The sequence below is a fragment of the Streptococcus sp. HMSC074F05 genome (assembly GCF_001808725.1).
In the GTDB taxonomy this organism is placed as follows: Bacteria; Bacillota; Bacilli; order Lactobacillales; family Streptococcaceae; genus Streptococcus; species Streptococcus parasanguinis_I.
Genome location: NZ_KV794403.1, coordinates 36,735 through 141,716, shown reverse-complemented (window position 1 = coordinate 141,716; position 104,982 = coordinate 36,735). Strand labels below are relative to the sequence as shown.

Annotated in this window: 97 protein-coding genes, 4 tRNA genes, 1 pseudogene and 1 riboswitch; of the genes and pseudogenes, 62 read left to right on the top strand and 40 right to left on the bottom strand. The window is 38.4% G+C overall.

Annotated elements, in window-relative coordinates:
* Positions 1–57: 57 nt before the first annotated feature.
* From HMPREF2685_RS01435 to ychF, 12 genes are all read right to left on the bottom strand, one after another.
* Positions 58–537: a sigma-70 family RNA polymerase sigma factor gene (locus HMPREF2685_RS01435; RefSeq protein ID WP_003009261.1), complete on the bottom strand. Its 480-nt coding sequence runs from the start codon at positions 535–537 to the stop codon at positions 58–60.
* Between the two features lie 154 nt (positions 538–691).
* Positions 692–763: transfer RNA gene (locus tag HMPREF2685_RS01430), tRNA-Glu, on the bottom strand.
* Between the two features lie 91 nt (positions 764–854).
* Positions 855–2,828, bottom strand: a complete 1,974-nt coding sequence (ftsH, locus tag HMPREF2685_RS01425) for an ATP-dependent zinc metalloprotease FtsH (protein ID WP_070464840.1) — start codon at positions 2,826–2,828, stop codon at positions 855–857.
* Between the two features lie 10 nt (positions 2,829–2,838).
* Positions 2,839–3,381: a hypoxanthine phosphoribosyltransferase gene (gene hpt, locus HMPREF2685_RS01420; RefSeq protein WP_070464835.1), complete on the bottom strand. Its 543-nt coding sequence runs from the start codon at positions 3,379–3,381 to the stop codon at positions 2,839–2,841.
* A 4-nt stretch (positions 3,382–3,385) separates the two neighbouring features.
* Positions 3,386–4,660 (bottom strand): tRNA lysidine(34) synthetase TilS, encoded by a 1,275-nt coding sequence (gene tilS, locus HMPREF2685_RS01415; RefSeq protein ID WP_070464832.1) that lies wholly within the window; start codon positions 4,658–4,660, stop codon positions 3,386–3,388.
* A complete protein-coding gene (locus tag HMPREF2685_RS01410; RefSeq protein WP_261710232.1) occupies positions 4,660–5,925 on the bottom strand; it encodes a serine hydrolase in 1,266 nt (421 codons plus the stop codon). The genes tilS and HMPREF2685_RS01410 overlap by 1 nt, the downstream gene beginning before the upstream one ends.
* Positions 5,918–6,046, bottom strand: a complete 129-nt coding sequence (locus HMPREF2685_RS10780) for an SP_0009 family protein (protein ID WP_003009253.1) — start codon at positions 6,044–6,046, stop codon at positions 5,918–5,920. Before HMPREF2685_RS10780 ends, HMPREF2685_RS01410 begins: the two co-directional genes overlap by 8 nt.
* 3 nt (positions 6,047–6,049) lie before the next feature.
* A complete protein-coding gene (locus HMPREF2685_RS01405) occupies positions 6,050–6,418 on the bottom strand; it encodes an FtsB family cell division protein (protein WP_003009251.1) in 369 nt (122 codons plus the stop codon).
* A complete protein-coding gene (locus HMPREF2685_RS01400; protein ID WP_003002258.1) occupies positions 6,411–6,677 on the bottom strand; it encodes an RNA-binding S4 domain-containing protein in 267 nt (88 codons plus the stop codon). The genes HMPREF2685_RS01405 and HMPREF2685_RS01400 overlap by 8 nt, the downstream gene beginning before the upstream one ends.
* A gap of 68 nt (positions 6,678–6,745) precedes the next feature.
* Entirely contained in the window at positions 6,746–10,240 is a 3,495-nt protein-coding gene (gene mfd / locus HMPREF2685_RS01395) for a transcription-repair coupling factor (RefSeq protein ID WP_070464826.1), read from the bottom strand.
* Between the two features lie 4 nt (positions 10,241–10,244).
* Entirely contained in the window at positions 10,245–10,814 is a 570-nt protein-coding gene (gene pth, locus HMPREF2685_RS01390; protein WP_003009246.1) for an aminoacyl-tRNA hydrolase, read from the bottom strand.
* A 68-nt stretch (positions 10,815–10,882) separates the two neighbouring features.
* The gene (gene ychF / locus HMPREF2685_RS01385; protein WP_070464823.1) at positions 10,883–11,998 is read right to left on the bottom strand and encodes a redox-regulated ATPase YchF; all 1,116 of its coding nucleotides are present in this window, start codon (positions 11,996–11,998) and stop codon (positions 10,883–10,885) included.
* Positions 11,999–12,175: 177 nt separating this feature from the next.
* Between ychF and HMPREF2685_RS01380 the strand changes: the two genes are divergently transcribed.
* Positions 12,176–12,673 carry a DUF1307 domain-containing protein gene (locus HMPREF2685_RS01380; protein WP_031574824.1) on the top strand — a complete coding sequence of 166 codons (498 nt, stop codon included), beginning with the start codon at positions 12,176–12,178 and terminating at the stop codon, positions 12,671–12,673.
* Between the two features lie 35 nt (positions 12,674–12,708).
* Here HMPREF2685_RS01380 and HMPREF2685_RS01375 read toward each other — a convergent pair whose 3' ends face one another.
* From HMPREF2685_RS01375 to HMPREF2685_RS01355, 5 genes are all read right to left on the bottom strand, one after another.
* A complete protein-coding gene (locus HMPREF2685_RS01375) occupies positions 12,709–12,900 on the bottom strand; it encodes a DUF951 domain-containing protein (RefSeq protein ID WP_070464822.1) in 192 nt (63 codons plus the stop codon).
* Between the two features lie 12 nt (positions 12,901–12,912).
* Positions 12,913–14,049, bottom strand: coding sequence for a DNA polymerase III subunit beta (gene dnaN, locus HMPREF2685_RS01370; protein WP_021154169.1), 1,137 nt, complete (start codon positions 14,047–14,049; stop codon positions 12,913–12,915).
* 159 nt (positions 14,050–14,208) lie between these two features.
* Positions 14,209–15,567, bottom strand: a complete 1,359-nt coding sequence (gene dnaA, locus HMPREF2685_RS01365) for a chromosomal replication initiator protein DnaA (RefSeq protein WP_031574821.1) — start codon at positions 15,565–15,567, stop codon at positions 14,209–14,211.
* 267 nt (positions 15,568–15,834) lie between these two features.
* A complete protein-coding gene (locus HMPREF2685_RS01360; protein WP_070464819.1) occupies positions 15,835–16,596 on the bottom strand; it encodes a ParB/RepB/Spo0J family partition protein in 762 nt (253 codons plus the stop codon).
* Positions 16,597–16,667: 71 nt separating this feature from the next.
* Positions 16,668–17,840, bottom strand: coding sequence for a serine protease HtrA (locus HMPREF2685_RS01355; RefSeq protein ID WP_070464814.1), 1,173 nt, complete (start codon positions 17,838–17,840; stop codon positions 16,668–16,670).
* 204 nt (positions 17,841–18,044) lie between these two features.
* Here HMPREF2685_RS01355 and rlmH point away from each other — a divergent pair, with 204 nt between their 5' ends.
* From rlmH to HMPREF2685_RS01325, 6 genes are all read left to right on the top strand, one after another.
* Complete coding sequence (rlmH, locus tag HMPREF2685_RS01350) at positions 18,045–18,524, top strand: 23S rRNA (pseudouridine(1915)-N(3))-methyltransferase RlmH (RefSeq protein ID WP_003009233.1); 480 nt, start codon at positions 18,045–18,047, stop codon at positions 18,522–18,524.
* Positions 18,525–18,566: 42 nt separating this feature from the next.
* Positions 18,567–18,640, top strand: a tRNA-Arg gene (locus HMPREF2685_RS01345).
* Positions 18,641–18,985: 345 nt separating this feature from the next.
* Complete coding sequence (locus HMPREF2685_RS01340; protein WP_049475057.1) at positions 18,986–20,326, top strand: sensor histidine kinase; 1,341 nt, start codon at positions 18,986–18,988, stop codon at positions 20,324–20,326.
* Positions 20,323–21,081, top strand: coding sequence for a response regulator transcription factor (locus HMPREF2685_RS01335; protein ID WP_003009229.1), 759 nt, complete (start codon positions 20,323–20,325; stop codon positions 21,079–21,081). The genes HMPREF2685_RS01340 and HMPREF2685_RS01335 overlap by 4 nt, the downstream gene beginning before the upstream one ends.
* 50 nt (positions 21,082–21,131) lie before the next feature.
* Positions 21,132–21,203: transfer RNA gene (locus tag HMPREF2685_RS01330), tRNA-Glu, on the top strand.
* 8 nt (positions 21,204–21,211) lie between these two features.
* A tRNA-Asn gene (locus HMPREF2685_RS01325) sits at positions 21,212–21,285 on the top strand.
* Between the two features lie 99 nt (positions 21,286–21,384).
* Here HMPREF2685_RS01325 and HMPREF2685_RS01320 read toward each other — a convergent pair.
* Together HMPREF2685_RS01320 and HMPREF2685_RS01315 are read right to left on the bottom strand one after the other, a co-directional pair.
* Positions 21,385–23,952 (bottom strand): YfhO family protein, encoded by a 2,568-nt coding sequence (locus HMPREF2685_RS01320; RefSeq protein WP_070464810.1) that lies wholly within the window; start codon positions 23,950–23,952, stop codon positions 21,385–21,387.
* 49 nt (positions 23,953–24,001) lie between these two features.
* On the bottom strand, positions 24,002–25,627 hold the full coding sequence (locus HMPREF2685_RS01315; RefSeq protein ID WP_049475060.1) for an ATP-binding cassette domain-containing protein: 1,626 nt from the start codon (positions 25,625–25,627) through the stop codon (positions 24,002–24,004).
* A 205-nt stretch (positions 25,628–25,832) separates the two neighbouring features.
* On the opposite strand from HMPREF2685_RS01315, the gene trpS reads away from it, so the two are divergent.
* Positions 25,833–26,861 carry a tryptophan--tRNA ligase gene (gene trpS / locus HMPREF2685_RS01310; RefSeq protein ID WP_021154159.1) on the top strand — a complete coding sequence of 343 codons (1,029 nt, stop codon included), beginning with the start codon at positions 25,833–25,835 and terminating at the stop codon, positions 26,859–26,861.
* Between the two features lie 142 nt (positions 26,862–27,003).
* Entirely contained in the window at positions 27,004–28,485 is a 1,482-nt protein-coding gene (gene guaB / locus HMPREF2685_RS01305; protein WP_003009220.1) for an IMP dehydrogenase, read from the top strand.
* 45 nt (positions 28,486–28,530) lie between these two features.
* Here the strand turns inward: guaB and recF are convergent, their stop codons facing one another.
* Together recF and yaaA are read right to left on the bottom strand one after the other, a co-directional pair.
* On the bottom strand, positions 28,531–29,625 hold the full coding sequence (gene recF, locus HMPREF2685_RS01300) for a DNA replication/repair protein RecF (protein WP_070464807.1): 1,095 nt from the start codon (positions 29,623–29,625) through the stop codon (positions 28,531–28,533).
* Positions 29,625–29,987 carry a S4 domain-containing protein YaaA gene (gene yaaA / locus HMPREF2685_RS01295; protein ID WP_024054765.1) on the bottom strand — a complete coding sequence of 121 codons (363 nt, stop codon included), beginning with the start codon at positions 29,985–29,987 and terminating at the stop codon, positions 29,625–29,627. Before yaaA ends, recF begins: the two co-directional genes overlap by 1 nt.
* 155 nt (positions 29,988–30,142) lie before the next feature.
* On the opposite strand from yaaA, the gene yfmF reads away from it, so the two are divergent.
* From yfmF to HMPREF2685_RS01255, 8 genes are all read left to right on the top strand, one after another.
* Entirely contained in the window at positions 30,143–31,390 is a 1,248-nt protein-coding gene (gene yfmF, locus HMPREF2685_RS01290) for an EF-P 5-aminopentanol modification-associated protein YfmF (protein WP_003002080.1), read from the top strand.
* An 8-nt stretch (positions 31,391–31,398) separates the two neighbouring features.
* Positions 31,399–32,673 (top strand): EF-P 5-aminopentanol modification-associated protein YfmH, encoded by a 1,275-nt coding sequence (yfmH, locus tag HMPREF2685_RS01285; protein WP_049486038.1) that lies wholly within the window; start codon positions 31,399–31,401, stop codon positions 32,671–32,673.
* A 26-nt stretch (positions 32,674–32,699) separates the two neighbouring features.
* Positions 32,700–33,107 (top strand): helix-turn-helix domain-containing protein, encoded by a 408-nt coding sequence (locus HMPREF2685_RS01280; protein ID WP_023919990.1) that lies wholly within the window; start codon positions 32,700–32,702, stop codon positions 33,105–33,107.
* A gap of 31 nt (positions 33,108–33,138) precedes the next feature.
* A complete protein-coding gene (gene pgsA / locus HMPREF2685_RS01275; RefSeq protein WP_003009208.1) occupies positions 33,139–33,678 on the top strand; it encodes a CDP-diacylglycerol--glycerol-3-phosphate 3-phosphatidyltransferase in 540 nt (179 codons plus the stop codon).
* Positions 33,679–34,503, top strand: coding sequence for an energy-coupling factor ABC transporter ATP-binding protein (locus tag HMPREF2685_RS01270; RefSeq protein WP_070464804.1), 825 nt, complete (start codon positions 33,679–33,681; stop codon positions 34,501–34,503).
* Entirely contained in the window at positions 34,488–35,330 is an 843-nt protein-coding gene (locus HMPREF2685_RS01265; protein ID WP_021154152.1) for an energy-coupling factor transporter ATPase, read from the top strand. The genes HMPREF2685_RS01270 and HMPREF2685_RS01265 overlap by 16 nt, the downstream gene beginning before the upstream one ends.
* Positions 35,323–36,120 carry an energy-coupling factor transporter transmembrane component T family protein gene (locus HMPREF2685_RS01260; RefSeq protein WP_024054768.1) on the top strand — a complete coding sequence of 266 codons (798 nt, stop codon included), beginning with the start codon at positions 35,323–35,325 and terminating at the stop codon, positions 36,118–36,120. Before HMPREF2685_RS01265 ends, HMPREF2685_RS01260 begins: the two co-directional genes overlap by 8 nt.
* Before the next feature lie 157 nt (positions 36,121–36,277).
* Positions 36,278–36,922: a LysM peptidoglycan-binding domain-containing protein gene (locus HMPREF2685_RS01255; RefSeq protein WP_021154150.1), complete on the top strand. Its 645-nt coding sequence runs from the start codon at positions 36,278–36,280 to the stop codon at positions 36,920–36,922.
* A 25-nt stretch (positions 36,923–36,947) separates the two neighbouring features.
* On the opposite strand, the gene HMPREF2685_RS01250 is transcribed toward HMPREF2685_RS01255, so the two are convergent.
* Genes HMPREF2685_RS01250 through sdaAB form a run of 3 tightly spaced genes read right to left on the bottom strand, consistent with a single transcriptional unit; the run spans position 36,948 to position 39,132 of the window.
* Positions 36,948–37,577, bottom strand: coding sequence for an HAD hydrolase-like protein (locus HMPREF2685_RS01250; protein ID WP_049522615.1), 630 nt, complete (start codon positions 37,575–37,577; stop codon positions 36,948–36,950).
* A 1-nt stretch (position 37,578) separates the two neighbouring features.
* Positions 37,579–38,451 carry an L-serine ammonia-lyase, iron-sulfur-dependent, subunit alpha gene (gene sdaAA / locus HMPREF2685_RS01245; RefSeq protein ID WP_003002222.1) on the bottom strand — a complete coding sequence of 291 codons (873 nt, stop codon included), beginning with the start codon at positions 38,449–38,451 and terminating at the stop codon, positions 37,579–37,581.
* Between the two features lie 9 nt (positions 38,452–38,460).
* A complete protein-coding gene (gene sdaAB, locus HMPREF2685_RS01240; protein ID WP_003002135.1) occupies positions 38,461–39,132 on the bottom strand; it encodes an L-serine ammonia-lyase, iron-sulfur-dependent subunit beta in 672 nt (223 codons plus the stop codon).
* A 228-nt stretch (positions 39,133–39,360) separates the two neighbouring features.
* On the opposite strand from sdaAB, the gene HMPREF2685_RS01235 reads away from it, so the two are divergent.
* From HMPREF2685_RS01235 to rpsD, 12 genes are all read left to right on the top strand, one after another.
* Positions 39,361–39,906 (top strand): aggregation-promoting factor, encoded by a 546-nt coding sequence (locus HMPREF2685_RS01235; RefSeq protein WP_070464800.1) that lies wholly within the window; start codon positions 39,361–39,363, stop codon positions 39,904–39,906.
* A 204-nt stretch (positions 39,907–40,110) separates the two neighbouring features.
* A complete protein-coding gene (gene mnmA / locus HMPREF2685_RS01230; RefSeq protein WP_070464797.1) occupies positions 40,111–41,232 on the top strand; it encodes a tRNA 2-thiouridine(34) synthase MnmA in 1,122 nt (373 codons plus the stop codon).
* 136 nt (positions 41,233–41,368) lie between these two features.
* Positions 41,369–41,824, top strand: coding sequence for an NUDIX hydrolase (locus HMPREF2685_RS01225; protein WP_070464794.1), 456 nt, complete (start codon positions 41,369–41,371; stop codon positions 41,822–41,824).
* Between the two features lie 10 nt (positions 41,825–41,834).
* Positions 41,835–43,745, top strand: coding sequence for a tRNA uridine-5-carboxymethylaminomethyl(34) synthesis enzyme MnmG (mnmG, locus tag HMPREF2685_RS01220; RefSeq protein WP_070464791.1), 1,911 nt, complete (start codon positions 41,835–41,837; stop codon positions 43,743–43,745).
* A 195-nt stretch (positions 43,746–43,940) separates the two neighbouring features.
* The gene (locus tag HMPREF2685_RS01215; RefSeq protein WP_042760252.1) at positions 43,941–45,920 is read left to right on the top strand and encodes a DHH family phosphoesterase; all 1,980 of its coding nucleotides are present in this window, start codon (positions 43,941–43,943) and stop codon (positions 45,918–45,920) included.
* Positions 45,917–46,369 (top strand): 50S ribosomal protein L9, encoded by a 453-nt coding sequence (gene rplI, locus HMPREF2685_RS01210; RefSeq protein WP_024056479.1) that lies wholly within the window; start codon positions 45,917–45,919, stop codon positions 46,367–46,369. Before HMPREF2685_RS01215 ends, rplI begins: the two co-directional genes overlap by 4 nt.
* Positions 46,370–46,394: 25 nt before the next feature.
* Positions 46,395–47,753 (top strand): replicative DNA helicase, encoded by a 1,359-nt coding sequence (gene dnaB, locus HMPREF2685_RS01205; RefSeq protein ID WP_014714093.1) that lies wholly within the window; start codon positions 46,395–46,397, stop codon positions 47,751–47,753.
* 1 nt (position 47,754) lies between these two features.
* Positions 47,755–48,027, top strand: a complete 273-nt coding sequence (locus HMPREF2685_RS01200; protein WP_003009183.1) for a Veg family protein — start codon at positions 47,755–47,757, stop codon at positions 48,025–48,027.
* A 34-nt stretch (positions 48,028–48,061) separates the two neighbouring features.
* Positions 48,062–48,163, top strand: a riboswitch (TPP riboswitch).
* 74 nt (positions 48,164–48,237) lie between these two features.
* The gene (locus HMPREF2685_RS01195) at positions 48,238–48,996 is read left to right on the top strand and encodes an ABC transporter permease (RefSeq protein WP_070464789.1); all 759 of its coding nucleotides are present in this window, start codon (positions 48,238–48,240) and stop codon (positions 48,994–48,996) included.
* Between the two features lie 57 nt (positions 48,997–49,053).
* On the top strand, positions 49,054–50,049 hold the full coding sequence (locus tag HMPREF2685_RS01190) for an ABC transporter substrate-binding protein (RefSeq protein ID WP_049482700.1): 996 nt from the start codon (positions 49,054–49,056) through the stop codon (positions 50,047–50,049).
* Positions 50,042–50,773, top strand: a complete 732-nt coding sequence (locus HMPREF2685_RS01185) for an ABC transporter ATP-binding protein (protein WP_049482698.1) — start codon at positions 50,042–50,044, stop codon at positions 50,771–50,773. The genes HMPREF2685_RS01190 and HMPREF2685_RS01185 overlap by 8 nt, the downstream gene beginning before the upstream one ends.
* Positions 50,774–50,978: 205 nt before the next feature.
* Positions 50,979–51,590 carry a 30S ribosomal protein S4 gene (rpsD, locus tag HMPREF2685_RS01180; RefSeq protein WP_003002210.1) on the top strand — a complete coding sequence of 204 codons (612 nt, stop codon included), beginning with the start codon at positions 50,979–50,981 and terminating at the stop codon, positions 51,588–51,590.
* Positions 51,591–51,752: 162 nt separating this feature from the next.
* On the opposite strand, the gene HMPREF2685_RS01175 is transcribed toward rpsD, so the two are convergent.
* From HMPREF2685_RS01175 to HMPREF2685_RS01165, 3 genes are all read right to left on the bottom strand, one after another.
* Positions 51,753–52,916 carry a tyrosine-type recombinase/integrase gene (locus HMPREF2685_RS01175; protein ID WP_070464786.1) on the bottom strand — a complete coding sequence of 388 codons (1,164 nt, stop codon included), beginning with the start codon at positions 52,914–52,916 and terminating at the stop codon, positions 51,753–51,755.
* Positions 52,917–53,267: 351 nt separating this feature from the next.
* Entirely contained in the window at positions 53,268–54,233 is a 966-nt protein-coding gene (locus tag HMPREF2685_RS01170) for an Abi family protein (protein ID WP_070464784.1), read from the bottom strand.
* 201 nt (positions 54,234–54,434) lie between these two features.
* The gene (locus HMPREF2685_RS01165; protein WP_070464781.1) at positions 54,435–54,947 is read right to left on the bottom strand and encodes a helix-turn-helix domain-containing protein; all 513 of its coding nucleotides are present in this window, start codon (positions 54,945–54,947) and stop codon (positions 54,435–54,437) included.
* 157 nt (positions 54,948–55,104) lie between these two features.
* On the opposite strand from HMPREF2685_RS01165, the gene HMPREF2685_RS01160 reads away from it, so the two are divergent.
* From HMPREF2685_RS01160 to HMPREF2685_RS01110, 12 genes are all read left to right on the top strand, one after another.
* Positions 55,105–55,290, top strand: coding sequence for a hypothetical protein (locus HMPREF2685_RS01160; protein WP_070464777.1), 186 nt, complete (start codon positions 55,105–55,107; stop codon positions 55,288–55,290).
* Positions 55,291–55,368: 78 nt separating this feature from the next.
* Positions 55,369–55,557, top strand: coding sequence for a hypothetical protein (locus HMPREF2685_RS01155; RefSeq protein WP_070464774.1), 189 nt, complete (start codon positions 55,369–55,371; stop codon positions 55,555–55,557).
* A gap of 144 nt (positions 55,558–55,701) precedes the next feature.
* Positions 55,702–56,118: a hypothetical protein gene (locus tag HMPREF2685_RS01150; protein ID WP_070464772.1), complete on the top strand. Its 417-nt coding sequence runs from the start codon at positions 55,702–55,704 to the stop codon at positions 56,116–56,118.
* Between the two features lie 354 nt (positions 56,119–56,472).
* Entirely contained in the window at positions 56,473–56,664 is a 192-nt protein-coding gene (locus HMPREF2685_RS01145; protein ID WP_070464769.1) for a hypothetical protein, read from the top strand.
* A gap of 13 nt (positions 56,665–56,677) precedes the next feature.
* Positions 56,678–56,944: a MerR family transcriptional regulator gene (locus tag HMPREF2685_RS01140; RefSeq protein ID WP_070464766.1), complete on the top strand. Its 267-nt coding sequence runs from the start codon at positions 56,678–56,680 to the stop codon at positions 56,942–56,944.
* A gap of 146 nt (positions 56,945–57,090) precedes the next feature.
* A complete protein-coding gene (locus HMPREF2685_RS01135; RefSeq protein WP_070464761.1) occupies positions 57,091–57,606 on the top strand; it encodes a hypothetical protein in 516 nt (171 codons plus the stop codon).
* Complete coding sequence (locus HMPREF2685_RS01130) at positions 57,603–59,195, top strand: DNA primase family protein (protein ID WP_070464758.1); 1,593 nt, start codon at positions 57,603–57,605, stop codon at positions 59,193–59,195. The genes HMPREF2685_RS01135 and HMPREF2685_RS01130 overlap by 4 nt, the downstream gene beginning before the upstream one ends.
* A gap of 288 nt (positions 59,196–59,483) precedes the next feature.
* Entirely contained in the window at positions 59,484–59,654 is a 171-nt protein-coding gene (locus HMPREF2685_RS10670) for a hypothetical protein (RefSeq protein WP_186821433.1), read from the top strand.
* A gap of 79 nt (positions 59,655–59,733) precedes the next feature.
* Positions 59,734–59,955, top strand: a complete 222-nt coding sequence (locus tag HMPREF2685_RS01125) for a hypothetical protein (RefSeq protein ID WP_070464755.1) — start codon at positions 59,734–59,736, stop codon at positions 59,953–59,955.
* Positions 59,956–60,017: 62 nt separating this feature from the next.
* Positions 60,018–60,878, top strand: a complete 861-nt coding sequence (locus tag HMPREF2685_RS01120) for a phage major capsid protein (RefSeq protein ID WP_070464752.1) — start codon at positions 60,018–60,020, stop codon at positions 60,876–60,878.
* Between the two features lie 11 nt (positions 60,879–60,889).
* Positions 60,890–61,459 (top strand): hypothetical protein, encoded by a 570-nt coding sequence (locus HMPREF2685_RS01115; RefSeq protein WP_070464750.1) that lies wholly within the window; start codon positions 60,890–60,892, stop codon positions 61,457–61,459.
* Positions 61,460–61,841: 382 nt separating this feature from the next.
* Positions 61,842–62,237 carry a sigma factor-like helix-turn-helix DNA-binding protein gene (locus tag HMPREF2685_RS01110; RefSeq protein ID WP_083279690.1) on the top strand — a complete coding sequence of 132 codons (396 nt, stop codon included), beginning with the start codon at positions 61,842–61,844 and terminating at the stop codon, positions 62,235–62,237.
* Positions 62,238–62,917: 680 nt separating this feature from the next.
* On the opposite strand, the gene HMPREF2685_RS01105 is transcribed toward HMPREF2685_RS01110, so the two are convergent.
* Positions 62,918–63,451 (bottom strand): TetR/AcrR family transcriptional regulator, encoded by a 534-nt coding sequence (locus HMPREF2685_RS01105; protein WP_003001962.1) that lies wholly within the window; start codon positions 63,449–63,451, stop codon positions 62,918–62,920.
* A gap of 134 nt (positions 63,452–63,585) precedes the next feature.
* Between HMPREF2685_RS01105 and HMPREF2685_RS01100 the strand changes: the two genes are divergently transcribed.
* Positions 63,586–66,381, top strand: a complete 2,796-nt coding sequence (locus HMPREF2685_RS01100; protein ID WP_049486028.1) for a YhgE/Pip domain-containing protein — start codon at positions 63,586–63,588, stop codon at positions 66,379–66,381.
* 233 nt (positions 66,382–66,614) lie between these two features.
* Here the strand turns inward: HMPREF2685_RS01100 and HMPREF2685_RS01095 are convergent, their stop codons facing one another.
* Positions 66,615–67,298 (bottom strand): DUF4947 domain-containing protein, encoded by a 684-nt coding sequence (locus HMPREF2685_RS01095; RefSeq protein ID WP_049486001.1) that lies wholly within the window; start codon positions 67,296–67,298, stop codon positions 66,615–66,617.
* Positions 67,299–67,387: 89 nt separating this feature from the next.
* The gene (locus HMPREF2685_RS01090; RefSeq protein WP_049486000.1) at positions 67,388–68,635 is read right to left on the bottom strand and encodes a carbohydrate-binding domain-containing protein; all 1,248 of its coding nucleotides are present in this window, start codon (positions 68,633–68,635) and stop codon (positions 67,388–67,390) included.
* A 214-nt stretch (positions 68,636–68,849) separates the two neighbouring features.
* Here HMPREF2685_RS01090 and HMPREF2685_RS01085 point away from each other — a divergent pair, with 214 nt between their 5' ends.
* The 10 genes from HMPREF2685_RS01085 to HMPREF2685_RS01040 all read left to right on the top strand — a co-directional run bounded on the left by HMPREF2685_RS01085 (position 68,850) and on the right by HMPREF2685_RS01040 (position 78,446).
* The gene (locus tag HMPREF2685_RS01085; RefSeq protein WP_070464745.1) at positions 68,850–69,629 is read left to right on the top strand and encodes a polyphosphate polymerase domain-containing protein; all 780 of its coding nucleotides are present in this window, start codon (positions 68,850–68,852) and stop codon (positions 69,627–69,629) included.
* The gene (locus HMPREF2685_RS01080; RefSeq protein ID WP_070464742.1) at positions 69,622–70,305 is read left to right on the top strand and encodes a DUF4956 domain-containing protein; all 684 of its coding nucleotides are present in this window, start codon (positions 69,622–69,624) and stop codon (positions 70,303–70,305) included. Before HMPREF2685_RS01085 ends, HMPREF2685_RS01080 begins: the two co-directional genes overlap by 8 nt.
* A 329-nt stretch (positions 70,306–70,634) precedes the next feature.
* Complete coding sequence (locus tag HMPREF2685_RS01075; RefSeq protein WP_006595368.1) at positions 70,635–70,763, top strand: teichoic acid D-Ala incorporation-associated protein DltX; 129 nt, start codon at positions 70,635–70,637, stop codon at positions 70,761–70,763.
* Positions 70,764–70,781: 18 nt separating this feature from the next.
* Positions 70,782–72,332, top strand: coding sequence for a D-alanine--poly(phosphoribitol) ligase subunit DltA (gene dltA / locus HMPREF2685_RS01070; RefSeq protein WP_070464739.1), 1,551 nt, complete (start codon positions 70,782–70,784; stop codon positions 72,330–72,332).
* Positions 72,329–73,582 (top strand): D-alanyl-lipoteichoic acid biosynthesis protein DltB, encoded by a 1,254-nt coding sequence (gene dltB / locus HMPREF2685_RS01065; RefSeq protein ID WP_070464736.1) that lies wholly within the window; start codon positions 72,329–72,331, stop codon positions 73,580–73,582. Before dltA ends, dltB begins: the two co-directional genes overlap by 4 nt.
* A gap of 15 nt (positions 73,583–73,597) precedes the next feature.
* Entirely contained in the window at positions 73,598–73,837 is a 240-nt protein-coding gene (gene dltC / locus HMPREF2685_RS01060) for a D-alanine--poly(phosphoribitol) ligase subunit DltC (RefSeq protein WP_003002265.1), read from the top strand.
* Positions 73,830–75,098, top strand: coding sequence for a D-alanyl-lipoteichoic acid biosynthesis protein DltD (dltD, locus tag HMPREF2685_RS01055; RefSeq protein ID WP_070464733.1), 1,269 nt, complete (start codon positions 73,830–73,832; stop codon positions 75,096–75,098). Before dltC ends, dltD begins: the two co-directional genes overlap by 8 nt.
* A gap of 251 nt (positions 75,099–75,349) precedes the next feature.
* On the top strand, positions 75,350–75,577 hold the full coding sequence (locus tag HMPREF2685_RS01050) for a hypothetical protein (protein ID WP_045760041.1): 228 nt from the start codon (positions 75,350–75,352) through the stop codon (positions 75,575–75,577).
* A gap of 97 nt (positions 75,578–75,674) precedes the next feature.
* On the top strand, positions 75,675–77,429 hold the full coding sequence (gene aspS / locus HMPREF2685_RS01045) for an aspartate--tRNA ligase (RefSeq protein WP_070464730.1): 1,755 nt from the start codon (positions 75,675–75,677) through the stop codon (positions 77,427–77,429).
* A 75-nt stretch (positions 77,430–77,504) separates the two neighbouring features.
* Positions 77,505–78,446, top strand: a complete 942-nt coding sequence (locus tag HMPREF2685_RS01040) for a YitT family protein (protein WP_003009152.1) — start codon at positions 77,505–77,507, stop codon at positions 78,444–78,446.
* A 35-nt stretch (positions 78,447–78,481) separates the two neighbouring features.
* On the opposite strand, the gene pulA is transcribed toward HMPREF2685_RS01040, so the two are convergent.
* The 6 genes and pseudogenes from pulA to HMPREF2685_RS01010 all read right to left on the bottom strand — a co-directional run bounded on the left by pulA (position 78,482) and on the right by HMPREF2685_RS01010 (position 86,033).
* Positions 78,482–80,548 carry a type I pullulanase gene (pulA, locus tag HMPREF2685_RS01035; RefSeq protein ID WP_070464727.1) on the bottom strand — a complete coding sequence of 689 codons (2,067 nt, stop codon included), beginning with the start codon at positions 80,546–80,548 and terminating at the stop codon, positions 78,482–78,484.
* 8 nt (positions 80,549–80,556) lie between these two features.
* Complete coding sequence (locus HMPREF2685_RS01030; protein WP_013904333.1) at positions 80,557–81,540, bottom strand: LacI family DNA-binding transcriptional regulator; 984 nt, start codon at positions 81,538–81,540, stop codon at positions 80,557–80,559.
* Positions 81,541–81,551: 11 nt separating this feature from the next.
* On the bottom strand, positions 81,552–82,364 hold the full coding sequence (locus tag HMPREF2685_RS01025; RefSeq protein WP_021154118.1) for a DUF1189 family protein: 813 nt from the start codon (positions 82,362–82,364) through the stop codon (positions 81,552–81,554).
* A gap of 144 nt (positions 82,365–82,508) precedes the next feature.
* Positions 82,509–83,351, bottom strand: coding sequence for a sugar ABC transporter permease (locus HMPREF2685_RS01020; protein ID WP_021154117.1), 843 nt, complete (start codon positions 83,349–83,351; stop codon positions 82,509–82,511).
* Between the two features lies 1 nt (position 83,352).
* A pseudogene (locus HMPREF2685_RS01015) lies at positions 83,353–84,649 on the bottom strand (ABC transporter permease subunit).
* Positions 84,650–84,776: 127 nt separating this feature from the next.
* The gene (locus HMPREF2685_RS01010) at positions 84,777–86,033 is read right to left on the bottom strand and encodes an extracellular solute-binding protein (RefSeq protein WP_070464725.1); all 1,257 of its coding nucleotides are present in this window, start codon (positions 86,031–86,033) and stop codon (positions 84,777–84,779) included.
* A 449-nt stretch (positions 86,034–86,482) separates the two neighbouring features.
* Here HMPREF2685_RS01010 and malQ point away from each other — a divergent pair, with 449 nt between their 5' ends.
* The 5 genes from malQ to nrdI all read left to right on the top strand — a co-directional run bounded on the left by malQ (position 86,483) and on the right by nrdI (position 95,073).
* Positions 86,483–88,012: a 4-alpha-glucanotransferase gene (malQ, locus tag HMPREF2685_RS01005; RefSeq protein ID WP_070464724.1), complete on the top strand. Its 1,530-nt coding sequence runs from the start codon at positions 86,483–86,485 to the stop codon at positions 88,010–88,012.
* A gap of 45 nt (positions 88,013–88,057) precedes the next feature.
* Positions 88,058–90,316, top strand: a complete 2,259-nt coding sequence (gene glgP / locus HMPREF2685_RS01000) for a glycogen/starch/alpha-glucan family phosphorylase (RefSeq protein WP_070464723.1) — start codon at positions 88,058–88,060, stop codon at positions 90,314–90,316.
* A 490-nt stretch (positions 90,317–90,806) separates the two neighbouring features.
* Positions 90,807–93,614 (top strand): GbpC/Spa domain-containing protein, encoded by a 2,808-nt coding sequence (locus tag HMPREF2685_RS00995; protein WP_024055260.1) that lies wholly within the window; start codon positions 90,807–90,809, stop codon positions 93,612–93,614.
* Positions 93,615–94,040: 426 nt separating this feature from the next.
* Positions 94,041–94,556: an ABC transporter permease gene (locus HMPREF2685_RS00990; RefSeq protein ID WP_049516112.1), complete on the top strand. Its 516-nt coding sequence runs from the start codon at positions 94,041–94,043 to the stop codon at positions 94,554–94,556.
* Positions 94,557–94,617: 61 nt separating this feature from the next.
* Positions 94,618–95,073, top strand: a complete 456-nt coding sequence (nrdI, locus tag HMPREF2685_RS00985; protein WP_070464722.1) for a class Ib ribonucleoside-diphosphate reductase assembly flavoprotein NrdI — start codon at positions 94,618–94,620, stop codon at positions 95,071–95,073.
* Between the two features lie 242 nt (positions 95,074–95,315).
* Here the strand turns inward: nrdI and HMPREF2685_RS00980 are convergent, their stop codons facing one another.
* Together HMPREF2685_RS00980 and argS are read right to left on the bottom strand one after the other, a co-directional pair.
* Positions 95,316–95,561, bottom strand: coding sequence for a hypothetical protein (locus HMPREF2685_RS00980; protein WP_023919916.1), 246 nt, complete (start codon positions 95,559–95,561; stop codon positions 95,316–95,318).
* Between the two features lie 153 nt (positions 95,562–95,714).
* Positions 95,715–97,403, bottom strand: a complete 1,689-nt coding sequence (gene argS / locus HMPREF2685_RS00975; RefSeq protein WP_070464719.1) for an arginine--tRNA ligase — start codon at positions 97,401–97,403, stop codon at positions 95,715–95,717.
* 104 nt (positions 97,404–97,507) lie between these two features.
* Here argS and argR point away from each other — a divergent pair, with 104 nt between their 5' ends.
* Together argR and mutS are read left to right on the top strand one after the other, a co-directional pair.
* Positions 97,508–97,948, top strand: coding sequence for an arginine repressor (argR, locus tag HMPREF2685_RS00970; RefSeq protein WP_023919910.1), 441 nt, complete (start codon positions 97,508–97,510; stop codon positions 97,946–97,948).
* A gap of 120 nt (positions 97,949–98,068) precedes the next feature.
* The gene (gene mutS / locus HMPREF2685_RS00965) at positions 98,069–100,618 is read left to right on the top strand and encodes a DNA mismatch repair protein MutS (protein WP_049523190.1); all 2,550 of its coding nucleotides are present in this window, start codon (positions 98,069–98,071) and stop codon (positions 100,616–100,618) included.
* Positions 100,619–100,651: 33 nt separating this feature from the next.
* On the opposite strand, the gene HMPREF2685_RS00960 is transcribed toward mutS, so the two are convergent.
* Together HMPREF2685_RS00960 and HMPREF2685_RS00955 are read right to left on the bottom strand one after the other, a co-directional pair.
* A complete protein-coding gene (locus tag HMPREF2685_RS00960; protein WP_049474159.1) occupies positions 100,652–101,107 on the bottom strand; it encodes a DUF3021 domain-containing protein in 456 nt (151 codons plus the stop codon).
* Positions 101,101–101,541 carry a LytTR family DNA-binding domain-containing protein gene (locus HMPREF2685_RS00955; RefSeq protein WP_049523189.1) on the bottom strand — a complete coding sequence of 147 codons (441 nt, stop codon included), beginning with the start codon at positions 101,539–101,541 and terminating at the stop codon, positions 101,101–101,103. Before HMPREF2685_RS00955 ends, HMPREF2685_RS00960 begins: the two co-directional genes overlap by 7 nt.
* Before the next feature lie 248 nt (positions 101,542–101,789).
* On the opposite strand from HMPREF2685_RS00955, the gene mutL reads away from it, so the two are divergent.
* From mutL to HMPREF2685_RS00940, 3 genes are read left to right on the top strand one after another with little or no spacing between them, the layout of a single operon-like run.
* Positions 101,790–103,733: a DNA mismatch repair endonuclease MutL gene (gene mutL, locus HMPREF2685_RS00950; protein ID WP_070464718.1), complete on the top strand. Its 1,944-nt coding sequence runs from the start codon at positions 101,790–101,792 to the stop codon at positions 103,731–103,733.
* A 20-nt stretch (positions 103,734–103,753) separates the two neighbouring features.
* Complete coding sequence (gene ruvA / locus HMPREF2685_RS00945) at positions 103,754–104,347, top strand: Holliday junction branch migration protein RuvA (protein ID WP_013904320.1); 594 nt, start codon at positions 103,754–103,756, stop codon at positions 104,345–104,347.
* A gap of 9 nt (positions 104,348–104,356) precedes the next feature.
* Positions 104,357–104,923 (top strand): DNA-3-methyladenine glycosylase I, encoded by a 567-nt coding sequence (locus tag HMPREF2685_RS00940; RefSeq protein WP_070464717.1) that lies wholly within the window; start codon positions 104,357–104,359, stop codon positions 104,921–104,923.
* Positions 104,924–104,982 lie beyond the last annotated feature (59 nt).

Sequence of the window (104,982 nt, the reverse complement as noted above, 5' to 3'; positions counted from 1 at the left end):
TTTCCAAAAAATTTTATTTTTTTGAAAGTTCATTTATTCACTGTCAACTTTCAGTTTTTAAATTGAATTTTTAAAGTCCTTTAAATAGTTCTCTAATTTCTTTTTCATTTTTGTTTTTCCTAGACATCTTCTGTTTGCTAGTAATGCTTCATATTGTTCTTTTTCTTTTACGGTTAATTTTTCTTTAAAACGTTTTAATGCATCTCTCAGAACAACCAGCTCATCCAAATATATTTTTCTTGATGAAATTCTGTGACTAATTTCTCCGATTTCAATATATGGAAGTCTATTAATTTTTCTCTTATCACTTTCCTGTTGTCTTATTTTATCTTTAATATGATTTCTAAATTTTGTTTTGAAATATGTATAAAGTAATTCTTCATTTGTTTCAATTTCAGGATTTTTTTGATAAAGTTCAAAGAGTGTTAGCTGTCCTTCTTGTTCCCAATCATCTTTTTCCCATAATTGAATATAATATTCTTTTTCACATTTTCTTACAATATATTTTACTTTTTGATACATTTTATTAAATTCCATAAGCTCTCCTTTATTTTTATCTGTATTTTATAAAAATAAAGAAGCCCATTGGACTTTTTTTCTATTCTGCACGTTTTTTTAACTATTTGGTTATTATTTTTAACTATTTTGTCCAAATACACAAAAAAACTGCCACTTGGTGACAGTTTATCGATAGTCCGTACGGGATTCGAACCCGTGTTACCGCCGTGAAAAGGCGGTGTCTTAACCCCTTGACCAACGGACCATTTTTACAACATATTCTATTATACAGAATATTTTTACTCTGTCAACACTTTTTTAATAAAAAAAGAAGGAAATATTTTCCTTCTTTTGAATTAGTTATTTTCTTCTAATTTTGACTTAATCTCATCATATGATAGAGGTTTTGCTTCTTCTTCTAATTCATGCTCTGAATTTTCAGGCATTTTTCCTGTTTCGTATAATGATTTAATTTGGACACTATCCAAGGTTTCATATTTTAATAGAGCTTCGGCAATCAGTTTATGCGTTTCTCTATTTCCTTGAATAATTTCCGCAGCTTTATTACGGGCTTCATTCAACAGACCACGAACTTCTTCATCGATTTCGTAAGCTGTTTGTTCTGAAATCATTTTTTGTGGGCTTTGAGCACCAAACATCGCATGATTTCCTTCATATTGGACCGGTCCAAGTTTTTCACTCATACCATATTCTGTCACCATTGCACGCGCCATTTGGGTAGCTTGTTCAAAGTCATTTGAAGCACCCGTTGTTTGCGAATTGAAAATAATTTCTTCGGCAACACGTCCTCCCATGAGCCCAGCTAATTGTTCTTTCATATCTTCTTTAGAAAGTAACATTTGATCTTCTTTAGGAAGGGCAATCATGTAACCGCCTGCACGACCACGTGGAACAATCGTAACTTTATGAACTACACGAGCATTTGATAAGACCAGACCAACGATTGTATGACCAGCTTCGTGATAAGCAACCATTTCACGTTCTTTTTGTGAAATCGTCCGATCTTTCTTAGATGGACCTGCAATAACACGATCTTCTGCTTCATCGATATCAGCAGCATCAATTACTTTTTTATTTCGACGAGCTGCAACCAAGGCTGCTTCGTTCAAAACATTTTCGAGATCAGCACCGACAAATCCCGGTGTTTGTTGAGCAACCAATTTCAAGTCCACATCTGGAGCGAGTGGTTTGTTCTTAGCATGAACACGAAGAATTGCCTCACGACCTTTCACATCTGGACGTCCAACTAATACTTTACGGTCAAAACGGCCAGGACGAAGAAGGGCAGGGTCAAGGACATCAGAACGGTTAGTTGCTGCGATAACAATGATTCCTTCGTTACCTTCAAAACCATCCATCTCAATCAAGAGCTGGTTGAGGGTTTGTTCACGTTCATCATTTCCACCACCAAGACCTACACCACGTTGGCGCCCAACAGCATCAATTTCATCGATAAAGATAATGGCTGGAGCTGCTTTTTTAGCATCTTCAAAAAGTGAACGAACCCGGCTAGCACCGACTCCGACAAACATTTCAACGAAGTCAGAACCAGAGATACTGAAGAATGGCACTCCAGCTTCACCAGCTACTGCTTTTGCTAAAAGGGTTTTACCAGTTCCGGGAGGGCCTTCAAGAAGCACACCTGCTGGGATTCTTGCACCCAATTTAGTAAAGCGTTTTGGATCTTTTAAAAATTCAACAACTTCAACAAGTTCTTGTTTTTCTTCTTCAGCTCCTGCTACATCTGAAAAACGAACTTTAATATCTTCTTTATTAGCAGCGCGGGCTTTATTACGACCAAAGTTCATTGCACCTCTGGCACCTCCGCCACCGCCTTGGTTCATCATTGAGAAGAAGAAGAACATGACGATAACAAATGGAACAATTGAAGTGAGAATTGTTATCCACATGCCACTTGAACTCTCACGCTTGATGGTGATTTCTGCTTTGTGGTCAGCTGCTAATTTTTGTAATTCATTGACGGTGATATCAGATGGAAGGATGACACTAGTAAAGCGAGATACTTTTTGAACACTTGGGGTAAAAAATTGAATTCCTGTATCATCTTTTGATTCTTTAGCTTTATTATAGGTCCCTGCAATTTCAATCACACTACCATTTGGTTGGTAACTGATCGTTTTTACATTGTCATTTTTAATTTCTTTGACCAATTCTGTGTAGTTGATTTGCTGACTTTGACCAACTCCATTACCCGCAAAAAAGTACTGGAATCCTGTCACAGCCGCTACAATAATCAACAAATACAGAAAAGGATTTCGAACAAAACCGTTATTTTTTCTGTTATTCATCTAGTCTCCTCTATTTTGAGTACACTTCCTCTTTTAATACACCAACATATGGTAGGTTACGATAATTTTCTTCATAGTCTAAACCATATCCGACAACAAACTCATTTGGAATCGTAAAGCAGGTGTAATCTGCTTCGATCTCAACCAAACGTCCTTCAGGTTTATCCAGTAAGGTAGCAATCTTCACAGATGCTGCATTTCGTTCTTCAAAGAGTTCTTTTAGACTCTTGAGGGTTTTACCTGTATCGATAATATCTTCTACAAATAAAATATCTCTACCAGTAATATCTTGGTCGATATCCTTGATAATATTAATAATACCTGAGCTTGCCGTACCACCATGATAACTTGAAACCAGCATAAAATCCAATTCAATATGTGTATCCACGTGGTTGATCAACTCTGCCATAAATGGAACAGAGCCTTTCAAAATTCCAACAAAAATTGGATTTTTCCCTTGGTACTCTTTTGTTATGGTTTCACCCAATTTCTTTGCTGCTTCTACAATTTCATCATGTGAAACCAATACTTTTTTTATATCTTTTTCTAACATGTTTTTACCTATCTATTTTTTGAATATAAAGACTATCTTTCATTATACCACTTTTTGAGAGCTTACTCAAATCACTCGTTACCAATCCCACTACAGAAAGAATATTATGATTCTGTTCTATAATGAGAGCTTTTTGTCGAAGCGAAATTGGAATTTTATGGTTGATAAACCACCGTCTTAATTTTTGATGGTGGCCATTAACAAGTAGCTGATCTCCTTCCTCTCGCCTTCTAATTAAGATGGGCGTTTCGCGTGAAACAGAAAGAATTTCCACATTTTTCCCTACTAATGGGTGGCCAAAAGATAATTTATAATTTGCAATCTCAAAGATATTCCCAAATTCTAACAAAAATGGGAGGACTTGGTCATCCGACTTTTGACTGATTTTTTGTATTTCAAAGAAATCATATTCTTGATGTAATTCATAATTCGACTTTAAATAATGAATGCAATTTCTTTTTTTTCGCAGTAAATCTAATAATTCTTGAAACTGGGCCCTACCAAGTTGCAAATCTGGAAATTGTGCCAAATACTCTTCTAATAAGAATGATTGTACAGAATGAGAATACGTTCTAAAAGAAGCTAAATCTTGAATGCTTAACTCGCTAGTCAATTCTTTCAGTGCTTGGTGCCAATGATTCACTTCCTCTGCTAAATAGCGAAGACTTGCTTGCATTTGGGGATTTTCTTTTTCAAATTCTGGAAGGTATTGATGGCGTACACGATTTCGAAAATAGTCCTGTGAGTCATTGCTACTGTCTTCAAAGTGAGGGATTTTCATCAACTCATCTTTGGTAAAAGTTAACAAAGGACGGATTAACTCACCCTTACCAAATGGTTGGCGTACAGGAATACCACTTAAATGGCGTAATTTTGTTCCTCGTATTAAGCGCATGAAAGTTGTTTCGGCTTGATCGTTTGCATGATGACCTGTTACTAAAGCGGTGCAATCCTCTTTCTCCATAATCTGTTTAAAAAAATCATAACGAAAGGTACGAGCTTTTGCTTCTGTAAAATCACCCGAATAGTGAGCCACATGGATACGTGTCTCTCGCCTATCAGCTAGCGTTCGAAGTTCACTTTCTTCTAAATCCGATTCTGGTCTTTGTCCATGATTGACATGAGCGAGTACCAGATGGATTTTCAATCGTTCTTTATTCTTATATAAAAGTTCATACAGATTCATTGAATCCAATCCACCAGATAAGGCAACTAAAACACGGCGATGGGGAGTAAATAGATCTTGTTTTTCACAAAACTCTAAAAATCGCTTTTCCATTATTTCAATACCTCATAGATATCTTTTGAAATATTGGAAATCGTATCATAATTCGAATGATCTGTAAAAATGGCTATTACATAGGGTGAATTTGTATATACAATTGCAACATCATGTCTAAAATCATAGGCATCTCCAATTTTATGAGCAACTTTTACTGGAAGGTCACGCGCAATCCGTTGATCATCATATTTTGTAGAGGAGAGTGCATCAATAATAGGGCCATTTTGTTGATAGACAGCCTCCATGACATTGCCAGCCATTTCAGCGGATGCTTCTCTTTTTTCAACATCCCAATGTTTCTTTGCAATTTTATCCAAAGTTTTTTGGAAGTCTTGATCTGATTGATGAGTGACATAATAATTCAAGATATTATGTCCAACATTATCTGATTCTTTTGCAATTTTATCTACCAACTCTTGAACACTATATTCTTTTCCATCTGGTGTTTTTGAAAGGCTACCACTTCCTTCTGGTTCATAGCTACCTTTGAAATCATTGACTTCTGGAATATATTTGTAGGTTGTAGTTGGAGAAATGGCTTTTTTATTGAGCTGTTCTTGGACGTAGTACAAGTATGGTAATTTCGTTACACTGGCAGAATACATTTCTTTTTGCGGATTGATTCCAGCAGTATTTCCAGTCTCTAATTGTTTTACATAGATTCCATACGAAGGAGAATTGTATTTACTATTTAACAAGTCCTGGACTTTTTCCATTCGATTATCTTTTTCAGTAACGAATGCTTTGTTCACCCAGCCCTGACCTTCAATCTCCACAAACTCATCTCGTAAAGTCTTAGCTGTACGTAAGACTGTCACTTTTGTATAAGGAGAAAGAGGTGTATTTTTTTCTTTTGCACCATTTATTAAGGGTCGGTCATACATTTTAAAACCAGGTTTTAGCCACATGTCTTGTTTTTTTTCTTGTGTTTCTTGTACAACATCAGAAAAAATGACAGAAGAATCTGCTAATACATATCCCTTATCTGCTATTTTAAATACAGCTTTCCCTTCATCATTTACAAAGAGTTGTTCGATTGTAAACGGTGTGTTGGGAAGAATTTCTCCTTTTGCTTTTTTCAACTGAGGATCAGAAAAAACAGAAATTTTGCGATAGACATTCGGGTTCGCTGGAATTGAAGAAAAATAAAGTTCTGATGGATGAGCCATTGTCTGAGAAAACTCAGACTGCTCGATACTCGCTGCTTGAGACCCAATAAATAAAATTGGAACTAACAATAGGAGCAGAAATCGTTTAGACACCTGTATTCCTTTCCTTTTCATCCTTTTGAAGTTTGATCATTTGGTTTTTCTTTTTTAATTCCTCTAATTTTTCATCTGAAAATTCAAGAAATTGTTTAACTGTTTGTAAGATATTTTCCATCGGTTATTGGGGGAGTAAATCTGGGATGGTATAAACATATTCACCATCTTTTGAAAAAGAATACTTTGCGCGTGCATATTTTGTTGCATAATCATCGTCTTTTAATTTTTTAGCGATGTCTTGTTGGTATTCTTTTTGTTCACTTGTTTCTTTATACTCTTTTTCCAACTGTTTGTATTGTTCTTTCTTATCTTGTAGCGATTGATAGCTCTGGGCTAAATTATAAGTTGGAAGAATAAACAGTAACATGACCAATATCAAAACGAGCCCTAGAAAACGATTGCGTTTTTTTCTTTCTTCTTCTAAAAAACGTTTTCGCTGACTTTCGTCTTTGATATATTTATTGTTCATTTGAACGATATTTTTAGGCATCTTCTTCTATCCTTGTTTCACTAATTATTTCGTACATTTTGGATGCATCTTCTTTTTTTGTACTATCCAACATTTCCAAGACTTTAACCGTCAATACTTTATTTCCAAAACGAACTTCAATTTGATCATTCACTTTCAAATCCGTTGAACTTTTGGCTAATACTCCATTGACTTTGATCCGCCCTTTATCTGCAACTTCCTTTGCAACAGGACGACGCTTAATAATGCGAGAAACTTTTAAATATTTATCTAATCTCATACTGTCACCTCTAACATAGTATTGTATCATTTTTTATACATAAAATGCGAAAAATGAGCTAAGAACTTCTAGTCCTCTTCTTTTTCCTGTTTAATTTCCAATAAGGTTTGACCAAATTGCTTCAGAGCTTCTAAAATTTCAAAATCTTTCTTATTTCGAATATCGAAGATCACTTCAATCAATCCTTTTTCCTCTGCAATCTGTGCCTTTAACTGTGTCATTGACAGAGCTTTGAAATAATCCTGTGTTAAAAACAGTTGTTTGGCAATAGGTTCAAATTTCACTGTCACTTTTTGTTGTTTTCTCTCAACAAGACGGACAAAGACTTGATCCAAGTAAGCTTTCACTAAACCAATTTCAAGTAGGTAGGCCACAACATCTGGGTATTCTCCAAAACGATCGATCAATTCATCTTGCAAATATTCATAGTCCGTCGCAGAATTCATTTCACGAATTTGTTTGTAAATTTCAATTTTTTGACGTTGATCTGAAATATATTCATTAGGTAAATATGCATCTATTTGAAGGTTCAACTCTGCATTGCTCTTTTGCCTACGATGCTCTTGGCCTTGTTTCTTAGCAATAGCTTCTTCTAACAATTGAGAATACATTTCAAAACCAACTGAATCGATGAAACCAGATTGAGAAGCTCCAAGGATATTCCCTGCTCCACGGATCGATAAATCTCGCATAGCAATTTTAAATCCAGACCCCAACTCAGTAAAACCTTTAATAGCTTCTAAGCGTTTTTCAGACACTTCTGTAAGAGATTTGTCTGGACGATACATCAAATAGGCATAAGCAATTCGATTGCTTCGTCCCACACGACCTCTTAATTGATAAAGCGTTGAAAGTCCCATATGATCCGCATTTTCAATAAAGAGTGTATTAGCATTTGGAATATCCACACCTGTCTCAATAATGGTTGTCGTCACTAAGACATCGTATTCGCCATTAATGAAATCCAACAGGGTATTTTCCAGGCGAACTTCACTCATCTGGCCATGAACAAAGCCAATCGAAGCCTCTGGAATCAACTCTTTTAATTCAGACACCTTTTGTTCAATTGTATCTACCTTATTGTAAAGATAATAGGCCTGTCCTCCACGATCCATCTCCCGCAACACAGCATCTCGAATAATAGTTGGATTGGTCTCTAGTACAAAAGTTTGCACAGGATATCGATTGGTAGGAGGTGTTTCAATGACAGACAAATCTCTAATTCCTAGCATAGACATATGAAGAGTTCGAGGTATAGGGGTAGCTGTCAAGGTAAGCACATCCACCTTTTTTTTCAATTCTTTCAAGGTTTCTTTGTGCTTCACTCCAAAACGTTGTTCTTCATCTATCACGATTAAGCCTAAGTCTGAAAAAACAACATCTTTGGACAAGAGCCGGTGAGTTCCAATAATAATATCCACTCGTCCTTTTTTCAACTTTTCAAGCGTTTCTTTCTGCTCTGCCTTACTCTGGAAACGACTTAAAACAGCAACTTCTACTGCAAAAGATTCAAAACGCTCCTTAAAATTGGCATAATGTTGTTGGGCAAGAACAGTGGTAGGAACCAGCACTGCTACTTGTTTATGATCATTTACTGCCTTAAAAGCTGCTCGCATAGCGACCTCTGTTTTCCCAAAACCGACGTCTCCAACCAGCAATCGGTCCATCGGACGATTCGATTCCATATCTTTTTTAATTTCTTCAATGGAACGTAATTGGTCATCTGTTTCAATATATGGAAAATCTTGTTCAAAAGCCTCTTGGTTTTCATCATCTTGGGAATAGGCAAAGCCTTCTAATTGACTACGCTCCGCATAAAGTTTTATCAAATCATCCGCAATGTCCTCCACCTGGGTCTGAATCTTTTGCTTCGTTCTTTGGAAACGCCCATCATTTAACTTGTTAATTTTTGGCGTTTTTCCATCACTTGCAACGTATTTGGACAACATCTGAATCTGATCGACAGGAATCGAGATGCGATCTCCATTTTGATATTGAATTGAAACATAATCACGATGGACACCCGAAATTTCAATCGTTTCAATTCCCAAATATTGACCAATACCATGAACTTGGTGAACAACATAGTCCCCTTTTTCCAGTTCATTATAATTTTTTAGGCGTTCTGCATTGGAAATATTTTGCCTGCGAATCTTTCGTTTGATCTTTTTCTGATAAATCTCTGATTCTGTAATGTAGACAATTTTTTCATCAACAAATTGAAAACCGTGAGCTAGTCCTCCAACAACTAATTGACTAGCTTGAGGAATGATCGTATCCCCATCAATATAATCTAATCGAATCCCATACTCTTCTAAATTTTTATGGAGCTGTTGAAGATTGTGATGAGAAGTTGCTTGGATAATAACTGTATAGTTTGATTTTCGATACCGTTCAATTTCCTCTTTTAGTAAATCAAATTGTCCAAAAAACTCCTGCATGGGATATTGATTGAATTGATACAAATGATCAAACTTCAGATTTCCTAATCCTTTTTGAAAGTTTGAAAAATAAGTTGCAGGCGTATATTTTCGTAATGTTGTACTGGTGTCTGCAAAATACACTTGGCGAGAAGAAGCTCTATTTTTATGTAAATCTTCCGTCAAGAGATTAGCTGTATCTAGTTCAAATCTCGCTATTTGATCTGCTATTTTTTGATAATCATCCAGAAAAACAGGAGTGTGTTTAGGGAGATAATCGAATAGGGTATATTGCTTCTCGTAAAAGAAACTAATAAATTTTCTAAGATCCGGATGAAGTTTCCTTTGAGAAATATCTCCTAAAATTTCTGCTAGATAAGATTTAAATTCTTCATTCGCGCTCTGTTCTTGCAATTGTTCGATTTGCTGCTGACCACGGATGAAATCTTCCTCTTGCAACAATAGATCACTCACTGCCTTCAGTTGAACTTCTTCAACATTTTCAACAGAACGCTGACTTTCTGGGTCAAAGATTCGGATTCCATCAATCTCATCTCCGAAAAATTCAATCCGATAGGGTTGGAGTTGGTCGATCTCAAAGATATCTAAAATATCTCCTCGTAGACTAAACTCTCCCTGTTGCAAAACTTGGCTCACCTTTTGGTAGCCAATCTTCTGTAATGTTTCACTCAGAGTAGTTAAGTCTATTTCTTGACCAACCTTCAATTGAAAAATGCTAGATACAAAAACTTTAGGAGAAGGTAATAGTAGTTTGATACCACTCACATTGGTCACAAGGATACCTTGACGATCCTCTTGACATAAAAAGTTCAAAGCCTCTAATCGTGCAAATTTCCTTTCTTGTGAAGCAAAAACAAATTCTGCTAAAGGGTTATCATCTCCCAAAAATGTATGGACTTTCTCTTCTCCAAGTAAAGCAATAAAATCACTGGCCAATCGTTCTGCTTCGTTATAACTGGAAGTAATGAGGACTGCTTTTTCAATAGAATCAAAGGCTGAAGCCATTACAATAGCCTTTGTAGTCGCAGACAATCCTAAGATCAATTCCCTATTATTTTTTTGCAAACCTTGTTGCCAGGATAGAAGGTTGGAGTTTTGACTCACTAAATCAATTACATTCATCTACTTACCCGTTGTATTTCTGCATGCTTCTTTCAAAATTTTCTTCTACCAAGTAATCGTTAACCGCTTCTTCTACTCGATCAATTGTTTGTAGAATAGTGATGTAATCGTCTTTATCAAATTTCCCTAAAACATGATGAACAACTGACATGCCCTGCTTAGGTCTTCCAATTCCAATCTTAATTCGATAAAAAGTCTGAGTTCCAATATGATTGATAATCGATTTGATTCCGTTATGACCTCCAGCTGATCCTTTCGCTCGAAGACGAATCTTACCAACTTCCATATCTAAATCATCGTAAATAACCAAAAGATCTTCAATATCCAGACCATAATAAGTCAGAAGGGCATGGACCGCTTTTCCACTCTCATTCATGAAAGTGGTTGGCTTTACAAAATAGACCTTTTCGCCATTCAAAAATGTTGAGGCAATATCAGCTTGAAAAATTTTATCATGGGAGAAAGTAAGATTTAAAGACTTTGCCATTTGATCAACTAACATAAAGCCTACATTGTGTTTCGTTTCAAAATACTTATCACCTGGATTTCCCAATCCAACAATTAATTTCGTCATCTCTTTCCTTTCAAAACACTAAAAGGGTTGGAAATATTTTTTCCAACCTTTACATTTTTTTAACTCTCTTATACATTAAAACGGAATTCCATGATGTCCCCGTCTTGGACAACATATTCTTTTCCTTCTTCGCGCAAGCGTCCTGCTTCTTTTACAGCCTTTTCAGAACCGTATTTAACCAAATCATCATAGGACATGGTCACGGCACGAATAAATCCTTTTTCAAAATCAGAGTGGATGATTCCAGCAGCTTGAGGAGCTTTCATGCCACGTTTGAAGGTCCAAGCACGCACTTCTTTTTCACCAGCTGTGAAATAAGTGCCAAGTCCCAACAAGTGATAAGCTGCACGCGTGAGTTTATCAACTCCAGACTCTGTTAGGCCAATCGCCTCTAAAAATTCTTGTTTATCTGCATCATCTAGCTCAGAAATTTCTTCCTCAGCACGCGCAGAAATCACCACGACTTCCGCATTCTCTGTTGCCGCAAAGTCACGAATTTGCTTCACATAGTCAATAGAATCTGGATCTGCAACAACATCTTCATCCACATTGGCTACATAAAGAACTGGTTTGGTAGTCAAAAGGAAAAGTCCTTTCACCACTTTTTGTTCTTCCTCAGTGAATTCAATGGTCCGAGCTGATTTACCATCTTCAAGAACTGGTTTGATTTTTTGTAGAACATTAAATTCCGCAACAGAATCCTTATCTTTTTGTGTACGAGCGATTTTTTCTACACGCGCATTTCGTTTATTGACAGACTCTAAGTCAGCTAAAATTAATTCTAAATTGATGGTATCAATATCTGCTAGTGGATCAACAAAGGCATCTTCACGACCTTGCTCCCGCATGACATTTTCATCATCAAAAGCACGCACTACATGGACAATGGCATCTACTTCACGGATGTTGGCCAAGAATTTATTACCAAGTCCTTCCCCTTTAGAAGCTCCTTTCACAATCCCAGCAATATCTGTAAATTCAAAAGTAGTCGGAACTGTCTTCTTAGGAGTAATCATTTCCGTCAATTTTTGGAGGCGTTCATCTGGAACTTCTACCATCCCGACGTTTGGATCAATGGTCGCAAAGGGATAGTTTGCGGCCTCTGCTCCTGCTTTTGTAATTGCGTTAAATAGGGTTGATTTACCAACGTTTGGTAAGCCAACGATACCTGCTGTTAATGCCATTTTTCTTTTTCTCCGTTCAAATTTCAATCTCTTTTATTATAACATAATTCAAAAGACAAGTGATGAAAAATGAAATATTTCATCACCTTTGAAACTAGATTTTTTCATCAAACTGTAACGTTCTAAAAAGATAAAAATGGTATACTATATTTAACAATGAACAAAGGAGTTTTTCAGATGAAAAAACAAACATGGAAATCTATTTTTCTTTCTTTAATCGCTATCTTTACTCTCTTTCTTCTTGGAGCTTGTGGACAACAATCTGTTCAAAAATCCTATCTTCAGGCAATCAACCAAGAAAAGAAAACAGATGTTCGTATTACACTAGAACATAAAGGTGATAAAGCGATCAGTAACCAAACCACCACTACTATTTATTACAAAGAGGCGGGAGTTACGAAAGATCAATTAAAGGAAATGATCGATAAATATGATGAAGAATACAAAGATGTCAAAGGATTCACACATTCTGCTGAATATAAAGATGATTATATGGTTGAAAAAACAACACTAAATTATGAAAAGGCAGACTTAGATCAGCTAATTGAAAAGAAATTAGTAACGACACAAAAAGATAAAAAAGTCGACTATATCAGCTTCAAATCAACTTTTGATATGATGAAACAGGGTGGTTTCAAAGAAGTTAAAAATGGAAAATTTGAAGAATTAAAATAATCGAAAAGGTTCGGTCACATAAGTGACTGAACCTTTTATAGTACTTTCTTCATTTTCTGTTCAAAATCATGGCGACTCATCATGACCACATGATCACAATTGCTACACTTGATTTTTATGTCTGCACCAAGTCGCGTAATTTCCCAACAATTTGCCTTCTTGCCTGTTTCTTTAATCACACAAGCGTGAGGCTTTTTCATTTCTACAAAATCACCTAACGTATACATGATTCACCTTTGTTAATTTGTGCGAACTGGCGTAATCAATTGAATGAACCCTTGTTCATTTCCTTCTGGAACCAATGTAAACGGTCTAACAGAAGAAATAAAACGAATAACAACTTGTTCACTGTCAATAGCTTTGAGCGCTTCAATCAAATAAGTTGGATTAAAGCTAATAGACAAATCCTCTCCTGAAACGGCGCTCGTATCGATCTCTTCATTTACTCGCCCAACTTCTGGTGAATGAACGTGAGAAGAAACCACTCCATTTTTGAACTCTAATTTAACCGTTCCGTTTTGAGTCGCATTTGAAAGAAGACGAGCACGCTCCATTGCAAATCGAAGGTTGGCCACATTGAAGGTTGCCTCTGTATTGAATTCTGTTGGAATGAGACGGTCTGTATCAGGATAATTTCCTTCTAGCAAACGGGTATAAAAACTAATGTGTTCACTTCTAAATAGGATTTGATTGTTAGCAAAGAAAACTTCAACTGTTTCAATATCATCAGAAAAGACAGAGGTGAATTCACGAAGAGAGCGACTTGGGATGACAACATCAAAGTTGTCTCCATTTTTCTCCAGTGTAATCACTTTTTGACTCATACGGTGAGAGTCTGTTGCTACTGTTTTTAGCTCTTTATTATCCGATAGAACAAAGTGAACACCTGTCAAAATTGGCCGACTTTCTTGTACACTTGCTGCAAATGCTGTTTCATTAATTAATTGTTTTAATAATTTTGTTTCCAAAACTAATGGATTACTTGCAGCAATTTCTTGAATACGTGGATATTGATCTGCATCTTTTCCTTTAAGTGTAATTTCTGATTTTCCACTTGTTAAAAGAACCTGTTTTTGTTCAATCTCTTTAAAATCTAAAGTAACATCTGGTAAACTTGAAACCACATTAATAAAGAAAGTTGCTTCCAATAAAATAGAACCTGGGGAGGTCACTAGTAAACCAGCATTTTCGTCTTTGATAGAAATAAAGTTTTCGATTGAAATTTGGCCATTCGATCCTGATAAGGCAACTCCTTCTGGAGTGACATCAATTTTAATCGTGGAAAGGATTGGAATAGCATTTTTTGAACTGATCGCTCTTTTGGTAGTATTTAGTGCTTGTAAAAATAAAGTTTTGTTAATAGAAAAATTTATCATGGTCATTCCTTTTATTTATTTTATGATTAGTAAGTTAATAGTAATAGTAGGTTGTGTGGAAGTTGTGGAAAAGTCTCAGAATCCTATCTATGACTTAAAAAGTTACTTGTTTAAAAATTGTGCATAACCCTTAGAAGTTGATAGAAAGTTATCCACAGATTAATTTAACTTTTTCTTGATACTTTGAATTTCGAGTCGTAGGTTATCATCTGTGTCGACCATACTTTTAATTTTTTCATAAGCATGAATGACAGTCGTGTGGTCTTTTCCACCGAATTCTTTTCCGATTCGAGGAAGTGAGTTGTCCGTCATCTCTCTTGAAAGATACATGGCCACTTGTCGTGCTAGGACAATATTCTGAACTCTTCGAGAACCTTTGATTTCTTTTACACTGACTCCATAAAAGGCTCCAACTGCTTCCTGAATTTTTTCAATGGGGATGACAAGCGTCTTGCTATTATCGTTTTTACGAGCTCGAATAGCTTCAGCTGCAACATCGATCGTAATTTCTTTTAGTTTTTTCACCTTCGCCATTAAAGAAATATCATTTAAGGCACCTTCTAAGTCTCGGACATTTGAATCAAACTGACCTGCTAGATATTCCAGTGTGTCATTAGGAAAAATATAGTCTAGATCTTCAATTTTATTCCGTAAGATGGCAATCCGAGTTTCAAAATCAGGTGGTGTTATATTTTGCGTTAGTCCCCATTTGAAACGAGTAACCAGCCGCTCTTCAAGACTATCTAAATGATCCGGACTTCGATCGCTTGTTAGAACAATCTGTTTGTTGTCGCTATGGAGGGCATTAAAGGTATTAAAGAATTCCTCTTGAGTCGTGACTTTTTTCCCGCCGAGTGACTGGATATCATCGATCAGTAAGAGATCAAGACTTCGATAGGTATTCTTGAACGTCTTCATTTCTCCTAATCGAAGGTGTTCTAAAAATTCATTAATAAAGGTTTCTGCTGGAACATACTTAACCCGTGCATTTGGAATATTTTCTAGGATTTGATTTCCAATTGCGTTCAATAGGTGAGTCTTTCCAAGCCCTGGTCCACCATAGATAAAGAGAGGGTTGTAAGTTGTTGCAAGATTTTCAGAAACTGCAAGCGCTGCTGCTTTCGCCCAAATATTTCCATCCCCTTGCACAAAATTATCAAATGTGTACTTTGATTTCAGACCTGTATCAATTTTAGGCAACGGTTCGGTTGTTAAGCTACCTGAAGATAATCTCCTATTCTCACCGCTATGACTACTAGGAATTTCTTCGGTATCTTCAAAAACGAAATGAAACTTCAAATCTGTATTGTAGACTTCAAAGCTGGCTGTGATCAAAGCATTTTTTAGATTTGTTTCCCAAAATAATTCTTTATAATTTCCATCAAGATAAATGGTTGCCGTCTCTCCATCGATTTTGACTAATTTTGAATCGGCGACAAAAAAATCATAGGCACTATCTTTTAGTTGTAATTGGGCTAATTCTAAAAAACGAGACCAAAATTGCTCTTCTTGTGACACTATCAGACTTCCCTCCTTTTCTTGAATTGTATCAAATCATACGTACTCCTATTCTACCACAAACAAAAATAGTTTTCCACAGGCTAAATTTCATGAAATTAAATTATAGTTTTAAACTTTTCCACAAGTTGTGGATTTAAATTCACATTGTTTTTAAAAGTTATCCACAAAGTGGGGATAACTAGAGAATATCCTTATTTTTCTGCTATTTACAAAAGATTTTTATGGTGGAAAAGCTTGTCAATACAAAAAATAAAAATAACAGCCTTATTTAAGGCTGTTGATAATTCGTTGGTATTCATCAAGACTGGAAAAAGAAATTTGGATAGTTCCTTTATTTTGAGAAGAGGAGTGTATCGTCACATCTGTTCCTAATATTTTTTTCAATCGTTGTTCCTCTTCTAGTAGGAAGCTCTCTTTTGCTTTTTGTTTTTTCTGTTTTCTTTTTGAACTAATCTTGTTTTCTAATGTTCGAACATTTAAATGATCCTGTTTGATTCGCTCCAACCAAAAGCGCTGCTCTTCTTCATCAAGAGGAACAAGAACACGCGCGTGAGCCGAAGAAATATCATTTTGAATGACTGCTTCTTGAACAGAGGGGGCTAGATGTAACAAGCGAAGCATATTGCTGATATAGGGTCTAGATTTCCCCATAAATTGAGCGATTTGGTCGTGCTTATAGCCATGATCAACGAGCTTCTGGTAGGAGATAGCTTCTTCAATTGGATTGAGATCTTCTCGTTGAAGATTTTCAATAATGGCTTGTCGCATCATTTCTTGATCCGTTAACTCTTTAATAATCGCAGGAACAAGCTCTAATCCAGCAATTTTTGAAGCTCTAAAACGTCTTTCACCTGCAAGCAATTCAAAACCAATTATTGGAGATTTTCTGACAATAATGGGTTGAATTAAGCCATTTTCTTTGATTGACTGAGCCAGTTCTTCTAATTTTTCTTGATCAAATACTTTTCTTGGTTGGAAAGGATTGGTTCGAATGTCCTTTACCGCTATTTTTTCTAATTTTTCCATCTTATGAATAGAATAACACACCTTTACAAATTCGTAAAGGTGTGTTTACAAGTATGTCAAGAAAGTGAAAGTTAATCGCTCAGATCCTCAGTTGATTTTGTCAACTTGATAGAAGTTGTTTGTTGTTTTCCATCACGATAGAATGTGACCTTGATCGTATCATTGATTTGGTGAGAATAGAGGGCGGATTGTAAATCTGCTGTTGACTCGATATCTGTATCATCGATCTTTGTGATGACATCATAACGTTGCAATTTATCTGAAGCAGGCATATTTTCAAGTGTTGAACGAACCAGTACTCCTCCAGAGATTTTTTCAGGAAGTTTTAATTGGCTTAAATCAGAAGTTGAAAGGTTGGATAAATCCATCATTTGGATTCCAAGAGCTGGTCGAACTACTTTTCCTTTTTCTTCTAGTTGCTTGATAATATTGACAACATCATTTGCAGGAATTGCAAATCCCATTCCTTCTACTGAAGTTTGTCCGTTATTTGAAATTTTACTTGAGGTAATCCCAATGACTTGTCCTTGAATATTGATTAATGGACCTCCAGAGTTTCCTGGGTTGATGGCTGCGTCTGTTTGTAGAGCGCGTGTAGAGATATTTTGTCCATTATCAGCTTTCAAATTCACATTGCGACCTTGGCTAGAAATGATCCCTTGAGTAACAGAATTAGCATAATCTGTTCCAAGAGGGCTACCAATTGCAATTGCAGTCTCACCGACTGTTAATTGGTTTGAATCTCCGAATTCAGCTACTGCCTTTGCTTTATCCGCACTAATGCGAACGACTGCAATATCAGAATAGACATCTGATCCAACTACTTCTCCAGGTACTTTATTCCCATCTGCTAAAAGAATGTCTACTTTTTTAGCACCATTGATTACATGGGTGTTGGTAACAAGGTAGGCATATTTTCCTTCTTTTTTATAAATGACCCCAGAACCTTCACTAGAAATTTGTGAGTCAGAGTTTTCTTCTTTTTCAAATAACCCTTGATTCGAAGAATCAGAATAAGTAATCACAGAAACCACAGCATTTTTCACCTTGTCTACGGCCTCACTAGTTGAGGTTGTATTTTTATAAGCTGTTTTAACAGTGGTTGAGTGTACTTGCTTACTTTCAGTATTTGAAGTAGAAGAATGAGAGGTTAAAAAGGTTCCAAGAATCCCACCTAGAAAACCTACAACGAAAATGAGGGTTATATTTCCAAGTTTTTTCAGTAAATTAGATGAAGATTTCATATTTTCCTCCTAAGGATATCAAATTGTCTAAAGTATAGAAAAACTTTCTTAATTATATCTTAAATAACTAAAGTTATCCACAAATTGTGGATAAGTTGTAGAATTTAGTTGAGAAATGGCTTTAAAAAGGACTTTATAGAATAGATTTCCTTTCTATAGCTGTGGATTATTTGTGGAATTGAAGAATTATGCTACAATAGGGGAATGAAAATTAAATTGATAACCGTTGGAAAATTAAAAGAAAAATACTTAAAAGATGGGATCGCGGAGTATATTAAAAGGCTTGGTCGATTTGCAAAAGTAGAACAGGTTGAGTTAGTTGATGAAAAAACTCCAGATCGTGCCAGTCAACTCGAAAATCAACAAATCCTTGAAAAAGAGGGGGAACGAATTCTCTCTAAGATTTCAGATAAGGAATATGTGATTGTATTAGCCATCGAAGGAAAACAATTTCCTTCAGAGAAATTTAGTCAAACGATTGACCAGATTATGACATCTGGTTACTCAAACCTTACTTTTGTTATTGGAGGCAGTCTTGGTCTGTCTCCTGAAGTGAAAAAAAGAGGAAATCTATTAATGAGCTTTGGTCAATTAACTCTTCCTCATCAGTTGATGAAATTAGTGTTGGTGGAACAAATCTATCGTGCTTTCATGATTCAACAGGGGAGTCCTTACCATAAATAACCTTGACGCTCCTTCCTTTTTCTGCTAAAATGAAGTAAGTTCGGTCTCATAGCTCAGCTGGATAGAGCATTCGCCTTCTAAGCGAACGGTCGCAGGTTCGAATCCTGCTGGGATCAAATGAAAGATGCAGCTTTTGCTGCATTTTTTTATGTAAAAATGTATAAATTTTCATTATCTATTAATTTTTGTATACTTCACTATAGACAAATAGTAATGAAATGATTTATTAGGAATATTTTAAAAAAGGACTAATAATCCCTATATAGTGCAAAGTGTAGATTATATAAATTGTGTAAAATAGTTTTCATTCATGTAACAAAAACATTAAAAAAATTACAATTTTACCTATTCCCTTTAATTTTAGGCTATTTTATATTATAATTTTTTGTATATAAAATTTTATTTTTTTATAATAATACTAGAGTATAATAAAATAGAAAAAACAAAGTGGGAGAGTTTGTGTGATTCAGTCATTAATCTTGTCTTTTCTCTTGGGAGGGATCATTGTTCTGACGTTTGCATTAGTGGACGAAAAAATCTATCAGGAACATCAATTTGCATTTATCTTTCTTCTGAGCACCTTTGTTCTTCTTTTTGAAAGTCTCTTAGTATTTTTAGATGTGACTTTATTTTCAAATATTCGACTCTCTGATTTAAATATGCTCTTATGGCCGGTTTATTTATATCCTTATTATCATTATGCCAATCGGACGAATCGCTTGTGCGCCATTTTTTATTCTTTTTTTACTTATTTAGCGGTTGAAGGAACAGCAACTTTTCTGACGATAATTGTCTCTTCAGTGTTGGGAGATGCTGTTGTAGCAGCTTACTCGATTGTCTACAATATGTGTATTCGTTTGCTTTCTTTAGGAATCATTTTGAAGTTAATTGACTTATTTGAATTTGATTTCACTCCTTTTTATGAGCAAGAATTTGAAAAATATTTAAAGAAACTCATCTGTGTCTATTTTGCTATATTTGTAGTGATTAATTTTGCTTTATGGATTAGTGAACAAGCGCAATTTAAAAATTTTGGGAGTATGTTGGCAACGATTTGTTTTTTCTCTTTTGTAGTCAGCTTATTCCATATGAAAATCGAGCGAGATCAGTATCGTAAAAATTTAGAACTGGAGTATAAAGAATTTTCTGAGCAACAAATGAGTCGGTATATGGCTGAAATTCAAAGTCTCTATTCTATTGTTAGGGGATTTCGTCATGATTTGGGAAATTTAGTTATTTCTATGTCATTAGCTATTGAGGAAGAAAATATTCCAGAAATACAGAGAATCCATAGAGAAGTATTGGAAAAAGGTTATAAAGAGATCAATACAGAAGCATTATCAGGATTCAACTTGGTCAATATCAAAGATTCTGCTTTACGAAGTATTTTGATTCGAGGTTGGTTGGATGCAAGAGATGCTGGGGTAGAAATGACCTTTGAAACGAGTGAACCAATCGAGCAACTACCAGTTGATTTATTAGATATCGTGAGAATCGTTGGGATTCTAGTGACAAACGCTTTGGAAGCTTCAAAAGAAGCAGAAGAAAAGAAAGTTCATATTGCTATTTTCTCTATTTCAAAAATTGTTTACTTAGTGATTCATAATACAACAAATGAAATCACTTTTGATATTAGAAAAATATATGAAGAAGGCTATTCGACAAAAGGAGAAAATAGAGGACTAGGATTAAATAATGTGAGAAAAATCTTAGCAAATTATGGAACGATGTTTTTAGAAACGGAATTGCAAGGAAATCGTTTTTTACAAGTTTTGAAGATTGGAGGATACGAACAAGAATGAAGATTTTTTTATTAGAAGATGAGCTCTCTCAACAGATACGGGTAGAAAAACATATTGCAGAAATTGCTAAGGAATTAGAAATTAAACTTGAAGTGATTTCTACCGGTAAAATTTCGGAATTTGAAAATTATATCCAACATTCGGATATCCACCAATTATATTTTCTAGATATTCATATCCAAGACAATGAGTATTGTGGGCTGGAAATTGCTCAAAAAATACGAGAAGCAAATCCTTATGCCATTATTGTTTTTATTACTACAAAATCAGAATTCGCTTCGATTACCTATCGTTATAAAGTATCTGCCTTAGATTTTATTGATAAAAATTTGAATGAAGATTTATTTAGATTAAAAATCAAGGAGTGTATTGAGTACCTAACAACTATTCAAATTGGAAATGATGATTTGACAGATTATTTTGAGTATGACTTTAAGGATAAAAAGATAAAAATTCCATTTAAGGATATTCTTTATATTGAAACTGTTGGTTCGGCTTATAAATTAAACTTAGTTGGGAAAAATTTTCAAAAAGAAATTGCGGGAAGTTTATCAGATGTCTTGGAGAAAGATGTGGAGGAGAGATATTTCAGTCCCCATCAATCTTTTATCGTGAATAGAAGTATGATCATTGGAATGGATAAGAAAAAGAAACAGCTGCTGTTGAAAGAAGGGTATTCTTGTCCAATCTCAAGAAGCAATATCAAACGTGCCAAAAAATTAATTGAAGAGCAAAATTTAGAATTTAGTGCTTGACAATTAGTTAAATTTTGATATAATGGGATATGTTCTGTTAATGAATATATGGTCCGTTGGTCAAGGGGTTAAGACACCGCCTTTTCACGGCGGTAACACGGGTTCGAATCCCGTACGGACTATATCTCATTCCGCCATAGCTCAGTTGGTAGTAGCGCATGACTGTTAATCATGATGTCGTAGGTTCGAGTCCTACTGGCGGAGCTAGTATAGCACCCATTTGGGTGTTTTTTTTGTTTTGAAAAAGGCTAGGATAATGACTATCCTAGCCTTTTATTTATAAGTGAACGATGGTTAGATTCCTTAACTTTTTCGTCTTTTTATTTGTCTCCATTCGTAGAGGAAGAAGAGAATGATTCCAACGAAAAAGGCAATGAATCCTTCAATGAAGCCTTGGGGAACAAATGTTAAGGTGACTGTTCCGGATCCTTTTGAAACACGAACTCCCATCAATCCTTTCTGGATGCGATGAATTTGGATAGGCTTTCCATTTTGTTTAGCTGACCAGCCTTTATCATAAGGGAGTGTAAAAATAAGGGTAGTGTCTCTATTTGCGTTATAGGCTGCTACCAATTTGTTTTTCTTTTTGTGAATAGCAACTTCTTGCTGACGAATACTAGCGATAGCTTGTGTGTATTGGTTAAGATCCAGAGCAAAAAATTCTGGTGTATCAAAGGAGACTGTCGAATTTTCTGGAAAACTCATACGAATAGTAACTGTTTCTTCTGTGTCAAAATGGCCAATTGAAAAGAATGGAAAGGCATTATCAATGGTATAGCGTTGGGTCTGTCCATTGTAGCTGATTTCAATATCTTTCCGATCATCGTTTGAAAATTGTAAATTTGGAACATTGACATATAGTTGGCTATGGGCAGGAACCGTTACTTCATATTGAATACTTGCGTAGGATAGATGACTATCTTCTTCAATTTTTGCAGTTTGCAACGAAGATGTAGTATTTTGTGAAGTAGGCGAGAGAATATTTAATTTCTTATAAAATTTATATTTTTCATCCGTGATTTGATGGATGAATCGTGTCTGATTATCCAGTGTCAAATTCGTAAAGAAAGTATTTTTATAAGGTTTTGCTGACAGAAAGGCGATTGGTAAGGCATATTCGTTTTCTGAAAGTGAGACTCCATTTTTGGTTGCAATCTCTTTAAATCCAAATTTTTGAACAGGTTGTTGGCTTAAATTATAGCGAACACCAAATAGACTATCCATTAAAATAGAATTGTTTTGGTATCGAAGATTGAGGTTAGTTCCTTCAGATTTAAATCCTAGTTTGTCCAATGTCGAGCTAGCATCCGTATTTCGTACAGATGAAAATTGAGAAATTCCATTATAACCATACTTCATGCTATCATTGCCTGTTTGTGGCTGTAGAATCTCAGTCCGATAATTTGAGTCTGTCTTCTCTCTTACTAAGGATTGGATGGCTTTTAAGTCGCGTTCGTAGGATGAGCGAGAAGCAAAGACCCATTCATTCGCAATTCCTTCCATTTGATAATAACTATTTACCGATAATTCAAAAATGGAGAAAAAAAGGATCGAAAGATAGAAAAGTCTAGGCGGTATCTTTTTTAGGATAAATCCTAAACAGACCAAATAGAAAGCAATTAAAAATTCAAAAGTAACAATAAAATTGACAGCATCTAAAAATTTATAGTGACTGCTGTAAAGGACAGTTGCTCCAAATCCTAGAATAAGGAGGAAATTAGCAAGACTAAAACGAATCCAAGTAATCTCCTCTATTCGATTTAGTACTTCTCCTGCCATCAGAATAATCGTCAAAGAAAAGATCCAAGAGTATCGATGAAGAAACATATTTGGCGCGTGCATACCTTGCCAAAGGAGATCTAATAATTGAAAACGAAAACTCAAAATAAGAATGGTCAAGAGTATAAAGTAAGAAAGTTTCACGTGAAACTTGATCGACTTTACAAAGAAAAAGGTGATCGCTAATAGAAGTGGAAATAATCCCACGTAGATCATTGGAATTGATCCATATTTAGTAGTGTCAAAACTTCCAATGAAATTTTTTGCAAATACGTCAAGATACCAACTTTTTTCTGTAAAGATACTGTCAACCTTTGAAAAACTTTCTCCATGAGTGCGTAAATCTAAGAAGGTTGGATATAACATCACAAGGCTTGATATAACTGATAAAAGAGATACAATTACAAAATGAAAGAAGCGTTTTCCAATTCCTTTGATGTCCCATGACAGTTGTGTCAAGTACCATAAAATAAGAAAAATAGACATCATAAACCCAAAATAATAATTTTGGATAAACAAGCTGGTTAAGCTGATAAAGTAGAGAATCTCTCCCTCATTGTAAATGAGTTTTTTGAATCCATAAAGAATTAATGGTGCTAGGATAAAAACATCTAGCCAAGTTTTGATTTCAATTTGGCTGATAGCAAAGCTCATAAGAGCAAATGATGTTGAAAGGGTAAGAACCAGGGATCTAGGAATTTTAGAAAACATTCCATGTAAACTAATATAAGTGCTTAAGCCAATAGCTCCAAATTTAAGAAGAGTGATGAGGTAAACAGCATCCGGCATGGATTGTGCATTAAAGAAGTAGACAAGAGGAGAAAAGAAACTTCCTAGATAATAGCTACTGAGTGCATAGAAATTAATACCTAATCCACTTTGAAAACTGTAAAATAGGCTATCTGTCCCATGTAAAATATTTCGAAGTGTGGTATCAAAAATGACATACTGATGATAACCATCTCCTAATAAGGGGGATGTATCACTGTTCCAGTAGATTCCTTGTGAGAGGTAAATAAAGAACATCATGATAGCTGGAATCAGGAAAGAAGATACTATAAAAAGGGATGTTTTTAGCTTTGTTTTATTCATATATTTCTACTGAAAGAGCCTGAAATAATGATTTCAGGGCTCTTTATTTTTATGATTGGCTCCAAAGTTCTTTCACTTTTGCTTGAACTTCTTCATTTTCAAGAAACTCATCATAGGTTTCATCAATACGATCGATTACGCCGTTTTTTGAAAGAACGATAATATGGTTGGCGAGTGTTTGAATGAATTCGTGGTCATGGCTGGCAAAGATAATCGATTCTTTAAAATTCTTCAATCCATCATTCAAACTTGAGATAGACTCCAAATCCAAGTGATTGGTTGGATCATCCAGTACAAGAACATTTGACTTGAGGAGCATCAATTTAGACAACATGACACGAACTTTTTCTCCCCCTGACAAGACGTTGACAGACTTGTTAACTTCGTCACCCGAAAAGAGCATACGTCCTAAGAAACCACGAAGGAAAGTATTGTCATCTTCTTCTTTACTTGCAAATTGACGAAGCCAATCAAGAATACTTTCACCACCTGCAAAATCACGACTGTTGTCTTTTGGTAGATATGATCGACTAGTTGTAACTCCCCACTTGACAGTTCCTTCATATTCAATATCATCCATCAATGCACGGATCAAAGCAGTTGTTTGAATATCGTTCTGTCCGATAAGGGCAGTTTTGTCACCAGGACGTAAGATAAAGCTGATATTGTCAAGGATGGTTTCTCCATCAATCTTGACAGAAAGATTTTCAACTGTCAAGAGATCGTTACCAATTTCTCGTTCTGCCTTAAAGTTGATAAATGGGTACTTCCGACTAGATGGAACAATTTCTTCAAGTTCAATCTTGTCAAGCATTTTTTTACGCGAAGTTGCTTGTTTTGATTTTGAAGCGTTGGCTGAGAAACGTGCGACAAACTCTTGTAATTGTTTAATTTTTTCTTCAGCTTTTGCGTTTCTATCTGCTTGTAATTTTGCTGCAAGTTCAGAAGATTCTTTCCAGAAATCATAGTTTCCGACGTAAAGTTTAATTTTTCCAAAGTCGAGATCCGCCATATGGGTGCAGACTTTGTTCAAAAAGTGGCGGTCGTGGGATACAACAATAACCGTATTTTCAAAATCAATTAGAAAATCTTCTAACCAGGTAATGGATTGAATATCGAGACCGTTGGTTGGTTCGTCCAAAAGAAGGACATCTGGTTTACCAAAAAGGGCTTTAGCTAGGAGAACTTTCACTTTATCTCCGTTAGCTAACTCGCTCATCGTTTGATAATGGAGGTCTTCTGAAATATTTAGATGTTGAAGCAATTGAGATGCTTCGCTTTCTGCTTCCCATCCACCGAGTTCGGCAAATTCACCTTCAAGTTCAGCTGCACGGACGCCATCTTCATCAGAGAAATCTTCTTTCATGTAGATAGCATCTTTCTCTTTCATAATGTTGTAGAGCTTTTCATTTCCCATAATGACAACATCGATGACTCGCTCGTCTTCATAGTCAAAGTGATTTTGACGCAAAACGGATAAACGTTCATCAGGGCCAAGAGAAATATGACCAGTTGTTGGTTCAATATCTCCAGCTAAAATTTTTAAAAAGGTTGACTTTCCAGCACCGTTGGCACCGATGAGACCGTATGTATTTCCCTCTGTAAAGTTGATATTGACATCGTCAAACAATTTTCGATCACTAAAACGTAGTGAGACGTCTGATACTGTAAGCAATGATTTTCTCCTCTTTCTATAATGTCTTCATTTTACTAGAAAATAGGGGAAAATTCAACTTTTTTACTGTCAATTTGTTTTTACAATGATGTAAACGAAATTGACAGTTTAGTAAAGTGTTAATTCCTTACAAACATAGAGGATAGACTAACATTTTCAACTAGAAAGTGCTATAATGATAGGGATAACGATTAAGGAGAAGAGTATGACAAAACCCATCATTCTGACAGGAGATAGACCGACAGGAAAACTCCATATTGGCCACTATGTTGGTTCTTTAAAAAATCGCGTCTTGTTGCAAAATAAAGATGAGTATAATATGTTTGTTTTCCTAGCAGACCAGCAAGCTTTGACAGACCATGCAAAAGATCCAAAAACGATTGTAGAATCTATTGGTAATGTTGCTTTGGATTATCTGGCAGCTGGACTAGATCCTGAAAAAGTTACGATTTTCATTCAAAGTCAGATTCCTGAATTAGCGGAATTGACCATGTATTACATGAATCTAGTATCTTTGGCGCGACTTGAAAGGAATCCAACTGTAAAAACCGAGATTTCTCAAAAAGGTTTTGGTGAGAGTATTCCAACAGGATTTTTGGTATACCCTATTTCACAAGCAGCCGATATCACAGCATTTAAAGCGAATTTTGTTCCAGTAGGAAATGATCAAAAGCCTATGATTGAGCAAACTCGTGAGATTGTTCGTTCCTTTAATCATGCATACAACACAGATACTTTGGTGGAACCGGAAGGAATTTATCCTGAAAATGAAGCAGCGGGGCGCTTACCTGGTTTAGATGGAAATGCTAAAATGTCTAAATCATTGAATAATGGAATTTACTTAGCTGATGATGCGGATACTTTAAAGAAAAAAGTGATGAGTATGTATACCGATCCGGATCATATTAAAGTAGAGGATCCAGGAAAAATCGAAGGCAATATGGTGTTTCATTACCTGGATGTATTTGGCCGTCCAGAAGATTCAGCTGAAATTGCAGAAATGAAAGAACATTATCAACGTGGTGGACTTGGTGATGTAAAGACCAAACGATATCTTTTAGAAATTTTAGATCGTGAATTAAGACCAATTCGTGAAAGACGACTTGAGTTTGCAAAGGATATGGGTGAGGTCTACTCTATTCTTGAAAAAGGAAGTGAGCGCGCTCGAAATGTAGCAGCTCAAACACTGGATGAAGTAAAATCTGCGATGGGAATTACCTATTTTAAAAAATAAAACGACTTCATTAAAAGCGAACATTTCTTACTGTTCATTGATAATTTACCAATAAATGATTGACAAATTGCCATAGAATGGTATGATATTAACAATAAAAATTCGAGCCTTGCTCAAATAAAAAGAAAAGAGGATCCAGCTAATGTCTAATTGGGACACAAAGTTTTTAAAAAAAGGGTTTACATTCGATGACGTGCTTTTGATTCCAGCAGAAAGTCACGTATTGCCTAATGATGCAGATTTAAGTACACAATTAGCAAGTAATTTACGCTTGAATATCCCAATCATTACTGCTGCCATGGACACAGTGACTGAAAGTCAAATGGCAATTGCTATGGCACGTGCTGGTGGACTTGGTGTTATCCATAAAAACATGTCAATTGAGCAACAGGCAGATGAAGTACGCAAAGTAAAACGTTCTGAAAATGGGGTTATTATTGATCCGTTCTATTTGACTCCGTCTCATACAATTGCAGAAGCAGATGAGTTGATGGGACGATACCGAATCAGTGGTGTTCCTGTTGTTGAAACACTTGAAAATCGTAAATTAGTTGGTATCCTTACAAACCGGGATTTGCGTTTTATTTCTGATTACAATCAACCCATTTCAAATCATATGACAAGTGAAAACTTGGTAACTGCACCGGTTGGAACCGATTTGGAAACAGCTGAACGCATTCTACAAGAGCACCGTATTGAAAAATTACCATTGGTAGATGAAAATGGTCGTCTTTCTGGCTTGATTACAATCAAAGATATTGAAAAAGTTATTGAGTTTCCAAATGCGGCTAAGGATGAATTTGGTCGTTTGCTTGTGGCTGGTGCCGTAGGGGTTACTTCAGATACTTTTGAACGTGCAGAAGCTCTTTTTGAAGCTGGTGCAGATGCTATTGTCATCGATACTGCTCATGGACATTCTGCGGGTGTTCTTCGTAAGATTGCAGAAATTCGTGCTCACTTCCCAGATCGTACCTTGATTGCAGGAAATATTGCAACCGCTGAAGGTGCTCGTGCATTATTTGATGCAGGGGTAGACGTAGTTAAGGTCGGAATTGGTCCAGGATCAATCTGTACAACTCGTGTTGTTGCAGGGGTTGGTGTTCCTCAAGTGACTGCCATTTATGATGCAGCCGCTGTAGCTCGTGAATATGGAAAAACGATCATTGCTGATGGTGGTATCAAGTATTCAGGAGATATTGTCAAAGCACTAGCAGCTGGTGGAAACGCGGTTATGCTTGGCTCAATGCTTGCAGGTACAGATGAAGCACCAGGTGAAACAGAAATCTTCCAAGGTCGTAAATTTAAAACATACCGTGGTATGGGATCTATTGCAGCAATGAAGAAAGGTTCTAGCGACCGTTACTTCCAAGGATCTGTCAATGAAGCCAATAAATTGGTTCCTGAAGGAATTGAGGGACGTGTTGCTTATAAAGGTTCTGTAGCAGATATGGTATTCCAAATGATCGGTGGTATTCGTTCAGGTATGGGTTATGTTGGTGCAGCAACCATTCAAGATTTACATGATCATGCACAATTTGTTGAAATGAGTGGTGCAGGATTGAAAGAAAGCCATCCTCATGATGTGCAAATCACAAACGAGGCTCCTAACTACTCAGCACAATAAATTTACACATTTGTAAACAAAAATAACAGCATCTTGACAATTCTGTCAAGATGCTGTTTTGATATGACCGGCTTGAACAGTGAAAATTTTCAACTCTTCAGGCAGGTCTTTTAAATGATCGAGAGTGGTCGTTGTAATAAATGTTTGAATATTATTAGAGATGGTTTCAAGTAGTTGAAGTTGACGATAATTGTCAAGTTCGCTCATGACATCGTCAAGTAATAAAATAGGCTTTTCTCTTGTGATTTCTTCCATCAATTCAATTTCTGCTAATTTTAGAGAGAGAACAACACTTCGATGCTGGCCTTGACTACCAAAGGTAGCATTCATATTATTGATGAAAAATGCCAAATCATCCCTGTGAGGCCCAATACTTGTTGTTTTCCTAAAAATATCCTTCTGACGGTTTTTTTCCAACATAGAGAGAAACTGCTCTTCTATATCATTTCCTTCTTCAGAAAAAACAGTTGACTGATATTGAATTGATAGGTTTTCTTTGTTGTCAGAAAGTCGAGTATGTTTTTCTTTTGCTTTAGCTTCTAATTTTTTAATAAACTCAAGCCGATGATGGATGACGCGACTTCCAAAACTAGCTAGTTGTGAATCTAAGACCTCCAAAAATGTAGCATCAATTTTTTCCGAATTTTTTAGATAACTATTTCTTTGTTTCAGTACATGGTTGTATTGAGATAAGTCAGATAAGTAGAGAGGTTTCATCTGACCTAATTCAATGTCAATAAACTTTCGACGCCCTGCAGGTGATCCTTTGATCAGTTGCAAATCTTCGGGTGCGAAAAGGACAACATTCATATGGCCAATATAGTTCGATAATTTGGCTTGTTTCAAATGATTTACCTTAGTTATCCGACCTTTTGGTGTCAAGGAAATTTCTAATGGAAGGGGACCAGTTTCTCTTTGTAACTGACCAGACACTTTAAAATCGGTGGATTCAAAATAGATGAGATCTCTATCATTTCGTGTTCGATGACTTCTGGTTAAAGCTAGAAAATAAATTGATTCGAGAATATTGGTCTTTCCTTGAGCATTTTGACCTAGGAAAATATTTAATCCAGGATGAAACTCGACTTCTAGTTCTTGATAATTACGAAAATTTTGAATGGATAACTGTTTTAACCACATTACGAGATACCAGGAAAGCGAATTGCTTTTTCTTTTTTGTTAGTCTTTGTCGGTTGTTTCTTTTGTTGTTGATTGAGTTGCTTGACAAGTTTAGCAACACGTTCCTTTTCTTCCTTCTCTTTAAGATGTTCTTCTATTTCTTCTTGAGAAGGTTCAAGAATGGTGATAGTCATGCTCAGTTCAGGAATGTCAATTTGATCATTGACACGAAGTTTACGGCCTCTCCGTTGTTCTAATTCACCATTAACAAAGACTTCTTTTTCTTGAAGAAAAGCTTTGATTGCACCACCACTCTGTATAATACCGAGTTCTTTTAAGATTGCTTGTAATGTAATAAAGTCATCAAATAATTTGTAATTCATAGTTCACCTCTTTGCGTGTTATTATACCATATTTTTAGTTTTTCTAGGGTAGAGAATGTTGAGTGATTTGAGGAGCTTTTTCACAGTTTGAATTAGGATTTTAGTGTGATTTCGTGTTATAATGAAAGTTACTATTGAGTAGAACGAGGATGAAAATGGAATTAGTAAAGGGCGTGAATCTTCACTTTCTTCAATCAAAAAAATTTAAAACCAATAAAATTAAGGTCCGTTTTTCATCGCCATTAGATGAAAATACCGTGGCTGCGCGTGTTTTAGTAGCCTGTATGATGGAAACTGCAAATCAAAAATATCCAACTTCACAATTATTCCGTGAAAAATTAGCGAGTCTATACGGGGTAGAATTGTCAACCTCAGTCTCTAAGAGGGGGCGTGTTCATTATGTTGATTTGAATATTTCCTTTGTGCGCGATGACTTTTTGAGCAAGAAAAATGTTCTTACTGATGAAGTTTTGGACATTATAGAAACTATCTTCTTTTCACCTTTGGTAGTAGAAGATCACTTTGACAGTGATACATTTGACGTTGAAAAGAAAAATACAATTTCCGATTTGGAGTCAGAAATTGAAGAGCCTTATTATTATGCACATGGGCAATTGAATCAACTATTTTTTGAAGACGAAACAATCGGGATGTCAAGATTGGGGAAAGTTGATTTAGTGAGACAAGAGACAGCTCAAAGTTCTCTTTCACAGTTTCACCAGATGCTCCAATTAGATAATATTGACTTCTTTTTCATAGGCGATTTTAATGAGGTCGCTATTGTGGATCGAGTGAACCAGTTTGAATTCAAGCCACGTGATAACAATTTGTCTGTCACCTATCAACAACCTTTTACAAATGTTGTTAGAGAAAAGTTAGAGCAAAAACAAAACCAACAATCTATTCTAGAATTAGGTTACCATTTTTCTACCCAGTATGGAGAATCTCTCCATATCCCACTAGTTGTATTAAATGGGATGCTGGGAGCTTTCTCGCATTCGAGACTTTTTCAAATAATTCGTGAGAAAGAAGGACTTGCTTATACCATCTCTAGCCATTTTGATATTTTTACAGGCTTTATGAGAGTTTTTGCAGGCATTGATAAGGAATCTCGTACGAAAGTAATGACCTTGATTATGAGACAGTTGAATGATTTAAAACGAGGCAAGTTTACAGAGTCAGAGCTTCAATTGACAAAAGAAATGTTGGTGAATACGACCTTATTAGCACAGGATCGGCAAAATACCTTGATTGAAAGGGAATATTTGAAAACGATCCTAGGAAAGAAAGTCCTTTCTTTAGAAGAGTGGTTAGAGTCCATCGATAAGGTTAGTAGAGAAGAAATTATTGAAGTGGCAAAAACAATTAATTTACAGTCTGTTTATTTTATGGAAGGAAAGTAGTGTAAAGATTGAAAATTAAAGAAAAATATTATGAATCAGTTGGTGAGCAAGTTTACTTTACACGCTTGTCAAATGGGTTGACTATTCATTTAATTCCAAAAGAAGATTATTATGAAACCTATGGAATAATCACAACTAAGTTTGGCTCAGTGGATACACGAATTCTAGTGAATGGTAATGAAAGGCAATATCCTGCAGGAATTGCTCATTTCCTAGAACACAAAGTATTTGAAGATGAAAATGGTCAAGATTATTTAAAAAAATTCGTTCATTTAGGATCGGAAAGTAATGCCTTTACAAGCTTTACAAAGACAAGTTATCTTTTCTCAACAACTTCAAAGGTCCCTGAAAATATTCAATTGTTATTGGAGATGGTTTCAAAGGTTTCCTTTACAGAAAAATCTGTATCTAAGGAAAGAAAAATCATTCAACAAGAAATTGGAATGTACCAAGATAGTCCAGACTATCGATTATTTTTTGGTGCTTTAGAAAATTTATATCCTGGAACACCGTTAGCAGATGATATTGCTGGAACTAGGGAGTCTATTTCTGACATTACAATAGATAATCTCCGTGAAAACTTTGATCTATTCTATCATCCCTCTCAAATGCACTTATTAGTGATCGGAAACTTTGATGTTGATGAAGTATTGCAAGTAGTAAAGGAATATGATCTAGTTCCTCCTCATCCATCTGTGGAGTTAGAACGTTTTCCTGTAGAAAAAAATGAAGTAAGATTGAATCAATCTTGTAGAATGGAAGTTGCTACTCCTAGGTTGGCAATTGGAATTCGAGGAAATGATATCATTAAGGAAGAGGAAAAATTTCGTTATAAATTGATGTTGAAATTACTGTTTTCGATGATGTTTGGTTGGACTTCGCAACGGTTTCAAAGTTTATATGAAGCTGGGAAGATTGACAACTCATTGACACTTGAAGTCGAGGTTGAGGAATTATTTCATTTCGTTATTTTGACAATGGATACTCAAGAACCGGTGTCCTTATCTCATCAATTTAGGTCAGCAATCAAACAATTTGAGAAGGATCCAGATGTCAATCAGGAACATTTGGATACGATTAAAAGCGAAATGTTTGGTGATTTCTTACAAGGTTTAAATTCGCTTGAGTATAGTGCCACTCAGTTTGAATATTTTTCAGACGGTAGCACTTCTTATGATCTTCCAAAGATTTTACAAGGTATTAGTTTACAAGATATCATCAAATTAGGGCGTCAGTTCATCGACCAGGCTGAGATGGTTGACTATATGATTTTTCAAAAGTAGTAAACAATGTATCAAGAAGGGAAAACATGAAGAAGAGAACGATTGGTCAAGTGTTAAGACTGTCAAGAGTAAATTTACACTTAAGTTTACAGGATGTGTCAAATAAGACAGCCATTGAAATTCCTTATATAGAAGCGTTGGAAAACGATGAGTTTGATCTATTACCGAGTCCCTTTTACGCTCAGATCTATCTTAAAAAGTTAGCATGGGCTTTGGGATTAGATGAGTCCATCCTATTGACAGCTTTTCGTGAAGGAAAAGAATTGTTATTTGATGAAGAAATACTTGTAGATGACGAAGAGCTTCATTCAAGAAAATTAAGACAGAAAGCGAGCTGGTTACCAATCCTGTATTATCTACTAGTTAGTTTTGTCATCCTTGGCTTTGTGATTTATATCGTATATTTTTATGAGTTTACAGCATCTGTAAAATAGATGTAAAGATAGTTTATTTTTTGGAGGAAGTATGAAAAAAGAAAATATTCCTAATGCATTGACATTAATTCGGGTTGTGATGATTCCTATTTTTATTGCTATTTTAAGTTTAAGTCATTCTTACTTAGGACATATTGTAGCGGCAGTTATTTTTGCAATTGCTAGTATTACAGATTATTTAGATGGCTTTCTTGCACGAAAATGGAATGTAGTTAGTAATTTTGGTAAATTTGCCGATCCGATGGCAGATAAATTATTGGTCATGTCAGCTTTTATCATGATGATTGAATTAAAAATGGTTCCTGCTTGGATTGCGGCCGTTATCATTTGTCGTGAGTTAGCTGTTACTGGTTTGCGTCTTCTACTTGTTGAGACAGGTGGTACAGTTCTTGCTGCAGCCATGCCTGGAAAAATTAAAACCTTTAGCCAAATGTTTGCCATTATCTTTTTGCTTTGCCATTGGACTCTTCCAGGGCAAGTGTTGCTTTATATTGCATTGATTTTCACAATTTATTCTGGTTACGACTACTTTAAGGGAAGTAGCTATCTCTTTAAAGACACATTTAAATAAATGAAACAGATGATTGAGCTAAAAAATGTATCCTTTCGATACGATAAAACAGTAGAAGAGTATCAAATTGACACGGTTTCGTTTCACGTGAAACAAGGAGAGTGGCTTTCGATTGTTGGACACAATGGTAGTGGGAAATCTACAGTTGTACGCCTGATTGATGGTCTTTTGGAAGCTGAGTCTGGTGAGATTTACATTGATGGAAAAAAACTGACTCGTGAAACTATATGGGAAATCCGTAGTAAAATTGGGATTGTATTTCAGAATCCTGATAACCAATTTGTTGGTGCGACAGTAGAAGATGATGTTGCCTTTGGTTTAGAAAATCAAGGAATTCCACGGGAAGAAATGCTTCAACGAGTGGAGAAGGCTATTGAGCAAGTTGGTATGTTGGAGTTTAAAGATCGCGAACCATCTCGTTTGTCAGGTGGTCAAAAGCAACGGGTGGCCATAGCAGGTATTATCGCCTTGAGACCAACGATTATTATCCTTGATGAAGCAACTAGTATGTTAGATCCAGAAGGCAGAGAGGATCTAATGGCGGTAATGAGAGAACTTCAGAAAAAATTTCAATTAACAATTATCTCCATTACCCATGATTTAACCGAAATTGCCTTAAGTGATCGAACACTGGTGTTTCAAAAAGGAAAACTAGAGTCTTCTATGACGCCGCGGGAATTGTTTTCAAGAAATGACCTTAATGAGATTGGACTAGATAAGCCTTTTAGTAAGCAGGTTCAAGAATCTCTCAGCTCGCATTTTCCGCTAAAACAGGATTATCTAACAGAAAGTGAGTTATTAGACCAACTATGGGAATATCTTTAAAGAATGTCTATTATACTTATCAAGAGGGAAGTCCTTTTGAAGGGCAGGCGCTTTCTGATATTAGTTTGGAAATAAAAGATGGATCTTATACAGCCATTATCGGGCATACTGGTAGTGGCAAGTCTACTTTGTTGCAATTACTAAATGGTTTACTGCGTCCGACTAAAGGAACGATTCAATTTGAAGATTTTGTTTTAGATAATCATTCTGAGCCAAAAGAAATGAAGTACCTGAGAAAAAAGGTTGGTTTGGTTTTTCAATTTCCAGAAAGTCAGCTGTTTGCAGAAACCGTTCTAGCTGATGTAGCCTTTGGACCACAGAATTTTGGGGTACCTAAGGACAAAGCGGAGGAAATAGCCAAAGAAAAATTAGCGATCGTTGGTTTAGAAGAGTCTATCTATGATAAAAGTCCATTTGAACTATCTGGTGGACAGATGAGACGGGTTGCGATCGCAGGTATTTTAGCTATCGAACCAGAGATTTTAGTATTGGACGAGCCAACAGCAGGTCTAGATCCTGCTGGAAGAAAGGAATTGATGGCGCTGTTTGAGACATTACATAAAAATGGGATGACCCTAGTTCTGGTAACTCATACGATGGATGATGTAGCAAATTTTGCTGATACTGTATTTGCTTTAGAAGCGGGAAAACTTGTCCTAAACGGATCCCCAAGGGAAGTGTTTCAACAGGTTGAGTATTTACAAAAACTTCAATTAGGAGTCCCACAAATTACGAATTTTGCTCTTCAATTGAAACGAAGAGGACTTCCTCTGGACAGACTACCAATCAAAATTGAGGAACTAAAGGAGCTGTTACTTCATGAATAATATGATTTTGGGAAGGTATATTCCTGGAAACTCCATTATCCACCAACTAGATCCTCGTGGGAAGTTGCTCTCAATGTTTTTATTCATATTTCTTCTGTTTTGGGCAAATAATATCCAGACAAATGTTCTTCTCTTTGGTTTTATTTTTGTTTTAATGTATCTAACGAGGATTTCGGTTAGTTTTTATATTAAAGGTTTAAAATCAATGATTTTTATCATTGCTTTTACAACCATTTTTCAATTATTTGCGACCTCTCAAGGAACTATTTTGTATCAATGGTGGTTTTTTAAATTAACCGACCAAGGATTGATGCAAGCCGCCATCATATTTTGTAGATTTATTTTAATCATTTTTTATTCGACGATTTTAACCGTGACGACGACACCATTGAGTTTAGCAGATGCTGTTGAAAAGATCCTCACACCACTAAAAATTATTAAAGTTCCAGCACATGAGATTGGGTTAATGCTATCTATGAGTTTGCGCTTTGTTCCAACTTTAGTGGATGATACGAATCGAATCATGAATGCGCAAAGGGCGCGTGGTGTTGATTTTGGTGAAGGAAATCTATTAAAAAGGATCCGTTCCTTCATTCCGATTCTCATTCCTTTGTTTGCCTCAAGTTTTAAACGCGCAGATGCATTAGCAATTGCGATGGAAGCGAGAGGGTACAAAGGCGGTGAAGGACGAACACGCTATCGGACTCTGCAGTGGGGAGTAAAAGATACCCTGGCATTGCTCGTTATTCTGTGCCTCATGTTGATAGTTTTTTATCTAAAAAATGGATAGAGCTAGTTGTATTGGTTCAAAAATAAGGAAAAAGCGCTATACAAAGCGCTTTTTACATTAAATTCACATATTCTTGTAACATTTGTAATATATTCTACAATAAACTGTAACATTTTGTGTGTATGATAGAATTATGTTCGAAAGGAGAATAGAATTCATGAACAGTAAAAAGTTCCAATGGACAGTCACTTCCCTACTTTCAGCAGCATCACTTTTCATTTCTGGTATTGCTACAGTGAATGCTGAAACTTACGAAGTGAAGTCTGGAGATACTCTATCAAAAATTGCACTAGAAAATAACACTTCAGTAGAAAATATTATTGCATCTAACAATCTGACCAATGAAGATTTGATCTATGCAGGACAAATTATTGAGTTAGGTGAGCGTTCAAAATCTATGATTGATAAAGTTGCTCCACAAGAGCAAGCAAAACCTGCTGAAAGTGCAACTACAGCAACTGCACAAACTGCTCAAAAACAAACAACTTATGCAGCAAATGCTGCAGTGACTTCTGCACAATCAACAAATGGTGGAATTGTTCTATCAAATGGGAATACTGCTGGAGAACAAGGATCTTATGCAGCTGCTCGTATGGCTGAAATGACTGGTGTACCTGCTTCTACTTGGGAAGCAATTATTGCCCGTGAATCAAATGGTCAAGTAAATGCAGCAAATGCTTCTGGTGCCAGTGGTTTGTTCCAAACAATGCCAGGTTGGGGTTCAACTGCAACAGTTGATGATCAAATCCAGGCTGCATACAATGCATATAGCTCACAAGGTTTATCAGCTTGGGGTTATTAAAAAAATAGGTTTACAACTTGTAAACCTATTTTTTTAATGTCTCAAGAATGTCAAGTGGAGAGTGACAAATAAAATCTGGTGAGTAAAGAAGTAGCTCTTCAAGATCTCCAAATCCCCAAGTGACGGCCATGGTTTTTATGCCAACTGTTTGACCTCCAATGAGGTCAAATTTTGTGTCTCCAATAATCACTGTCTCCTCTTTTGGAAGGTCATTGCTTGACAAGGCGTATCGAATGACATCGGCTTTGTGGATACGATCTGAATTTGATCCATAAATTCCTTTAAAGTATTTATCGATACCTAAATCTTGACACATCTGTAAAGCAACTGGTTCATGTTTTGAAGTAGTTACATAAAGAGGAATGTTTTCGTCTTGTAATGCTTTCAAAGCTTCTACTATCTGAGGAAACAGAGTTGATTTGTATTGACCTTTTTCATGATAATACTGGCGATAGATCATCACTGCTTGATCTACCAAAGTTTCAGGAAGGGTAGCTTCAAAACTAGAAATCAAAGGTGGTCCCATAAAACTACGGATAGTTTTGAGATCGGGTTGAGGAACCTTCAAAGTATCGAATGTATGTTGAAAGCTCTCTGTAATTCCCTTGGAACTGTCAACTAATGTTCCATCTAAATCAAAAAATAAGGCTTGCATGTTATTCTCCAAATATCTCTTTTTGTAATCTACGTCCGGTTGGTGTTGCTGCCAATCCTCCTTCAGCTGTTTCTCTAAAGGCAGTCGGAAGACTAGATCCAACTTGGTACATGGCGTCAATCACTTCATCAACAGGTATTTTTGATTCAATACCTGCTAAGGCCATATCAGCAGCAATGAAGGCATAGCTAGCTCCCATTGCGTTCCGTTTAACACATGGAACTTCCACGAGTCCTGCTACTGGATCACAAATGAGCCCAAGCATGTTTTTGATGACAAAACAGACTGCTTGACTCGCTTGATAAGGAGTTCCCCCAGCAGCTAGTGTCAATGCTGCTGCACTCATAGCTGAAGCAGAACCAACTTCTGCTTGACAACCACCTTCTGCACCTGAAATAGAAGCATTATTTGCGATCACTAAACCAAAAGCTCCAGCTGTCAGTAGAAAATCTAATTGTTGCTGACGGTTTAACCCTAATTTTTGAGTTGCTGCAGTGAGAACTGCGGGGAGGCAGCCAGCAGATCCTGCAGTGGGTGTTGCGCAGACCAGTCCCATCTTAGCATTGTGTTCGTTGACAGCAATAGCATTCTTCGCTGCGGTTAGGACGGTCAAGTCAGATAACGTTTTTCCTGATTTGATATAGCGATCTAATTTTGCGGCATCCCCACCGGTTAACCCACTACGAGAGTGGTTTTCATTTAACCCTAACTTTACAGAATCAATCATCACTTCTAAATTACGGGTCATTAATCGTAGGACTTCTTCTCGTTCACGACCGGTTAGTTCAAATTCAGTTGCAATCATTAACTCTGCGACGTTTCCTTCGTATTGTGTGCTTGCTTGTTCTACGAGGTCTACAATTGAATAAAACATATGAACTCCTTATTTGAAAAAGTTGACATTATGAAGATGAGGAATTTTACGGATATCTTCGATCGCTGCTTCACAACTTCTTGAGTCAACTTCTATAATCATAATCGCTTTTTCTCCAGCTTTTTCCCGTGTTACATTCATTTGTGCAATATTAATATCATAGCGAGAAAGAGCTTCTGTCACATGGGCGATCATTCCAGGGACGTCCTGGTGAACAATGATAATGGTTGGAGTATTCATATTTAGTGAGATAGCAAAGCCATTTAACTCAGTAACCTGTATGTTCCCACCACCAATTGAGATTCCAGTGACAGAAATCGTTTTATGATCATTTTTAACAGTAATAGTCGTTGTGTTTGGGTGAGGAGCATTGCTTTCTTTTTGAATAGACCAAACAATCCGAATGCCTCGTTCATGTGCAATTTTTAGACTATCTGGGATTCTAGGATCATCTGTGTCCATTCCTAAGATGCCCGCTACTAAGGCTAAATCTGTTCCATGACCACGATAGGTTTTGGCGAAGGAATTAAATAATTGGAACTCAACTTCTTTTGGTTCCTCTCCAAAGATAGAAGAAACAATTTTACCAATTCGAACAGCACCTGCAGTGTGACTACTGGATGGGCCGATCATCACAGGTCCAATAATATCAAAAACTGATTGGAATTTTAAAGAGTTCATGCTCTGCTCCTTTGTGATCACTTTACTTCATTATATCAGATATGGCTGATGATTTCTTCTATTTTTCCCGAAATATCTGAGAAATCTTAAAGGGGGCTTAAAGCATTTATATTATCCTGGATTTTTAGTATTTCTAACATCTGACTGAAATATTTGACACATTATTTCAATAAATATGAAATATTTCTTGTGTAGTATAGAGGTATACCAATAAAGGAGTATATAATAATGAATAAAAAACAAATGATGAAACGAATTATTGGACTTAGTTTACTTGCAGGACTTTTCCTTCCAATTGTAGCGAATGCAGATTCTTATACTGTAAAATCAGGTGATACTTTATCAGCTATTGCTAAAGAGAAGAACACAACGGTTGATGCGATTGCTAAGAAAAATAAGATTAGTAACGTGAACCTTATCTCAGTTGGTCAAGTTCTTGAGATTGAAGGTACAAATACAACGCAGAAAACTACGGAGCAAGCTACTACTACTAGTAAAACTGATACTACACAAGCAACAACGACTGTCTCTGCTTCAGATGGCTTGAGTGCGGAAGATGCGGCTGCTAAGGAATGGATTGCCCAAAAAGAATCAAGTGGCAGTTATACAGCACAAAATGGCCAATATTATGGTCGTTACCAATTGACTATCACTTATTTGAATGGTGATTTATCACCTGCAAACCAAGAAAAAGTGGCCAATCAATATGTTGTCAACCGTTATGGATCATGGTCAGCAGCTAAAAATTTCTGGTTGGCAAATGGCTGGTATTAAATTCGTTTAAAAAGAGTTCTTGAATAGGACTCTTTTTATATTTACAGACTTGTAAACCCATCGATCCTGATCAACAAAAAGAATAGTAAGATGCTTGTTTTCTAATATAAAGCGTGTTAAAATGGTAACTGCTCAAAACGACCTTCAATCGTTGAAGCAAACCACGACCTTCAATCGTGAGAAACGAAAAGATGGGAGAAATCTATGAGTGATAACTCGAAAACACGTGTTGTTGTTGGTATGAGTGGTGGTGTGGATTCATCTGTAACAGCTTTATTATTAAAGCAACAGGGTTACGATGTCATCGGCATCTTCATGAAAAACTGGGACGACACAGACGAAAATGGCGTCTGTACAGCTACAGAAGATTACAAAGATGTAGCAGCGGTCGCAGACCAAATTGGCATTCCTTACTATTCTGTCAACTTTGAGAAAGAATACTGGGATCGTGTCTTTGAATATTTCCTTGCTGAATACCGAGCTGGTCGAACACCAAATCCGGATGTCATGTGTAATAAGGAAATCAAATTTAAGGCCTTTTTAGATTATGCTATGACACTCGGTGCAGATTATGTGGCCACAGGGCACTATGCGCGCGTGTCGCATGATGAGGATGGTATTGTCCATATGTTACGTGGCGTTGACAACGGGAAGGATCAAACTTATTTCTTAAGCCAACTGTCACAAGAACAACTTCAAAAAACCATGTTCCCATTGGGACATTTGGAAAAGCCTGAGGTTCGCCGTCTAGCTGAAGAAGCTGGATTAGCGACAGCTAAAAAGAAAGACTCAACTGGAATTTGCTTTATCGGAGAAAAGAATTTCAAAGAATTTCTAGGGAACTACCTTCCTGCCCAACCAGGTCGAATGATGACCATCGATGGACGAGATATGGGTGAACATGCTGGTTTGATGTATTACACAATCGGTCAACGGGGTGGACTTGGAATTGGTGGCCAACAAGGTGGAGATAATGCTCCTTGGTTTGTAGTTGGTAAAGACCTCAGTCAAAATATTCTTTATGTCGGTCAAGGGTTCTACCATGAAGCATTGATGTCAACAAGTTTACAGGCTAGTCAAGTTCACTTTACACGAGATATGCCAGAAGAGTTTACATTAGAGTGTACAGCTAAGTTCCGCTATCGTCAGCCTGACTCAAAGGTGACTGTACACGTTAAAGGTGACAAGGCAGAAGTGATTTTCGCAGAACCTCAACGAGCCATTACACCAGGACAAGCTGTTGTCTTTTACGACGGTGAAGAGTGTCTAGGCGGTGGCTTGATTGACAATGCTTATCGGGATGGAAAAGTTTGTCAGTATATTTAATTGACAAAATTTCTCAATTTGCTACAATAATAAAAGCAATAGAAATGATGGTCAAAGCTCATGGATGTTGCAGGCTTTTTTGTCCTGCACTTCTCAGAGTTTTGACTATTTTTGTGTGATTTCGAAAGGAAGTAAAATGAGGCAACAGGATTTTCGGACGAAAATAGGTTCTACTGTTTTTGGTGTGAGAGCGACTGCTTTGATTGTAAAAGATAATCGCTTGTTCGTCATAGAAGATGAGGACGGCTGTTATACAATCGGAGGTGCTATTCAAGTCAATGAAACTACAGAAGATGCTGTAGTTCGGGAAGTCAAAGAGGAACTTGGTGTTACATCTAAAGCAGGTCCACTAGCTTTCGTGGTTGAAAATCACTTTGAACAAGCTAGAATCCACTACCATAACATTGAATTTCATTATTTTGTGGACTTGCTGGAAGATGCACCTTTGGTCATGCAGGAAGATACAAAGCAATTACCTTGTCGTTGGATTGCTTTAGATGATTTACATACTGTTGACCTGAAACCGGCTTTTTTAAAATCAGCCCTACCAGACTGGGACGGAAAATTACGACACATCCATCTTGAGAAATAGGAGAAATAGAATGAATTATAACTTTATAGAAGAATACGATATCATTGTAATCGGTGCGGGGCATGCGGGAGTAGAAGCCTCCCTAGCTGCTAGCCGTATGGGTTGTAAGGTCTTACTTGCGACTATTAACATTGAAATGCTGGCTTTTATGCCTTGTAATCCCTCTATTGGTGGTTCTGCTAAGGGGATTGTCGTGCGTGAAGTCGATGCCCTCGGTGGAGAAATGGCCAAGAACATCGACAAGACCTACATCCAAATGAAAATGCTTAATACTGGTAAAGGTCCTGCGGTTCGTGCACTTCGGGCTCAAGCAGACAAAGAACTTTACTCAAAAGAAATGCGGAAAACGGTTGAAAACCAAGAAAATTTAACTCTTCGCCAAACCATGATTGATGAGATTTTGGTGGAGAATGGTAAGGTTGTTGGTGTAAGGACTGCGACTCACCAAGAGTATGGGGCAAAGGCTGTTATTGTCACTACTGGGACAGCTTTACGCGGAGAAATTATCATTGGAGATCTCAAGTATTCGTCAGGGCCTAATCATAGTCTAGCTTCTATCAATTTAGCCGATAATCTCAAACAACTAGGATTAGAAATTGGACGTTTCAAAACAGGGACCCCACCTCGTGTAAAGGCATCGTCAATTAATTATGACGAAACGGAAATTCAACCTGGAGATGAAGCTCCAAATCATTTTTCTTATACATCGCGTGATGAAGATTATGTAAAGGATCAGGTTCCTTGTTGGTTGACTTATACGAATGGGCATAGCCATGAAATTATCCAGAATAATTTACACCGGGCTCCTATGTTTACAGGGGTTGTAAAGGGAGTAGGTCCTCGCTATTGTCCATCCATTGAGGATAAAATTGTCCGTTTTGCTGACAAAGAGCGTCATCAACTATTTTTAGAACCTGAGGGACGAAATACAGAAGAAGTCTATGTTCAAGGGCTGTCAACGAGTTTACCAGAGGATGTTCAACGGGATCTCGTCCATTCTATTAAGGGACTTGAGAAGGCAGAAATGATGCGAACGGGTTATGCAATTGAGTATGATATGGTGTTGCCTCATCAATTGCGAGCAACTTTGGAAACCAAGAAAATTTCAGGTCTCTTTACAGCTGGCCAAACCAATGGAACGTCTGGCTATGAGGAGGCCGCTGGTCAAGGGATTATTGCAGGGATCAATGCGGCTCTAAAAACCCAAGGAAAACCAGAACTCATTTTGAAACGAAGTGATGGTTATATTGGGGTCATGATCGATGATTTGGTAACAAAGGGAACGATCGAACCGTACCGTTTGTTAACAAGCCGTGCAGAATACCGTCTGATTTTGCGTCATGACAATGCCGATATGCGCTTGACAGAAATGGGACGAGCAATTGGATTGGTAGATGATGAACGTTGGCAACGTTTCGAAACCAAGAAGTATCAGTTTGAAAACGAGATGAAGCGTTTGGATAGCATTAAGTTAAAGCCTGTAAAGGAAACCAATGAGAAGGTTGCTGCAATGGGCTTTAAACCATTGACAGATGCTGTCACTGCTAAAGAATTCTTGCGAAGACCAGAAGTCTCTTACCAAGATGTGGTAGAATTTATCGGTCCTGCAGCTGAAGAACTGGATGATAAAATCATTGAATTGATTGAAACTGAAATTAAATACGAAGGTTATATTTCAAAAGCAATGGACCAAGTTGAAAAAATGAAGCGTATGGAAGAAAAACGAATCCCTGCGAATATTGACTGGGATGATATTGACTCTATTGCAACCGAAGCGCGTCAAAAATTTAAATTAATTAATCCAGAAACGATTGGTCAAGCAAGTCGTATCTCAGGTGTCAATCCAGCGGATATCTCTATTTTAATGGTTTACTTGGAAGGTAAATCTCGGAGTATCTCCAAAAACAAAGCAAACCACTAATAAAATGGGGCTGAGATGATGTTTCAGCCTCAATTTTATGGATTGAAATTTGTTGTTACTGTTTACATAGTTGTAAACCTTGTTTACAAAGTAGTGAAGCGGAGGAAGAGCTTTTTACTGGTCGATCTTCTCTGTAATATAGAGAGAAACCTCGCTTTTTACCTCTATTTATGGTATAATTCCGAGAAGAGGTTTATGATGAAAAAATTTCGTTTATCGTTCATCCATTATGTGTTAATTGGTTTTATTTCATTTGCAATTTTAGCAATTTTTTTAAGAATCTTTGGCAAAGGCTATGTAACTCTCATTGCAATTTTTTTAGTCTTAGCTGGATTGATTGCTTTATTTGAATACCAGTTACAAATTTCAGAGTTAGATGAATTAGAACAAATACAATATGTTAACCATCAGGCAGAAAGCGGATTAGCATCCCTCCTTGATAAAATGCCTGTTGGAGTTATCAAGATTAATGAAGAATCAAATGAAGTAGAGTGGTTCAACCCTTATGCTGAATTGATTTTTTCAACAGATGATGGAGACTTTGATGTTGAATCCTTGAAAAAGTTACTCAATACTCTGTTTGAGGATAAAGGTCATTATGTCACTGTAGCCGATAAGAAATATTCTGTTTACTTTGATCAGACGTCTAGTGTTGTTTACTTTTTTGATGTTTCAAGTGAGTATGAAGCAACTGTGGGATTGGTGACAACTCGTCCCGTTATCGGTATTATTTCTGTTGATAACTATGATGATCTAGAAGATGTCATTTCAGACTCTGATATTAGCAATATCAATAGTTTTATTGCCAACTTTGTAGAAGAGTTTACAGCTCATTACCATATGTTTTACAGACGTGTGGGGATGGATCGTTTCTATTTGTTTACAGACTACACGGTCTTAGAACAGTTGATGGAATCAAAATTTTCTGTCATCGATCAATTCCGTGAAGAAGCTAAAAATCGTGAGCTACCTATTACCTTAAGTATGGGATTCTCGTATGGTGACGGGGAGCATGATGAGATTGGTAAAGTGGCTCTCTTGAACCTAAACCTTGCGGAAGTTCGTGGTGGGGATCAAGCAGTAGTCAAAGAAAACGATGAACAGAAAAACCCTATTTTCTTTGGTGGTGGAACAGCTTCTGCTGTGAAGCGGACGCGGACTCGCACACGCGCTATGATGACAGCTATTTCGGATAAGATTAAATCCGTTGATCAAGTTTTCATTGTTGGGCATAGAAACTTGGATATGGACGCTTTAGGAGCGTCTGTGGGAATGCAGTTTTTCTCTAGCAATATTTTGGCTTCCTCTTATGTGGTCTATGACCCGCATGCAATGGCTAGTGATATTTCAAGAGCAATTGCGAAACTAGAAGAAGAGCAGGTAACGAAAATCCTTCCCCTAGAGGAAGCCATGCAAATGGTGACGGATCGCTCTTTGTTAATTATGGTTGACCATTCTAAGACAGCCTTGACCCTTTCTAAAGAATTTTATCAGGAATTCCAACAGATTATTGTCATTGACCATCATCGTCGGGATGATGATTTCCCTGAAAATGTTCTGATCACCTATATTGAAAGTGGAGCAAGTAGTGCGAGCGAATTGGTTAGTGAACTTATTCAGTTCCAGAAGTCGAAGAAAAATCGGTTAACGAAGATTCAAGCTAGTGTCTTGATGGCTGGAATTATGCTGGATACTAAGAACTTCTCCGCACGTGTTACGAGTCGGACCTTTGATGTGGCGAGTTACCTTCGTTCAAGAGGTAGTGATAGTGTAACCATCCAGGAGATCTCTGCGATTCAGTTTGATGAGTACCGCGAAGTGAACGAACTGATCTTGACTGGTGAAAAGATTTTGCCGCATATCATCGTAGCTTGTGCCAATACGACTAAAGCCTATGATTCAGTAACTATTAGTAAAGCAGCTGATAGTATGCTAGCCATGTCTGAGGTGGAAGCAACCTTTGTCATTGCTTGTAATCAAAGTGGAACTGTCTCGATTTCTGCACGAAGTCGAAGCAAAGTCAATGTACAGCGTATCATGGAACAGCTTGGCGGAGGAGGTCATTTCAACTCGGCGGCTTCTCAAATTGAGGGTCAAGATTTAATGAGTATTCGTCAACAACTGATTGAGACTATTGAAAACGAAGTAACTATTGAAAAGGAGAATGTAGAATGAAAGTTATTTTCTTAGCGGATGTAAAAGGTAAAGGTAAAAAGGGCGAAATTAAAGAAGTGCCTACTGGTTATGCACAAAACTTTTTGATCAAAAAAAATCTTGCGAAAGAAGCCAATGCCCAAGCAATCGGTGAGCTTCGTGGAAAACAAAAGTCAGAAGAAAAAGCGCATGCTGAATTGTTAGCGGAAGCGCAAAAGATTAAAGCAAAATTAGAAGAAGAAGCAACTGTTGTTCAATTCACTGAAAAAATTGGGCCAGATGGCCGTACTTTCGGCTCTATTACTAATAAAAAGATTGCAGAAGAGCTTGAGAAACAATTTGGCATTAAAATTGATAAACGTCATATCCAAGTTTCCTCTCCAATTCGTTCAACAGGTTTGATTGACATCCCTGTAAAAATTTATCAAGATGTTACAGGTGTGATTAATATTCGTGTAAATGAAGGGTAAACACGATCGATAGAAAGGTTTTTTTATGGCTGAGATAGAGGAATTACGAACACAACCTCAGGATATCCAAGCGGAGCAATCAGTGTTGGGAGCCATCTTTATTGATGAGGGGAAATTGGTCTTTGTTCGTGAATATATCGAGCCTGGCGATTTCTTTAAGTACTCGCACCGTTTGATTTTTAAAGCCATGATCGATCTAGCTGACCGCGGGGATGCGATTGATGCGACGACTGTTCGAAATATTTTAGATAGTCAGGGGGATCTCCAAAATATTGGCGGTCTCTCCTATTTGGTAGAAGTCATTAATTCGGTACCAACTTCAGCTAACGCGGAGTATTACGCGAAGATTGTTGCCGAAAAAGCTGTCTTACGTCGATTGATCTCTCGATTAACGGAAAGTATTAATCAAGCTTATGATGGTGCAAGTCCTTCAGATGAAATCATTGCGGGTGCTGAAAAAGCTCTGATTGATGTTAGTGAAAACGCAAATCGTAGTGGATTTAAAAATATTCGAGACATCTTGAATATAAATTTTGGTAGCTTAGAAGCCCGTTCGCTTCAAACCTCTGATATCACGGGTATTGCGACAGGCTATCGCGATTTGGACCATATGACGACGGGGCTACATGAGGAAGAATTGATTATTTTAGCGGCTCGTCCTGCGGTAGGGAAAACAGCCTTTGCTCTAAATATTGCTCAAAATATCGGGACAAAGTTGGATAAGACAGTGGCTATTTTCTCATTAGAAATGGGTGCTGAAAGTTTGGTAGACCGGATGCTAGCTGCTGAAGGCTTGATTGAATCCCATTCGATTCGTACAGGTCAATTGACGGATGAAGAGTGGCGGAAATATGCCATTGCTCAAGGAAATTTGGCCAATGCGAGTATTTACATCGATGATACCCCAGGAATTCGGATCACTGAGATTCGTTCGAGAGCAAGAAAATTGGCGCAGGAAACAGGGAATCTCGGTCTTATCCTGATTGACTATCTGCAACTGATTACAGGGACTGGAAGAGAAAACCGTCAACAGGAAGTTTCAGAAATTTCTCGTCAGTTAAAAATTTTGGCGAAGGAACTAAAAGTTCCCGTCATTGCTTTGAGTCAGCTATCACGTGGTGTGGAACAGCGCCAAGACAAACGTCCTGTTCTTTCTGATATTCGTGAATCTGGATCGATTGAGCAGGATGCGGATATTGTTGCTTTCTTGTACCGTGATGATTATTATGATCGAGCTGGTGAAGAGGAAGAAGATGGAATGCCCAATAATACGGTTGAAGTGATTATCGAGAAAAACCGTTCAGGTGCGCGTGGGACAGTCGAATTAATATTCCAAAAGGAATACAATAAATTCTCAAGTATTTCAAAGAGAGAGGATCAATAAGATGAGTGATGCATTTACAGATGTTGCAAAAATGAAAAAAATTAAAGAAGAGATCAAGGCCCATGAAGGACAAGTGGTTGAAATGACGCTTGAAAATGGACGGAAACGTCAAAAAAATAAATTTGGACGCTTGATTGAGGTCTATCCTTCTTTATTTATTATCGAGTATACGAACGACAATAGCTTACCAGGTGAACCAGCTAATACATACGTGGAGTCTTACACCTATTCAGATATTTTAACAGAGAAGAATTTAATTCGTTATTTGGATTAATTTCTTGCTTTTATCGTCTAAATCAGTTATTATAATAAATACATATGGGAGTCTGTGTACAGTCTGAGAGGAAGTGTAAGCTTCGACCGCACCTGATCTGGGTAATGCCAGCGTAGGAAACAAATGAAATGTATTTTTCGTTATGAGTGACCTTGTGCAATCCGTCTCCTATTTTGGAGGCGTTTTTTATTTGTGAGAAAGGGGGTTACGATGTCTCTTGTAAAAAGATATTCAAAACAGTTGATAGGATTTGCAGGTTTTAGCAGCCTTCTTGTCTTATGGCAGTTAGCAGGTTTTTTAAATATTCTCCCCAAATTTGTATTACCAACGCCACTTGAAATTGGAAATGCCTTTGTACGAGATCGAGCTCTCCTGATTCATCACAGTTTGTCTACCCTTCAAGTGGCCTTGATCGGACTTGTTATAGGGGTTCTTCTTGCTGCCGGCTTTGCGATTCTCATGGATAGTTTTCAATGGGTGAATGATCTGGTCTATCCTTTTATGGTTGTTATTCAAACCATTCCGACGATTGCCTTGGCCCCTATCCTGGTTCTTTGGTTTGGTTATGGTATGCTTCCAAAACTGGTTTTGATCATTATTACGGTGGTATTTCCCATCGTAGTCAGTCTGTTAGATGGTTTTCGGCATTGCGATCAAGATATTCTGAGATTGTTTCAGATTATGCAAGCCAATCGCTTTCAGACCTTAGCTCATTATAAAATTCCTGCAGCGCTTCCTTATTTTTTTGCAGGTTTACGTGTGAGCGTTTCCTATGCTTTTATCAGTACGGTAGTTTCAGAATGGTTAGGAGGTTTTGATGGATTGGGGGTCTATATGATCCAATCGAAGAAGTTATTTCAGTATGATACGATGTTTGCGATCATTGTATTGATTTCTGCTATTAGTTTACTCGGTATGTTTCTCGTTGACCAATTAGAAAAAAACATTCTAAAATGGAAAAAGGATTGACAAACTTGTAAATGGTGTAAAAATTAAATTGACAAAAATGTAAAAGAGGTATAGCTAATGAAAAAGTCAATAGGTTTATTTTTCTCAATAATATTGGGATTTGTTTTCTTGAGTGCTTGTCAAAATTCTGTCAAGCAATCGTCAAGCGATTTGAAAAAGATTGATTTTATTCTAGATTGGACCCCGAATACCAATCATACGGGTCTCTATGTAGCTAAGGAAAAAGGGTACTTTAAAGATGCAGGACTGGATGTAGATATAAAACTTCCTCCGGAAGACAGTAGTTCTGATTTGATTATCAATGGGAAAGCTCCATTTGGTATTTATTTCCAAGATTCTATGGCCAAGAAATTGGATAAAGGTGCGGGTATTACCGCTGTTGCAGCTATCGTCGAACACAATACGTCAGGGATTATTTCAAGAAAAGATACAGCGATCACAAGTCCAAAAGATTTGGTTGGTAAGAAGTATGGTACCTGGAATGATCCAATTGAGTTGGAAATGATCAAATCGATGATGAAAAAAGAAGAGGCTGATTTTAATCAAGTAAAATTGGTTCCAAATAGTGATTCAAATTCCATTACTCCGATTGAAAATAAGGTCTTTGATGCTGCTTGGATTTATCACGGTTGGGATGGAATTTTGGCTGAGCAAAAGGGAATGAAGACCAATTTCTTCTATATGAAAGATTTTGTTCCTGCATTTGACTACTATTCGCCTGTTATTATTGCTAACAATGACTATTTGAAGTCTCATAAAGAGGAAGCAAAAAAATTCATTCAAGCGGTGAAAAAAGGCTACCAATATGCTATAGAGCATCCAGAAGAAGCAGCGGATATCTTGATCAAACAGGCCCCTGCCTTAGCTAACCAGCGTGATTTTGTACTCGCTTCCCAAAAATATCTTTCCAGTCAATATGCTTCAGACAAGGACAAGTGGGGGCAGTTTGACTCCAAGCGTTGGAATGCTTTTTATGCTTGGGCAAAAGAGCAAGGATTGGTTTCAAATGACTTAGAAGACAAAGGTTTTACAAATGAATTGGTAGGTGACTGATATTTTAACCGTAAAAGATGTAAGTTTCTCTTTTGGAGATAAAGCAGTTTTAAACAATGTATCACTAGAAGTGCAAAAAGGAGAAATTGTCTCTATTTTGGGTCCGAGTGGGGTAGGGAAATCAACCTTGTTTAATTTAATTGCTGGGATCCTTCCCTTACAAAAGGGTACCATAGAAGTAGATAATACTCCGATCTCCTTTGGGAAAGTCAGCTATATGCTACAAAAGGATCTTTTGTTGGAACATAAGACAGTATTGGGAAATATTATTCTTCCCCTTCAATTAAAAAAGATTCCTAAGGAAGAGGCGGCATCTACAGCTCTAAAATTGTTAGATGAATTTAAATTGGGAAGTATCGCCAACCTTTATCCCAATGCGCTGAGTGGGGGAATGCGGCAACGGGTGGCGCTATTGAGAACCTATCTTCTGGGTCATTCTGTCTTCCTATTAGATGAAGCTTTTAGTGCCTTAGATGAATTGACAAGGAAGGATCTTTATCACTGGTATCTAGACAGTAAGGAACGTCTTGGTCTCACCACTCTAGTGATCACTCATAGTATCGAAGAAGCTTTGACATTGAGTGACCGGATCTATATCTTAAATCATAATCCCGGTGAAATTATTGCAGATCTTCCTTTAAAATGGGATCCAGCAACGGATAGGGACTGGCAACAATTGCAATATAAAAAACGAATCATAGAATTATTAGCTGAATTTCATTGAAATTGTTTTGAAGGACTTTACAAAGTTTCTATTCTGTGATAAAATAGAGTTTGTGCGAAATGACAGCAGGACAAAATGAAGCTCGTCAACAGGAAGTCAGCTAGAAAAGTAACCTTTGCTGTTTGGGCGAAGGCTTTCTGAACGAATCAGGTTTGTTTAAAACGTTATTTCCTACAAAAATTATTTTTATAGGAGGACATTTCAAATGTCACGTTATACAGGACCATCTTGGAAACAATCTCGCCGTCTTGGCTTGTCACTTACAGGTACAGGTAAAGAATTGGCACGTCGTAACTACGTACCAGGTCAACACGGACCAAACAACCGTTCAAAATTGTCAGAATACGGTTTGCAATTAGCTGAAAAACAAAAACTTCGTTTCTCTTATGGACTTGGTGAAAAACAATTCCGTAACTTGTTCGTACAAGCTACTAAAGTTAAAGAAGGAACTGTCGGTTTCAACTTCATGCTTCTTTTGGAACGTCGTTTGGATAACGTTGTTTACCGTCTTGGACTTGCGACTACTCGTCGTCAAGCTCGTCAATTCGTTAACCACGGTCACATCCTTGTTGACGGAAAACGCGTTGATATCCCTTCATACCGCGTAACTCCAGGTCAAGTGATCTCAGTTCGCGAAAAATCAGCTAAGGTTCCAGCTATCCTTGAAGCTGTTGAAGCTACAGTTGGACGTCCAGCATTCGTATCATTCGATGCTGACAAACTTGAAGGTTCATTGACTCGCCTTCCAGAACGCGATGAAATCAACCCAGAAATCAACGAAGCACTTGTCGTTGAATTCTACAACAAAATGTTGTAATATCTTTTTAACTATGATAGGCTGGAAAGCCTTTAAACAAAGCACTTTAGGTATTTTTCCTAGAGTGCTTTCTTCTTTTTACTACCCTTTTAGTTACCTATGACTAATTTTTGTATAGTAAGAGGGTGTACCTTTTCAGGTTCACCCTGTATTTTACTGTATTTATAAATTGCTGATTGCCGTTTCAAATATTGAGACGGCTTTTTTTGCGCCTTCTTTTGTAGCGTGGACGTATGTATTTAATGTCATTGTTATATTAGAGTGGCCTAGTCTATATTGCAGATCTTTAGCCTCTATTCCAGCGTAAAGCATAATAGTAGCATGGGTATGACGAAAACCATGAAAACTTATATCGGGTACCCCAGCACTCTTAAAATGCCCCTGTAGTCTTTTTCTCAATAAGCAAGCGTAAGCGTATTTAGTAGTAAAAGGTGTGAACACAATATTTTCAGACCTTCCCAGCTTCCAACATTCTACTTGTTGGCGCTTTTTATACTGTTTTAAAAGTGAGATAGTCGCTGGATCTATTTCAATATCTCTTAGGCCTGCTTTTGATTTAGGGGTATTTGTTTCTTGATATCTGTTTAAAGTCTTAGATATACTGATAGTACCTGTTTTGAGGTTTATATCAGACCATTCAAGGGCTAGAACTTCTCCAATACGGCAACCACTGGCCAGCAAAGTTTTATAAAGAACGTAATCAAAAAGATTTTCATATAAATTTAGATCCATACTATCAAGATAGGCTAGAAATTTCTTTAATTCTTGATTGCTAAAAAATCTAATCTTTTGTTCTTTTGCTTGTTGCTTACGTGGAATAATAACATCACGGGCTGGATTGTGCTGGATCACTTGCATAGTAACCCCATATTGAAGTATACGGCGGTTAATATTGTTTAGAAAACTATAATTTGCGTATGCTCCCTTCTCCCCTCTATTCGCTCTATCTGCCCATTTATTTACTTGTTGTTGAATAATAGGGGTGGTTAGGCTATTTAGTTTATAATCGCCAAAAACGGGCAAAATATGAAGCCTTACAATACCCTCCATAGATTGTTGGGAGTTTGGTTTGATTGTATTTTTATAACTCTCCCACCATAGAGCAACTAACTCTCTATAAGTAGTGATCGTTGGTTTATTTTTAGCACAATATCCATTGTTGGCAAAGGTATTAATAGCTTCCCTAGCCTTGATTTTAACTGCCGTTTTAGTATTAGCCGTTACAGTGGTACGGGCCTTTTTCCCCGTCATCTGATCTACACCTAAATAAACACTAGCACGGTAAACAGTTTGGCCATTCTTTTTTACTACGGTTTTGATATTCATTTTTCTTTCCTTTCCATCAACAGGCAAGCGGATAGGTGAGAAAAGAAAATAATCTATTTTAAAATCGTGTTTTTAAGCCCTAGATAGCCTATAAATCAATTTTGATAACAGTATAAGGGGTGTTTACCCCCTGCACATTAGAAGGCGTTAAATAGGGGGGATTGGCTTTATACTGCAAAGATTAAAATAAGTATTGCTAGAAAAACAAATCAATGATATACTACAGGTGTGTTGGTGTATATCTATAATTTGCGTTTTGGTACATTAACACTGTTCATAGAGTTGAATATTTAACTCCATAAATTGCACCGTATTTTTACGGTGTTTTTTTATTTAATAGATCTAGCTTAATTATTGAGGTAATCTAGCAGTTGTTTTATGCCAGTTTGTAGGAAATCCTAACTCAGATAAAAACAAATCAACAGGAACAGTATGAAGATGTTTTTCAAAGGTTTTAAATCTTGATAATAATGTATTGTGTAATTTAGCGTATTCAATGGAGCTTAAGAAGCACTGTAGAACTATAAAAACATGATAAGGGCTACTTTTAGCACATGAATTACTGATACCGTAGTTAGAATGTAAATCTGGATAGTATTTCACACTGTTCCTACACTTGAAACTAAATAGTCTATTGTCATGGGCGCATACATTTCTAATTTCTCCAATATTCTCAACAAAAGTAATAAGCATAGCACGAGTAAAATGTTTATTAATTTTAATATGTTCACAAATAAAACTATAAAGCATTTTAGAAATCTTATCTTGTAAAGAATTCGGGAGGACTTTTAAGAGAGCTAGCATATCCCCAAATGTCAGGTAATCAATTATTACCCAAAAGGGTATTTCAAGATGTTTACTAAAGTAATGTTGAATACGATTAGTTGTTCTGCTTGATTTATGTTTATCAATTATTTTAACCATTTGTCGGATTACAAATTTAATTGTTGAAATATTATCTTTCTTCAAATGGTTATAGTTTTTTAAATCTAAGTAAAAATAAGGAGTAGAGGCGAAGCTTTCAGAAAATACGTAAGCCATTATTGATTTTATATGTTTTTCTGCTTCTAAAATAGCTTTTAAAAAAGAATACTTAATTTCTTTGTCATAGAAATAACTGTAAGTGATTTCTGAAAAGTTCGTACCTGGAATATACTTATTTGGAGATTGTTCAAAATACTTACTATATCCATTGATAATACTATAATAATTGTTGGTCAGTAGATATTTTTTAGCTCTTTTATAATCTGTAATTATAAGGCCTCGTTTATGAAGTAGTTCGATCTGTCCAGCAATAGTTTTAAAAGGTTTTGGCAAAAAAAAGCACCTCCGTAAAAGAAGGTGCTATTTTCGCGTTCCCGTTTCACTGAGAATTATCGGGCGCTAATTCCTTAAGTACCTTCATTGTAAGATAATTTTTGATGTTAGTCAACAAGAATGTTCAAAATAATTGAATTTTTCTTTAATTTATTATAGTTAAAATTAAAAATTCTAATAAAAGCTGATGGGTTTAGGGGATTATTTCTTAAATCTCTTACTTAATGTATCTCGATATTCTTCTAGTTTTTTATTTTCCTCTATAGAGTACTGACTAAAGTATAATCTTTCAATTATTCCAGCAACTGTTAAAACATCATCTAAATCTAGCCCTTTTAATAAATTATAACTATCTTTGATAATGGTTTTTCTATAGTCTTCTACTCTATCTGATTGTTCCTCAGTTATAAGATTTTTTACTAAGTTAATTTTATTTTTGAGATCGGAGTTTAAATTGCTAGTGTTATCATCTGGATCCAATAAATCTAGTTCATTTACAACACTTGATACAAAGGAATTATTATCTTCATAACCAAGCAAGTAGCCCACACTTACATTAAAATAATCGGATAACTTATTTATGTATTCATGCTTGATTGAGAGTTCTGTTTCCTTCTCCCAGCGGGAAATAGTCATTTCTGAAACTCCTAAAAGATTTGCTATTTCTTTTTGAGTAGTTTTGCTCTTTTTTCTTAGTTCTTTTAATCTATTCATCTTATTACCTCAGTAGAATTATATCACAAAAAATAAAAAAATATATAAAAAATAACATTTTTGTTAAAAAATAGTTGACAACTAACATTTTATTTAGTAAACTACAGTTAAGCTAACAAAAATGTTAGAAAATAAAAGTGAAAGGAGGGTGAAAATATTGCTTATTACCTCAATACAAGCGAAAGCAATCAGACGAAAGCAAGCAGATAAGAAATTGACTGCAAAGCAAGCTGGTGAAGAAATAGGAGTCACACAAGTAACTTACCGAAAAATAAGAGATGGAGGAGAAGTTAAACCATTTATTTATCAAAAAGCTATGGAATGGCTTGCTAAAGACTATTAGACAAAAATAATAATTTATAAATGTTATTTTATATTACCGTTTAAATTGTAAATAGAAAGTACAAAGAAAGGATACAAAATGGATACAAAAATTTCATTTACAGACTTTAAAGAGTTTATTGACACTACCACATTTGAGGCAGAAAACATTATTTTACCACCAGAAAATGGAATGTTAGTTAAATGGGCAGATGATAATGCCCAAGCGTGGAAAATGATCCAAGAAATGCTAGAAAATGGAGAATTAAAGTATACTCCCCAAAAATGATAAAAAAGGACAACAAAAAAAGTCACTTACTCAAAATTTGGCGATGGCGAGTAAGCAACTAATATCAGATATAGGTACGTAGAAAGAGAGACTTTCTAAATACTTTTTATGTACCTAGTATAACAGAAAATAGCGAGGTACACAATGAGTAAAAGAAAGATTTCCCCTTTTACGCAAGAGATTTTACAAGAAATCTATGAAGATAATGGGATTATCACTATTGATTTAATAGCAGATAAATTAAATGGCTGGTCTTTTGATGAAATAAAGAACCGTTTAAACCAATGGCGATACCGTGGTGTAATTTCTTATGTAATTGTTGACGGTGAAATTCAAGATTTCAAGTTTTTAAGAGATAAAAAAGCTGAAAAACAGGAAATGAATGAAGGAAAGCGCCTTAAGATTGATATTTATTTCAGGCAAGTACAGTCAACTCTTGAAATTATGGAAAAATCAACCGCAAGCGATACAAATCGCCTAAAAGCTATCCAGTTACAACAACAAGCATTGAATGAAATTCCAGATGATCTTTATAAGGAGCTAACAGAGGTATATAGTTAATGAATGTTGTTAACTATTATCCAAGGTTATTAAATAGAGCAGTGAATTTAGTTTCACAATTATATAATGGTGAGATTAAACGAAATGATTTTGATAATGCTTGGAAACGTATAGGAAATCAAATTGAACATGAGAAAAAACTAAAAAATTAAACACTTATCAAGAACAGGCAAGCGGATAGGTGAGAAAAGAAAATTGTAGTAAAGAAAGCGTGCTGACAGGGCAATTCTAAGGCTTTGTTTAGTAAATTAATGGATATCTATCCATGAAAAATCGCTATAAACCGCCTATAAATCAGGAGAAATAGCTGATTTATAGGAGGTTAGAAGTTAAAAAGAGAATGAGGGAAATAAAATGAATGAATGGAATTTACCAACTGACAAAACCATTATTTTACTTGTAATTCTATTTAAAATTGTATGGAAAATATGGAATAGACCAAGTCCAATCAAACTAGTTGAAGAAAAAGAAAAGGTAGAAAGTTCAAAAGGATTAAATCCAGATTATGGGGCTTATGTTTGGTTAGCTGGCAAGCGTTTTAATTGAAAGGGGTAAGGATATGGAAATACTTTCAAAGGAAATTCAATTGGAATGGCTTCAAACTCAAAAAGAGACTTTAGAAACCCTTGTGAATTTAGAAATGGAACGAAAAGGGAAACTAGATCTTATTACTAGAGAAGAATTAAAAGAGGCTCTAGGAGTTTCAGGAGAAACACTAAGAAATTGGGAATTGATGGGCTTACAACGTTTTCAAACTCCTATGGAGAGAGCTAGAAAAGTTTATTACCGCCCAAGTGATATTTATTTGTTCTTATCAGTGAGGTAAAGAGAAATGGAAGTAAGATATTACGAACCGTCTAAAGATTTTAACAAAGCAGTATATAACGCTCCCTTTAATCTTCTATTACTACCATTAGGTACAGATGAAGAAACTGAAAAGAAGATCATAGAACATTTTGAGGAGGTGAAAAGATGTATAGACAAGTGATTTTATTTCTACAAGAACAAAAAATACAAGATTTTGACTTTTTGAAGGATAGCCCTACTAGGGTTTATAAAAAGAATGAGTGGTACGCTTTTATTTACTATGAACCAATGGGGGAAAATCTGACAGAACAAGTAAGTCCTAAAATGCTTATCCAAGTAGTAACCAACTCTAAAGAGCTGGAAAGTAGAGGCTGGAAGTTAGTACGTAATTTACCTATTAGTAAATTACAAGGGGATTTACTAGAGTTTTTACAATTATATGAAGTCTATAAATTTAGAAGTGATAAAAATGGCTATGGTTTAGAATTTAATGGGCCATTACTGGAATTTGTTGCGTATGGCCTAAATGATAGAACAGAAGTATCCACCTTTTTAAAAATGATGGTTGGAGCTGGATATGATTTAGAAATAATCATACAGATCTTCTCAAATATCGTTAGAAAGAAATCTCTTGCCCGTGATTTTGTTGAATTGATAAACCGTTATGAGGTGTCAGTATGAATGTAAAAGGAGCGTTAGAAATCATTAAGCAAGAAGAACAAAGCAATATTATCCCCTTTCAAAAACCACCAGAAGAAGTAAGAAAACTAACTACTTTTGTGAATTGGGAAAAGACTGTAAGAGAGTATTTAGATAAATTTAATAATGATCGTCTGAAAAGCTTGATAGAAAAGGGTGCAACAGAAGAGGGAGCAAAAAAAGAAATAGATAAGCCATTAAGCCATACAATGGTAGCAAGTATAATGTTAGATCTGTTTAATTTTTGCCGTATTGATAGCGAGGAAGGGGTAAGCCCTGTATATATCTATGATCCAGATAAAGGTATTTATATAAATGATCTGGAGTTTTTAAAGGACATTATTAACGTGATTGAGTACCGCCATAATGAACGTAGAGCAAACGACTGTATATATTCATTGAGACGACAGACACCACGAAAACAATTAGAAGATAACCTAAATTACATCATTGTAGGCAATGGTATTTACAATCGAACAACTAAACAGTTAGAGCCTTTTACTCCGTCTAAAATATACACTAGTAAAATTAAAACCAATTATAATCCAAACGCTCAGAGGGTGAACATAAAGGGTTGGGATTTTGAGAGCTGGCTTCTAGATCTCTTTTCAGGAGATAAAAGTCTTTATCAACTAGCATTACAACTATTACACGCCTGTATCAGAGGGGAGAGTTTAGGGAAAATGTTTTGGTTTATTGGAGAAGGTGGAACAGGGAAAGGGACACTCCAAGAGCTTTTTATAAATCTTGTTGGGCGTGAAAACATAGCTAGTATAAAGATTACGGATTTAGATGTAAACAATCGCTTCACACTGGCCCAAGCGTTAGGAAAGAGGGCGGTTATTGGGGACGATATTCAACAAAAGGCACTCATTAAAGATACCTCTAAACTATTTTCTCTAGTAGGTGGGGATACTGTTTCAGTTGAAAAGAAGGGGAAAGATGCCTATAGTGCTTATATAAAGACTGTTGTTATTCAATCAACAAATGAAATGCCAAGGCTAGACGGTGATAAAAACGCTATAATGAGAAGAATGGTAATCCTTCCGTTTCAAAGAGTTTTTTCAGATGGGATAAAAAAACCTAATAGAGCTATTAAGTATGATTATATCAAGAGGAAAGAAGTGTTAGAGTATGTTTTGAAGTTGGTAATAGATTTAGAATTTGACGAATTTATCCAGCCAAAAATTTCAAGAAAATACTTACTAGACTATCAACAATCTTTAGACACAATCCAGCAATTTGCTGATGAATTATTTCAAGATATTCAATCAACATTTTTGCCCAATGATTTTGTCTGGTGGCGATTTACTGGCTTTGTAGAGTTTCATAATCACCAAAGTAGTTATACTAGCCAAGGACTAAATAAGAAATTTGAGAAGTACTTACCCAGCGAGTGGAGAAAAACAAAGTATCCTATCACTATTCCAAAAGGTCAAGAATTGCCCAAAGGGTTTAGGCCGAAAGAAGACACTCCGAATTATCAAAATAAAACATATCGTTTTACACCCTCTAAAACTGTGAGGGGTTACGAAAAAAACACTACAGAACATACACATGAAATACACTAAATTATATAAGTGTAGTAGTTGTTAAGTATTGATACAATTGAGTTTTATTATATATTACTACACTACTACACTTAAATAATATAAATAATAATAAAAGAGTGTTGTTATATCTGTATATATACTCTTATAAGAAATTCCGAGTTAGAAAAATAAGTGTAGTAGTGTAGTAGAAACGTGAAAACCCTTGTGGGACAAGGGATTTAAGGAACGGGTGAGTTTTCCCAAGTGTAGGAGCAATTACTAAGTGTAGGAAAAAGCATAAATTTTAAAGAAATAGAGGTATCAAAAATGGAAGAAAATAAATTGAAAAGATATTTAGAAGAAGGCTATATTTTATTTTATAAAAATGGTACAATAGAAGTAGAGAAAGCGCCCATGTTTGGCGAAATTAATTTGAGCTATTCAGATGGTAAGCTTAATCTATTAACAAAAAGAGAAACAAAAAAATATGTCTATTGAGAACAACTCAGGGGCGTACCGTAAGCGATAATGCTAATGGTATGTCCCTTTTTGTATATCAAGAAAGGAGGTGTGGGCTATGGAAAGAAATGTTTTCCCTGATTATGTTGTAGGTGCTAAATTTTCAATGGATCCAGAAAAAAGGAAGAAAATCTTTTCAAACTGTAAAAAGAGTGACAAGAACTTAAATAAAAGGAAACGTGAGATTTTAGAAAAATATGTCAAACATCAACAACAATCAGAAACTAGAGCAGATGATCTTGAAAGTTCGGAGAGTTCTAAAGGACAAGATAACCGCTAGGAACTTTAGGAAGAACTACAAGCAAAGAGCAGATATAAAAAGATAAGAGGAGAAAGACAAAAATGAAAATTGACTTAAAAAACAAAAAAGAAAAATTAGAAAATTATATTCGTAGTATTGGTTATGAAACAACTGGCCTTGAATTGAAAAGTGATCAAGCCATTATTGATCAAGCTGTTATTGATAGTTACAAACAAGATGAAAAGAAAGATTTAGTTTCTCTAATTGATATTATTGAAGTAACTAGCAAAGATGGAAAGTATGAAGAAATTGACTTAGACAAGGTAGGAATGATTGAGATTAGTGATACTCTTGGTGGCAATAGAGATGAAGAAGCTAAGACAGATTTTCTAGAAGTTGATTATAAGATGAAGACATTTGCGGGTTTTCTTAACCTATCAAAAGAACAAATTGATGACGGTATGTATAATCTAGATTCATTCCTAGGAAATAGTATTGCTAAACTTGAGCGTAAAACCATGAACAAAGGAATTGGGAAAGTTCTATCACTTGCGACTGCAAAAAGTATTGCCTCTATCAATGACATTAAAGATCTAGTAGCTCTGGTGAACCCAGAGCGAGAAGTTTCAATTGTAGTTACTAATTCTTTATTTAACCACCTAGAAAAGATGGTAGATAGTTCAGGCTTACCAATTCTTAAAGTAAACAAGGTAGATGGAACTAGTGAAACATTCTATACTGATCATTTTGTAGTAGTAGATGATACTACATTAGGAAATGCTGGAGACAAGCTTGCGTTTGTTGGAGATTTGAAGAACTATGCTAAACTGTTCAAGTACAATCAGACATCTGTAAAATGGGTTACAGACTTAAAAACATATTCTGAACGCCTTGCACTATATACACGTTTTGACGTTAAGAAGGTTCAACCTACATTAGGTTATTTTGCAACTTGGAATTAAGAGGTAGTTAAATGGAGTTAGATTTATCAAAGTACCCTCTACAAGAACTTTATAAAAGATTTGAAGAGGTGGAACAGAAAGAGGCTAATGTTTCAAAGTTTGAAAAAACTGTTTTAGATGAAAAAGTAAAATTACAAAATTTTGAAGGATTTAGCCTAGACGATCTGGAAAGTTTAATAGATGGCAATGAAGTTATTTCACATGATCAATTGAACTTATTAACAAAAAAATTAGAAAGTGTATCAAGAGAGCTTAAAGATATTAAAACAATTTTTCATAGTGAAGTTCCTGTTTATATCCATTTTGAAACACGGAGACGGTTTAGAAAAAGTGGTTTAGAAGCTTCTTACAAAAAAGCTATTAAACATATCATAAAGGAGTTTGAAAAACTTCGATCAATTGAAAAAGAAGTGCAAGAGATCAATGACAAGATAGTAAAAGAAATTTCTAATAAACATAGTCTTTCAGGGTGTAGAACAGAGTTAGAACTAAACGCTATTACACCTCTATTTAAACCAGAGGTAAGCGGTGAAATCTATCTAAATTCAGAAATTAAGAAAGCTAAGGAATTTTTAAAGTAATTCATTTTATATATAGCGGTACTCAACAAGTATCGCTATTACTTTGATTTTTATAGACTTTAACACAATGAGGCAAGCATAAACTGAAAAAATGAAATGCTTAAGATCCTTTTAATAGCAAGGAAAGAGGGAAGATGGTGAGTTTCACAGAATGTAAGATATGTTAAACTGGAGGGAAAAACAAGGTGACAATGACAGAAAAAACACTGGTAAGTAGGTGTTGCAATGCAACAACAGGCAGATACTATGCAACACCTTCTTAAGTTGAAGGGATAGGCTTAAATGAGATAAGGATAGTATAAATACATAGAATAAAGGCTCTAATAACTGAAATATAGGCCATTTAACAGGGCTGGTAGTATATGTATAGGGAGGGGTAATATTGCTTACTAAGGGACAATTAGACAGGCTAGATGAAGAGCTAGACCGTTACAAGAACATAGAGAATAAAATATTTTTGAGAAGACAAGAAATAATTTATAATAAAAAGTTTACTGAACATTCGAGTGGTTCAAATAAAATCAGTAATCCAACTGAAAATACCATTATAAGGCTAGAAAGTGATATAGTATTACGAAATTTAGAGCTTTTTAAGGAAATAGTAGAGCTATTACTAGAAAAATTAACTCCAGAACAGAAAATTTTATTTAAAATGCACTGGCTGGGTGAACAATTAACATGGGAGGAAATATCAGAACGACTTGACAGACCAGTGAGAAGAATTAAAAAGCAAAGAAGAGCTATAATAGAGGCTTATGCTAATATGATCAACCTATAAGAGATTAAATAGATAATTAAATAAGAAAAAATTAAAAGAAAATATAAAATAAGTTACTTGAATAATCATTTATTTGTTATTTTCCAAAAATCCAAAATTTGATTTTCTGTAAAATTTGATTTTATCAATTCTTGAATTTTTCAAGATCCCCCCCTCTTTAAAAAATTTTTTTAGGTCAATCGGGAACCGGTGAAGGGAACTTTTTCCAAGTCGGAGGCTTCCAGATAAAAAGGGGTTGAAAACTAGCTTAAAATGGCCCAGAGTGGCTACTTTTGGAATTTAGAAATATATTGAGAGATAATAGCTATACATTTGTTTTGTATGGCTATTTTTATAGTAAAAAAGCCCCAAAATTTTGGAGCTTAATTCTTGCCTGTTGAACTCATTAGATTTAGTTCCCTTTTTACTACCCTTTAAGTTACCCCAGCATGTCTCACTTTGTTAGTGATTGTTAAAATACAATGTTTTTGGTGGTTAGGTTGCCTTATCATTACTATACATGTTTGAGTGCTGATAACAAAATGCTTTAATTTTAAGATATACTTTGCAGAAAGCCTACTACAGTGGGCTTTTTGTTTTGTCTTAAAGGGTTGATTTCTGGGTTTGCTCTCCTTTTTGTTTTCTTAAAACCTAAACCTGCTAATAAAAAAATCCTGATCTAGATCGATCAGGAGAGACTGTTACCGTAACATTTTCATTAAAAATTCAGCCATTTGTTGAGGGCTTTCTTTTTTTCCGCGAGAAACCCACATTTGACAGACTCCGAAGAAGGCATTGGTCAGATAGACAGAACTGTAGACTCTTTCAATATCTGTTAATGATTTATGACTATAGCGCTCTTGCAAACTATCAACCAGAAGAATCTGTAATTTATGTCGTAAGAAGGTTTGGATCTCCTTGGTTCCATTCTCTGTCAGAAGAACCGCAAAGAGTGGCTCCTTGGTTAGGAATTCGAACACTTCTGTAATCGCTTGGCGCTTGTCGTCTTGGTGTTTGTCAAAGATATATTCAAGCTTGTGAAAGAGTGCTTGTTGGTAGCGCTCGATCATGTCATACTTGTCTCGATAGTGGGTATAAAAGCTAGAGCGACTAATGCCGGATTCTTGTGCTAGCTCAACCGTTGTGATTTGGTCGAATGATTCCTTTTCGAGTAGTCGAACCATCGCCTCCTCAATATTTCGTTTTGTTTTTAATCGTTTATTGCTCTCAGTCATCTGTTAATCCTTTTTGCACAAAATTATACACAGTGTCTAAAAACAAAGATTTCCTACTTGTGAAAATTTCTAGAAACTGTATAATCTATTATATCAGAAATTTAGACAATGTGTATAAAAAGGAGACAAAAAATATGATGAAAGAATGGAAGGCTATTCTTAAAAAGCCAACATTTATCATTGTCATGATTGGAGTTGCTTTGATTCCAGCTCTTTATAATATTATTTTTCTATCTTCCATGTGGGATCCATATGGCCAAGTTTCGGATCTTCCTGTAGCGGTTGTCAATAAGGATCAATCTGCTACATATAATGGACAAAAGATGGAAATCGGAAAAGACATGGTGTCCAATTTGAAGGACAATGACTCACTTGATTTTCATTTTGTAGATGAGAAAGCTGCGAAAGATGGTCTTAAAAATGGCGATTATTATATGATTGTAACCCTGCCTGAGGATCTTTCAAAGAAAGCTAGCTCCATCTTAACCAATCATCCGGAACAGATGACCATTGATTACCAAACATCCAGTGGTCATAGTTTTATCGCAGGGAAAATGAGCGACACTGCGATGACAAAGATGAAGCAGTCAGTGGCTGAAAAAGTGACCAATACTTATACAACAGCTTTATTTTCTAAAATGGGATCGCTTAAAACTGGTATGGGGACAGCGGCAGATGGAAGTGCTAAATTAGCAGATGGTGCAAGTAAATTGGAAGATGGTGGTCAAACACTATCTACTAATTTGAATACATTGGCTCGTTCAAGCTTAGCATTTTCAGATGGTGCGACTACTCTTCGTACGGGTCTAGCAGCCTATACAGATGGTGTTGGTCAATTAGGAAATGGTCTCAATCAAATGGCTGGTCAACTTCCAAACTTGGTATCTGGCGTCAATCAATTAAATAATGGGTTTGGTACTTTTAATACAGGCTTGATGGCTTACGCTACCGGAGTGGATCGATTAGGAAATGGTCTCAATCAAATGGCGAGTCAAACCCCTCAGTTAGCTTCAGGAGTTGGTCAATTAACCAGTGGTATGGGGACACTCAATGATGGTCTTGGGAATTATACCAATGGCGTACGTCAATTGAATTCAGGCCTATCTAACTTTTCAAATGGTTTAGCAACCTATACAAATGGAGTCGCTACTTTATCAGAAGGAGCGGGTCAATTAAGTAGTCAATCTGCTACCCTTCGAAATGGGGTTTCACAATTAGAATCAGGTATTCAAACATTATCAAGCCAGCTACAAGCTTCTACAAGTCAATCTGCTCAGATTGATCAATTGGCAGCTGGTTTAAACCAATTAAATGCGGCGATTCAAAATGCTTCAGTAGATACCAGCCAACTGTCGTCTGGATTGACGAGTATTGCGAATTCAGCTCAATCAATCCTTGCTTCAGCCCAAGCGGATCGTGCAAATGCCCTTGCAAGTGTGCAAGGGACAGCAGCCTATCAAGCAATGACAGCTGACCAACAAGCGGAAATCAATGCGGCAATCTCATCGAGCCCAAGCTCGAGTGAAACGGCGGCTCAAGGAATCTTGACTACGATTCAAACGATCCAAGGTAGTTTGAATACAGGGAATAGCTTGACACAACTGCAAACGGCAGCCAATCAAGTTTTACCGACAGCTTCTTCTACCTTGACAGACTTGTCAAGTGGCTTGTCTAAGATCCAATCCGCAGTTAGTGGACAATTGTTGCCAGCTAGTCAAACCATCAGTCAAGGGATCGGCGCTTATACAGCTGGTGTCGATAAAATCGCTAATGGAGCAACCCAACTTCAGACGAATAGCAGTACTTTAACAAATGGGGCTAGTCAGTTAGCAGCAGGTGTTGGCCAACTAGATAGTAAATCATCAGAATTACTTGCAGGAAGCAATCAATTAGCTTCTGGTCTAGGTGAGTTAAATGGAAAGATGCCTGCCTTGACATCAGGCATGAATCAACTGGCTTCAGGAGCGACCCAATTAACAGGTAAGTCGGGTGAATTGGTTGCTGGTGCTGGAAAATTAGCTGACGGTGTAGGACAATTGAACAGCAAGACTCCAGAGTTGGCAGGTGGTGTCAATAAACTTGTCACCGGGGTCAATCAGTTGACAGAAAAATCAGGTCAACTGGTGACCGGAGCTGATAAACTAGCCGACGGTGCAAATCAAATCTCAGATGGGTCCAGCAAATTAGCAGCAGGTGGCCAAACATTGACAAATGGTTTAGGTGAATTAGCAACAGGAAGCCAAACCTTGAGTCAAGGATTAAACGATGCTAAGGGACAATTGAATGTGGCTACAACTGAAAAAGAAAACGCTAAAACCTTAGCAGATCCTGTCACTTTGTCTAAAACAGACCATGACAATACCCCTGTGAATGGTGTCGGAATGGCTCCTTATATGATCTCGGTAGCTCTCTTTGTTTGTGCCTTGTCAACCAACATGATCTTTGCAAAATTACCATCCGGTCGTCATCCTGAAAGTCGCTGGGCATGGTTTAAATCTCGCTTTGAGGTCAACGGAACGATTGCGGTGATTGCAGGAGTCTTGGTCTATGGTGCCGTTCACTTGATTGGTTTATCAGCTAATCATGAGATGGCTACTCTCTTCCTTTGTGTGATTGGTAGTGTATCTTTCATGTCTATCGTAACAGCTTTAACGACATGGCAAAGAAAAGTCGGTGCTTTCCTTTCCTTGATCCTCTTGCTCTTGCAATTGGCTTCTAGTGCAGGAACTTATCCTCTTGCTTTGACAAATGGATTTTTCCAAGCTATTCATCCATTCTTGCCAATGAGTTATACCGTTTCTGGTCTTCGTCAAACGATTTCGATGACAGGAGAAATTGGAAATCAAGTGGCCTTCCTTCTGATGACTATTGTTCTTTTTGCAGGCCTCGGAATGTGGTTCTATAATCCAAAAAAATATGAAGAGGACTAATCTTCGGGAACTCCCAACAGAATGTGTTGGGAGTTTTTTGTTTCATGTGAAACAAAAGGCTGGGACAAAAGTCCTAGCCTCTCAATTATTTTTGGATTGTCGAGCAAGACGCAGTGGTTGAGTGGGCTCTACTACGCTGATTTCATCAGCTTTTACAGCCCTACTCAACTGTGCGGAGGTGGGACGACGAAATCGAATTCTAACGAATTACCGATTTCTGTCCCACTCTCTTATTATTTAAAGAAGACAACATCAGGATTTGGTGTAATATAGAGAAGTTGGTCGTTTTCAAAGACCAGTTGGATAGTGTTGTTTTTATAGGTGTAAATGGTGTAGTTTACTCCGAATTTAGAAGCTTGTTTGAGATCAACAGCTCCCATCAAAAAGGCGTGAGCTTGTTCCCCTGTGATTTTTCCCTCGTGGTAGAGCCCTTTAATATTTTCTAATTCGGTATTTTCAAAAGATTCGGCAATATAAGCAGGGTCTGTTATTTGTTTCTCTGGATTTCCAAGAATTGTTTGGACAAGAGCGGTGGTATATCCTTCATAATCCGGCGTCTGTGCAAAAATTTTATCGTCATTTCTAGAGTAGGCTACTTTTAAGTTCCCTGTCGCATAAATTTTATCTTTGGGTGCTTCTTGAGCATTTCTAGGGAGTCCTTCGGTTGTGACGATGTCCGAAGAGGGCTGTGTAGTGGTTGAAGGAGAGCTAGAGGAGTTGCTTGAGCTATTTGAACTAGTTGAACGAATCGGGTGGCTAGAACGACTCGAGCTACTTTTTTTAAAGGTTTTCTTTTTTGAGCTGGTAGCAGTGGGTACTTTTTTAAAGTTGATCTTAAGGTCCGGCACACAGGCTGATAGAAAAAGAAGAGACAGCAAGAGTGTGAACAAAAGAGGTAGTGTCTGTTTTTTCATCATGTTCCTTTCGATAAGCTGATTGAATTTCTATTCTATCATAAAAAAGGCAACAAAAAAAGGTCAGGAAGAAATCCTGCCTTTGTTTGTTATTATTGATGCCCGCCTCCAGGTCCACCGCCTTGAGGTCCGCCACCTCCGGGAGCACCACCGCCTCCAGGCATGGAGTTGACAATTTCCGTTTGTTTTTCACCGTTGATATAGATGTCTCCACCAGTGTAGGTAGCAGTACCATCAAAGTCGAATCCAGATTGACCCGTTAATTTAATGGTTCCTCCGGTAACAGTGATATTTCCATTCGAATCAATTGGATCGGTATCGCCTTGGCCAACTTCAACGTTGAGGGTTCCACCATTCATAGTGAAGAAAATTTCATCTTGGTTGGCATTAGCATTGGCTGCATTGACACCATCATCGGTTGCATAGATGGTTATATCACCACCGTTGATGGTGATCGATTTTCCTTCGAGACCTTCGACAGACTCTGTTACCTCATAGGTTCCGCTATCGATGATCAGATCACCAGAAGCATGGATTCCATCGTCCCCAGCTGAAATGGTCATGGTATTGTCAGACAGATACATGGTTCCAACAGAAGTATCTTCATCATTATCCACCTTAACGGCATCTTCATCTGCGTCAATGGTCATGGTCGTGCCAGTGATATTGAGTTCGTCATTGACATTGAAGGCATCTCCTACAGCCTTGATTTTATAGGTTCCACCCGTGATGTGGAGGGTATCATTAGCCTTGATCCCATTGTTCTTCTTGGCATCAATGTTGAGCGTACCTGAACCATTGATGGTGAGGTCGCCTTTAGAGAAGATGACCGCATCGGCATCTTCATCACTGTTTGAACTTGAATCAGACAAGGTATTAGTCGTGCCATTTGCTAGAGTCAGGTAGACATGCCCTGCTTTCGTAGCAGAAATTGGTGCGTTGGTGTTGGTCATGGTAACGCCTTTCAAGACGATGTGAACATCATCTGAGTCACCTGCTTCGACTTTGATTTGAACCCTATCGGATTCACCAGAGATGACATAAGTTCCGGCCTTCGAGATGGTCACAGTTGATCCAGAAACGGCTACGCCATCCCCTGAAACAGTTGCAGACGAACCAGATAGTTTGACAGTAGATGCTTTACTTTCATCATATGAGGTATCTGAATCTTTTTCGGTAAAATAGTCAGATTGCTTGGTTTCAGTCGTTTTCTTTGAGACACTAGAAGCAGTTGTTGTTGCGCTTGTTGTAGCTGATTGAGATGATGCTTGGCTACACGCTGTTAGTAGGGTGAGGGTTGCGGCCCCCGTTAATAAAAATTTCCATTTGTTTGATTTCATGAGCTTTTCCTCTCGTTCAATTGATATGCTCCTAGTCTAAAGTTGCTAGCTGAAAGTTTCCTAAAGTTTTTCTGAAAGGAACCTTAACTTTAGTTTTCTTTAAGTTTGGCTTAATGACCAGTTAAGAAAGTCCCATTAAACTAGAAAGCACGTAAGTCGTATTCATACTTACCGAAGGTTAGAAACAATAGATCCCCCTTAAAGGAGAAGAAACATGAAAAAAACAATTGAGACAAGTTTCAAACGAATCGAAACAAAATATATCGTCGCAAAAGATGACGTGAAGGACTTGATCAAAGACTTAAAAGAATACGTCGTAGAAGATAATTACCCAACCTCAACCATTTCAAAAATTTATTTTGATACGGAAAATTTTGATGTCATTCAAGATGCTCTTGCCAAACAACACCGCCGTGAAAAAATTCGGATGCGGACTTATATAGAAAAACCTCAAGCAGACAGTCCAGTATTTCTAGAGGTGAAGTCAAAAGATGAAGAAGGAATTGGCCATAAATTCCGTCTAGTCGCCACTTCGCAAGCCATTATCAACTTGATGACAGATGGGAAAGTAGATCATCAGATACAAGATCCAGACTTAGTGCAAGAGATTCAGAGATTGCGCAAACGTTATGGTCATCGATTGGAACCACGGATGTTCATTTATTATGATCGTTTGTCTCTCAAAGAAAAGAAATCCATTCAGGGTTATCCTTATCAGAAGATTCGCGTGACAATCGATCAAAACTTAGTCTTTCGAGACCAGGCTGTTAGCCTTTTTGATGGGAAGAAAGGAGAACCTCTACTAGAGGATGACTTCGTGATCATGGAAATTAAGGCTCCTGGCCAAGAACCTAAATGGCTAAAGGATATTTTAGAGAAGTATGGTTTGGTGAAGCAGAAATTTTCAAAATATAGCTGTGCTTATCATAAATCACAAGGCTTGGATTATGCCCCAAGACCAGTTCAAGAAACGGTAGGTGCTGCCTATGTCTAATCTATTTGATTCTATTTTTAATAATGCTACAGCAACGGTGGATCCCTTGCGCTTGCTGCTGGCCCTTTTGGTCAGCCTCTTTCTAGGGATGGCCCTATCTTGGACCTATAAATATCGGACACTTTACACTCGAGAGTTTGTCATTAGTTTGACCTTGCTTCCTTCTATGATGACCTTAGTGATCTTTTTGGTCAATGGAAGTTTGGGAACCTCGATTGCAGTGGCAGGGACCTTTAGTTTGATCCGTTTTCGTTCGGCTACGAGTGGTTCTAGAGAGTTGATTGCCATTTTCTTAGCTATGATTATAGGACTGGCAGCTGGATCTGGCTATCTTTTATTGGCCATTTTAACAACCCTCTCTTTACTAGGAGTGTGGCTGGTATTGGAGAACAAACAGAGTAAGGCAGACCATCAACGGCGCCGCCATTTGACTATTACCGTCTCAAAACAAGATTCTGTTGCAGAACAAATCAGCCAGTTGTTGGACCAAAGTTGTTCAGAAATTGACTTTATTTCTGTCACAACGGCCCAAGCTGGAGAACAACTGACCTTGAACTATGAAGTAAATATGAAATCGAACATCGATGATTTTGGCCTTGCTAATCTATTGATTAGCGAGATTGAAAATTGTGATGTCGCTCTGACAAAGAAAGCGAAGAAAAGAAAGAATTTATAACTGCTATCCTACTTTAGGATAGTTTTTTAGGGTTTTAAGAACTTTTTAAGAAAAAGTGGTATACTGTTTCTAAAAAATTGAAGGAATCCCTTATGAAAAAGACTGCTATTTTTGAAGATGTCGTCTATGACCCATGATTCATCAAGGCAATGTAAAATAGAATAGGATTTCAACCAGAAAACTGATTAAAGAAAAATGCTTTCGTTAAACGGCTTGAATGATCTGAAATGATAACGTTTTCTACCACATTCTCACTATGTTTAAAATTGCTTACTTGGTATAAAAAATGGTAAAATAGTGAGTAACAATCAAAATGAAGAGTGAAACTTATGAAACATAAAACACTTTATAAATTTATCGGGCAGACGATCTTGTATTTCGCCATTTTCCTAGCCCTACTTTATTTCTTTAGTTACCTTGGTCAAGGTCAGGGTGGCTTTATCTATAACGAATTTTAGAAAAGGAGACTCCTAGCCGTGTCAAACCAACCAATTACTGATATGATCGAGACAATTGAACGTTATGCGCAACTACAACCAGACTATCCGGTTTACAATGTCCTTGGTGAGGAACATACCTATGGCCAATTGAAGGCTGATTCAGATAGCTTGGCTGCCTACATTGACCAAATGGGACTTCCTGAAAAGTCACCTGTAGTGGTCTTTGGTGGACAAGAGTATGAAATGTTAGCAACCTTTGTAGCCTTGACAAAATCTGGCCATGCCTATATCCCAATTGATAGCCACTCTGCCTTGGAGCGCGTGTCTGCCATTGTTGAAGTAGCAGAGCCAAGCTTGATTATTGCCATCAATGAATTTCCATTGGAAAACCCAGCTGCTCCAATCATGTCCTTGGAGCAAGTGCGTGAAGCTTATGCGGCTCAGCATGCCTATGACTTGAAACATCCGGTCAAAGGGGATGATAACTACTACATCATCTTTACCTCAGGGACAACTGGGAAACCAAAAGGGGTGCAAATTTCGCACGATAACTTGCTCAGCTTTACCAACTGGATGATTACGGACAAGGAATTTGCAACGCCAGAGCGTCCGCAAATGTTGGCGCAACCGCCCTATTCCTTTGACTTGTCTGTCATGTACTGGGCACCGACCTTGGCTCTTGGAGGAACGCTTTTTGCTCTTCCATCAGCTATCACTCAAGACTTCAAACAACTCTTTGCGACCATCTTTTCTCTTCCGATTGCTATCTGGACTTCAACACCATCTTTCGCAGATATGGCCATGTTGTCTGAGGATTTCAATGCTGAAAAGATGCCAGGTATCACCCATTTCTATTTTGATGGGGAAGAGTTGACCGTTAAAACGGCTCAGAAATTGCGCGAGCGTTTCCCAAATGCGCGCATCATCAATGCCTACGGCCCAACTGAGGCAACTGTAGCTCTTTCAGCTGTAGCCGTAACAGATGAGATGTTAGCGACTTTGAAACGTCTGCCAATTGGTTACACCAAAGAAGATTCTCCAACCTTCATCATTGATGAGGCAGGAAACAAATTGCCAAATGGTGAGCAAGGGGAGATCATCGTATCTGGCCCAGCCGTTTCAAAAGGTTATATGAATAATCCAGAGAAAACAGCAGAAGCTTTCTTCGAATTTGAAGGTCTTCCAGCCTACCATACAGGAGATGTCGGAACCATGACGGATGAAGGCCTCCTTCTCTACGGTGGACGGATGGACTTCCAAATCAAGTTTAACGGTTATCGTATCGAGCTAGAGGATGTCTCTCAAAACTTGAATAAATCGAAGTATATTGACTCAGCAGTCGCAGTACCGCGTTATAATAAAGATCACAAGGTCCAAAATCTCTTGGCCTATGTCATCTTAAAAGAGGGTGTCAAAGAACAATTTGAGCGCGAAATTGATATCACGAAAGCCATTAAGGAAGATTTAGAAAACATCATGATGTCTTATATGATGCCTTCAAAATTCCTCTATCGTGACAGCCTGCCATTAACACCAAACGGGAAAATCGACATCAAAGGGTTGATTAGCGAGGTTAATAACCGATGATCGAGTTTTTGAAACAGCTCCCTCATTTAGAACACTATGGAACACCGATCTATTTTATCTACCTCATTCTAGCTTTTTTGCCGATCTTTGTGGGCCTCTTTTTCAAAAAGAGATTTCCGGTATATGAAGGACTTGTGAGTCTGATCTTTATCATTTTGATGCTGACAGGTTCGAATCTCAAGCAAATTTATGCCCTGCTCTTTTACGTAGTCTGGCAAATCTTGATTGTGTATTCCTACAAAATCTATCGTCAGAAAGCGGACAACAAGTGGATTTTCTATCTTCATTCCTTCTTGTCTGTCTTGCCCCTGATCTTTGTTAAGGTAGAGCCAGCAATCAAGAATGGGCACCAATCCTTGTTTGGTTTTTTAGGGATTTCGTATTTAACCTTCCGAGCTGTCGGAATGATCATCGAAATGCGAGATGGTGTCTTGAAAGAATTCACACTTTGGGAATTCTTACGCTTTATGCTCTTTATGCCGACCTTCTCAAGTGGGCCGATTGATCGTTTCAAGCGTTTTAATGAGGATTATAAAACCATTCCTGAGCGTGAAGAATTATTGGATATGTTGGAGCAAGCTGTTAAGTATATCATGTATGGCTTCCTTTATAAATTTATCCTAGCTCATATTTTTGGCCACTTATTGTTAGGCCATGTGCAGACCTATGCCTTGTCTCAAGGTGGATTCTTCAATATCGGAACGCTGGGAGTCATGTATGTTTATGGCTTTGACCTCTTCTTTGACTTCGCGGGTTATTCGATGTTTGCTTTAGCAGCTTCTAATCTGATGGGGATTAAAAGTCCCATCAACTTTGATCGTCCTTTTAAATCACGTGACTTAAAGGAATTCTGGAATCGTTGGCATATGAGTTTATCTTTCTGGTTCCGTGATTTTGTCTTTATGCGTCTCGTAATGGTTCTGATGCGCAATAAAGTGTTCAAGAGCCGGATCACGACCTCAAATGTTGCCTATATTATCAATATGTTGGTTATGGGCTTCTGGCACGGGGTGACCTGGTACTACATCGCTTATGGGCTCTTCCATGGGCTTGGACTGGTCATCAATGATGCTTGGATTCGCAAGAAAAAGACCATCAATAAAGAAAGAAAAGCAAAAGGATTGGATCCTATACCGGACAATCGTTGGACCAAAGCTTTAGGGATCTTTATCACCTTTAACACAGTGATGCTGTCCTTCCTGATTTTCTCAGGATTCTTGGATCAACAATGGTTTCCAAAATTGAAATAAAAGGAGAATAAAAAAATGGATGTAAAATCACAAGTAATTGAAATTATTGACGAATTGTTTATGGAAGATGTCTCAGACATGATGGATGAGGATCTCTTTGATGCGGGTGTCCTTGATAGTATGGGAACAGTCGAATTGATTGTAGAACTGGAAAATCGCTTTGGCATCCGTGTTCCTGTATCTGAATTTGGACGTGATGATTGGAATACTGCTAACAAGATCGTAGAAGGTGTAACGGAGCTTCAGAATGCTTAAGCGTTTGTGGCTGATTTTAGGGCCCGTATTTTGCGCGCTCCTCATGGTAACAGCTTTATTATTCTTTTATCCAATCAATCATAAGCACAACTATACCGAAGAGAAAAAAGCTGCGGTTAGTCTGAATGCAGAAGGATTCAAGAGTCGTACAAAGAAACAAGAAGCACTTTCTGATCCACAGCATCGCTTTGTTCCTTATTTCGGCTCCAGTGAGTGGTTGCGCTTTGATGTGGTGCATCCAGCAGTTTTGGCTGAAAAATATGACCGCAATTACAGACCCTACTTTTTAGGAGAACGTGGTGCGGCTTCTTTGAACCAATATTTTGGAATGCAACAGATTTTGCCAGAACTCAAGGACAATACAGCTGTTTATGTAGTTTCTCCGCAATGGTTCACCAAGAAGGGCTATGATTCCTCTGCCTTTCAACAATTCTTTAATAGCGATCAGTTGAATAGCTTTATTGCCAATCACCAACAGGATGCTGCATCTCAGTATGCTGCAAAACGCCTGTTGCAGCAGTATCCAAATGTCGCCTTTCAAAGTGTTGTAACGAACATTTCTCAAGGAAAGAAAATTTCCAGATTTGATCAGTCTTTGAACCAGTTTGTTTCCCACCTTGTCCAACGCGAAGATGCTTTGTTTAGTAATCTTGCAACGCGTACAAACGGGAATTACGATAAGAAGGTCAAAAAACGTCTACAAGATTTACCAGATCAATTCTCATATGAGAAATTGGAAGAAATTGCAACGGCTGAAGCAAAAATCAAAACCAATAATAACGACCTTGGAATCAGCAATCATTTTTACAATACTCGTTTAAAAATGAAGTTGAAGAAACTAAAAGGTTTCCAAAAAAACGAATCCTATGTTCAATCTCCAGAGTACAATGACTTGCAGTTGGTTCTAGACCAGTTTGCTAAATCTCGGACCAATGTCATCTTTGTGATTCCTCCAGTCAATGCCAAATGGATGAAATACACAGGCTTGAGCCAAGAAAAGTATGAACAGGCTGTTCACAAGATTCGTTACCAATTGGAAAGTCAAGGATTCACCAATATTGCAGACTTTTCTAAAGATGGTGATCAGCCCTACTTTATGGAAGATACGATTCATATGGGATGGAATGGTTGGCTAGCCTTTGATAAAGCGGTCAATCCCTTTGTCACAAAGGCTGAAAAAGCACCAACTTACCATCTAAATGATCGCTTCTTCAGTAAAGATTGGGCCCAATATAAAGGAACACCAGACGAATTTAAATAATGCTTGATCAAAGGGGGCAGGATCGAATCCTGGCTCCTTGATTTGTGAGGAAAGGGACGGAAAGTCACAAGTAAGCAAGATAGTTATCCACAGGCTGTGGGAAACTTGCTTGTAAATGGATGAAAACAAGTCCTGATGCTGATGAATCTTCCTCTTTTAAGGGGAAAATAGGTAAAAGTTATCCACATTTTTGTGGATAAGTGATGAAAAACAGTGGATAAGTCAGCTAGCATGTGAAAAGGAGAAATAGTGTGAAAAAAATTTGGTTTTACGCAATCGTTCAGGGGATTGTTATCTTTTTTATTGTGGGTGGCATGACCTACGCACTTAGGGGAGATTTCTTTTTCCGTTACTTATCCCCTATTTTTGGACTAGCAGCAGCTGTCTTGAGATTTGGGACGGCGACTTTAATGAAGGTGATAGCCCCCACTCTCTACGATGATCCCAAAAAGAAGGAAGAAGTTGGCCACGATAACTAAAGAAGTTGGTAACTGAAAAAGTTGAGCTAAAGGCCACTTTCTGCGGGTCTTTATGGTAAAATAGAAGGAAGAATATTAGTTTGGAGATTAATTAGAAATGAAACGTTCAATGTATGCTGGACGTGTTCGTGAAGAACACATTGGAACTCATATTACCTTGAAAGGATGGGTTAGCCGTCGTCGCGACTTGGGTGGTTTGATCTTTATTGATTTACGCGACCGCGAAGGAATCATGCAATTGGTGATCAATCCAGAAACAGTTAGTGCAGAAGTGATGGCTACAGCTGAAAGCATCCGCAGTGAATATGTTGTAGAAGTGACAGGTCTTGTGGAAGCTCGTGAACAAGCGAATCCGAACTTGCCAACTGGAGCAGTAGAACTCAAGGTAGAGACTATTACGGTTCTTAATACTGCCAAAACAACGCCATTTGAAATCAAGGACGGAATTGAAGCCAATGATGATACTCGTCTTCGTTACCGCTACTTAGACCTTCGTCGTCCTGAGATGTTGGAAAACCTCAAACTCCGTGCAAAAGTAACTCATTCAATACGCAATTACTTAGATGAATTAGAGTTTATTGATGTGGAAACACCGTTCCTTTCTAAGTCAACTCCAGAAGGAGCACGTGACTACTTGGTTCCTTCCCGTGTCAACAAAGGCCATTTCTATGCCCTTCCACAAAGTCCTCAGATTACAAAACAATTGTTGATGAATGCCGGTTTTGATCGCTATTATCAAATCGTGAAGTGTTTCCGAGATGAGGATTTACGGGGAGACCGTCAACCTGAGTTTACACAGGTCGACTTGGAAACCTCTTTCTTGAGTGATCAAGAAATTCAAGATATCACAGAAGGTTTGATTGCACGTGTCATGAAAGAAACCAAGGGAATTGAAGTAACACTCCCATTCCCACGGATGAATTATGATGATGCGATGGCCTTGTATGGTTCAGATAAACCAGATACACGTTTTGAAATGTTACTTCAAGACTTGACAGAGCTTGTCAAGGGTGTAGACTTCAAAGTCTTCTCAGAAGCTCCAGCAGTTAAGGCGATTGTTGTCAAAGGTGCAGCGGATCATTACTCTCGTAAAGACATCGATAAATTGACAGAAGTTGCGAAGCAATACGGTGCAAAAGGTCTTGCTTGGGTGAAATATGCTGAAGGTGCTTTGAACGGTCCTGTTGCGAAGTTCTTGACAGACTTGACAAGTGACTTGACAGCTGCTTTACAGTTAGAAGACAAAGATCTAGTTCTCTTTGTAGCAGATACTCTTGAAGTAGCCAATGCAACGCTTGGTGCTTTGCGTGTTCGTCTTGCGAAAGAGCTTGACTTGATTGACAACAATCAATACAACTTCCTTTGGGTAGTGGATTGGCCAATGTTTGAATGGTCTGAAGAAGAAGGCCGTTATATGTCTGCTCACCATCCATTTACACTCCCACAAGCTGAAACAGAGCATGAATTGGAAGGAGATCTTTCAAAAGTTCGAGCAATTGCCTATGATATCGTCTTAAATGGCTATGAATTAGGTGGAGGAAGCCTACGGATTAATCATAAAGATTTACAAGAACGGATGTTTAAGTCACTTGGATTTACAAAAGAAGCTGCCAATGAACAATTTGGTTTCTTGTTGGAAGCAATGGATTATGGTTTCCCACCACATGGAGGATTGGCGATTGGTTTGGACCGCTTCGTGATGCTTCTTGCAGGTGAAGATAATATTCGGGAAGTCATTGCCTTTCCGAAGAATAACAAGGCGACAGATCCAATGACACAAGCTCCTTCTGTCGTTTCTGAAAAGCAATTGGATGAGTTAAATCTTCAAGTAGAACTAGCAGAGCAAGAATAGGACAAGAGAGAAAAGGGAAAGTCTAGGAATCAGTTGCTCTAAGATCTTCCTTTTCTTCTAATCGATGGATTGAAAATGAAAAAAATTCGCTTTCATAAGCTATTTCGCTATCATGTGCGGCGACTAGCTTATAACATTAAATTATTGCGCGTGCTGAAGAGCATCTCCCGTGAGAAATACGATGAAAAAGTGTCAGCTTCCTTGCTGTATGGTTTTCTATCAGCGATTGCCGTCAACTTCTTCTTTCAACCAGGACATGTATACTCCAGCGGTGCAACAGGGCTAGCTCAGATTTTATCTGTTCTGAGCCAACGCTTTATTGGCTTTACGATTCCCGTTTCCTTGACCTTTTATGCCATCAATATCCCTTTGATGATTGTGGCTTGGTATCAAATTGGCCATAAATTTACCATCTTTACCTTTATTACGGTTTCGATGAGTTCCCTCTTTATTCAGTTCGTGCCAGTGATTACGTTGACCAACGATCCGATCATGAATGCCCTATTTGGTGGGGTTGTCATGGGAACAGGGATTGGTTTTGCTCTTCGGAACAACATTTCCAGTGGAGGAACGGATATTGTCAGTTTGACGATTCGAAAACGAACAGGAAAGAATGTCGGCAGTATCTCCTTTTTGGTCAATGGGACCATTATGTTGATCGCTGGTCTGACCTTTGGTTGGAAGTATGCTCTTTACTCTATGATTACCATCTTCGTATCGAGTCGAGTAACGGATGCTGTCTTTACCAAGCAAAAACGGATGCAGGCAATGATCGTAACGAGCCAGCCGGATGCCATTATTGAAAAGATTCATAAAAAATTGCATCGTGGAGCAACCATTATCCACAATGCAGAAGGAACCTATAACCATCAGGAAAAAGCGGTTCTGCTGACAGTTATTACGCGTGCAGAGTTTAATGAATTCAAATATATTATGAAAAAAGCTGATCCTCAGGCTTTTATCACCATTTCAGAAAACGTTCATATCATTGGACGCTTTGTGGAAACAGAAGAATAAAAATAAGGTCCCACATTGTGGTGACCTTATTTTGTTTATTCAGCTTCTCGGAGAAGGAGCCAACTATGGGCGGAAATAGAAAGTTCCTTTCCTTTAGGAATAGGCGTTTGGAGATTTGCATGAGGATAGGCAAATAGCAGTTGACTATCGCTCGGATGTTGATAGGTCATGTCCTGATCACCGAGATTAACGAGAATCGTTATTTTTTCACGATTTTTTTCAATCGTGTAGATAAAATGATGATCAGACAACCATTTGACATCACAGTAATCTCGAATCTCTTGTCCTTTTTTCAAACGAAGGAGAGGTTGCGATTTCCGGTAAGCAATCAATTCTTTAAGAAAAGCAAGTTCTTCTTGGCATTTTGAAAGGGATGTCCAGTCCAATTGGTTGAGACTATCTGGCAAGTTATAGGTGTTGTCTTCGAGCCCTTTTGTGCGGTAACATTCTTGACCAGCATGGATAAAAGGTACACCTTGGGATAATAATACCAAATGAAGAGCGAGGCGTGAGAGAGCTTTTCGCTCCTCTAGACGAATCGCTTCTTTTTCAAGTTGGAAATAATCAAAAACAGTTGCATTGTCATGGCATTCGACGTACTGAATGGCTTGTTGAGGTTGGATGAAATGAGCAGGTCCTACTTTCCCGACATTTGCTGTTAGGATATTAGAAAAATCATTGGCTGGATGTTGACTATCACGACGGTGATCGGCTAAGAGTGTTCTCTTGACCGTATCCCGGAAATTATCACTGAAAAAGCCAAAATCTGGTAATCGTTTTGAGTTGTACTGGTGAGCGAGCTGGTCTTCAGAGAGGCCTGTATCCATCTTCCACCCTTCGCCATAGAGATAGACGTTAGGATAGATTTCACGGAGCTCCTCTGCAATCTCTGTCATGGTTTGAATGTCTAAGATTCCCATCAAGTCAAAGCGAAAACCATCAAAGCCGTAGAGGGAAACCCATTGCTTGAGGGATTGCTTGATATAGTGTCTTACCATGGAACGTTCACTTGCGACATCATTCCCACAGAAGGTTCCATTGGTCCGCTCTCCTTCTGCATTATAGCGGTAGAAATAACCGGGTACGATTTGTTCAAATGCATACTCATCGGCCTGGTAGACGTGATTGTAGACCACATCCATGATAACACTAAGATTAGATTGGTGATAGGTTGCAATAGCATCTTGGAGTTCCCAAATCCGTGCATAAGGATCGTTGGGGTCACTGGCATAACTACCTTCTGGAACATTGTATTGGACAGGATCATAACCCCAGTTGTAGGCTTTCCATTGATTCTCTTCATCAACACTACCGAAATCATAGACAGGAAGTAACTGTACATGGGTAATGCCAAGTTTTTGAAGGTAATCAAATCCAAGGATCTGACCATTGAGTTGAGGCGATTCTGTCAACCCTTTAAACTTACCAGGGTGTTTAAAGCCGGCCTCTTTTTGGACAGAGAAGTCCCGAACGCTCATCTCGTAGATGATTGCTTCTGTCGGGTCTAATTGACGAGCAGCACGTGTGATAGGACGTGTAATCTTCTTCCGGTCGATGACCAAGCTGTCTCCAGAGTTGGCCAAAGAGGATAGAGCATAGGGATCGTGAATCCGACGTTCTAGGCCATTGACACGAAATTCATAGTGGTAGGCAGCTCCTTCCCAATCCCCTTTGAGCAAGAGTTTCCAGACACCGTTTTCTGTACGTGTCATCGGATAGATCTGATCTTCGATATGGAGACTCACATCTTGCGAAATCGGTGCCCAGAATTTAAATTGCGTCTGATTTGGTGTGTAAAAACTTCCTAAATCTTCTCCACTATAGGTGAAGGTTTGATCGAAAATGGGTTTGCGAACGATGTTTCGATAGTGGAGTATAGAAGAATTTCCAGTAGCATCGTAGATGGTGTACTCTTCTCCGAGTTCAAGTGGAATAGGGCTTAAGAAATAGTCTCCTGTGTCAGTCGCTGCACTTGACGTTTTGACAGGGATTAAGGCAAGATGACCTTGGTTCGTTTTCAAATAAAAAGGAAGGATATGCTCCTCTCCCTTTTGGATACGAATGAGGTCTTGGTCATCTAAATAAGCAGTAAATGTAGACATAAAGACTCCTAGAGTTTCGTAATGGTATGGTCAATCAATTGACGGTAGCAAACGGTTTTTCCTTCTTTGTGATCCTTGATAATTTGTAGAATTGTCCGAACAGACTCACGTCCGAGTTCCACTGCATTGATGTCAATATAGGCTTCAATATCGAGTCGTGGCTTAATCGAATCAAAGGAAATAATCGGGATTGTCAGCTGGTGTTCTAATAGGTATTGGCGCACCCCTTCAGCAACGAGAATATCGGTTGTCATGATGGCATCTAACTCTGCTAGGGGAAGGCTCTCCATCATTTGATAAGAATTGTCTTCCAACATAAAACCAAATGAGAAATGAACCAGTTTTTCATCGAGAGGAATCCCTGCTTTTTGGAGGGCTTCTTTATAACCTTCGTAGCGGTCTTGAGATACGAACAGTTCTTTGTTTCCCCCGATAAAAGCAATTTTTCGGTAGTTTTGTTGAATGAAATAATCCGTCGCATCAAATGCAGCCTTGATATTATCATTATCCACTAGCGATACAAAAGGTGAAGCTGCCTTTCCGAGAATGAGGAAGGGGAACTTGTCTTTGATCGCAAATTCAACGAGGGGATCATTCGGGTTGGAATAAAGGAAAATCAAACCATCTACACGATTTCCGTAGATGAGTTGTTTGAGGTTGTCGAGCCGCCGTTCTTCATTTTGCCCCGTACAGATTTGGATGGCATAATCATTGTCTGACGCGATCTGGGTAATCCCTCTTAAAACAGTTGGGAAGAAAGGATTCTGGTAGAAGACGTCACTGTCGATTGGTAGGACCAAAGCAATGACTTGACTAGATTGGCTGACAAGGCTGCGAGCATTAAGATTGGGATGGTAGTCCAATTCGACCATGGCCTCACGGACACGTTTTTTTGTTTCATCACTAATCGTGGATTTGTTTTGGATGACGCGCGTGACAGTTGAAGGCGCGACGCCAGCGAGTTTCGCCACATCTTTGATGGTAACACGCATGAGAAAACCTCCTAGCGGTGATAGTCTGGATCACGGAAGTGGGTCTTATAAAATACCATAGCAAGATAGAGTACAAATAAGACATTTTGGATCATGATCGTCGTAGTAAATACTTGATGGAATAGTAAACTGATGAAGACACTCAGTAAAATAGGGAGTCCCAAGCAATTCAGAATACAATTGAAACATTCCTTGAAAGTTTGTAGTGAAAAGAGTCGAGATTTTCGTGTCAAGTAGAGGAAGAAAGATGCCCCTACGATGAGAATCAAATAATTGACTGTCGATAAGAAGCCAGAGAAAATCACGAGAAAGAGACTGACAGGGAGTCGATTGTCGCGAAACCAATCGCTAGAGATAGCTTGAGTGAAGCTTTTTTTATCCCGAAGGCTCTCTTGATTAATAGCCTGGTATGAGACTGTAGCGAGTTCTTTATTCTCTTTTGAGATAATCAATTGTTTGCGATCAAAATGGAGTGTTAACTCCTTGCCTTCACTAGCCTTTGCCTCTTGGCCTAAGATAACCTGTCCTTTTGAAGTCTTGTGTACAGGGTTAGTCCCTGTATAGGTGAGCTCTTGGTCTTTGATCACGACGTGTTCTTGGATATCTTTCATAACGTCTGTTGATAAAGGATCAAACACATCGCTGACAAAGGTTGTCAAAGGATAGGTTTTGAGTTGAGCATTTTGCAGAGCCACAGGTAATAGTGTGATAGAGATTAGAAAGAAAGAAGTAAAAATCATTTGGAACCAGCTCAGTTTTTTGCGGTTTGCAAAAGAAGAGCGGAAATTGAAGATACTTGCGAAATAATTAAAAGGATAGGGCATAAGATGACCTTTCTAAATATAAGAGTATCAGAAATGCAAAGAGAAATCTCTTTGCATTGATTTTATTCTTAACGAAGGGTAGTAAAGCATCCACCATACTACCCTCAACTTAAAAATAAAATGTGCTTGAAATAAGATTCTATTTTATCCTTTATCTCCACCAGCTGTCAAGCCTGAAACAAAGTTCTTTTGTAGGAAGAAGAATAAGATACAGATTGGAACCGCGATCAAAATAGCACCGGCTGCAAAGAAGGCGATTTTTTGATTTTTTTGGTCACTGATAAAGGTTTGAAGACCAACGGCTACCGTATAGTTCACTTCGTCACGAAGCAAGAATTTAGACAAGATATAGTCTCCGAAAGGCCCCATGAAAGCCCAAAGTGCTTGAACGGCAATCATTGGACGAACAAGAGGAAGGACGATTTGCCAGAAGCGACGGAAGTGTCCAGCTCCATCCAATTTCGCAGATTCATCGAGGGAAATTGGAACAGTATCAAAGTATCCCTTCATCAACCAGGCATTCATTGGAATACCACCACCAACATAAAGGAAGATCAAGAACCAAGGTTGGTTCAAGGCATTCAGCATCAAAGCCATAACGAAGAAGGCTGTGAGGGCTGCCATGGTTGGGACCATTTGAATAATCAAGAAGAAGACCAAACTTTGTTTACGCGCCAAGAAATTGTAACGGCTGTATGCGTAACCTGCGAAGGTAACGATACTTGTTTGTACAATCATGGTGATAATGGCGATAACCAAGGTGTTCATATACCAAGTGCCATAATGGGTTTCAGAGAAAAGTTTTGAGAAGTTATCAAAACTAAGATTGCCACTAAAATCAAGTGTAAAGGCACTGACATTCCCTGATTTGAAGGCTGATAGAACCGTAATCAACAATGGATAAATGATAACGATTGAAAGAACCACCATGTACAGGTAAGTCAAGAAATGATTGAGGCGGCGTTTAAATTGAACTGAATTTTTCATTTTATACATCCTCCATATCAAATGCATGTAGTTTCTTGAAGGCAACCATAGAGATTGAGATCACAATCACAGAGATAATCAAGGTTACCGCTGCAGCCATTGAATATTGAGGAGAAGAATTGGTTGTCAACTTGTAGATCCATGAGATCAAGATATCTGTAGATCCGGCGTTTCCTCCGACAGAACCAGGTCCCCCATCGTTAAACAAGTAAATGATGGAGAAGTTATTAAAGTTGAAGGTATATTGACTGATCAAAGTTGGAGCTGCAACAGCCATAATCATTGGGAAAGTGATGCTGCGGAATTTTTGCCAACCGTTGGCACCATCAATATAAGCAGCTTCGTAAAGATCGTTTGGAATCGATTGAAGAATCCCTAAAGTCAAGACGTAGATGTAAGGGAAGCCGAGCCAACCTTGCATCATAATCAAAGCAATTTTTGTCCAGGTAGGATCTGTTTTCCAAGGAATCAAAACGCCATCTAAGAATGGGAAGATCTTCGCAAACAATGGGATAACTTGTGCATTGATAGCACCGACACTATCGTTAAACATATTTGAGAAAGTTAGGATAGTGATGAAGGCTGGAACAGCCCAAGGAAGCAAGAAGATAACCCCAAAGATTCGTTTTCCTTTTACGAATGGTTGGTTTGCAACAATAGCGGTCAAGATACCGAGTACGATTTGAAGAGTAGAAGCTGCGAGGGCCCAAATCAAGGTCCAGCCAAGAACCGATGTAAAGGCTGAGCGGAAGGTACTCAAGGTCCACATATTAGTGAAGTTTTGGAACCCGATCCAATCAAGCAAGGTTGTTGGAGCGGTATGTTTGAAGTCGTAGTTGGTAAAGGCGATCATCAAAGTTACTAAAACTGGGAAGATAATCGCAAATGTCATAGCAATGTATGAAGGAATAATCAATAAATATGGGAAGCCATTTTCATAGATGGCTTGAACCATTTCTTTCAAGGTTTTTGGGAACGGCAATCCCGTTGTTGATGCGTTTAGCAACTGTTCCAGCATCCTTAATATTTAAGGCATAAAATAGGAAGTAAACAACAGTGATGATCAAGTGGAAGGCGCCACGAATCAAGATAAAGAGAGAATTATCTTGTCCACGGACGGTTCCAAGTGTAACCAATTTCGCTAATTCTCCAGCTCCAATTCCTAGGAAATAGGCGAGAAAGAGAATGGTTACGGCAAGAAAAATATAGCCTTTGGTTTTTTGTTTGTTATAAATTTGCCCAAGACCCGGGATCAAAGAGAGCCACATAGCCTTTTTAGGGTTTTGTTCTGTAGTCATTCAAATCTCCTTATAATGTCCTTGCTAGAGAGCAAGAAGACAAGTCAGACAGTAAGTTGTGCTTGAAAATTGAACATAAGAGGTTGGGACTTTGTCTCCAACCTCTTACTCACACCTAAAAACTGTCTTATTTGCTACCGAATTTTTGTTCGATGGTTTCTTTAATCAATTTCACTGCATCGTCAGCAGATGCTTTTGCAGATTTTTTACCACTTACAGCATCGAAAAGCATAGTAGCAGCTGGATCCCAAACAGCACTCATTTCTGAGATATTTGGCATTGGTTGAGCATTCTTGAATTGATCAACAACGGCAGTTGTCAATTCATCGTTTTTGCTAACCGCATATTTACGAGCTTCTGTGTTGGCAGGAACTTCATTGGTCTTGTCAAACAAAGCTTTTTGTTGGTCAGTACTTGTCAAGAAGTCAATGAATTTTTGAGCGCCATCAAGGTTTTTCGCACCTGCAGGGATAACCCAAGCTTTACCACCACCAAAGGCAGAGTATTGTTTTCCGTTTGGAAGAGTTGGAATCGTTGCGACACCGTAGTTTACTTTAGCTTCTTTCAATGAAGCAGCTTTCCAAGGACCATCGATGATAGCAGCTGTTTTACCTTTTTGGAATTGTGTTTGGATGAAGTTAGCAGCAGCTTTTGTATCTTGCAAACCTTTTGGCCATTTAGCATACCAAGTTTTTGCATATTCGATACCATCGATAGAACCTTGGTTGTTCAATCCAATATCTTTAGGATCTGTACCGTCTTTACCAAACACATAACCGCCGTTACCTGAAAGTAAACCGTAAGTGTAGTAGAAGTTTGTCCAGTCAGCTAAGAAGGCAGTTGTTTTACCAGGTTCGCTAGCGAAGTCGTACTTGCTATCTTTTGCAAGATTTTCAAGATCACCAAATGTTTTTGGAGCTTCGCTTACAAGATCTTTGTTATAGTAGAGAACCAATGTTTCGATGACAGCAGGTGCACCGTAAACTTTACCACCGTTTGTTACAAGAGCTTCAGTTGTTTTATCTGTATGGCTATCTTTGTTTAATGTCACTTCAGCCAATTGACCATCGCTACCAAGACCACCTACACGGTCGTATGGTGCCATCATAACGTCTGGAGCTTTTTTAGATTGGTTATCAAGAGAAAGGTTATCCAATCCACCAAGAGCATCACCAGTCTTGATGTTAATTTTTACGCCATTTTCTTTTTCAAAAGCTTTTGCAGCTTCTTCAACATAAGATTTGTAGCCTTTGTCTACATAGACGTTGATTTCTTTACTTGCCTCAGAAGAACCTGATGAGTTATTGCTACAAGCAGCAAGTAAGAAGCCGGCAAAACCAACTGTACCAAGTACAGCAGCACTACGTAAAATTGTACGTTTCATGATTTATTCCTCCTAAAGAATAAAAAAAGATAATAATTAGAAACCGTTTTAGACAAACGTTTTCCTAAAACGTCTTAAGTATATCACAAGGCGAAAACGTTTGCAAGTAGTTTTAAACAATTTTTTTAAAAATATTTTAATTCCGAACTTTCTTCTATAAAATGCATCAAATTTGTTGACATTAGCCAAAGGAAAGAATACACTAAGGGGGTGAGGACATTCTGAAAAAAGTTAAAAAAGTTTTTAAGAAATCCCTTGCAGAAAATAGGGAAAAAGTTTATAATAACATGGTACGCAAACGTTTTCGCAAAAATTGCGTAAACTGAGTTGCGCCTGTTCGATTTTTAACAAAGAGTAGAGCCGCTTGAGAGCTGGATACGACTCTGCAACGATACCCATACCGTGCACCGAATCGCAGGCTTCAAAGAAATAAAAAAAGGTGGTAACCCATGAAAAAACGTCAAAGTGGTGTTTTGATGCACATTTCTTCCCTTCCTGGACAATACGGGATCGGATCATTCGGTCAATCAGCATATGATTTTGTTGATTTCCTCGTTCGGACCAAGCAACGTTACTGGCAAATCTTGCCGCTTGGTACAACTAGTTATGGAGATTCTCCATACCAATCTTTCTCAGCTTTTGCTGGGAACACTCATTTTATTGATTTCGATCTTTTGATCGAGCAAGGTTTGTTGACAGAAGCAGACCTTAAAGGAGTGGACTTTGGTCAAAATCCTACTCAAGTGGATTATGCAAAGGTTTTCGAACAACGTCGTCCCTTGCTTGAAAAAGCAGTTGCCAATTTCTTAAAATCAGGTGATCAAAAAGAATTCCAAGAATTTTGTGAAGCCAATGCTTCTTGGTTGGAGCTCTTCGCAGAATACATGGCTATTAAAGAATACTTTGATTTGAAAGCTTGGACAGAGTGGCCAGATGCAGCTATTCGTGCGCGTGAGCCAAAAGCTTTGGCTAAATACCGTGAAGAATTGGCTGATAAATTGACTTACCATCGTGTAACTCAATTCTTCTTCTTCCAACAATGGTTGGCCTTGAAAGCTTATGCCAACGACCACCACATTGAAATTGTGGGAGATATGCCAATCTATGTAGCGGAAGATTCAAGCGACATGTGGGCTAATCCTCATCTCTTCAAAACAGATGAAAACGGGAAAGCGACTTGCATCGCAGGATGCCCGCCAGATGAGTTCTCAGCAACTGGTCAACTTTGGGGGAACCCAATCTATGACTGGGAAGCAATGGACAAAGATGGCTACCAATGGTGGATTGAACGCTTGCGTGAAAGCTTCAAGATCTATGACATCGTTCGGATCGACCACTTCCGTGGTTTCGAATCATACTGGGAAATCCCTGCTGGTTCTGAAACTGCAGCACCAGGTAAATGGGTCAAAGGTCCTGGCTACAAACTCTTTGCAGCCGTGAAGGAAGAGCTCGGTGATTTGAACATCATCGCTGAGGACCTTGGCTTCATGACAGACGGAGTCATCGAACTTCGTGAACGCACTGGCTTCCCAGGAATGAAGATTCTTCAATTCGCCTTCAATCCTGACGATGAAAGTATCGATAGCCCTCACTTGGCACCAAACAACTCTGTGATGTACACTGGAACACATGATAACAACACAGTTCTTGGATGGTACCGCAATGAAATCGACGATCCAACTCGTGAGTACCTTGCTCGTTATACTAACCGGAAAGAGTACGAATCTGTACCGCATGCGATGCTTCGTACAGTCTTTGCTTCCGTCAGCTTCATGGCGATTGCTACTATGCAGGACTTGCTCGAGTTGGATGGTTCAGCTCGGATGAACTTCCCATCTACTCTCGGTGGTAACTGGTCATGGCGAATGACAGCGGATCAATTGACTCCAGCTGTCGAGCAAGAATTGCTTGATTTCACTACGATCTATCGTCGTGAAAACAAAGACTTGAAAAAAGAAGTTAAGAAAGCAAAAAAATAATCTTTCCCCCCTATTAAAATTGTTGAAACAAAGGAGACTCCCAACATGGAATCATTACAAAAATATGTGATTGATCATCATCAAAAAACAATTGCTGAATGTTCAAATGAAGAATTGTACATTGCCTTGCTAAATTACACGAAGCAAGCAAGCGCTCAAAAGAAATTAAATACTGGTAAGAAAAAAGTTTACTACATCTCAGCTGAGTTCTTGATCGGTAAACTCTTGTCTAACAACTTGATCAACTTGGGTCTTTACGACGATGTTAAAAAAGAATTGTCAGATGCTGGTAAAGACTTGATCGAAGTCGAAGAAGTGGAATTGGAACCATCACTTGGTAACGGTGGTTTGGGACGTTTGGCAGCCTGCTTTATCGACTCTATTTCAAGCCTTGGTTTGACAGGGGATGGGGTTGGTTTGAACTACCACTTTGGTTTGTTCCAACAAGTATTTAAAAACAACCAACAAGAAACGATTCCAAACGCATGGTTGACTGATCAAAGCTGGCTCGTTCGTTCAAGTCGTAGCTACAAAGTGCCATTTGCACACTTCACATTGACTTCTACCCTTTATGATATCGACGTACCTGGTTACAAGATCGATACCAAGAACCGTTTGCGTTTGTTCGACTTGGATTCAGTTGATTCATCTATTATTGAAGATGGTATTAACTTTGACAAGACAGATATCGCTCGCAACTTGACCCTCTTCTTGTACCCAGATGATAGTAACCGTCAAGGGGAATTGCTCCGTATCTTCCAACAATACTTCATGGTATCAAATGGTGCACAATTGATCATCGACGAAGCCATCGAAAAAGGAAGCAACTTGCATGACCTTGCTGACTATGCTGTTGTCCAAATCAACGATACTCACCCATCAATGGTCATCCCTGAATTGATCCGTCTTTTGACAGAACGTGGTATTGGAATGGATGAAGCCATCTCTATCGTTCGTAGCATGACGGCTTACACTAACCACACAATCCTTGCAGAAGCCCTTGAAAAATGGCCACTTGAATTCTTGCAAGAAGTGGTTCCTCACTTAGTTCCAATCATTGAAGAATTGGACCGCCGTGTTCGCACTGAATACAAAGATCCAGCTGTTCAAATCATCGATGAGAATGATCGCGTACACATGGCACACATGGATATCCACTATGGATACAGTGTAAACGGGGTGGCAGCACTTCACACAGAAATCTTGAAGAATTCTGAGTTGAAAGCCTTCTACGACATTTACCCTGAAAAATTCAACAACAAAACGAACGGGATCACTTTCCGTCGTTGGCTCATGCATGCTAACCCAACCTTGTCACACTACTTGGATGATATCCTCGGACGTGACTGGCACCATGACGCATCTAAATTGGAAGACCTTCTTTCATATGAAGATAAAGATGCAGTCAAAGCAAAATTGGAAAACATCAAGTCACACAACAAACGCAAATTGGCTCGTTTCTTGAAAGACCATCAAGGTGTGGAAATCAATCCAAATTCTATCTTTGATACCCAAATCAAACGTCTTCACGAATACAAACGTCAACAAATGAACGCTTTGTATGTAATCCACAAATACTTGGACATCAAAGCTGGAAATATCCCTGCTCGTCCAATCACTGTTCTCTTTGGTGGTAAAGCAGCTCCTGCCTACACCATTGCACAAGACATCATTCACTTGATCCTTTGCTTGTCAGAAGTGATTGCAAACGATCCAGCGGTAGCTCCACACTTGCAAGTTGTTATGGTAGAAAACTACAACGTAACTGCTGCAAGCTACTTGATCCCAGCTAGCGATATTTCTGAGCAAATCTCTCTTGCTTCGAAAGAAGCTTCAGGTACTGGTAACATGAAATTCATGTTGAATGGTGCATTGACACTTGGTACGATGGATGGAGCCAACGTGGAAATCGCTGAATTGGTTGGACGTGACAACATCTACATCTTCGGTGAAGATTCAGAAACGGTTATCGATCTTTATGCCAAATCAGCATACAAATCAGCAGACTTCTATGAACGTGAAGCCATCAAACCATTGGTAGACTTCATCGTCAGCGATGCCGTTCTTGCAGTTGGGAACAAAGAACGCTTGACTCGTCTTCACAATGAATTGATCAACAAAGACTGGTTCATGACTCTTCTTGACTTGGAAGACTACATTGTAACCAAAGAACGCATGTTGGCTGACTACGAAGACCGTGATGCATGGTTGGATCAAGTCATCGTTAACATTGCGAAAGCAGGATTCTTCTCATCTGACCGTACGATCGCTCAGTACAACGAAGATATCTGGCACTTAAACTAATTACTAGTTATTAGACCAAGGTTCTTAGGACCCTGGTCTTTTTCATTTCTTTTTATTTGGGAAGAAAAAGGAAGGAATTTAAAGAATGGACACTTCTGTAAACAGTGTTGTTTTTTTGAATTTTTCCGCCCTAGCAGGGAAATTATTACATAATTTTTGTTTCAGCCGTCAAATCTAATCTATTGGTATAAAAAGATACTTCCCCTTAAAAAGCCTTTCGGTGAAATTTATAAAAAGAGAAAGTGGCTTGAAAACCTTTGAAAATAAAGGTTTTTTCACAGGTGCTTACATATATTTTCAACTAAAAGATGAGGAAGGTCCGGAAGCTTTGGTATTTCAAGTTGTTATATCTTTAAAGTAAAATAAAAAATTAAATCAACAAATATTTAAAAATGGTTGATTGTGCTACAATAGAGTTAACTGGCAGTAGCATATTTTTGCCTCTACAGTGAGATTTTTTTAAACATAAATAAAAAGGAGAGTTTTGAAAATGAAAAGCTATCGTGAACATGTTTCGAAGCAGGAAAAATTTTCAATTCGTAAGTTGTCAGTCGGTGTTGTATCATTGGCCATCGCTGGATTGGCTACTGTTAATACCTACGGAGCAGAAGTGAAAGCGGATGAGGCAACAGCACCTGCAACTGAAGCAACCACTACAGAGACAACAACAAGTGATGCAGCTGTTGCAACAAGTTCTAAGTTGACATCTACAACTGTTACAGAAGGAAATAAAACAGTTACGACTACTTATGTAGAATCACCAGAACTTGAAAAAGCAAAAGCTGATGCAGCTACAGAAGGTGTGACAGTTACAGAAGAAGCTGAAAAAGTCCAACCATCTATCGCAGCAGCAGAAGCAGATAACAAAGCCCAAACAGCTGAAATCAACACAGTCGTTGAAAACTACAAAAAGGCCAAAGCTGAGTATGAAGCAAAATCTCAAGAAATCACATTGATTGAAAAGAGAAATGCGGAAGCAGAAGCAGATTATCAAAAGAAAGTAGCAGAGTACAATCAGCAAAAGGCAGCTTATGATAAAGCTTTAGAAGAGTACAATGCTAAAAAGGCAGCCTACGATGCTAAAGTAGCAGAAAAAGCAGCAGCAGATAAGGCCAATGCAGAAGCTAAAGCTAAGTATGATGCAGAAATGGCTGTTTACAATACAGCTAAAGCGCAATACGATAAAGATTTACAAGAATACCAAACTAAGAAAGCACAATACGATAAAGATAAAGCAGCTTATGATCAATTGGTAGCGAAGAAGGCAGAAGAAGATGCTGCAAAAGCTAAGTATGAAGTTGAGCTTGCAAAATATAATGTAGACCTAGAGCAATATGGTAAAGATTTTGCTACCTACCAAACAAAACTTGCTGAATATCAAACAGCTTTGGCACAGTACAAAGATGCTAAAGCAGCCTATGATAAGTACATGAATGATAATGGTTTCCAAGATCTAAAAGATGTAGAAACTGTTCAAGATTTGACCTTCCAACGTGAAGGTGGAGCCATTCATACTATCAATGGCATCAGCGCTTATCTCACTCGTGATGCTCAAGCGCGTTTAAATACAAGCAATGTCCATCAGTATGATTCCAATAAATTGGAAGCTTCAGAGATTGTAGCAACTAGTCCTTGGGCCAATAATGAAACTGAGTTTATTCAAGTTAAGGAAGGCGATAAATTTGTTGTTACTTATGATAACTTGAATCAGTCCAGCATGCGTGAAAATACGGATATGCATCCGATCAAGCGCGTGATTTATCGCTATGAAATTTTGAGCCTCCCATCAAATGACGGTAAAGGAATTGCAGCTGTTAGCTCAGATCCAACTGTAACACTAACAGTCGGTGCTTCAACAGACCAAAACAAACCCGTTAAAGTTGCTGTAGATGTTGAATTCTATGATGGTAATGGCAATAAGTTTGATTTGACACAGCACAATGCGATTGTCGCTTTGAACTCCCTTAACCACTGGACAGGTGCTTCATATGTAGATAGTGGGGATAAACCTCGTGCCCTTACAGTAGAAGCTAAAGATAAAAATGGCAACACCGTTCGTGGAACTTGGAACCCATATGCAGATGGTTCTTCCATGAGCATTGAGAACAATGCGGTTGTTGTTAAAAATGGAAAAGCAGACTTTGGTACGGCTGATGTCACTATCTCTGCTGAAAACCCAATCAAGATCGTGGCACAAAAAGCAACGTGGAATGGTAGTGAATTTACAGTTAGTGAAGAAACTGTTATTGACGCAACTTCAGTCAATGCTTCAGGTGCTGGGAATGGTCACTCTATCGGAACAGATGAGTTCACATTAGACGGTAAAGATGATGTGATCGGTTCTTATACGATTGATCCAACTTCAGGACGGATCATCTTCACGCCTAAGAAGAAATTTGAAAATGTAGAGCACCAAGAGTCTGTAAATGTTGGAAATAATAAATACATTCCAATTCCAAACTCAAGTGTTTCTTATGACTCTGCTACAAAAGAGGTGACATCATTTAAAGATAACCAATACATTGAACATGGATCTATCTTTAATGGTGAATCTTCAACGACTCTTGAAGGTTGGGACAATCCATCTTCTCCATACCTCTATTATGGTGGAGCAGGGTTGAAGATGTCTGATGGTCACTTGGTATTTACGGCCAATGGAGCTAATGCTGCTGGTCAGCCAACGGTTTACTGGTTTGCGATTAACTCAAATGTTGGTATTCCAAAAAATCCAGGTGAAGCGCCAAAAGAGCCAACAAAACCAACAGAACCAAAGGCTCCAACTCCACCAACGATTACAGTGGAAAATCTACCTGCAGAGCCAACGAAACCAGAAGAACCTAAATCACCAACTCCGCCAACAGCACCTAACTACACTGTGATTACGGTCGATGTGGAGGAACCAAAAGCTCCAACTCCACCAAAAGCTCCAACCCCACCGACTCCTGGAGTCGTTCCAAATACGAATCCGGTGAAACCGGAAGCTGAAGTGAAATGGCATAAGAATAAAGTGGTAACGGAAACAGATATTCCAACCCCACCAACACCAGTTCCTCCAACTCCACCAACTCCATACAACCCACCAACACCAATTGTTCCACCTACACCAATCGTTCCACCAACTCCAGAGGTTCCAACCGAACCAACTCCTGAAGTTCCGGAACAGCCTGTACAACCTGCGCAACCACAAACACCTGCGCTTCCAAATACAGGTACAGAAAGCTCAACTGCAGCTGTTCTTGCAGGTGCGATGGCTGGATTGCTTGGATTGGGTCTTGCACGCAAGAAAAAAGAAGATTAATTCTTGTTTCTTTCGTTCATTCATCTAAATAAAGAAAGTCAGAAGGCAAGTCCTTCTGGCTTTTTTGATGGAGTGATGACCAAATAGTTGAGAAATAGAACAGAATAGTTTTTGGATAAGGAGAGGAAATGGCTTTTATAGACCAAATCGTGTCGAAATGAAGCAGAATAGAAATGGATGACACAAGAAGAAGAGAATGAGGTATACTGGTGGTGTTCGAATGAAAGTTTATAGGACTCCGTTATATCTCTAATCATTCCAATGATACAGTTGCGATGGCTTTTCATCTTTTGCACACATTACTTTTCCAAATGAATTTCATTTGAACGTATCAGTGATCAGGCAAGTGCTTCCACGATTTTGAGGCGCTTGCCTTTCTATCTGTATCGCGATATAATAGGGTGTAAGAAATGAAAAGGAGTTTGTATGAAAAAGAAACCTATCTATCTTTACATCCTGTTATTTTTCTCTACGGTTGGAACCCTAACATCAGCTGTCTCAACCTTTGGAGCTTCAAAGAGTTTTGAGCTGACAGATGATTTTGCGAAACAACTTGGTTTAACAACGGCTCAAGACAAGGCTGACTATGTGACATATTATGAGAAATCAGCCCAACTCAATCAGTCTCCACTAACCTTTTTATTTGTTTCCTTGATTCTGATTGCCTTACTGGCAACTTTCTATTTCCTCTTTATGAAGCAGGATCTGTTAACAGCCCATTATACTTACATGGGGCAGATTTTATTAAGTCAAGCCTTCTCTTGCTATAATTATTTTGCAGGGCGTCCGCTATTGGCTAGTTTTTCAAACCCGTCCCTTCGTCAACGATATCTAGCATCTTCGTCCATTGCTTTGTTGCTCTTGACTGCTTTATCTCTTCTCTTCCTTGGAATTGTTTTGTATAAAACCTTGCGTTTGAGAAAAGCTCAAGCTACGGCATAATAGATAAGTTTGAATGGAGCTCTCTTAGAGGATAAGAGAGCTTATTGATTGGAGAAAAAAGATGAAAGTATCCTTTGTTTATATTAGTCTGAGTGGGAATACAGAGAGTTTTGTCCGCCGTTTAAGTGACTATTTGCTGGAGGCCCATCCCGGACTTGAAATCGAGAAAGTTCATGTGAAAGACCTAGTCAAAGAGGGCCAGCCCTTCTTTGAAATGACCAATCCTTTTATCACTTTTTTGCCTACCTATTTGGAGGGTGGAAATGGTGTCGACAATGGCGATGTGGAAATTTTGACGACAGATGTTGCGGATTTTATTGCTTTTGGAGACAATGCCAGCAAGTGCTTAGGAGTGGTTGGATCAGGCAATCGGAATTTTAACAATCAATATTGTTTAACCGCTAAGCAATACAGCCAACGCTTTGGTTTCCCCATGTTAGCCGATTTTGAAATGCGGGGGATGTTGGGAGATATTAAAAAAGTAGCTGCCATTGTAGAAGATTTGTATCATCTGTAAAATAAAGAGAGGCTGGGACAGAAATCGGTAATTCGTTAGAATTCGATTTCGTCGTCCCACCTCCGCACAGTTGAGTAGGACTGTAAAAGCTGATGAAAGCAGCGTAGTAGAGCCCACTCAACCACTGCGTCTTGCTCGACAATCCAAAAATAATTGAGAGGCTAGGACTTTTGTCCCAGCCTCTTATTTGTTGCGACTGAATAGAAGAGGAGTCACATTTTATATGACTCCTCTTCTATGGCTTATTTTAATTTTTCTGTGATTTCTTTAGCAAGTAGGAGTCCCAATCGATAGTCTTTGTTGATGGCATGGATGACATCGTTGATATTGTCGGTCTCTTGGATTTTTTCCTTGATGCTATCTTTGAAAGCTTGATCTTTCAAGAGTTGCTCTTGTAAGAGCCGTTGTAGTTTTTCTCTTTCGTACTTGTTGAATAAAAAGAGGACCACTAAACTGATGAGGATTAAGATGTAAACGGTTTGATTCATAGATTTCTCCTGTATATAAAGGATTTGAAAATGTAGAGAATGAAGGGTATTAGGCATGAGAAAAGGAGTGAGAAAGAACTAAATTGAATCGCATTTAGTTTCTCCTCTCACTCCCATATGAGATGTTCTACTTATCAATCATTAGATAAGAAATTACATTTTCTCAGGGGCATCGACACCAAGTAAGCGAAGGGCTTCTTTTAAGACTACTGCAGTTGAGTAGCTAAGAGCAAGACGGCTTTCGCGTTCTGGGCTTTCATCCAAGATACGAGTGTGTGCATAGTATTTGTTGAAGGCTTGAGCCAAGTTGATAGCATATTTTGCGATCAAGGATGGATCATAGTTTTCAGCGGCACGTTTGACAACACGAGAGAAGTCTTGGAGAAGCTTGATGATTTCCCAGCTTTCTGGGTCGCTCAAGCTGTAAGTCGCATCTGTTGATGGTGTAAAGTTGGCTTTGCGAAGGATCGATTGGATACGAGCGTAAGCGTATTGAACGTAAGGTCCAGTTTCTCCTTCGAAGGATACCATGGCTTCGAGGTCGAAGTCATACCCGTTGCGACGGTCTGTCTTCAAGTCGTAGAATTTAACCGCACCAACACCGACTGCATGTGCCACTTCTTCCTTGTTTTCAAGTTCAGGATTCTTTTCTTCGATCTGAGCTTTGGCACGAGAGATCGCTTCTTGAAGAGTTGGTTCGAGAAGGATGATATTTCCTTTACGAGTTGACAATTTTTGGCGGTTTTTTGTCACCAAACCAAAGTCAACGTGGACCATATCGTCGCTCCAGTCAAATCCCATTTTCTTCAGAACAGCTTTCAACTGACGGAAGTGGTTGGATTGTTCTTGACCTACAGCATAGATGTTTTTCACAAAGTTGTAAGTCCGCGCACGATACATAGCAGTTGCGATATCGCGAGTGATATAAAGAGTAGCACCGTCTGATTTCTTAATCATAGCTGGTGGAAGGTTGACATCATCAAGCTCAACGATGCTAGCTCCCTTAGATTCTTTCAACAAGCCTTTGTCTTCAAGGATTTGAACCCCTTCATCCATCTTGTCGTTGTAGAAAGCTTCTCCGTTTAAGCTATCAAACTCAACACCGAGGAGTTTGTAGATACGGTTGAATTCCACCAAGCTTTCGTCACGGAACCATTGCCACAATTCAGTGGCTTCTGGATCCCCATCTTCCAATTTTTTGAACCATTTACGTCCTTCATCATCAAGCTCAGGATCGTTTTCGATTTCAGCGTTGATTCGAACGTAAAGTTTTAGCAATTCATCGATTGGGTTGGCTTCGACAGCTTCCTTGCTACCCCATTTTTTGTAGGCCACCATCAAGAGACCGAACTGTTTACCCCAGTCCCCTAAGTGGTTGATTTTAATCGTGTTGTAGCCCATTTTGCGGAAGATGTTTGAAAGAGCATCCCCAATAACGGTTGAGCGCAAGTGACCAACTGAGAATGGTTTTGCGATATTTGGACTTGAAAGGTCGATGGTAATGTTTTGTCCATGACCTTCGTCTTGTTGACCGTAGTCTGCACCTGCTTCGATGACGGATTTGATTACCTGATCAGAGATCTTAGATTTGTCTAAGAAGAAGTTCACGTAAGGTCCAGTTGCAACGACTTTTTCGAAGGCGCTTTGGTCGATCTTTTCAGCAATATCTGCAGCAATTGCTTGAGGAGCCTTGCGTTCCACTTTTGCAAGTGAGAAGGCTGGAAAAGCAATGTCACCAAGATCAGATGATTTTGGTTGTTCAAGCAAATTTAAAATAGCATCTTGGTCAAGAGAGTCAATCACTTTGGCCAATTCACTAGCAATGAGTTCTTTATTGTTCATATTAGCTCCTTAGTCCTTTTAACTATTATTTTAACACAATTCTGAGCGAATTTTCAATTTTTTTGGTATAATTTAAAGTATATTTATTCAAAAGTGGAGGTCCAATGAAAAAGACAGAACGTCACCTTTTGATTCAACAAATGATTCGAAATGAAAAATTGTCGACTCAAAAAGAGATTCAGGATCGATTAGAAGCAAAAGGAATTGCTGTAACGCAAACTACTCTGTCACGAGATTTGCGCGATCTGGGTCTAGTCAAGGTGAAACGAAAAGACCAGTTGTATTATATTTTGCCAAATGAGCCTGAGGTGGCAGAGATTTATATTATGTTGTCTAGCCATGCCAAGTCTGTCTCACGAGCAGAATTCACCTTGGTCTTGCGGACAGAGCTAGGAGAAGCAGCTCTCTTGGCCAATGGTGTAGATGAAATGTCAGATGAGCGTATTTTGGGAACAGTAGCAGGGGCCAATACCCTCTTGATTGTCTGCCGTGACCAAGAGGCAGCCATTGAAATTCAAAATGAAATTTTAGGGATGATGCAGTAGTCAAGCCCTGTTGGAGAGAAAGAGAGATGTCAAAAGGAGGAAGATAGTGAGCTATCTACTCCTGTTTTCATCTAAGGAGCTTGCGTCAGCAAATGATGCAACAGTAAGGAATAAAGAAGTATGACAGTAGAGAAAATATCCCCTGGAATGCAGCAGTATCTAGATATCAAAAAAGACTATCCGGATGCCTTTTTGCTGTTTCGAATGGGAGATTTTTACGAATTATTTTATGAAGATGCAGTGAATGCAGCTCAAATTTTAGAGATTTCCTTAACCTCACGGAATAAAAATGCAGAGAATCCGATCCCCATGGCGGGTGTTCCCTACCACTCGGCCCAGCAGTACATCGATGTTCTCATCGAACAGGGCTATAAGGTCGCGATTGCAGAACAAATGGAAGACCCCAAAGAAGCCAAGGGGGTCGTTAAGCGTGAAGTCGTACAGGTGATTACACCGGGTACAGTGGTGGATTCGACCAAGCCAGATAGTGAGAATAACTTCCTGGTTGCTTTGGATCGTTCAGGAAATGATTATGGGCTAGCCTATATGGATCTGGTGACAGGGGAGTTTCAGGTGACGACCCTCAATGACTTTAGCATGGTTTGTGGAGAAATCCGCAATTTACGTGCGCGTGAGGTGGTCCTGGGTTATGCCTTGCCAGAACAGGAAGAGCGTGTGTTTATTAGCCAGATGAATCTTTTGCTGTCACATGTAGAGACGGCGCTTGATGATGTTCAACTCTTAGGGGATCAGTTGAGTGAGCTAGAAAAGAAAACAGCTGGGAAACTTCTCCAGTATGTTCACCAGACACAAATGCGGGAATTGAGCCACCTAAAAAAAGCCCATCATTATGAGATTTGCGATTTCTTGCAGATGGACTTTGCGACCAAGGCTAGTCTTGATTTGACAGAGAATGCGCGAACGGGGAAGAAACATGGTAGCTTGTATTGGTATTTGGATGAAACCAAGACGGCCATGGGCGGTCGTTTGTTGCGGTCCTGGATTCAGAAACCCTTAGTCGATTTGAAACGGATTCGAGAGCGCCAGGACATCATTCAGGTCTTTATGGATCATTTCTTTGAACGGAGCGATTTGACCGACAGCCTCAAAGGGGTCTATGACATTGAACGCTTAGCGAGTCGGGTTTCCTTTGGCAAGATCAATCCTAAGGATCTCTTGCAGCTAGGAGATACTCTGGGGCATGTGCCGACGATCAAGTCGATTCTACTGGGGATTGGTGATCCAGTCTTAGATGTCTTGATTGCACGCTTGGATGAACTTCCTGAGTTGCACCGCTTGATTACCTCAGCTATTGCTCCGGAAGCGTCTGCTGTTATTACAGAGGGAAATATCATCCGTACCGGTTTTGACGAGCAATTGGATCAATACCGTGTCGTTCTTCGGGATGGTACTGGTTGGATTGCTGAGATTGAAGCCAAGGAGCGCGAAGCCAGCGGCATTACAGGTCTAAAAATCGATTACAACAAGAAGGACGGCTATTATTTCCATGTCACCAATTCTCAATTGAGTCACGTGCCTGCTCACTTTTTCCGCAAGGCGACCTTGAAAAATTCAGAACGCTTTGGTACGGAGGAATTGGCACGCATCGAAGGAGATATGCTTGAGGCGCGTGACAAGTCTGCTAATTTGGAATATACGATTTTTATGCGGATTCGGGAAGAAGTTGGCAAGTATATCCAACGTCTGCAACAGTTAGCTCAGGCGATTGCGACGGTTGATGTTTTACAAAGTTTAGCCAGCGTCGCTGAGTCACAACAGTTGAATCGTCCCCTCTTTCATGAAGAACGACGAATCACGATCGACAAAGGTCGTCATCCGGTTGTTGAGAAAGTGATGGGAGCCCAGTCCTACATTCCTAATAGCATCTTTATGGATGAAGAACGGGATATTCAGCTGATTACGGGGCCAAATATGAGCGGGAAGTCTACCTATATGCGCCAATTGGCGATCATTGTGATTCTTGCCCAAATTGGTTCCTATGTTCCAGCCCAAAAGGCCGAGTTGCCAATCTTTGATGCGATTTATACCCGGATCGGAGCTGCTGATGACCTGGTATCGGGTCAGTCTACCTTCATGGTGGAAATGATGGAGGCCAATCACGCTATTCGCAAGGCAACGCCCCAGTCCTTGATTTTGTTTGATGAGTTGGGACGGGGAACTGCGACCTATGATGGGATGGCTCTCGCTCAGTCCATCATCGAATACATTCACGATCGCACCGGTGCCAAAACCTTGTTTGCGACCCATTACCATGAGTTGACGGCACTCTCAGAGACTTTGACCCGTTTGGAAAATGTTCATGTTGCGACCTTGGAGCGAGATGGTCAGGTTACCTTCTTGCACAAGATTGAACCTGGCCCAGCGGATAAGTCCTATGGGATTCACGTGGCCAAGATCGCTGGTTTGCCAGAAGAGTTGCTGGAGCGGGCGGATGCGATTTTGACCAAGCTCGAAGGACAAGCCCAGCAAGTACCACTTGTGGATGCAACTCCTAAAAAGGAAGTGTCTTCGCAGGTTGCTGAACAAATGTCCCTCTTTGAGGAGGAGGCAGAAAATACGGTGATCACAGAATTGAAGAATCTGGACCTCTACAATATGACTCCGATGGAAGTCATGATGGCAGTCGCCGAATTGAAAAAGAAATTGTAAAAAGAAGATCCTCGTAATAGCGAGGATCTTCTTTTAGTGCTTAGCAATGCTTTGATTGATTTCTTGAACTTGTTTTTTATAAAAATGATGTGAGACCAACCAGATGATCACGTAAACAAGGGTGAATTCGACAATGAGTGAGAGGTAAAATCCGAGTCGTGCTGGAAACCAGCCGGCCAAGGTAGCTAGGGGAATAAACCCAAGTAACATGAGTAGGTAATGGCTCAGAGTAGCCCGTAAGAGGCTCCAGTCTTTTTGAAAGAGGAGACTTCCGAAGCTAAAGAGGACCCCAATCGCACCCCAAACGAGGGCACAATAGAGCATGACCAGTGAGCCGTGAACATGATGCAAGAACATCCAGCGACCGACTGCAGAGTTGGGACTTAAGGGAAGGTACAACTCAGGTGAGAAGAGGTAGGAAAAGAAGATGGATAAGATGAGCCCGATGAAAATCCCTTTTAGGGCGTCAGAAAAAGATTGTTTTAGCATGATAATTTCTCCTTAATGGCTTTCAAGTAACGACGGGAGGAGTAGGTCAGACTCCCGTTTTTAAGATAGATTTGAACGGATCCTCCACTGGTAAAGTGCAGGTGATCGATGGATTGGGTGTTAATAATTTCAGATTGGGAAATTTTGAGAAAGAAGGTCGGTAAGTCTTCAGATAGCTGATAGAGTGGTCCAGTCAGAATAAATTGATCTGTCATGGTCTCACCAATTACTTGCCGATTTTCAATGTAAAAACGTTGGAATAGCTGGCTTTCGATCAGATAAGCTTCCCCATCCTTTTTGGCACGTAAGCGCCCTTTTTGATCCAATTCTTCCACAAAGTCACGGATTTTCTCTACACGCGCAGACAGTGCAGGTGCTGTGATCATCACCGCTTCTTCTTGGAAGTGGGAATCAATGTGTACTTCAACTTTCATAAGATCGTTTCTCCCTCCTTTGGGTAAAGTCGGTTGGCCTGCTAGCCCGGCTCCTTCTTTACACTACTATTAAACACTTTTTCCAAAGGGAAGACAAGGGGATTTGTCTATGTGGTCATTTTCTTTGCCTATGCGGTTTTTTAGGAAGAAGATGGGGACAGCCTCTATTTTTTAAGAAAGGGAGTCTTGTGGATCTGTGGTATAATAGAGCTACATGTATCGGTGAAAAAATAGGTAAAGGAGCAGACATGTCACAGATTATTGAATTGCCAGAAGTCCTAGCCAATCAGATTGCGGCAGGTGAAGTGATTGAACGACCTGCTAGCGTGGTCAAGGAATTGGTTGAAAACTCGATCGATGCTGGAGCTAGCCAGATCGTTGTTGAAATCGAAGAAGCAGGATTGAAGTCGATTCGGATTACAGACAATGGGGAAGGAATTGCGCACGATGAGGTCGCTTTGGCCCTCCGTCGACATGCGACCAGTAAGATCAAGAGTCAAGCGGATCTCTTTCGTATTCGAACGCTTGGTTTTCGTGGTGAGGCCATGCCATCCATTGCTTCTGTCAGTATTCTAACCCTTCTAACTGCACAAGAAGGAGCTGCCCACGGGACCAAATTGGTCGCAAAGGGTGGCGAAATTGAGGAAGTGGAGCCAGCGACAAGCCCTGTCGGGACCAAGATCACAGTGGAAGATCTCTTTTTTAATACCCCTGCTCGTCTCAAGTATTTAAAGAGCCAGCAGGCAGAGCTATCCCATATCGTGGATATTCTCAATCGCTTGAGCTTGGCCCATCCTGAGATTGCCTTTACCTTGATCAATGATGGAAAAGAAATGACCAAAACAGCGGGGACTGGCAATCTCCGGCAAGCGATTGCGGGTGTCTATGGCCTTGCGTCTGCTAAGAAGATGGTAGCCATTGAAAACCGCGACCTAGATTTTGAAGTGACGGGCTTTGTGTCTTTGCCTGAATTGACTCGTGCCAATCGCAATTACATCAGTCTCTTTATCAACGGCCGCTACATCAAGAATTTCTTGCTCAATCGGGCTATTTTAGACGGTTACGGTAGTAAACTCATGGTGGGCCGCTTCCCACTTGCGATCATTAATATCCAGATCGATCCTTACTTAGCGGATGTCAATGTTCACCCTACTAAGCAAGAGGTTCGTATCTCCAAAGAACGAGAACTAATGGCCTTGATTTCCCAAGCCATTGCGAACGCTTTGAAAGAGCAGGACTTGATTCCAGATGCTCTAGAAAATCTAGCCAAGTCGACCATCCGCCGAACAGAAAAGCCAGTACAGACAACCCTTCCTTTAAAAGAAAACCGACTCTATTATGATCGAGAAAGTCAAGATTTCAAGCTTCGACCAGAGGTGGCAGATCCTCAACGGCCTCTAGCAGATGAGCTAACTGCTGATTCTACAAGCCAAGAAAACCCAGTAGAAAAACCGACAAGCGCGATCAAGTTTGCGGAAAGAAAGACTGCGGTTTATGATGAACTGGATCACCCAGAGTTAGATCTGGCTAGTCTAGACAAGGCCTATGATAAGTTGGATGGGGAAGAACATTCGACCTTCCCAGAGTTAGAATATTTTGGTCAGATGCATGGGACCTATCTCTTTGCCCAAGGAAATGGTGGCCTATATATCATTGACCAGCACGCGGCCCAAGAGCGGGTCAAATACGAAGAATACCGGGAGAGCATCGGGGATGTGGACGGCAGTCAGCAACAACTGCTGGTGCCTTATATCTTTGAGTTCCCTACAGACGATCTGATCCGCCTGCAACAGCGCAAGCACCTTTTAGAAGAAGTGGGCGTCTACTTAGAAGAATACGGAGCTAACCAGTTGATCTTGCGGGAGCATCCGATCTGGATGAAGGAAGAAGAGATCGAGTCGGGCATCTATGAGATGTGTGACATGCTCCTCTTGACCAAGGAAGTGTCCATCAAGAAATACCGGGCTGAGTTGGCCATCATGATGTCTTGCAAACGCTCCATCAAGGCCAACCACACACTGGACGATTACTCGGCACGCGACCTCATCTACCAATTGTCTCAATGTGATAACCCTTATAACTGCCCTCATGGCCGTCCGGTCTTGGTTAACTTCACTAAGTCGGATATGGAAAAGATGTTCCGACGCATTCAGGAAAATCACACCAGTCTGCGGGAATTGGGCAAATATTAATCAAACAATAAAGGAAGATTATGTACGAATACATTAAAGGAATCTTAACAAAAATCACCGCCAAATACATCGTGGTAGAAACAGCTGGAATAGGCTATCTCTTGCATGTGGCCAATCCCTATGCCTACTCTGGCAAAATGAATCAAGAGGTACAAGTCTACCTGCACCAAGTGGTCCGTGAAGATGCCCACCTTCTTTATGGTTTTGCAACCGAAGAAGAGAAACAGCTCTTTTTAAACTTGATCTCAGTCTCTGGGATTGGACCTGTCTCAGCTTTGGCTATCATTGCTGCAGATGACAATGCAGGCCTTGTCCAAGCCATCGAAAGCAAGAACATCACCTACTTGACCAAGTTTCCGAAGATCGGTAAGAAAACAGCCCAACAGATGGTTTTGGACCTAGAAGGTAAGATCAATCTTGATCTAGAAGATGCACCGGCTCAGTCCAAAGCCAAAGTTGCAGAAGAAAACCAAGCCCTTGAAGAAGCCATGGAAGCCATGTTGGCATTGGGCTACAAGGCAACGGAACTCAAGAAAATCAAGAAATTCTTTGAAGGAACTTCTGATACTGCTGAAAACTACATCAAGTCTGCCCTGAAGATGTTGGTCAAATAGGAGGTTCCTATGCCAAAACGTTGTGGCTGGGTCAAAATGACCAATCCGCTCTATGTAGCCTACCACGATGAAGAATGGGGTCGGCCCCTCCATGATGACCAGGCCCTTTTTGAGTTGCTCTGTATGGAGACTTATCAGGCCGGTCTATCTTGGGAAACGGTGCTCAATAAACGACAGGCTTTCCGAGAGGCTTTTCATGGTTACCACCTTCAAGCTGTTGCAGACATGACGGACGAGGAGCTGGAAGCTTTGTTAGACAATCCAGCCATTATTCGAAATCGAGCGAAGATCTTTGCGACACGGGCCAACGCCCAGGCCTTTTTACAAGTCCAGGCGAAATTCGGCTCTTTTGATGCCTATCTCTGGTCTTTTGTTGAGGGGAAAACCATCAACAATGATGTCCCGGATTACAGTCAAGCACCAGCGAAGACAGCTCTTTCTGAGAAGCTAGCCAAGGACCTCAAAAAGCGTGGTTTTAAGTTCACCGGACCAGTCGCAGTTTTATCCTACCTACAAGCAGCAGGATTGGTTGATGACCATGAGAATGATTGTGAATGGAAAAGTGGAAATAAGTAACTTTAGATGACTAGAACATCAGAGAATATAGAAAAAGAGAGTGGGACAGAAATCGGTAA

What these genes read in the sequence shown, in the direction of transcription:
- HMPREF2685_RS01145 (WP_070464769.1), top strand. Translation starts at nt 56,473, where the DNA reads ATGAATGAATGGAATTTACCAACTGACAAAACCATTATTTTACTTGTA.
- glgP (WP_070464723.1), top strand. Translation starts at nt 88,058, where the DNA reads ATGGAATCATTACAAAAATATGTGATTGATCATCATCAAAAAACAATT.
- HMPREF2685_RS01165 (WP_070464781.1), bottom strand. Translation starts at nt 54,947, where the DNA reads ATGAATAGATTAAAAGAACTAAGAAAAAAGAGCAAAACTACTCAAAAA.
- HMPREF2685_RS01355 (WP_070464814.1), bottom strand. Translation starts at nt 17,840, where the DNA reads ATGAAATCTTCATCTAATTTACTGAAAAAACTTGGAAATATAACCCTC.
- HMPREF2685_RS01190 (WP_049482700.1), top strand. Translation starts at nt 49,054, where the DNA reads ATGAAAAAGTCAATAGGTTTATTTTTCTCAATAATATTGGGATTTGTT.
- HMPREF2685_RS01125 (WP_070464755.1), top strand. Translation starts at nt 59,734, where the DNA reads ATGGAAAGAAATGTTTTCCCTGATTATGTTGTAGGTGCTAAATTTTCA.
- HMPREF2685_RS00995 (WP_024055260.1), top strand. Translation starts at nt 90,807, where the DNA reads ATGAAAAGCTATCGTGAACATGTTTCGAAGCAGGAAAAATTTTCAATT.
- HMPREF2685_RS01435 (WP_003009261.1), bottom strand. Translation starts at nt 537, where the DNA reads ATGGAATTTAATAAAATGTATCAAAAAGTAAAATATATTGTAAGAAAA.
- HMPREF2685_RS01115 (WP_070464750.1), top strand. Translation starts at nt 60,890, where the DNA reads ATGGAGTTAGATTTATCAAAGTACCCTCTACAAGAACTTTATAAAAGA.
- HMPREF2685_RS01150 (WP_070464772.1), top strand. Translation starts at nt 55,702, where the DNA reads ATGAGTAAAAGAAAGATTTCCCCTTTTACGCAAGAGATTTTACAAGAA.
- HMPREF2685_RS01400 (WP_003002258.1), bottom strand. Translation starts at nt 6,677, where the DNA reads ATGAGATTAGATAAATATTTAAAAGTTTCTCGCATTATTAAGCGTCGT.
- rplI (WP_024056479.1), top strand. Translation starts at nt 45,917, where the DNA reads ATGAAAGTTATTTTCTTAGCGGATGTAAAAGGTAAAGGTAAAAAGGGC.
- HMPREF2685_RS01105 (WP_003001962.1), bottom strand. Translation starts at nt 63,451, where the DNA reads ATGACTGAGAGCAATAAACGATTAAAAACAAAACGAAATATTGAGGAG.
- yaaA (WP_024054765.1), bottom strand. Translation starts at nt 29,987, where the DNA reads ATGAATTACAAATTATTTGATGACTTTATTACATTACAAGCAATCTTA.
- HMPREF2685_RS01215 (WP_042760252.1), top strand. Translation starts at nt 43,941, where the DNA reads ATGATGAAAAAATTTCGTTTATCGTTCATCCATTATGTGTTAATTGGT.
- sdaAA (WP_003002222.1), bottom strand. Translation starts at nt 38,451, where the DNA reads ATGTTTTATTCAATTGTAGACCTCGTAGAACAAGCAAGCACACAATAC.
- dltC (WP_003002265.1), top strand. Translation starts at nt 73,598, where the DNA reads ATGGATGTAAAATCACAAGTAATTGAAATTATTGACGAATTGTTTATG.
- ruvA (WP_013904320.1), top strand. Translation starts at nt 103,754, where the DNA reads ATGTACGAATACATTAAAGGAATCTTAACAAAAATCACCGCCAAATAC.
- HMPREF2685_RS01100 (WP_049486028.1), top strand. Translation starts at nt 63,586, where the DNA reads ATGATGAAAGAATGGAAGGCTATTCTTAAAAAGCCAACATTTATCATT.
- dltD (WP_070464733.1), top strand. Translation starts at nt 73,830, where the DNA reads ATGCTTAAGCGTTTGTGGCTGATTTTAGGGCCCGTATTTTGCGCGCTC.
- HMPREF2685_RS01270 (WP_070464804.1), top strand. Translation starts at nt 33,679, where the DNA reads ATGAAACAGATGATTGAGCTAAAAAATGTATCCTTTCGATACGATAAA.
- HMPREF2685_RS01090 (WP_049486000.1), bottom strand. Translation starts at nt 68,635, where the DNA reads ATGAAATCAAACAAATGGAAATTTTTATTAACGGGGGCCGCAACCCTC.
- argS (WP_070464719.1), bottom strand. Translation starts at nt 97,403, where the DNA reads ATGAACAATAAAGAACTCATTGCTAGTGAATTGGCCAAAGTGATTGAC.
- pth (WP_003009246.1), bottom strand. Translation starts at nt 10,814, where the DNA reads ATGACGAAATTAATTGTTGGATTGGGAAATCCAGGTGATAAGTATTTT.
- HMPREF2685_RS01320 (WP_070464810.1), bottom strand. Translation starts at nt 23,952, where the DNA reads ATGAATAAAACAAAGCTAAAAACATCCCTTTTTATAGTATCTTCTTTC.
- HMPREF2685_RS01195 (WP_070464789.1), top strand. Translation starts at nt 48,238, where the DNA reads ATGTCTCTTGTAAAAAGATATTCAAAACAGTTGATAGGATTTGCAGGT.
- HMPREF2685_RS01095 (WP_049486001.1), bottom strand. Translation starts at nt 67,298, where the DNA reads ATGATGAAAAAACAGACACTACCTCTTTTGTTCACACTCTTGCTGTCT.
- HMPREF2685_RS01225 (WP_070464794.1), top strand. Translation starts at nt 41,369, where the DNA reads ATGAGGCAACAGGATTTTCGGACGAAAATAGGTTCTACTGTTTTTGGT.
- mnmG (WP_070464791.1), top strand. Translation starts at nt 41,835, where the DNA reads ATGAATTATAACTTTATAGAAGAATACGATATCATTGTAATCGGTGCG.
- HMPREF2685_RS01265 (WP_021154152.1), top strand. Translation starts at nt 34,488, where the DNA reads ATGGGAATATCTTTAAAGAATGTCTATTATACTTATCAAGAGGGAAGT.
- HMPREF2685_RS00990 (WP_049516112.1), top strand. Translation starts at nt 94,041, where the DNA reads ATGAAAAAGAAACCTATCTATCTTTACATCCTGTTATTTTTCTCTACG.
- HMPREF2685_RS10780 (WP_003009253.1), bottom strand. Translation starts at nt 6,046, where the DNA reads ATGGAAAATATCTTACAAACAGTTAAACAATTTCTTGAATTTTCAGAT.
- HMPREF2685_RS01020 (WP_021154117.1), bottom strand. Translation starts at nt 83,351, where the DNA reads ATGAAAAATTCAGTTCAATTTAAACGCCGCCTCAATCATTTCTTGACT.
- mnmA (WP_070464797.1), top strand. Translation starts at nt 40,111, where the DNA reads ATGAGTGATAACTCGAAAACACGTGTTGTTGTTGGTATGAGTGGTGGT.
- aspS (WP_070464730.1), top strand. Translation starts at nt 75,675, where the DNA reads ATGAAACGTTCAATGTATGCTGGACGTGTTCGTGAAGAACACATTGGA.
- HMPREF2685_RS00955 (WP_049523189.1), bottom strand. Translation starts at nt 101,541, where the DNA reads ATGAAAGTTGAAGTACACATTGATTCCCACTTCCAAGAAGAAGCGGTG.
- mfd (WP_070464826.1), bottom strand. Translation starts at nt 10,240, where the DNA reads ATGAATGTAATTGATTTAGTGAGTCAAAACTCCAACCTTCTATCCTGG.
- malQ (WP_070464724.1), top strand. Translation starts at nt 86,483, where the DNA reads ATGAAAAAACGTCAAAGTGGTGTTTTGATGCACATTTCTTCCCTTCCT.
- HMPREF2685_RS01375 (WP_070464822.1), bottom strand. Translation starts at nt 12,900, where the DNA reads ATGTATACGTTAGGTGATTTTGTAGAAATGAAAAAGCCTCACGCTTGT.
- HMPREF2685_RS01260 (WP_024054768.1), top strand. Translation starts at nt 35,323, where the DNA reads ATGAATAATATGATTTTGGGAAGGTATATTCCTGGAAACTCCATTATC.
- HMPREF2685_RS01280 (WP_023919990.1), top strand. Translation starts at nt 32,700, where the DNA reads ATGAAGAAGAGAACGATTGGTCAAGTGTTAAGACTGTCAAGAGTAAAT.
- rlmH (WP_003009233.1), top strand. Translation starts at nt 18,045, where the DNA reads ATGAAAATTAAATTGATAACCGTTGGAAAATTAAAAGAAAAATACTTA.
- HMPREF2685_RS01360 (WP_070464819.1), bottom strand. Translation starts at nt 16,596, where the DNA reads ATGGAAAAATTAGAAAAAATAGCGGTAAAGGACATTCGAACCAATCCT.
- tilS (WP_070464832.1), bottom strand. Translation starts at nt 4,660, where the DNA reads ATGGAAAAGCGATTTTTAGAGTTTTGTGAAAAACAAGATCTATTTACT.
- pulA (WP_070464727.1), bottom strand. Translation starts at nt 80,548, where the DNA reads ATGTCTACATTTACTGCTTATTTAGATGACCAAGACCTCATTCGTATC.
- HMPREF2685_RS01085 (WP_070464745.1), top strand. Translation starts at nt 68,850, where the DNA reads ATGAAAAAAACAATTGAGACAAGTTTCAAACGAATCGAAACAAAATAT.
- hpt (WP_070464835.1), bottom strand. Translation starts at nt 3,381, where the DNA reads ATGTTAGAAAAAGATATAAAAAAAGTATTGGTTTCACATGATGAAATT.
- ftsH (WP_070464840.1), bottom strand. Translation starts at nt 2,828, where the DNA reads ATGAATAACAGAAAAAATAACGGTTTTGTTCGAAATCCTTTTCTGTAT.
- HMPREF2685_RS01030 (WP_013904333.1), bottom strand. Translation starts at nt 81,540, where the DNA reads ATGCGTGTTACCATCAAAGATGTGGCGAAACTCGCTGGCGTCGCGCCT.
- HMPREF2685_RS00940 (WP_070464717.1), top strand. Translation starts at nt 104,357, where the DNA reads ATGCCAAAACGTTGTGGCTGGGTCAAAATGACCAATCCGCTCTATGTA.
- argR (WP_023919910.1), top strand. Translation starts at nt 97,508, where the DNA reads ATGAAAAAGACAGAACGTCACCTTTTGATTCAACAAATGATTCGAAAT.
- HMPREF2685_RS01405 (WP_003009251.1), bottom strand. Translation starts at nt 6,418, where the DNA reads ATGCCTAAAAATATCGTTCAAATGAACAATAAATATATCAAAGACGAA.
- mutL (WP_070464718.1), top strand. Translation starts at nt 101,790, where the DNA reads ATGTCACAGATTATTGAATTGCCAGAAGTCCTAGCCAATCAGATTGCG.
- trpS (WP_021154159.1), top strand. Translation starts at nt 25,833, where the DNA reads ATGACAAAACCCATCATTCTGACAGGAGATAGACCGACAGGAAAACTC.
- HMPREF2685_RS01175 (WP_070464786.1), bottom strand. Translation starts at nt 52,916, where the DNA reads ATGAATATCAAAACCGTAGTAAAAAAGAATGGCCAAACTGTTTACCGT.
- yfmF (WP_003002080.1), top strand. Translation starts at nt 30,143, where the DNA reads ATGGAATTAGTAAAGGGCGTGAATCTTCACTTTCTTCAATCAAAAAAA.
- nrdI (WP_070464722.1), top strand. Translation starts at nt 94,618, where the DNA reads ATGAAAGTATCCTTTGTTTATATTAGTCTGAGTGGGAATACAGAGAGT.
- HMPREF2685_RS01140 (WP_070464766.1), top strand. Translation starts at nt 56,678, where the DNA reads ATGGAAATACTTTCAAAGGAAATTCAATTGGAATGGCTTCAAACTCAA.
- HMPREF2685_RS01380 (WP_031574824.1), top strand. Translation starts at nt 12,176, where the DNA reads ATGAAAAAACAAACATGGAAATCTATTTTTCTTTCTTTAATCGCTATC.
- HMPREF2685_RS01010 (WP_070464725.1), bottom strand. Translation starts at nt 86,033, where the DNA reads ATGAAACGTACAATTTTACGTAGTGCTGCTGTACTTGGTACAGTTGGT.
- HMPREF2685_RS01250 (WP_049522615.1), bottom strand. Translation starts at nt 37,577, where the DNA reads ATGCAAGCCTTATTTTTTGATTTAGATGGAACATTAGTTGACAGTTCC.
- HMPREF2685_RS01335 (WP_003009229.1), top strand. Translation starts at nt 20,323, where the DNA reads ATGAAGATTTTTTTATTAGAAGATGAGCTCTCTCAACAGATACGGGTA.
- dnaB (WP_014714093.1), top strand. Translation starts at nt 46,395, where the DNA reads ATGGCTGAGATAGAGGAATTACGAACACAACCTCAGGATATCCAAGCG.
- dnaN (WP_021154169.1), bottom strand. Translation starts at nt 14,049, where the DNA reads ATGATAAATTTTTCTATTAACAAAACTTTATTTTTACAAGCACTAAAT.
- recF (WP_070464807.1), bottom strand. Translation starts at nt 29,625, where the DNA reads ATGTGGTTAAAACAGTTATCCATTCAAAATTTTCGTAATTATCAAGAA.
- HMPREF2685_RS01130 (WP_070464758.1), top strand. Translation starts at nt 57,603, where the DNA reads ATGAATGTAAAAGGAGCGTTAGAAATCATTAAGCAAGAAGAACAAAGC.
- HMPREF2685_RS00960 (WP_049474159.1), bottom strand. Translation starts at nt 101,107, where the DNA reads ATGCTAAAACAATCTTTTTCTGACGCCCTAAAAGGGATTTTCATCGGG.
- HMPREF2685_RS01235 (WP_070464800.1), top strand. Translation starts at nt 39,361, where the DNA reads ATGAATAAAAAACAAATGATGAAACGAATTATTGGACTTAGTTTACTT.
- pgsA (WP_003009208.1), top strand. Translation starts at nt 33,139, where the DNA reads ATGAAAAAAGAAAATATTCCTAATGCATTGACATTAATTCGGGTTGTG.
- HMPREF2685_RS01040 (WP_003009152.1), top strand. Translation starts at nt 77,505, where the DNA reads ATGAAAAAAATTCGCTTTCATAAGCTATTTCGCTATCATGTGCGGCGA.
- ychF (WP_070464823.1), bottom strand. Translation starts at nt 11,998, where the DNA reads ATGGCATTAACAGCAGGTATCGTTGGCTTACCAAACGTTGGTAAATCA.
- HMPREF2685_RS01135 (WP_070464761.1), top strand. Translation starts at nt 57,091, where the DNA reads ATGTATAGACAAGTGATTTTATTTCTACAAGAACAAAAAATACAAGAT.
- rpsD (WP_003002210.1), top strand. Translation starts at nt 50,979, where the DNA reads ATGTCACGTTATACAGGACCATCTTGGAAACAATCTCGCCGTCTTGGC.
- dltB (WP_070464736.1), top strand. Translation starts at nt 72,329, where the DNA reads ATGATCGAGTTTTTGAAACAGCTCCCTCATTTAGAACACTATGGAACA.
- HMPREF2685_RS01120 (WP_070464752.1), top strand. Translation starts at nt 60,018, where the DNA reads ATGAAAATTGACTTAAAAAACAAAAAAGAAAAATTAGAAAATTATATT.
- HMPREF2685_RS01025 (WP_021154118.1), bottom strand. Translation starts at nt 82,364, where the DNA reads ATGCCCTATCCTTTTAATTATTTCGCAAGTATCTTCAATTTCCGCTCT.
- HMPREF2685_RS10670 (WP_186821433.1), top strand. Translation starts at nt 59,484, where the DNA reads ATGGAAGAAAATAAATTGAAAAGATATTTAGAAGAAGGCTATATTTTA.
- HMPREF2685_RS01255 (WP_021154150.1), top strand. Translation starts at nt 36,278, where the DNA reads ATGAACAGTAAAAAGTTCCAATGGACAGTCACTTCCCTACTTTCAGCA.
- HMPREF2685_RS00980 (WP_023919916.1), bottom strand. Translation starts at nt 95,561, where the DNA reads ATGAATCAAACCGTTTACATCTTAATCCTCATCAGTTTAGTGGTCCTC.
- mutS (WP_049523190.1), top strand. Translation starts at nt 98,069, where the DNA reads ATGACAGTAGAGAAAATATCCCCTGGAATGCAGCAGTATCTAGATATC.
- HMPREF2685_RS01080 (WP_070464742.1), top strand. Translation starts at nt 69,622, where the DNA reads ATGTCTAATCTATTTGATTCTATTTTTAATAATGCTACAGCAACGGTG.
- sdaAB (WP_003002135.1), bottom strand. Translation starts at nt 39,132, where the DNA reads ATGAACTCTTTAAAATTCCAATCAGTTTTTGATATTATTGGACCTGTG.
- guaB (WP_003009220.1), top strand. Translation starts at nt 27,004, where the DNA reads ATGTCTAATTGGGACACAAAGTTTTTAAAAAAAGGGTTTACATTCGAT.
- HMPREF2685_RS01075 (WP_006595368.1), top strand. Translation starts at nt 70,635, where the DNA reads ATGAAACATAAAACACTTTATAAATTTATCGGGCAGACGATCTTGTAT.
- HMPREF2685_RS01155 (WP_070464774.1), top strand. Translation starts at nt 55,369, where the DNA reads ATGGATACAAAAATTTCATTTACAGACTTTAAAGAGTTTATTGACACT.
- HMPREF2685_RS01200 (WP_003009183.1), top strand. Translation starts at nt 47,755, where the DNA reads ATGAGTGATGCATTTACAGATGTTGCAAAAATGAAAAAAATTAAAGAA.